The sequence below is a fragment of the Flavobacterium tistrianum genome (assembly GCF_003254545.1).
GTDB classification, from domain to species: domain Bacteria; phylum Bacteroidota; class Bacteroidia; order Flavobacteriales; family Flavobacteriaceae; genus Flavobacterium; species Flavobacterium tistrianum.
Genome location: NZ_QJRH01000071.1, coordinates 115,343 through 230,685, shown reverse-complemented (window position 1 = coordinate 230,685; position 115,343 = coordinate 115,343). Strand labels below are relative to the sequence as shown.

93 protein-coding genes and 1 tRNA gene (2 of these 94 running past the window's edge) are annotated in these 115,343 nt (G+C 33.5%); 53 read left to right on the top strand and 41 right to left on the bottom strand.

The annotated features are described in order from the left end of the window. The 3 genes from DMB71_RS16045 to DMB71_RS16040 all read right to left on the bottom strand — a co-directional run. Positions 1-79, bottom strand: the start of a protein-coding gene (locus DMB71_RS16045) for an O-acetylhomoserine aminocarboxypropyltransferase/cysteine synthase family protein (protein ID WP_111367786.1). Its footprint begins 1,226 nt before the window's first position; only the first 79 of its 1,305 coding nucleotides appear in the window; the start codon lies at positions 77-79; its stop codon lies beyond the left edge, outside the window. A gap of 66 nt (positions 80-145) precedes the next feature. Continuing rightward, the gene (locus tag DMB71_RS21995; RefSeq protein ID WP_162614837.1) at positions 146-322 is read right to left on the bottom strand and encodes a hypothetical protein; all 177 of its coding nucleotides are present in this window, start codon (positions 320-322) and stop codon (positions 146-148) included. A 333-nt stretch (positions 323-655) separates the two neighbouring features. Next, positions 656-3,502, bottom strand: coding sequence for a TonB-dependent receptor plug domain-containing protein (locus DMB71_RS16040; protein ID WP_111367784.1), 2,847 nt, complete (start codon positions 3,500-3,502; stop codon positions 656-658). Between the two features lie 549 nt (positions 3,503-4,051). Here DMB71_RS16040 and metK point away from each other — a divergent pair. Beyond that, positions 4,052-5,302 carry a methionine adenosyltransferase gene (gene metK / locus DMB71_RS16035; protein ID WP_111367782.1) on the top strand — a complete coding sequence of 417 codons (1,251 nt, stop codon included), beginning with the start codon at positions 4,052-4,054 and terminating at the stop codon, positions 5,300-5,302. Between the two features lie 110 nt (positions 5,303-5,412). Here metK and DMB71_RS16030 read toward each other — a convergent pair whose 3' ends face one another. The 3 genes from DMB71_RS16030 to DMB71_RS16020 all read right to left on the bottom strand — a co-directional run bounded on the left by DMB71_RS16030 (position 5,413) and on the right by DMB71_RS16020 (position 11,403). Continuing rightward, on the bottom strand, positions 5,413-7,677 hold the full coding sequence (locus DMB71_RS16030) for a hypothetical protein (RefSeq protein ID WP_111367780.1): 2,265 nt from the start codon (positions 7,675-7,677) through the stop codon (positions 5,413-5,415). A 91-nt stretch (positions 7,678-7,768) separates the two neighbouring features. Continuing rightward, on the bottom strand, positions 7,769-10,456 hold the full coding sequence (locus DMB71_RS16025) for a carboxypeptidase-like regulatory domain-containing protein (RefSeq protein WP_111367778.1): 2,688 nt from the start codon (positions 10,454-10,456) through the stop codon (positions 7,769-7,771). Between the two features lie 56 nt (positions 10,457-10,512). Further along, positions 10,513-11,403: a GLPGLI family protein gene (locus tag DMB71_RS16020; RefSeq protein WP_111367776.1), complete on the bottom strand. Its 891-nt coding sequence runs from the start codon at positions 11,401-11,403 to the stop codon at positions 10,513-10,515. Between the two features lie 212 nt (positions 11,404-11,615). Here DMB71_RS16020 and DMB71_RS16015 point away from each other — a divergent pair, with 212 nt between their 5' ends. Together DMB71_RS16015 and DMB71_RS16010 are read left to right on the top strand one after the other, a co-directional pair. Next, positions 11,616-12,431, top strand: a complete 816-nt coding sequence (locus tag DMB71_RS16015; protein WP_111367774.1) for a hypothetical protein — start codon at positions 11,616-11,618, stop codon at positions 12,429-12,431. Beyond that, positions 12,431-13,045, top strand: coding sequence for a deoxynucleoside kinase (locus DMB71_RS16010; protein ID WP_111367772.1), 615 nt, complete (start codon positions 12,431-12,433; stop codon positions 13,043-13,045). The genes DMB71_RS16015 and DMB71_RS16010 overlap by 1 nt, the downstream gene beginning before the upstream one ends. A gap of 111 nt (positions 13,046-13,156) precedes the next feature. Here DMB71_RS16010 and DMB71_RS16005 read toward each other — a convergent pair whose 3' ends face one another. The 5 genes from DMB71_RS16005 to DMB71_RS15985 all read right to left on the bottom strand — a co-directional run bounded on the left by DMB71_RS16005 (position 13,157) and on the right by DMB71_RS15985 (position 20,793). Further along, on the bottom strand, positions 13,157-15,676 hold the full coding sequence (locus DMB71_RS16005; protein ID WP_111367770.1) for a sodium-translocating pyrophosphatase: 2,520 nt from the start codon (positions 15,674-15,676) through the stop codon (positions 13,157-13,159). Positions 15,677-15,788: 112 nt separating this feature from the next. Further along, positions 15,789-16,319 (bottom strand): inorganic diphosphatase, encoded by a 531-nt coding sequence (locus DMB71_RS16000; protein WP_111288276.1) that lies wholly within the window; start codon positions 16,317-16,319, stop codon positions 15,789-15,791. Positions 16,320-16,430: 111 nt separating this feature from the next. Continuing rightward, the gene (locus tag DMB71_RS15995) at positions 16,431-17,030 is read right to left on the bottom strand and encodes a DNA-3-methyladenine glycosylase family protein (protein ID WP_111367768.1); all 600 of its coding nucleotides are present in this window, start codon (positions 17,028-17,030) and stop codon (positions 16,431-16,433) included. Positions 17,031-17,244: 214 nt separating this feature from the next. Next, a complete protein-coding gene (locus tag DMB71_RS15990; RefSeq protein ID WP_111367766.1) occupies positions 17,245-19,746 on the bottom strand; it encodes a DUF5686 and carboxypeptidase-like regulatory domain-containing protein in 2,502 nt (833 codons plus the stop codon). Positions 19,747-19,815: 69 nt separating this feature from the next. Next, positions 19,816-20,793 carry a pyruvate dehydrogenase complex E1 component subunit beta gene (locus DMB71_RS15985; protein ID WP_008466560.1) on the bottom strand — a complete coding sequence of 326 codons (978 nt, stop codon included), beginning with the start codon at positions 20,791-20,793 and terminating at the stop codon, positions 19,816-19,818. Between the two features lie 501 nt (positions 20,794-21,294). Between DMB71_RS15985 and DMB71_RS15980 the strand changes: the two genes are divergently transcribed. The 4 genes from DMB71_RS15980 (at position 21,295) to DMB71_RS15965 (ending at position 24,827) form a co-directional block, all read left to right on the top strand. Further along, positions 21,295-22,041: an electron transfer flavoprotein subunit beta/FixA family protein gene (locus DMB71_RS15980; protein WP_111367764.1), complete on the top strand. Its 747-nt coding sequence runs from the start codon at positions 21,295-21,297 to the stop codon at positions 22,039-22,041. Between the two features lie 86 nt (positions 22,042-22,127). Then, positions 22,128-23,096: an electron transfer flavoprotein subunit alpha/FixB family protein gene (locus DMB71_RS15975; protein WP_008466557.1), complete on the top strand. Its 969-nt coding sequence runs from the start codon at positions 22,128-22,130 to the stop codon at positions 23,094-23,096. 165 nt (positions 23,097-23,261) lie between these two features. Further along, positions 23,262-23,885, top strand: coding sequence for a bifunctional nuclease family protein (locus DMB71_RS15970; protein ID WP_008466556.1), 624 nt, complete (start codon positions 23,262-23,264; stop codon positions 23,883-23,885). 90 nt (positions 23,886-23,975) lie between these two features. Further along, positions 23,976-24,827 (top strand): thymidylate synthase, encoded by an 852-nt coding sequence (locus tag DMB71_RS15965; protein WP_111367762.1) that lies wholly within the window; start codon positions 23,976-23,978, stop codon positions 24,825-24,827. Positions 24,828-24,861: 34 nt separating this feature from the next. Here DMB71_RS15965 and DMB71_RS15960 read toward each other — a convergent pair whose 3' ends face one another. Then, complete coding sequence (locus DMB71_RS15960) at positions 24,862-25,158, bottom strand: isoamylase early set domain-containing protein (RefSeq protein WP_111368060.1); 297 nt, start codon at positions 25,156-25,158, stop codon at positions 24,862-24,864. 239 nt (positions 25,159-25,397) lie between these two features. Between DMB71_RS15960 and DMB71_RS15955 the strand changes: the two genes are divergently transcribed. The 4 genes from DMB71_RS15955 to porT all read left to right on the top strand — a co-directional run bounded on the left by DMB71_RS15955 (position 25,398) and on the right by porT (position 28,270). Continuing rightward, complete coding sequence (locus DMB71_RS15955) at positions 25,398-25,742, top strand: 2TM domain-containing protein (RefSeq protein WP_111367760.1); 345 nt, start codon at positions 25,398-25,400, stop codon at positions 25,740-25,742. Positions 25,743-25,753: 11 nt separating this feature from the next. Next, the gene (locus tag DMB71_RS15950; RefSeq protein ID WP_111367758.1) at positions 25,754-26,236 is read left to right on the top strand and encodes a dihydrofolate reductase; all 483 of its coding nucleotides are present in this window, start codon (positions 25,754-25,756) and stop codon (positions 26,234-26,236) included. Between the two features lie 578 nt (positions 26,237-26,814). Next, complete coding sequence (gene ubiE, locus DMB71_RS15945; RefSeq protein WP_111367756.1) at positions 26,815-27,546, top strand: bifunctional demethylmenaquinone methyltransferase/2-methoxy-6-polyprenyl-1,4-benzoquinol methylase UbiE; 732 nt, start codon at positions 26,815-26,817, stop codon at positions 27,544-27,546. A 1-nt stretch (position 27,547) separates the two neighbouring features. Further along, positions 27,548-28,270 carry a type IX secretion/gliding motility protein PorT/SprT gene (gene porT / locus DMB71_RS15940; protein WP_111367754.1) on the top strand — a complete coding sequence of 241 codons (723 nt, stop codon included), beginning with the start codon at positions 27,548-27,550 and terminating at the stop codon, positions 28,268-28,270. A 9-nt stretch (positions 28,271-28,279) separates the two neighbouring features. Here porT and DMB71_RS15935 read toward each other — a convergent pair whose 3' ends face one another. Continuing rightward, on the bottom strand, positions 28,280-29,008 hold the full coding sequence (locus tag DMB71_RS15935) for an RNA methyltransferase (RefSeq protein ID WP_111367752.1): 729 nt from the start codon (positions 29,006-29,008) through the stop codon (positions 28,280-28,282). Between the two features lie 37 nt (positions 29,009-29,045). Between DMB71_RS15935 and tamL the strand changes: the two genes are divergently transcribed. The 3 genes from tamL to accD all read left to right on the top strand — a co-directional run bounded on the left by tamL (position 29,046) and on the right by accD (position 33,686). Continuing rightward, positions 29,046-31,619: a translocation and assembly module lipoprotein TamL gene (gene tamL / locus DMB71_RS15930; protein ID WP_111367750.1), complete on the top strand. Its 2,574-nt coding sequence runs from the start codon at positions 29,046-29,048 to the stop codon at positions 31,617-31,619. A 61-nt stretch (positions 31,620-31,680) separates the two neighbouring features. After that, a complete protein-coding gene (fbaA, locus tag DMB71_RS15925; protein ID WP_008466540.1) occupies positions 31,681-32,748 on the top strand; it encodes a class II fructose-bisphosphate aldolase in 1,068 nt (355 codons plus the stop codon). Between the two features lie 83 nt (positions 32,749-32,831). Then, a complete protein-coding gene (gene accD, locus DMB71_RS15920; RefSeq protein ID WP_111367748.1) occupies positions 32,832-33,686 on the top strand; it encodes an acetyl-CoA carboxylase, carboxyltransferase subunit beta in 855 nt (284 codons plus the stop codon). A 204-nt stretch (positions 33,687-33,890) separates the two neighbouring features. On the opposite strand, the gene DMB71_RS15915 is transcribed toward accD, so the two are convergent. Next, positions 33,891-34,778 (bottom strand): cupin-like domain-containing protein, encoded by an 888-nt coding sequence (locus tag DMB71_RS15915; RefSeq protein ID WP_111367746.1) that lies wholly within the window; start codon positions 34,776-34,778, stop codon positions 33,891-33,893. An 89-nt stretch (positions 34,779-34,867) separates the two neighbouring features. Next, on the bottom strand, positions 34,868-36,115 hold the full coding sequence (locus DMB71_RS15910) for an ABC transporter permease (protein ID WP_111367744.1): 1,248 nt from the start codon (positions 36,113-36,115) through the stop codon (positions 34,868-34,870). Positions 36,116-36,280: 165 nt separating this feature from the next. On the opposite strand from DMB71_RS15910, the gene purH reads away from it, so the two are divergent. From purH to rodA, 6 genes are all read left to right on the top strand, one after another. Next, positions 36,281-37,807, top strand: a complete 1,527-nt coding sequence (gene purH, locus DMB71_RS15905; RefSeq protein WP_111367742.1) for a bifunctional phosphoribosylaminoimidazolecarboxamide formyltransferase/IMP cyclohydrolase — start codon at positions 36,281-36,283, stop codon at positions 37,805-37,807. 56 nt (positions 37,808-37,863) lie between these two features. Continuing rightward, positions 37,864-38,892, top strand: coding sequence for a rod shape-determining protein (locus tag DMB71_RS15900; RefSeq protein WP_008466528.1), 1,029 nt, complete (start codon positions 37,864-37,866; stop codon positions 38,890-38,892). Between the two features lie 111 nt (positions 38,893-39,003). Continuing rightward, positions 39,004-39,828 carry a rod shape-determining protein MreC gene (gene mreC, locus DMB71_RS15895; RefSeq protein ID WP_111367740.1) on the top strand — a complete coding sequence of 275 codons (825 nt, stop codon included), beginning with the start codon at positions 39,004-39,006 and terminating at the stop codon, positions 39,826-39,828. Next, positions 39,821-40,327, top strand: a complete 507-nt coding sequence (locus DMB71_RS15890) for a hypothetical protein (protein ID WP_008466524.1) — start codon at positions 39,821-39,823, stop codon at positions 40,325-40,327. The genes mreC and DMB71_RS15890 overlap by 8 nt, the downstream gene beginning before the upstream one ends. Beyond that, a complete protein-coding gene (gene mrdA, locus DMB71_RS15885; protein ID WP_111367738.1) occupies positions 40,324-42,297 on the top strand; it encodes a penicillin-binding protein 2 in 1,974 nt (657 codons plus the stop codon). The genes DMB71_RS15890 and mrdA overlap by 4 nt, the downstream gene beginning before the upstream one ends. A gap of 15 nt (positions 42,298-42,312) precedes the next feature. Further along, the gene (rodA, locus tag DMB71_RS15880) at positions 42,313-43,548 is read left to right on the top strand and encodes a rod shape-determining protein RodA (RefSeq protein WP_111367736.1); all 1,236 of its coding nucleotides are present in this window, start codon (positions 42,313-42,315) and stop codon (positions 43,546-43,548) included. A 243-nt stretch (positions 43,549-43,791) separates the two neighbouring features. On the opposite strand, the gene DMB71_RS15875 is transcribed toward rodA, so the two are convergent. The 6 genes from DMB71_RS15875 to xrtF form a co-directional block, all read right to left on the bottom strand. Beyond that, positions 43,792-44,472, bottom strand: coding sequence for a DedA family protein (locus tag DMB71_RS15875; RefSeq protein ID WP_111367734.1), 681 nt, complete (start codon positions 44,470-44,472; stop codon positions 43,792-43,794). A 133-nt stretch (positions 44,473-44,605) separates the two neighbouring features. Beyond that, entirely contained in the window at positions 44,606-44,947 is a 342-nt protein-coding gene (locus DMB71_RS15870) for a heavy-metal-associated domain-containing protein (RefSeq protein WP_111368058.1), read from the bottom strand. A 28-nt stretch (positions 44,948-44,975) separates the two neighbouring features. Further along, a complete protein-coding gene (locus DMB71_RS15865) occupies positions 44,976-46,982 on the bottom strand; it encodes a TonB-dependent receptor plug domain-containing protein (RefSeq protein ID WP_111367732.1) in 2,007 nt (668 codons plus the stop codon). A gap of 118 nt (positions 46,983-47,100) precedes the next feature. Further along, a complete protein-coding gene (locus tag DMB71_RS15860; RefSeq protein ID WP_111367730.1) occupies positions 47,101-47,499 on the bottom strand; it encodes an HYC_CC_PP family protein in 399 nt (132 codons plus the stop codon). Between the two features lie 46 nt (positions 47,500-47,545). Then, positions 47,546-47,992: an exosortase F system-associated membrane protein gene (locus tag DMB71_RS15855; protein WP_111368056.1), complete on the bottom strand. Its 447-nt coding sequence runs from the start codon at positions 47,990-47,992 to the stop codon at positions 47,546-47,548. Beyond that, a complete protein-coding gene (xrtF, locus tag DMB71_RS15850; protein WP_111367728.1) occupies positions 47,982-48,518 on the bottom strand; it encodes an exosortase family protein XrtF in 537 nt (178 codons plus the stop codon). The genes DMB71_RS15855 and xrtF overlap by 11 nt, the downstream gene beginning before the upstream one ends. Positions 48,519-48,588: 70 nt before the next feature. Here xrtF and DMB71_RS15845 point away from each other — a divergent pair, with 70 nt between their 5' ends. The 10 genes from DMB71_RS15845 to rpe all read left to right on the top strand — a co-directional run bounded on the left by DMB71_RS15845 (position 48,589) and on the right by rpe (position 61,530). After that, the gene (locus tag DMB71_RS15845; protein WP_111367726.1) at positions 48,589-49,044 is read left to right on the top strand and encodes a GAF domain-containing protein; all 456 of its coding nucleotides are present in this window, start codon (positions 48,589-48,591) and stop codon (positions 49,042-49,044) included. Positions 49,045-49,077: 33 nt separating this feature from the next. Then, positions 49,078-49,773, top strand: a complete 696-nt coding sequence (locus tag DMB71_RS15840) for a toxin-antitoxin system YwqK family antitoxin (protein WP_111367724.1) — start codon at positions 49,078-49,080, stop codon at positions 49,771-49,773. A 176-nt stretch (positions 49,774-49,949) separates the two neighbouring features. Further along, the gene (rpsO, locus tag DMB71_RS15835; protein WP_008466503.1) at positions 49,950-50,216 is read left to right on the top strand and encodes a 30S ribosomal protein S15; all 267 of its coding nucleotides are present in this window, start codon (positions 49,950-49,952) and stop codon (positions 50,214-50,216) included. Between the two features lie 178 nt (positions 50,217-50,394). Further along, complete coding sequence (locus DMB71_RS15830) at positions 50,395-52,539, top strand: polyribonucleotide nucleotidyltransferase (RefSeq protein WP_111367722.1); 2,145 nt, start codon at positions 50,395-50,397, stop codon at positions 52,537-52,539. Positions 52,540-52,830: 291 nt separating this feature from the next. Then, a complete protein-coding gene (locus DMB71_RS15825; RefSeq protein ID WP_111367720.1) occupies positions 52,831-53,574 on the top strand; it encodes a hypothetical protein in 744 nt (247 codons plus the stop codon). Further along, positions 53,575-56,361, top strand: coding sequence for a TonB-dependent receptor (locus tag DMB71_RS15820; RefSeq protein WP_111367718.1), 2,787 nt, complete (start codon positions 53,575-53,577; stop codon positions 56,359-56,361). It abuts the gene before it with no gap. A 4-nt stretch (positions 56,362-56,365) separates the two neighbouring features. Further along, positions 56,366-57,595, top strand: a complete 1,230-nt coding sequence (locus DMB71_RS15815) for a DUF4249 domain-containing protein (protein WP_111367716.1) — start codon at positions 56,366-56,368, stop codon at positions 57,593-57,595. A gap of 17 nt (positions 57,596-57,612) precedes the next feature. Further along, positions 57,613-59,400, top strand: a complete 1,788-nt coding sequence (locus tag DMB71_RS15810; protein ID WP_162614836.1) for a hypothetical protein — start codon at positions 57,613-57,615, stop codon at positions 59,398-59,400. Positions 59,401-59,571: 171 nt separating this feature from the next. After that, entirely contained in the window at positions 59,572-60,435 is an 864-nt protein-coding gene (locus DMB71_RS15805; protein WP_007804760.1) for a sigma-70 family RNA polymerase sigma factor, read from the top strand. Positions 60,436-60,867: 432 nt separating this feature from the next. Beyond that, a complete protein-coding gene (gene rpe, locus DMB71_RS15800) occupies positions 60,868-61,530 on the top strand; it encodes a ribulose-phosphate 3-epimerase (RefSeq protein ID WP_111367712.1) in 663 nt (220 codons plus the stop codon). Between the two features lie 53 nt (positions 61,531-61,583). On the opposite strand, the gene glsA is transcribed toward rpe, so the two are convergent. The 3 genes from glsA to DMB71_RS15785 form a co-directional block, all read right to left on the bottom strand. Further along, complete coding sequence (gene glsA / locus DMB71_RS15795) at positions 61,584-62,597, bottom strand: glutaminase A (RefSeq protein WP_111368055.1); 1,014 nt, start codon at positions 62,595-62,597, stop codon at positions 61,584-61,586. A gap of 59 nt (positions 62,598-62,656) precedes the next feature. Further along, positions 62,657-63,442: a DNA/RNA non-specific endonuclease gene (locus DMB71_RS15790; protein ID WP_111367710.1), complete on the bottom strand. Its 786-nt coding sequence runs from the start codon at positions 63,440-63,442 to the stop codon at positions 62,657-62,659. A gap of 93 nt (positions 63,443-63,535) precedes the next feature. Next, complete coding sequence (locus DMB71_RS15785; protein ID WP_111367708.1) at positions 63,536-65,719, bottom strand: carboxy terminal-processing peptidase; 2,184 nt, start codon at positions 65,717-65,719, stop codon at positions 63,536-63,538. Between the two features lie 212 nt (positions 65,720-65,931). Here DMB71_RS15785 and surE point away from each other — a divergent pair, with 212 nt between their 5' ends. From surE to DMB71_RS15760, 5 genes are all read left to right on the top strand, one after another. Then, complete coding sequence (gene surE, locus DMB71_RS15780) at positions 65,932-66,711, top strand: 5'/3'-nucleotidase SurE (protein ID WP_111367706.1); 780 nt, start codon at positions 65,932-65,934, stop codon at positions 66,709-66,711. Then, positions 66,704-66,973, top strand: a complete 270-nt coding sequence (locus DMB71_RS15775; protein ID WP_111367704.1) for a hypothetical protein — start codon at positions 66,704-66,706, stop codon at positions 66,971-66,973. The genes surE and DMB71_RS15775 overlap by 8 nt, the downstream gene beginning before the upstream one ends. A gap of 64 nt (positions 66,974-67,037) precedes the next feature. Beyond that, complete coding sequence (gene lpxB / locus DMB71_RS15770; RefSeq protein ID WP_111367702.1) at positions 67,038-68,159, top strand: lipid-A-disaccharide synthase; 1,122 nt, start codon at positions 67,038-67,040, stop codon at positions 68,157-68,159. A gap of 6 nt (positions 68,160-68,165) precedes the next feature. Next, positions 68,166-68,651, top strand: a complete 486-nt coding sequence (locus DMB71_RS15765; RefSeq protein ID WP_111367700.1) for a C40 family peptidase — start codon at positions 68,166-68,168, stop codon at positions 68,649-68,651. 49 nt (positions 68,652-68,700) lie between these two features. Next, positions 68,701-70,731 (top strand): ComEC/Rec2 family competence protein, encoded by a 2,031-nt coding sequence (locus DMB71_RS15760; protein ID WP_111367698.1) that lies wholly within the window; start codon positions 68,701-68,703, stop codon positions 70,729-70,731. 3 nt (positions 70,732-70,734) lie between these two features. Here DMB71_RS15760 and DMB71_RS15755 read toward each other — a convergent pair whose 3' ends face one another. The 6 genes from DMB71_RS15755 to DMB71_RS15730 form a co-directional block, all read right to left on the bottom strand. Then, the gene (locus tag DMB71_RS15755; RefSeq protein ID WP_204251797.1) at positions 70,735-71,184 is read right to left on the bottom strand and encodes a thioredoxin domain-containing protein; all 450 of its coding nucleotides are present in this window, start codon (positions 71,182-71,184) and stop codon (positions 70,735-70,737) included. Positions 71,185-71,447: 263 nt separating this feature from the next. After that, on the bottom strand, positions 71,448-71,900 hold the full coding sequence (locus DMB71_RS15750) for a thioredoxin domain-containing protein (protein ID WP_111367694.1): 453 nt from the start codon (positions 71,898-71,900) through the stop codon (positions 71,448-71,450). 215 nt (positions 71,901-72,115) lie between these two features. Further along, on the bottom strand, positions 72,116-72,583 hold the full coding sequence (locus DMB71_RS15745) for a thioredoxin family protein (protein WP_111367692.1): 468 nt from the start codon (positions 72,581-72,583) through the stop codon (positions 72,116-72,118). Positions 72,584-72,629: 46 nt separating this feature from the next. After that, positions 72,630-74,114: a peptide MFS transporter gene (locus DMB71_RS15740; RefSeq protein ID WP_111367690.1), complete on the bottom strand. Its 1,485-nt coding sequence runs from the start codon at positions 74,112-74,114 to the stop codon at positions 72,630-72,632. Positions 74,115-74,119: 5 nt separating this feature from the next. Then, positions 74,120-75,796, bottom strand: coding sequence for a peptide MFS transporter (locus tag DMB71_RS15735; protein WP_111367688.1), 1,677 nt, complete (start codon positions 75,794-75,796; stop codon positions 74,120-74,122). 39 nt (positions 75,797-75,835) lie between these two features. Then, positions 75,836-78,007, bottom strand: coding sequence for a S9 family peptidase (locus tag DMB71_RS15730; protein WP_111367686.1), 2,172 nt, complete (start codon positions 78,005-78,007; stop codon positions 75,836-75,838). Between the two features lie 180 nt (positions 78,008-78,187). Here DMB71_RS15730 and DMB71_RS15725 point away from each other — a divergent pair, with 180 nt between their 5' ends. Continuing rightward, the gene (locus DMB71_RS15725; protein WP_111367684.1) at positions 78,188-79,510 is read left to right on the top strand and encodes a hydroxymethylglutaryl-CoA reductase, degradative; all 1,323 of its coding nucleotides are present in this window, start codon (positions 78,188-78,190) and stop codon (positions 79,508-79,510) included. Positions 79,511-79,616: 106 nt separating this feature from the next. Then, complete coding sequence (locus DMB71_RS15720; protein WP_111367682.1) at positions 79,617-80,525, top strand: GYDIA family GHMP kinase; 909 nt, start codon at positions 79,617-79,619, stop codon at positions 80,523-80,525. Positions 80,526-80,545: 20 nt separating this feature from the next. Here DMB71_RS15720 and DMB71_RS15715 read toward each other — a convergent pair whose 3' ends face one another. The 7 genes from DMB71_RS15715 to DMB71_RS15685 form a co-directional block, all read right to left on the bottom strand. Further along, the gene (locus tag DMB71_RS15715) at positions 80,546-80,986 is read right to left on the bottom strand and encodes a hypothetical protein (protein ID WP_111367678.1); all 441 of its coding nucleotides are present in this window, start codon (positions 80,984-80,986) and stop codon (positions 80,546-80,548) included. A gap of 281 nt (positions 80,987-81,267) precedes the next feature. Beyond that, positions 81,268-83,367 (bottom strand): peptidylprolyl isomerase, encoded by a 2,100-nt coding sequence (locus DMB71_RS15710; protein ID WP_111367676.1) that lies wholly within the window; start codon positions 83,365-83,367, stop codon positions 81,268-81,270. Positions 83,368-83,474: 107 nt separating this feature from the next. Further along, the gene (locus DMB71_RS15705; RefSeq protein WP_111367674.1) at positions 83,475-84,731 is read right to left on the bottom strand and encodes a hemolysin family protein; all 1,257 of its coding nucleotides are present in this window, start codon (positions 84,729-84,731) and stop codon (positions 83,475-83,477) included. A 2-nt stretch (positions 84,732-84,733) separates the two neighbouring features. Then, positions 84,734-84,928: a hypothetical protein gene (locus DMB71_RS15700; protein ID WP_111368053.1), complete on the bottom strand. Its 195-nt coding sequence runs from the start codon at positions 84,926-84,928 to the stop codon at positions 84,734-84,736. Positions 84,929-84,932: 4 nt separating this feature from the next. Then, the gene (gene lptC / locus DMB71_RS15695; RefSeq protein ID WP_111367672.1) at positions 84,933-85,490 is read right to left on the bottom strand and encodes an LPS export ABC transporter periplasmic protein LptC; all 558 of its coding nucleotides are present in this window, start codon (positions 85,488-85,490) and stop codon (positions 84,933-84,935) included. A 51-nt stretch (positions 85,491-85,541) separates the two neighbouring features. Further along, positions 85,542-86,771 carry a hypothetical protein gene (locus DMB71_RS15690; RefSeq protein WP_111367670.1) on the bottom strand — a complete coding sequence of 410 codons (1,230 nt, stop codon included), beginning with the start codon at positions 86,769-86,771 and terminating at the stop codon, positions 85,542-85,544. Next, a complete protein-coding gene (locus DMB71_RS15685) occupies positions 86,764-87,498 on the bottom strand; it encodes a type III pantothenate kinase (protein WP_111368052.1) in 735 nt (244 codons plus the stop codon). Before DMB71_RS15685 ends, DMB71_RS15690 begins: the two co-directional genes overlap by 8 nt. A gap of 99 nt (positions 87,499-87,597) precedes the next feature. On the opposite strand from DMB71_RS15685, the gene DMB71_RS15680 reads away from it, so the two are divergent. From DMB71_RS15680 to DMB71_RS15670, 3 genes are all read left to right on the top strand, one after another. After that, positions 87,598-87,670 (top strand) — tRNA-Phe (locus DMB71_RS15680). Positions 87,671-87,947: 277 nt separating this feature from the next. Further along, positions 87,948-89,441 (top strand): MFS transporter, encoded by a 1,494-nt coding sequence (locus tag DMB71_RS15675; RefSeq protein ID WP_111367668.1) that lies wholly within the window; start codon positions 87,948-87,950, stop codon positions 89,439-89,441. Between the two features lie 13 nt (positions 89,442-89,454). After that, entirely contained in the window at positions 89,455-89,706 is a 252-nt protein-coding gene (locus DMB71_RS15670) for a DUF6814 family protein (RefSeq protein WP_111368050.1), read from the top strand. 123 nt (positions 89,707-89,829) lie between these two features. On the opposite strand, the gene DMB71_RS15665 is transcribed toward DMB71_RS15670, so the two are convergent. From DMB71_RS15665 to DMB71_RS15650, 4 genes are all read right to left on the bottom strand, one after another. Further along, complete coding sequence (locus DMB71_RS15665; RefSeq protein WP_111367666.1) at positions 89,830-92,706, bottom strand: alpha-amylase family glycosyl hydrolase; 2,877 nt, start codon at positions 92,704-92,706, stop codon at positions 89,830-89,832. An 84-nt stretch (positions 92,707-92,790) separates the two neighbouring features. Further along, positions 92,791-93,888 (bottom strand): SusE domain-containing protein, encoded by a 1,098-nt coding sequence (locus tag DMB71_RS15660; RefSeq protein ID WP_111367664.1) that lies wholly within the window; start codon positions 93,886-93,888, stop codon positions 92,791-92,793. 19 nt (positions 93,889-93,907) lie between these two features. Beyond that, complete coding sequence (locus DMB71_RS15655) at positions 93,908-95,749, bottom strand: RagB/SusD family nutrient uptake outer membrane protein (protein ID WP_111367662.1); 1,842 nt, start codon at positions 95,747-95,749, stop codon at positions 93,908-93,910. Between the two features lie 36 nt (positions 95,750-95,785). Further along, on the bottom strand, positions 95,786-98,767 hold the full coding sequence (locus DMB71_RS15650; protein WP_111367660.1) for a SusC/RagA family TonB-linked outer membrane protein: 2,982 nt from the start codon (positions 98,765-98,767) through the stop codon (positions 95,786-95,788). A 236-nt stretch (positions 98,768-99,003) separates the two neighbouring features. On the opposite strand from DMB71_RS15650, the gene DMB71_RS15645 reads away from it, so the two are divergent. The 13 genes from DMB71_RS15645 to DMB71_RS15585 all read left to right on the top strand — a co-directional run. Further along, positions 99,004-100,035: a LacI family DNA-binding transcriptional regulator gene (locus tag DMB71_RS15645; RefSeq protein WP_111367658.1), complete on the top strand. Its 1,032-nt coding sequence runs from the start codon at positions 99,004-99,006 to the stop codon at positions 100,033-100,035. A gap of 173 nt (positions 100,036-100,208) precedes the next feature. Further along, complete coding sequence (locus tag DMB71_RS15640) at positions 100,209-101,564, top strand: MFS transporter (protein ID WP_111367656.1); 1,356 nt, start codon at positions 100,209-100,211, stop codon at positions 101,562-101,564. Positions 101,565-101,582: 18 nt separating this feature from the next. Continuing rightward, positions 101,583-102,236 carry a beta-phosphoglucomutase gene (gene pgmB / locus DMB71_RS15635; protein WP_111367654.1) on the top strand — a complete coding sequence of 218 codons (654 nt, stop codon included), beginning with the start codon at positions 101,583-101,585 and terminating at the stop codon, positions 102,234-102,236. Positions 102,237-102,374: 138 nt separating this feature from the next. Beyond that, positions 102,375-104,678, top strand: a complete 2,304-nt coding sequence (locus DMB71_RS15630; RefSeq protein ID WP_111367652.1) for a glycoside hydrolase family 65 protein — start codon at positions 102,375-102,377, stop codon at positions 104,676-104,678. 30 nt (positions 104,679-104,708) lie between these two features. Beyond that, on the top strand, positions 104,709-106,823 hold the full coding sequence (locus DMB71_RS15625; protein ID WP_111367650.1) for a glycoside hydrolase family 97 protein: 2,115 nt from the start codon (positions 104,709-104,711) through the stop codon (positions 106,821-106,823). 221 nt (positions 106,824-107,044) lie between these two features. Beyond that, a complete protein-coding gene (locus DMB71_RS15620; RefSeq protein WP_111367648.1) occupies positions 107,045-108,898 on the top strand; it encodes a glycoside hydrolase family 13 protein in 1,854 nt (617 codons plus the stop codon). 191 nt (positions 108,899-109,089) lie between these two features. Beyond that, positions 109,090-110,751: an alpha-amylase family glycosyl hydrolase gene (locus tag DMB71_RS15615; RefSeq protein WP_111367646.1), complete on the top strand. Its 1,662-nt coding sequence runs from the start codon at positions 109,090-109,092 to the stop codon at positions 110,749-110,751. A 157-nt stretch (positions 110,752-110,908) separates the two neighbouring features. Next, entirely contained in the window at positions 110,909-111,586 is a 678-nt protein-coding gene (locus DMB71_RS15610; RefSeq protein WP_111367644.1) for a glycerophosphodiester phosphodiesterase, read from the top strand. Positions 111,587-111,670: 84 nt separating this feature from the next. Further along, complete coding sequence (locus DMB71_RS15605; RefSeq protein ID WP_111367642.1) at positions 111,671-112,879, top strand: BaiN/RdsA family NAD(P)/FAD-dependent oxidoreductase; 1,209 nt, start codon at positions 111,671-111,673, stop codon at positions 112,877-112,879. 6 nt (positions 112,880-112,885) lie between these two features. After that, entirely contained in the window at positions 112,886-113,533 is a 648-nt protein-coding gene (locus DMB71_RS15600) for an HAD family hydrolase (protein ID WP_111367640.1), read from the top strand. Then, positions 113,534-114,106: a Crp/Fnr family transcriptional regulator gene (locus DMB71_RS15595; protein WP_111367638.1), complete on the top strand. Its 573-nt coding sequence runs from the start codon at positions 113,534-113,536 to the stop codon at positions 114,104-114,106. A 61-nt stretch (positions 114,107-114,167) separates the two neighbouring features. Then, on the top strand, positions 114,168-114,845 hold the full coding sequence (locus tag DMB71_RS15590; protein ID WP_111367636.1) for an MBL fold metallo-hydrolase: 678 nt from the start codon (positions 114,168-114,170) through the stop codon (positions 114,843-114,845). A 73-nt stretch (positions 114,846-114,918) separates the two neighbouring features. Further along, on the top strand, positions 114,919-115,343 hold the 5' portion of the coding sequence (locus tag DMB71_RS15585; protein ID WP_111367634.1) for a hypothetical protein. 292 nt of this gene lie beyond the right edge of the window; 425 of the gene's 717 nt are visible here — the first part of the coding sequence; the start codon lies at positions 114,919-114,921; the stop codon falls past the right edge of the window.

Sequence of the window (115,343 nt, the reverse complement as noted above, 5' to 3'; positions counted from 1 at the left end):
GCACGGCTCTAGTTCCTGCGTTTTTAGTTACGTCGTGTCCTGCGTGTAATGCGTTTGTTGCAAATTTTTGTGTACTCATGATTTCTTAGTTTTTTAAATATTGTTAATACTATATATAAAAGTGGTATTTGACTTTGAAATTGATTTAAGCTAAAAGATCTTCGGCTTCTTCTTCAAGATCATATAGATGAAACAGTAATGATTTCTCTGTTTTTCTCTGCTGTGCAGGATCATATTTTGGAGTTTCAGTCGATAATTCTTCTGAATTGTTATTTCTTAATAGGTATTGAAATGCGATTGTATTTATATCTAATGTATTCATGATTTAAAATTTAAAATGTTGGAAATAAAAAAGCCCTTTCGGATGGCGACCAAAAGGGCTATAGTTTAACTATAACAAAGATTCTACTCTTTCACTTTTGGCAACAGCAATGTGGGATGCACATTTGCATCATCTTACAACACATCATATTTCTTCTTGCTATTGCTTTCATTTTTATATTAATTAATCTTATTTTTTAAATTCGACTATTTCTATAGAGTAAAAGTAGTAAATATTTTTAAACCACCAAATTAAAATTAAATTTTTGTGTTTTCTTTTTTTTGAAATCTCTTTCAAGCCTCTATTTAAAAGGCTTGAAAGAAACTATTTGAATTAAAATTTAAAGCTTAAACGGGCAAAACCAAATCTTCCGTTTAATCCGAATTGAGAAACTGCTCTTGAATACGCAAACTGATTCGCATTTGTCAAATCTGTACTTGGCGCTGGCGACAAAGTTGGAGTTGTATTTGTAAAAGCTGGAGTTGCAGGATTATTTCTGTCTGGATAAACATCTCCTATATTATTAACTCCAATTGTTGCTCTCAAATGTTCGTTGATCTGATATCCTAAAGATAAATCAGTAACCAATTTTGCGCTGTATTCTGGATGTTCGTACACAGAAGAAAATCCGTCTAGGTTAACATCTGTTGCTCCTGGATCTGTAACTTTTCCGAAATAGCTGTTTCTTAAATAAATATCTAGTTTTTTAATATTGAAAGTAGTCATCAAATTGGCTTTCAATTTCGGAATCGCTTCTTCTAAATATACTCGGCTTGATTCTGGAAAGAAAGAATAGATATAAGGTTCTCCTCCAGCATTAACGATAGATTGTGGAATATGCAAATCTCCTACTCTTTTGGTTTCGTTGAAACTAAATGCAAAATCATTTCTAATTGTGAAATCTTGAATTACATCGTATTTCTGAGAAATTACCAAATCAATTCCTTTTGTTTCAGAGTCGATTCCGTTTGTCCAGAACGAAGCTCTTTCTACTCCTTTCAAGTCAAATGCTTGTTGAAACAACGTCAATGCCTCAGCCTGTTCTGGTGAAGTTGCTGCTGCGATCTGCGCATCTGTTGGTCTTGAATATTGTCCAGACAGTACAATTCTGTCGTTGATTCTCGTAAAATAAGCATCAGTTGCAATGGTTATGTTAGCTTCAGGAATTTTGAATGTAAATCCTGTACTGATGCTTTTTGATTTTTCTGGCTTTAAACTTTCAATCCCAATGCTTTTTGCCGCTTGCGAATCGTTTGTAAAATATCCAACTTGATATGGTGCACCGTTTATAAACTGAGTAGAACTTGACTCAAAATATCTTTGCTGTAAAGAAGGCGCTCTAAAACCAGTTTGTCCAGAAATTCTCCAATTGATATTATCATTCAATTTTAAAAGAGAAGCCAGTTTAAATGTAACCGTGTTTCCAAAGTCTGAATAGTTTTCATAACGTGCCGCTCCATTTATAAGCCATTTTTCAGTGGCATTCAATTCTAAATCAACATAAGCCGCTCCACTCTGTCTGTCTTTTTCTTTAGCATCTGAAGGCTGGAATCCTGAAAATCCTTGTGCTCCTGCTCCACGTTTGTTTCCAAAAAAGTCAGTTACAATTAATGGCGAATTGCTTGGTAAAATTCCTGAAACTAAATTTCCGTTTACATCATATAATCCGTAAGAAGCTTCTTCTCCTGCTTTAATCTGGTAATTTTCATATCTGAATTCACCTCCAAAAGCAACGTTCAATCCTGCAAGAACATCATATTTTCTGCTAAAATCTAAATTTGTTGTGCTTTGTAAAAATGAAACTTTTCCGGCATCAAAACTAAAAGGAGAATTTGTGCCTAAAGTTGCATTGATGGTATTATTTACATCATAATTAAAAGAATTTGTACCTAAGTTGGTGCTTAAATCAGTATCAAATCCGAATAATTGTGTGTTTATTCCAACTGCTCCAGAAGCATCTAAAATTTTTGATTCAATTTCTGGCAAGAATCCGTTTTGATACACTTGCGTGAAAGTTCCAGAACCGTTTGGCAATCTGTTAAAGGCATACGATTTACCGCCTCGATAAGAAACGCCTCCAAAAGAATACAAAGAAGTGGTTTCGCTCAAAGGATACTTAGCATTAAAATACAATTGTCCTGCAGCCAACTCAGACTGTCCAACACTCATATTATAATCACTTCTCTGCTGATTTCTGTATGCTAGCTCATTATTAGTAACATCAAAATTTAAAGCCGTCTGCATCTGCGCAATTGTCGATGCCGATGCAATAGCGTTTTGCTGAGCTGGTGTAAAATAGCTTACTTGCGGTGCATATTGCTTTAATGATGATAAAATCTGAGCTGAATTTGCAGTCGTATTAATGTTGCTAAACAAAGAGTTGATTTCTACACCATCTTGTGCCGCTCTATTTTCAACAGCATTATAAGCATTAAAAATAGCATTGCTTCTAATTCCTGCTCTGCTTGTTGCTTGTCTAGTTACGGCAGTTCCTGTAATATTTAAGAAACTTCCCGGTTTGCCTAATGAAGTTCCGTAGTTTAAATCGATTTGAGCTGTTTGTCCGTCTGCTCCTCCTTCAAAATTATTTGATCCTGAAGATAGATTTGCTCCGTATTGAATCCCTCCTGTCAAATAATTAGCGTTTTTCTTTAAAACAATATTGATAACTCCTGCAATCGCATCAGAACCATATTGCGCAGCAGCTCCATCCCTTAAAACTTCTATTCTTTCTATAGCAAAAGACGGAATTGCATTTAAGTCTGTCCCGACAGATCCTCTACCTGGCGATCCGTTTATGTTTACCAAAGCACTGGTATGTCTTCTTTTTCCGTTTACTAAAATTAAAACTTGATCTGGTCCTAATCCTCTTAATTGTGCAGGATCTACGTGGTCTGTTGCATCTGCTGTAGATGTTGGGTTACTCGTAAATGACGGAGCAACATAATTTAAAATTTGAGTTACGCTAGTTTGCGGTGCTCCTTTTGTTATTTCTGATACGTTAAAAACATCTACCGGAACTGGCACGTCTGTTTTAACTCTGTTTTTACTTCTTGATCCAATAATAGTAACTTCAGACAGTTCGTTGTTTTTTAAACTATCTTGCTCTTTTTTATTGTCTTGAGCATAAAGTCCTGAAAATGTCACAAGACCTAAAACGATTAGTACATTTTTCTTCATTTCTTTTTTTACTGAATTAATTATTGTTTTTGGCTTAAAAAAAATCTTACAGGTTTCATTTTGACATAAAAAAAACCTCTGCGGTTCGGCAGAGGTTCTATTTATATTTTTATTGAAAAATAATTACAATAGCGTCTCTGCGGAGAACTCCGGCATCTTACAAGACATCATATTGCAAACTGTAAATTTCATTTGTTTCTTTTGTTTTAACGGGGCAAAGTTGCGAACTATTTTTTAATCGACCAAACAAAAAACAAAATATTTTCTATTACCCTATCAAAATAGTATGCTACTGTTAAATTTCTGCTATAAAAAATAAAAAAAGTTGAACTTTAATTTGCAAATCAAAATGGTTTCATACCTTTGCACCCGAAATAGAGGAAAAATTTGAACTGATTGCAACCTCTTCATAATGAAATGGTTTCGTTATGAATGCTGAAAGATTCATTTCAGCAGTAAAAAATGCTAAAGCAGGAACCCTCCTTTAGCCCTTTTTAGCAATTATTTCCTCGCTTAAATTTAAAATTAATACATTTTTATTACATTATTATGGCTTATTTATTTACGTCAGAATCTGTTAGTGAAGGGCATCCAGACAAAGTTGCAGATCAAATTTCGGACGCTTTAATTGACAACTTTTTGGCATTTGATGCTGACTCAAAAGTTGCTTGTGAAACATTAGTTACAACTGGTCAGGTTATTTTGGCAGGTGAAGTAAAATCGAATACTTATCTAGATGTACAGCAAATTGCACGTGAGGTAATCCGTAAAATTGGATATACTAAAAGTGAATATATGTTTGAAGCGAATTCTTGTGGAATTCTTTCGGCTATTCACGAGCAATCTGCAGATATTAACCAAGGTGTTGACAGAGCTAAGCCAGAAGAGCAAGGTGCTGGTGACCAAGGAATGATGTTTGGTTATGCTACAAACGAAACTGAAAACTACATGCCTTTGGCATTAGATTTATCTCATAAATTATTACAAGAATTAGCAATTTTAAGACGTGAAAACAAAGAAATCACGTATTTACGTCCAGATGCTAAATCTCAAGTAACTTTAGAATATAGCGACGATAACAAACCAACTCGTATTGATGCAATTGTTATCTCAACTCAGCACGATGATTTTGATGAAGAGGCTGCAATGTTGGCTAAAATCAAAAAAGATATCATCGAAATCTTGATTCCTAGAATTATCGCTAAAAACCCAGAGCACGCTCACTTATTTAACGATAAAATCAACTACCATATTAATCCAACAGGAAAATTCGTTATTGGAGGACCTCACGGAGACACTGGTTTAACAGGAAGAAAAATCATTGTTGATACTTACGGTGGAAAAGGTGCTCACGGTGGTGGTGCATTCTCTGGAAAAGATCCAAGTAAAGTGGACAGAAGTGCTGCTTATGCAACTCGTCATATCGCTAAAAACTTAGTTGCTGCTGGTGTTGCTGACGAAATCTTAGTTCAGGTTTCTTACGCAATCGGAGTTGCTGAGCCAATGGGTATTTTCATTGAAACTTACGGAACTTCTAAAGTAAACTTAACTAACGGTGAAATCGCTAAAAAAGTAGAAGCTATCTTTGATATGCGTCCTTACTTTATCGAGCAACGTTTAAAATTAAGAAACCCAATCTACAGCGAAACTGCTGCTTACGGACACATGGGACGTAAACCAGAAACGGTTACTAAAACTTTCTCTGCTCCAGGCGGAAATGAAAAAACAGTTACTGTTGAATTGTTTACATGGGAAAAACTTGATTTTGTTGACCAAGTAAAAGCTGCATTTGGATTGTAATTCAGACTTATAGACTAACTTAGATTATTAGACATCTTAGATTAGCTAAACAGAAAAAGCCGATTTCTAATTCTAGAAATCGGCTTTTATTTTATACTGATAATTCTTTATTAATATGTTCCGTTACTCATTTTAGTTAAAACTTCTTTCATTTGATTTGCAGTTTCTTCATCAACATCACTAGTAATATATTTTACTGCTAAAACCTGTGTTTCAATAGCTTTTTGTGTCTGTCCATCTTTATAATACAATTGCGCTAAAGTGTCTAAATAGTACGGATTGTTTTTAGATATTACCAAGCTATATTCAGACCATTTAATTGCTTCTTTAATAAAGTTTGAATTCTGTGGTTTTAATACCACTGTCCATGCTGCATTGTTGCAAATATCCGAATGGTAAAGCTTAAACGAACTCCATCCATCATAAGAATAACTTGAGCTAGAATCTAAACCTCCAAAAATAGCGTCTAATTTTTCAATCGGACTTGGTCCTGCTAATGTATTATCAAAATACATATTAAACTCTCTTAAATAAGTTATGTTAGAACCATCTTTTTCTTCAATCTGGCTTAAATAGTAGAAGTAATTTCTATAAACATCAAAATTCCCTTTTCCAGAAGCAATGATTTTCTTATAAATTGAATTGATTTTTTCTTTATTCATTTCTCCAGAAACTCCATCTTGAGAAAGATACAGATTTTGCTGCAATGCATCTGAAATTTCAGAAACCATATTTCCAACGGTATGAAGTTCTCCTTGTTTACTATTAAAATCAGCACGATTATTTTCAATATCTTCTGAGTGATTTAGCAAATAATCGATAGCTAAGAAATCTGTATCATTTAGAATTCTGTCTGTACTGAAAAGCTGTTTTGTAAATCCTTGATTTTTGATTTCTTTTATAATAGTCTCAGCCAAATACATGTTTACGGCTTTATCTTTTTGATGTGCCTCAATCAATTTTTTCCATGTTTGAGCTACTTCTTTTTGGTTTAAAGCCGTTTTTGTAATTACAAAATCAGTAGAATTAGGATCGCTTACTGAATAATCTGAATCATAATCATAAGATGTTTCTAATAAAGCGGCTTTATTAAAAGCATTAATTGAGTCTGCATCTGAAGCTTTTTTGTTCTTTAAAACTTTATCTATAGAAAGAAACGCATTTGCTTTTTGAAGCCTCTTATAAAAATCACCATAGTAGCTAAACTGATATTGCTGTGTTGTTAAATCTGATTTTGCAACAGCAAGTACATCACCGTTTTCGTTTAAAACCAATACGCTCGGATCATTGGTTATTTTATTGTTTTTTAGCCATTTTTTATCATCGGCTCCAGCCAAATAATAATTGTAAGTATCATACAGTGCATTATACGAATCATACATATTATATCCAGTCTGTGTTTCCTGTTCTTTTACAAAAGCATCAAAACCTTCTTTTGCTTTTTTGTTTTTGCTGTCAACCACAACAACCAAAAATTTATTGCTGGCTGTTTTTGTAGATTCTATTGCCTTTTTTAAATTGTCCTCAATTTTTAACTTAAAATCATATTTGGTATAAGAAGCAGTAGCATCAACAGGATATGCCGATCCTGCTACTGCTGCAGTGTCTATTAAATTATTTCCAACACTATCTACAGCAAAGCCTCCATAAGAATCAGAATCTTTCCCTGGATAAGTCCAATTTGTAACAGATTGAGTTTCTATCGGAACTACTATTGGAGTTTTAGCTGGCTTCTCATCTTTTTCGTTCACAAATACTAAAGGATCTTTTCCTGCTTGATCAGAAATTCTCAATTCTTTTGTTTTCTTATCAAAAGATCCTGCAAGATTTAAATCGTTCAGAATTGCAAGATCATAGCTAATCGTCACTTCTGAAACATCTTTTGGCAATGCAAATTTATTAACATCGCTTTTTCCATTATAGTCTTCGTAAACCAAATAAAGAAAATCAGTCTTATCTATTTCGAACTCTAAATCATCTTTAGTCCATTCAGGATCTTCTTTCGTTTTAATATCAGAAACTCTCTGGTATTGTACTGCTTCTGTCCCTTTTTGAGTTCCTATGTAAAACGAATAGTATGATGGATTCAAAAACTTAATCTTAACTTTTTTAGCATTTTTATCTTTAACAAAAGAAAGATCAAATCTATTATTTACGGTATTTTTGCTTTTTAAGAAAACTAGCGAATCTCCTTTAATCTCATATCCTCCTGAATAAAAAACCAATTCATACTTATTATCATCCAATAAATTCAATTTGATTTTTCCTCCTTTATTTGTAGATAAATAAGTTCCCTTTTCTATTCCATTTGTTTGGGCGAAAGAGATAGAAATTCCAGCAAACAGGAGTGATATACTCCAAATAAAATTGCGCATAACTACATTTTTGTTGTTAATAATATAGCGCAAAGATATTTGATTCTTCTTTAAACAAATCACAAAAGATGATAATCTTGCAATTAAAATACTACAAATTATATTTCATTGAAAATATGATATAACGTGGCTGTACAGTATATTGAGAAACCCTTGTAGAGAACTGTGAGAAGCTGTCGTCGTTAAGATATTTTGTGTTCAACAGATTGGTTGCCGAGATTTTATACTCCCATTTACTATTCTTTTTCTGGTAAATTAAACTAGCGCTTAAAAAATCATATTCGTTATCAACCGTTTTATCTCCATTATAATAATGATAGAATTCGTATTCTGAAACAAAAGAAAAACTATCCAAGAAATAATAATCTAACCTTGCAAATGGTTTATCAGTATAAAAAGTTGAACCGCTGTATTTATTGACCAAAAGATTATACCCAAATTCTATATTTGGAAGGTTTTTATAATTTGTTGAAGCTCGTAAAGTATAACTCTGACTGAAACTCTCTGTTGTTGACAATTGATTGTTCTGAATATTATTGAATTTTGACCAATTAAAAGTTGCATTTGCAGAGGCTTTATAATTCTTTAAAAACGAACGCCCATAATTTCCCATTCCTATAAAAGTCTCATCAGCTAAATTGGAATTGTACGGAACAGAAGACTGATTAATTCCGTCAAAATTGGCTTTTGTTTTAATAGCATCTACTTTTCTTGTATAAGTTGCATTGGCAAAAATGTTCTCGAAATTGAACATATTATACTTAAAATAACGAAGCGAATGCACTTGAGAAGTCGCATTTTCTAAGAAACGGTTTCCGCGAAATAAACTGCTATAATTAGACAAAACATAACCCGAAGCCAACTGATTGATATCTGTAAAATCATTTGTTAGCGAAAAATTATACGTCAATGTTTCTGATTTCTTGATTTGATACAAAGCAAAGAAATCTGGAAGCACTTTCGTGAAATTCTGAGAATAATCGGTTCCTAATTGTCCGTTTGTCATTTGATAAGTATGAAGACTTACACCAGGTGTCAGAGTAAATTTTCCTGTGAGGATTTTATAATGAAAACCTAAAAAAGCATCATTAAAACGATAATCTACATCATTATTATTTTCAACGTCATTCAAATCATTTCTTGTTCCATTATCCAACATTTGGAAAATGTGAGAATTAAAGTTCTGATATGAATACGTATTTCCTAAAGTAATATTGAAATTACTTTTTGGCGTAACCATATAATAATAATCTAGTTTTGCATCCAATTTATTGGTTTTTACAAATCGGTCTTGATTATAATCATTTCTGTTTTGTCCCGACATATATCCTGATAAATCAAAAGGAAGTGTTTGCAGATTAGCATTATAAAAAGGATTTTCGTCCTGATATAAATGCTGCATTTCAAAAGCAAAGATATTTTTAGTGCTTTGCGTGTAATACAAACTCAAATTCTGATTAATCGAAGTAGGATCTTGTTTTTTTGTTGTAAAAATATCTTCTGAAGTCGCAACGTTTTGAACAATCTGTTCTCTAAACAAATCTGAGTATTCTTCTTGTTTGGTAAGTTTTGTCAAAATATCATAATCAAACTGAAATTTGTCACTTGGCTTATAGGTTGAACTTAATTTAAAAAGTCCCAAATTATTTTTTTGGCTGGTATTTTCGTTACTTTTCTGCTGATCTCCAGAATCTAAAATGGTTGTTTGAGACTTGGTTTCTAAATCGGTTTTTGAAGTTGAAAGAATTCCAAAACCGCTAATATTCCAAGCTTTATTTACAGAATAAGCAAAGTTTGTTGCGCCAAATTTGGTTTCAATTTCTTTTGCTCGATTATTTCTGAGCAGTGAAATTCCTAAATCATTTGAAGAGACATTAAAACTGCTCCCTCCTTTTTTCATCACGTTTTTAAATCCTCCTGTGAACTTAAAATAATCCTGAGCGGTAAGAGGCAATTCGCCAATATTATTAAAATTGGTAATTAAATTAATACTGTATTTCGGGCTGTAGTAGAACAGTTTCGGATTAATGATATATCGGCTGTCCAATTCTGCAACTCCAATTCCTGCAGTAACGTCTCCAAACCAAAAGTTCTTTTTTCCTTCTTTCAGTTTAATGTTCATCGCCACATTTTCCTGATCGTTTTCTAAACCTTTTAACTGACTTATTTCATTATAATTTCTTAAAACCTGAACTTTATCAATAGCATCGGCAGGAATATTTTTAACGCCTAATTTGGTATCTCCGTCAAAAAAATCTTTTCCCTCAACCATCAATTTACTGACTTTTTTCCCTTCCACTTCAATTTCTCCGTCAGCATTTACCTCAACTCCCGGAAGTTTCTTCAAGACATCTTCAAGCTTTTTTTCGGTTCCCGATTTAAAAGAATCAGCATTATAAACAATTGTGTCACCTTTTATAGAAACAGGCATTTCGCGTACAATTTCAACACCTTCCAATTCGATTCCTGCACCATCCAAAACAATATTCTGAGTCATGTTTTCGGACTTAGTCGATACTACCATTTCTTTAGATTTCATTCCCAAATAACTTATTTTAATGGTATAAGCTGTATTGGGTTTTAAAGTCAGCTGAAACTTTCCTTTATCATTGGTAATCCCATAAGAATCCATTGCTTTTGTGCCGTTATTAATTGCCATAATATTGGCCATTTCTAACGGATTTTTCTGTTCGTCCTGAATCAAACCATCAAAACGGACACTTTGAGAAAAGGAAATAGAAGTAAAAAGTATGGCAAATAAAAAAAGTATCTTATTCATGATAAGAATATTGAAAGTTTGGATTTTGGATTTTGAAAATTGGAATTTTAAAGATATTATCTTCCCATTGGAGGTGGTGGCCCGCCTGCACGGCCACGATTCATCTCTCTAAATTCTTCCATCTTTTTAATTACCGTTTCGTCATATTCTTTCTGAGAAATTACTTTTCCTTTTTTAGAAGGTTTTATTTCTACTTTATCTTTTGCATTTAAGACAATTTTTGAACACAAGATCGTAGTTGTTCCATCATTGATTTCCAAGATTAAACCTGGAAGTCCCCAATAATTTTCTGGTCCTTGATTGATCGGGATTTCTGGTGTATACCAAGCTGTTACGACAATTTCTTTTGGTATTTCAAAATTGTCTGCAAAATTGGTCTTTGTCTCACCCGAAGTCTTTTTTACTTCATCCTTTTTATCGTCATTGTTTTTAGGTCTAAAGTTTCTGAAATCGGTTTTACTTGCCTGTTTTACGGCTGTCGCTTTGAAGCAATTGTAACCACCAATTTGTTTGGTTTCCTGTTCTAGTTTCCAGTTTAATTTTGGAAGAGAATCTACAACAAGAAATTCCTTGCCCATAAACTCTTTATCGACCGTATAGGTTTTTGTTTTTACATCTTTATAAAAAGTACCACCGCCTCCAGTAAGTGAACCAAACATCATGCGAAAACCTCCTTGCTGTTGGCCAGGCGTTTCTAGTTTTTCTTCTTCTTTATAAATTGATGCTGCTTTATCGAAATTTAAAATGAATGTTTTTTCGAGCATTTTTTTCATACGCTCTTCCATATTTTTCTGCATTTCTGGCGTAATATCCCTATTCCCACGCATGCCTTCAAATTTTGGCGCTTGTGTTTTTGACTCGTAAACAGCCATTCCTTGAAAATCTTTTTGCGCTTGAATTTGCATAGAAACAAGCAGTAAAGTCATATAAAAAAATATCTTTTTCATTTCATTTTCTTTAAGTGAGTAAATCCGACAAAACTTACATTCAAATGTATTATTTATTTTAAAATTCAAAAAACTAAATATATAAACTGCGCTAAGGTATAGATAGAACCGCTTATTTTTTAGACTATTAGAATTAAAAAAGGTTTAAGACTCAAAATTGAAATTTTAAGAAGAGTTTTTTGTAATTTGGTACTCTTATAAAATAATTTCTAATGCGTAAAATGGTGCAAAAAATTGTATTTTCTTTATTTCTTTTCTGCACTTTTCATGCGCTTTCAGCTCAAGATTTGAACATAAGTCCAAGTTTAATTTCACAATATAAAAACACTTCTGATACTTTTTTAGGATATGATGCGTTTGGATATTCGTATCAGATAATGAATAATGTTTTTAGTAAGATTAAAGGAAAAGAAATCTTTGAATACAAAAATGTTTCTTTAGGAAAAATCACGAAAGTTGATCTTCAGAATCCGTTAAAGATTGTATTGTTTTATGAAGATTTCAATAGTGTCGTTTTATTAGACAATCAATTAAATAAAATGACTGAAATTAATTTTTCGCAGAATGCAACTCCAATTGTAGTAAGTGCGATCGGAATGTCTACTCAAAATCAGTTGTGGATTTACAATACTTTAAATCAGCAGATTGGTCTTTTTGATTATTTAAAAAATGAATACAAAACGGTTTCAATTCCGTTGACAGAATCCATCCAATATTATCAAACTGATTTTAATACTTTCTATTGGATTGACAAGAAAAATAATTGGTACTCTTGCGACATTTTTGGAAAGATAACTTCATTAGGAAAAATTGCTGATTTTGATAGAATTTCTATCGTTAACTCTTCTCAATATCTTTTCGCTAAGGATAATTTATTGTATTTTAAAGGGTTTAATAAATCAAATTCTGAGGTAATTTCTGAAATTAAAGTTTTAGAAAAAACCTTTGACAATTTTTATTACAAAGACCAAATTTTATCTATTTTTACAGCTACAGATATATCAAATTATAAAATCGTAACACCGTAATGCACATAGCAATAGCAGGAAACATAGGCGCAGGAAAAACAACTTTGACCAAATTATTGGCGAAACATTTCAAATGGGAACCTCATTATGAAGATGTAGTTGATAATCCGTACTTGGATGATTTCTACCATCAGATGGAACGCTGGTCATTTAATCTTCAGATTTATTTCCTAAACAGCCGTTTTCGTCAAGTGCAGCAAATTCGCGAAAGTGGAAAAAAAATCATTCAGGACAGAACGATTTATGAAGATGCACATATTTTCGCTCCCAATTTATATGCAATGGGATTAATGACAAGCCGTGATTTTGAAAATTACACGTCTCTGTTCGAATTGATGGAATCATTGGTTAAAGCTCCAGATTTATTGATTTATTTAAGAAGTTCAATTCCGAATCTAGTTGGCCAGATTCACAAACGCGGACGCGAATACGAAAACTCTATTTCTATTGATTATCTAAGCCGTTTGAACGAAAGATACGAAGCTTGGATTCAGACTTATAGTAAAGGAAAATTACTAATCATTGACGTTGACAACATTAATTTTGTTGACAATCCTGAGGACTTAGGAGATATTATTAATAAAATTGATGCTGAACTGAACGGATTGTTTTAAAACAAAGATTACACGAATTTACACGAAATAAAAAAAGCCTCTAAAATAATTTTAGAGGCTTTTCTGTTTGAAGAAACTTTGTCAAAGTTTTAAACTTTGACAAAGCTATAATTATTTCGCAGCTTCAACTTTTGCTAAAACTTCTTCTTCAGTTCCTTCAAAAACTTCAGTTGTTGTTTTTCCATCTACTGTTTTAGTAACAGTTCCTGTAGTTTTTCCGTTAATATTTTTAACCTCAACACGAACTGATTGACTTTCTGTATGAGAGTATTTTCCGTTTGTATCAAAATGAGCCAGACATTTGGCAGTTTCTTCTTCAGAACAGCCTTTTTCTTTGCACATTTTAATGCATTCTTCTTTTGTCATTCCAGACATATCGCCGCATTTCGACATTCCTGCATGCATTTCTGTTTTAGCACAGCAAGAAGCTTTTCCAGCAATATCTGACGGAGCGTGACCTTCTCCCAAAATCGGAGCAATTACCAATCCGATTAAGCAAGTCAATTTGATTAAAATATTCATAGATGGCCCAGAAGTATCCTTAAACGGATCTCCAACTGTATCTCCAGTTACCGCCGCTTTGTGCGCATCAGAACCTTTATAAGTCATTTCGCCATTAATCATAACTCCTGCCTCAAAAGATTTTTTAGCATTATCCCAAGCACCTCCTGCATTATTTTGGAAAACGGCCCAAAGTACTCCAGAAACTGTAACTCCAGCCATATATCCACCTAACATTTCAGCAATTAATTGATTGTTATCTGAGTACACTAATTTTCCAATCAAAACAATAGCAATAGGAAAACCAATCGTTAAAACTCCTGGAAGCATCATTTCGCGTAAAGCGGCTTTTGTAGAAATCTCAACACATTTTCCGTATTCTGGTTTTCCTGTTCCTTCCATAATTCCAGCAATTTCTTTGAACTGGCGACGAACTTCATACACCATATCCATTGCCGCTTTTCCAACAGAATTCATTGCCAAAGCAGAGAAAACCACCGGAATCATACCACCAACAAATAACATCGCTAAAACTGGTGCTTTAAAAATATTAATTCCGTCGATTCCTGTAAAAGTTACGTAAGCCGCAAATAAAGCTAATGAAGTTAAAGCCGCAGAAGCAATCGCAAATCCTTTTCCTGTTGCCGCTGTTGTATTTCCTACTGAATCTAAAATATCAGTTCTTGTACGAACCTCTTTAGGCAATTCGCTCATTTCGGCGATTCCACCAGCGTTATCCGAAATTGGCCCGAAAGCATCAATTGCCAATTGCATTGCCGTTGTTGCCATCATAGCTGAAGCCGCTAGCGCCACTCCATAAAATCCTGCCAATACATAAGAAATCCAAATTGCGATGGCAAACAATAATACGGTTGGAAAAGTAGAAATCATTCCCGTTGCCAAACCTGCAATTACGTTTGTTCCCGCTCCTGTAGACGATTTTTGAACGATTGCCAAAACTGGTTTTGTTCCTAATCCTGTATAATATTCTGTCACTGATGAAATAGCTCCACCAACCACTAATCCGACTAAAGTTGCATAGAAAACACGCAATGATGAAATCGCTTTTGAACCTTCACCAAAGAAAGTCATCTGCATGGTTTCTGGAAGCATGTGCTGCACTAAAAAGAAACAAGCTACAGCTGTTAAAACAATAGAAACCCAGTTTCCTATATTTAAAGCTTTCTGCACTTGTGCTTCTTTAGCATTATCATCAGATATTTTTACTAAAGTTGTTCCAATAATGGAGAATAAAATTCCGAAACCGGCAATTGCCATTGGAAGTAAAATTGGTCCAATTCCGCCAAAAGCGTCGTTAATGCTTCCGCCCATATCTTTTATTACATAGTTTCCTAGAACCATTGCCGCAAGAACGGTTGCTACATAAGACCCAAATAAATCGGCTCCCATACCTGCAACGTCTCCAACGTTATCTCCTACGTTATCTGCAATTGTAGCGGGATTACGAGGATCATCTTCAGGAATTCCCGCTTCAACTTTACCTACCAAATCGGCTCCAACGTCGGCAGCTTTTGTATAGATTCCTCCTCCCACTCTGGCAAACAATGCGATAGATTCTGCTCCAAGTGAAAATCCTGCAAGAGTTTCTAAAACAACTGTCATAGTATCAGTATCTTTCCAAACTCCACCAGAAAACAAATGAAAGAAAATGATAAAAAAGGAAGTTAAACCTAAAACTGCTAATCCAGCAACGCCAAGTCCCATTACGGTTCCACCACCAAAAGAAACTTTTAAAGCTTGCGGTAAACTTGAACGAGCTGCTTGAGTGGTTCTAACGTTTGTTTTTGTTGCTATTTTCATTCCCATATTTCCTGCTAAAGCAGAGAAAAATGCACCAAAAATAAATGCAATTACGATTAATAAATGTGTTTTTACTCCTGGAATAAAAGTAATTCCTGCCAAAGCTAAACTGGCAATAATTACAAAGATGGTTAATAGTTTGTATTCGGCTTTTAGAAAGGCTAAGGCTCCTTCGTAGATGTAATCTGAAATCTCTTTCATCTTACCGTCTCCAGCGTCTTGTTTTAAAACCCAAGTCCTTTTTATTCCCATGAAAAGTAATCCTAAAACTGCCATTATAATAGGCAGGTAAATCATAAATGCATTCATAATATTTTATTGGTTTTGGTTAATAGTCAACAATCTAACTGAACGAATTTAAACAAAAAAGCAATACTCCTGACGGCAGTATTGCTTTTTTTATAATAGAATAAGGTTAAAATTATTTAATGCTAAATAATCCAGCCGGTTTATTTTCAATGTCATCAAAACGTTTTGTACACTCAGCGATAATATCGTAAGCTTCTTTTACGTCTCCCCATCCTTCTACGTCTACTTTTTTGTTTTCAAGATCTTTGTAAACTTGGAAAAAGTGCTCGATTTCTTTTACTAAGTGTGGGTTGATATCAGAAAGGTCATTTAATGAATTCCAGATTGGATCTGAAACTGGTACACAAATAATTTTCTCGTCTGGTCCTTTATCATCTGCCATGTGGAAAACACCAATTGGTTTTACTTCCATAACACATCCAGGGAAAGTTGGTTCGTTTACCAAAACTAATACGTCAAGAGGATCACCATCCAAAGCTAAAGTTTCCGGAATAAATCCGTAATCTGCTGGGTACATCATTGAAGAGAATAACATTCTGTCGAAACGCATTCTTTTAATTTCAAAATCGTACTCGTATTTATTTCTGCTTCCTCTTGGTATTTCGATCAATACATCGAAAGTCGTTAATTTGTCTGCGGTCATTTTCGTTTTTTATTGTTTCTATAATTTCGGTTGCAAAAATAACTAAAGAATCTAGTTTTACAATAAAAAACAAGGTTAAATTATGCGCATTAAAGTTTAAAAAACAAGCATTTAATAGGTAATTGTTCTATTTCTTTTTTTCAGGTAATAATGCCACAGCAAATAGGTCGCATAAGATCGATATGGACTCCATTGTTCTGCATGAATTTCCATTTCTTCTTTATCATGGATATTCAATAATTCTTTGATGGTATTAATAACTGCAATATCACCAAGCGGAATCAAATCAGGTTCTTCCAAACAAAACATCAAATAAATATCGATCGTCCAATTTCCAATTCCTTTTAATTTAATAAGTTCTTCGCGAACCTGTTTGGGAGGTTTTGAACCTAAACTTTCAATATCTAGTTCTTTGTTTAAAACCGCTTCTGATAAAATCTTAATATACTTTGTTTTCTGACGGCTTACTCCAAGACTTCTAAATTCTTCATCAGAAAGAATAGCCATGTTTTCAGGATTACAAGTTGTAAAAGCTTTGATTTTTAAGAATATGGCTTTCGCCGAATCTATAGAAACCTGCTGCTCAAGAATTAATAAAACCAAAGTTTCAAATCCAGGCGGGCGCCTCGGAATTGGTGGCAATCCGTATTTTTCAATAATTTCTAAAAATATTGGATTTTTAGAGGAAAGAAAATTTATGGCTTCTTGCATGATTATGGTTTTCGAAAGTAAATCAAATTTAAGAAAAATGAAGTTAGTTCTCGCAAAGTCGCCAAGTCGCGAAGTTTTTTTATCTCTCGCAGATTTTGCAGATTAAGCAGATAAAAATCTGATCTGGAATCTCAATGATTATCAAAAGCTAGAAAAAAAAATCGCAAAGATTTAAAACCTTTGCGACTTTGTAACTTTGAGCCTTTGCACCTTTTTAAAAATAAAATCCGAAAGATCCTTTTACTGCAAATTTATGAGCATCTGGCATATCTAGATAATTTCCTCTCCAAGAAAAATCAATACGGAAGACTTTGAAGATATTTCCAATTCCCGCATGATATTCATAATACACTTTTTCAGGAGCATTGTAAGGTAATCCTGAAGCATTTATAGCGCGGTTGGCATCAGAAATTGTTCCGTGGACAGCTCTAACTCCAATATATTCTCTCCAATTCAGTTTTCTCATAAACGGAACTCGGGCGAACAATCTTCCTCCAAAATCATGATTCCACTGTAATGTTGTATATTGATCAGTAACAAATTCGTAGAAATTTAAGTTACTGAATGTATTCTCGATTGTAAAATAAGTCTGGTTACCTGGTATTACACTCATCAAACCTAACGGAATGGTGCCAAAAGTTTTTCCTGTTTCAACAATAATATTCGATCTCCCTAAAGGCCCTATAATGATAGGCTGTTTGTAGAAAACTTGAATTTTTTCGTACGCAAAATCACTATCAAAAACCCCCTTCAAACCATAGCTGAAATTCACAAAGAAATGGCTAAAAGGACTATCGACTAAATTTCTTTCTACACCATAACCAATAGTTTTTCTGTTTGGCATAAACTCAAACTGAATATTGGCTTCTGATTGTTTTACCGTACTTTCTACAACTCCTGCTGGATTTTCGGGAGTTGGCAAAGTGGTATAGTAATCTAAACTAAATGTTTTTGAGGCCGATTCTAATGTTCGATAAGAAAGACCTGCTTGTACTATAAAGTTCTTTTTAGGCTCCATTTCAACAGAAATATTGCTCAAATTGATATTGGTTAGTTTTCCATTACTTCCTGTTGTAAACAAGGCCGAAGACGCAAAACTTCGTCCTAAAATGTCATTCGTAGTGGTTAAACTCGCTCCAATTTGCTCAATATCACGCCTATTTCCTCCAGAAATTATAACACGGTTTTTCTTGTCAACCATCCATTTTCCAGAAACACCATATTTGAATTTATTATCATCAAATCCATAAGCCGTATAAGCTTGAATACGCCACGGGTCGTTTGGCCCAAAATAGGTTCTTCCTCCTACTCTTAACCTTATACCTTCGACTTCATTATAACCAAAGGTTGAAAATATAGGTCCGTAATCGAAATTTTTAAATTCAATATAACCACTTCCTAAAATCGAGACGAGATTATACAATTGCTTAAAGCGCTTGACGGTTTGGAGCGTGTCAAGCATTTTATAAATTCCTTGTTCGTCTTTATTTAGTTTTTCAAAACGATTTTCTTCCCAGAATTCAGGCGGTCGGTCGTAAACAGCATTGTCTATAAAATTGACTTCTTCTTTATAAAACTTCTCTGGTTTCTGAATATTGAACTTATGATTGCGATATAAAGTTGTTCTTTTACCGTAAACTCCTTTTGATTTTTCCTTTTTATTCAAAGCAAAATCAGACATCATATAATCACGAGTCAAAAGGAAAACAGAATCATTTTCCACTTCAAATTCCTGTTCGATATATATATCTTTTACCCAGTTAATATTGGCACTTTTTGTAACACCCATATTAATTTTCTTGATCGCAAAAGTGGTATCGTTAACCCAAAAATCTCCTTTAAAAGTCAATTCATTTTTACGTCGCGGATAGAAAACAATATTATAACACCATTTTTTATCTACAAATGCACTGTCCTTTAGAACATAATTGTAAACATCGATTCCCGTTCTCGAAAGTGGGCTCGTAAAACTTTTATCAAAAAATTTAAGATGATTGTCGTAAATATTATACTCAGAATAAAGATCTTTTACAAAAGATAAAATCTGTTGATTTCCATTAAAACCAGACATTTTATTTCCTGTTAGGTTTTCTTTTACCTTCTTTAGTTTGTTATCACCATAAACATCATAAACCGATTCGTTTATAAAAATCGGCAAATAGGTTTTTCCTGTAACGTCTGAAGTATCAACGTGGTTAAAAATAAACTCCATTCCTTTAAAAAGCTTATTCTTCATGAATGCACTATCAATAGTGTTCATATCAAATTCCACTTTTTCGTACTTCTGCATCTGATATTGATTGAATTGGTAAAGTCCGTTTTTACGTTTTCTTTCCCATATTTTTCTCAAAATATCTAAAGCTGGATTATTCTTTTTAGAAGTTTTTCCGGTATAAATTACGACTTCGTTAAGCACTTGTTCTTCGAACAAAACAATTTTGAAATTATAATTAACAGCTTTGTCTAAAGGAACCTCCTTGTCTGAAAATCCTGCCGAAGTAACCAAAAGTGCAGTATAAGTATTTGGCGATTCTAAATAGAAACGTCCGTCTTCATTAGAAACGATTCCAATATTAGAACCTTTAAAAACCACATTTGCAAAAGGTATCGGTTGATTGCTTTTGTCCAAAACAACTCCACTCACCTTAGTTTGTGCAGTAGCGACATTCGCAAAAGCAAATAAAAAATATAAGAGAAGTAGAGTTAATTTGTTCATTATAAAGTAAAAAAAAACTTCACCAATCCATTCTGTCTGATGAAGTTTTATGAGTATTTTATTTTTGTATTATTTGTATAATACTTTTTTAACTGCTTTTACTACATCACCTGCATTTGGCAACCAGTCTTTTAGCAGTACTGGAGAATAAGGTGCAGGAGTATCTGCAGTTGTAATACGTTGAATTGGCGCATCAAGGAAGTCAAAAGCTTGCTCTTGAACGATATAAGAAATCTCAGAAGAAAGGCTGGCAACTGGCCAAGCTTCTTCAAGAATTACTAAACGATTTGTTTTTTTAACCGATTTTAAGATAGCGTCTTTATCCATTGGACGAACTGTTCTTAAATCGATAATCTCACAAGAAATTCCTTCTTTAGCTAATTCATCAGCAGCGATAAAAGCTTCTTTGATGATTTTTCCGAATGAAACGATAGTTACATCAGTTCCTTCACGTTTAACATCAGCAACACCTAGAGGAATTGTGTATTCTCCGTCTGGCACTTCGCCTTTGTCACCGTACATCTGCTCAGATTCCATGAAAATAACTGGATCGTTATCACGAATAGCAGATTTTAAAAGTCCTTTTGCATCATATGGAGTTGAAGGAACAACAACTTTAAGACCTGGAGTATTAGCAAACCAGTTTTCTAAAGCTTGTGAGTGAGTAGCTCCTAATTGACCAGCAGAAGCTGTTGGTCCGCGGAAAACGATAGGCACATTAAATTGTCCTCCTGTCATTTGACGCATTTTAGCAGCATTATTAATAATTTGATCAATACCAACTAAACAGAAGTTGAATGTCATATATTCTACAATAGGACGGTTTCCATTCATTGCAGAACCTACTGCAATTCCTGAAAATCCAAGCTCAGCAATTGGAGTATCAATTACTCTTTTTTCACCAAACTCAGCAAGCATTCCTTTTGAAGCTTTGTAAGCTCCATTGTATTCTGCAACCTCTTCTCCCATTAAATATATGGATTCATCGCGACGCATTTCTTCGCTCATCGCTTCACAAATGGCCTCTCTAAATTGTATTGTTCTCATATTTTATATTGTATGTTGAATTTTCTGAAGAGCAAAAATAAATATTTTAAATAACTTAAATGCAAAAATTGAATTTAAAATCGCATGAACTTCTATCTGTTCTCAGGTTTTAACTTTTTAAACTTTATTGTGACATTTACGAAATCGATATAATAACGTATAATTCACACTTAAACTTACTTAAAACATTTTTCAGACAAACTTCTATCGATTTGTTTAATTCTTGTTTCCCGAAAATTCATTCATCTAAACGTAAAAAACAAAAAATTAGTATCTCTCAGACAAAATTAATTTGCTTTCCAATTATCGGTTATTGCAAAATTCCTAACAATCAGACAAAATCAATGTTTTTTATTTTTTAGATTCCGATGAAATCCATTCAAAAGTACAGAATCAGCGAAATCGTAATAGTTTTAAAAAATATTATGCATGCATAGTATAATTATTCCAAATTAAATTCTAAATTTGTAAAAGCATATTATAAATTCAAAATATATACTTATGAAAATACTAGTTTGCATCAGCCATGTGCCTGATACTACTTCAAAAATTAACTTTACCAACGGTGATTCAGAATTTGACACTAATGGTGTACAATATGTAATTAACCCTAACGACGAATTCGGACTTACACGTGCTATCTGGTTTCAAGAACAACAAGGAGCAAATGTAACAGTTGTAAACGTCGGAGGTCCTGATACTGAACCAACTTTACGTAAAGCTTTGGCAATTGGAGCAAACGAAGCTATTCGTGTTAACGCAAATCCTACAGATGGTTTCTTCGTAGCAAAACAATTGGCAGAAGTAATTAAAAATGGAAGTTACGATTTAGTAATTGCTGGTAAAGAATCTTTAGATTATAATGGAGGAATGGTTCCTGGAATGATCGCTGGAATTTTAGGATACAACTTCCTAAACTCTTGTACAGCTTTAACTGTTGACGGAAACAATGTAAAAGCAGTTCGCGAAATTGATGGTGGTAAAGAAACTGTAAGCACTACTCTTCCATTAATTATTGGAGGTCAAAAAGGTCTTGTTGAAGAAAAAGATTTACGTATCCCGAACATGAGAGGAATTATGACTGCTAGAACAAAAGCGCTTACTATTCTTGAGCCAGTTGATGCAGCTGTAAATACAAAAGCGGTGAAATTTGAAAAACCAGCTCCAAAATCAGCAGTAAAATTAGTTTCTGCAGATAATTTAGATGAGTTAATCAATTTATTACACAACGAAGCGAAAGTAATCTAGTAATCAGTTTTCAGTCGCAGTTTTCAGTTTTCAGAAATAACCTGAAACTTGAAACCTGAAACTTGAAACTTCAAAACAAAAATATCATGTCAATATTAATATATGCAGAATCTGCAGAAGGAAAATTTAAAAAAGTAGCTTTCGAATTAGCTTCTTATGCTAAGAAAGTAGCTGAATCATTAGGAACAACTGTTACTGCTTTAACAGTAAACATCAGCGATGTAAGCGAGTTAGGCAAATACGGAGTTGATAAAGTTTTAAAAGTAAGCAATGATAAATTAGCTGGTTTTAACGCAAAAGCTTATGCTGATGTTATCAAACAAGCTGCTGAAAAAGAAGGAACAAAAGTAGTTTTGCTTTCTTCTACAACAGACAGCATTTATCTTTCACCGCTAGTTGCTGTGGCTTTAAATGCTGGTTTTGCTTCAAATGTAGTTGGATTGCCAGTTAGCACTTCTCCATTTCAAGTAAAAAGAAACGCTTTTTCAAACAAAGCTTTCAACATTACACAAATCGATACAGATGTAAAAGTTCTTGGTTTAGCTAAAAACTCTTACGGACTTTTTGAAAGCGCAGGAGCTGCTGCCGCAGAAGATTTCAATCCAACTGTTGGAGACAATGACTTTGGAGTAAAAGTAGAATCTGTAGAGAAAGTTTCTGGAAAAGTTTCTATTGCTGATGCAGATATCGTAGTTTCTGGCGGACGTGGATTAAAAGGTCCAGAAAACTGGGGATTAGTAGAAGATCTTGCTGCTGTTCTAGGCGCTGCAACTGCTTGTTCTAAACCAGTTTCAGATTTAGGATGGAGACCTCACAGCGAACACGTTGGGCAAACAGGAAAACCAGTTGCAACTAACTTATACATTGCTATTGGTATTTCTGGAGCGATTCAGCACATTGCTGGTATCAACTCTTCTAAAGTAAAAGTAGTAATCAATAACGATCCAGAAGCTCCTTTCTTCAAAGTTGCTGATTACGGTGTAGTTGGAGATGCTTTTGAAATTGTACCACAATTAACAGAGAAATTAAAAGCTTTTAAAGCTCAGCATTCTTAATACAAAGAATTCTCTTTAAAAATATTGCTGCCTAAAAACAAGATGTTGTATCTTTGTTTATAGGCAGCTTTTTTGTTCCAGATTTTTTGATTAAAATTGCAGCTTTATTTTCCAAACCAAAATAGTATTAAAATAAGGCGCTAAGTGCCTTTTTTACAAACATATATGAGTCTAGTAAAATTATCCATAAAAGGAATTTCATACAGTCAAACTCAAAATGGCGCTTATGCCTTAATTTTGAATGAAGTCGACGGCGAGAGAAAATTACCTATTGTTATTGGCGCTTTTGAAGCCCAGTCGATCGCTATTGCTTTAGAGAAAGAAATAAAACCGCCACGCCCGTTAACACATGATTTATTCAAGAATTTTGCTGAAAGATTTGATATCGTAGTAAAACAAGTTATCATTCACAAATTGGTTGATGGTGTTTTTTATTCAAGTTTAATCTGCGAAAGAGATAAAATCGAAGAAATTATTGATGCCAGAACTTCTGACGCTATTGCGTTAGCACTACGTTTCAACGCTCCTATTTTTACTTATAAAAACATTTTAGACAAAGCAGGAATTTATCTAAAATCAAATACTGCCGAAACAGATTCTGGCGCGCAAGAAATAGATGATGTTCTTTCAAACCCTGAAACTTTTGGACATGAGGAAGAAAGCAACCAGTCTGGAGACGTTTACGCAAAACATTCTTTACAAGAATTAAACGAGCTTTTAGATCAAGCCGTTTCTCAGGAAGATTACGAAAAAGCAGCAAAAATTAGAGACGAAATCTCTAGAAGATAAATACATGTTTAATCGTTAAACCGTTTATTCGTTAAATCGATTAAACAAGTTTACAATTAAACAGATCCACGATTAAACGATTAAACAAAGATGAAGCAATACTTAGATTTAGTAAAACACGTTTTAGAAAACGGCAATCAAAAAGGAGACCGAACTGGAACTGGAACAAAAAGCGTTTTTGGCTACCAAATGCGTTTTGATTTAAGTGAAGGTTTCCCAATGGTCACGACCAAAAAATTACACTTAAAATCCATCATTTACGAATTGCTTTGGTTTTTAAAAGGCGATACAAACATCAAATATCTTCAGGAAAACGGAGTAAAAATCTGGGATGAATGGGCAAATTCTAATGGCGATTTAGGACCTATTTACGGACATCAATGGCGCAATTGGAATAGCGAAGAAATTGATCAGATTTCTGAATTAATTACAGAATTAAAAACAAATCCGAACAGCCGAAGAATGCTGGTTTCTGCATGGAACCCTTCGGTTCTACCAGACACTAAAAAATCTTTTGAGGAAAATGTAGCCAATAACAAAGCGGCTTTACCTCCTTGCCATGCGTTTTTTCAGTTTTACGTCGCAAGTCCAGACCCTGAAAAAGGCGAAACAAAAGGAAAACTTTCTTGCCAATTGTATCAGCGAAGTGCCGATATCTTTTTAGGAGTTCCTTTTAACATTGCTTCTTATGCATTACTGACTATGATGATTGCACAAGTATGCGACTTAGAACCAGGCGAATTTATCCACACGTTTGGTGACGCACATATTTACAACAATCATTTTGAGCAATTGGAACTGCAATTAACCCGTGAGCCAAAACCATTACCAAAAATGATTTTAAATCCAGAGATTAAAAACATTTTTGATTTTGATTTTAATGATTTTACACTTGTAGATTATGATCCGCATCCTGCCATAAAAGGTAGTGTCGCTGTATAGAAATAAAAAAATCCGCTTTTATAAGCGGATTTTTTTATACAATTAAAACACTGTTTTCACTGCCAGCGTAATCATTCCATTTATAAGAATCAGCTTCTGGATCATTTACATAATTCCCGTCAATCAGATACTTAAATTCGTAAATCGCATCTTTCACCAAATCGTAAGTTGCTTTAAACGTTCCGTTTTTTAACTTGCTTAAAGTTCCTTCTGAGGCATTCCAGTTATTAAAATCTCCAACCACCGCTGCCGAATCAGCATCTTTGGCATCTATTGAAAATGTAACTTTAACAACCGGCTTCGTTTTGATAAATTGTTTTTTCAAAGACATAACTATTTCGTTTTTAGATTTATACATCTAAAATTAACTAAATTCAACGAAACACTAACTACCACCAGAACCGATTTATGATAATGCCAAAAACAATATATTTTTTTCGCTTTATTGGTAATTTAAAGTGGTTAAAATTTTGTTATTCAAATTATTGGATCATTAAAAAGCAAATAATGTACACCCAAAATATTGTCTTTCGAAAATAAATTTTAACTTTATGATCTCATTTTTATCTTATGGAAAAAGAAGTGCACGAACAATACGAATACGCTAGACGCCGATTAAGACAAAAAAAGGTCTTATATTTTCATTTTGTACTTTTCCTGCTTGGAAGTTTATTTTTATTTATCGCCAATAGATTTTTTGGTTTCGGACAAGGCACAAGTCAAAACTGGTGCATTTGGGGAATTACGATCTGGCTTTTCCTTTTTATTCTTCATTTTATAAAAGTGTATATAACCGACCGTTTTATGAATAAAAAGTGGGAAAGAGAACAAATTGACCGATTAGTTGCTTTACAGCAAAAAAGAATCAGCCAGCTTGAATCTTCTATTAATGAAGAGAATGAAAATAAAATTTAGTTAAGCATACCATGATTATAATGATAGCGGCTGCGGCCGAAAATAATGCGCTTGGAAAAAACAACGAATTAGTATGGCATTTGCCTAATGATTTTAAAAGATTTAAATCGCTTACTACTGGTCATCATATTATTATGGGAAGAAAAACTTTTGAAAGTTTTCCGAAACCGTTACCAGACCGCGTTCATATTGTAATTTCTCGTCAAGAAAATTATAAGCCAGAAGGGTGCATTGTAGTAGATAGTATCGAAAAAGCAATTGCCATTTGCCCTGAAAACGATGATAGTTATGTTATAGGCGGTGGCGAAATTTACAATCTCGCTCTTCCATTTACAGACATCATTGAGCTAACCAAAGTTCACCATTCTTTTGAAGCAGATGCTTTTTTTCCTAAAATCAATAAAAGCGAATGGACTTTAGTAGAATCTGAAGAAAATTATAAAGACGAAAAACACCTTTATGATTATACGTATGAAACTTACATTAGAAAATAAATAAAAAACATCCTCTTTTTAGGGAGGATGTTTTTAAATAATTGACTTTTGAAGCTTAACTTGCTCAAGAAGAATTTTGTTTAAAAAAATCACAAATGTCGAGAAACATTTGCAAAACTGAATAACATTTAATGTTATTTGAGACCTAAGTCTCAAACGCCTTTAATAACAAATACCACTAAGATATTAAAGGCAGAAAATTAAAATTTCCAAAAACAAATTTAATCCTAAGAACGTACTTTGCGCTTAATATTAGTATTTCCCCCCAAGAACAATACTTTGCAAAACTCTTTCATGAACAAATGAACTACTAGCACAAAAAAAGTAATCATCTGTTTAAGTCATAGCGACATTATCAATCATTAAAACTTTAATCATTTTTACTTTGACAAAGTTGCTCATAATAGCGCTATCTGACAATACCAAGATTTAGGGATTTTGGCAAAATACCTAGATTTAGGGATAGCAAAACATCTGCCCAATCCGTTTTACACAAATACTCCAAAACATTTATTTTACAAATTAAAAAACTCAATTACAGTTAAACTAGATTGTTTATATTTGCCTAAATAAAAAAAATGTCTGAAAAAGTAACTCCGTATAAAGACTCTTCTTTAGGTAAAAAAGAGCAAGTAACCCAAATGTTCGATACCATTTCTGGGAATTACGATAATTTGAATCGTGTAATTTCTTTTGGCATCGATGTTAAATGGCGTAAAAAAGTATTAAAAATAGTATCAGACAGAAAACCAAAAGTTATTCTTGATATTGCAACTGGAACCGGCGACTTGGCCATTTTGCTTGCACAAACTAATGCTGAAAAAATTATTGGTCTAGATATTTCTGCAGGAATGCTAGAAGTAGGAAAAAAGAAAGTTGAAGAAAAAAAACTTTCAAATGTAATTGAATTAGTTTTAGGCGATTCTGAAAACATGCCGTTTGAAGACAATTATTTTGATGCAATCACAGTTGGTTTTGGCGTAAGAAATTTTGAAAACCTAGAAAAAGGTTTTGCAGAGATTTTAAGAGTCTTAAAACCAAATGGCATTTTTGTTATATTAGAGACTTCTGTTCCGGATAAATTTCCTTATAAACAAGGCTACAATTTCTACAGCAAAAATATACTTCCATTAATTGGAAAATTATTTTCTAAAGATAATGATGCTTATGGTTATTTATCTGAATCGGCTGCTACTTTTCCTTATGGAGAAGCCTTAAACAATATTTTAAGAAAAACTGGGTTTATAGATGTTGTGGCAATGCCTCAAACTTTTGGTGTCGCAACAATTTATTCTGCATCTAAAAAATAGTATGAAAAAAGTTGTAATCTTATTTTTATTGGTCTTAACGACAAAAGGACATTCGCAATTTGCTAAAAACATGTTTAGCAAAGATCCTATTATTAATCTTGAAAACTGGCAAAAGCAACGTATTTACTTTGGCTATTATTTAGGTTTTAATAGTTTTGACTTTAAGTTTGATTACAAAACTCCTGTAAAGGAAGATATTCAAGTTAAAAAAACAACTGGTTTTAATGTGGGTGTTGTGGCCGATTTAAGACTTCAGGAATATATCAATCTGCGTTTTGAACCAGGTTTGTATTACACTAAGCGTGATCTTTATTTCCCAGGCATAAGCAACAAAGAAAGTGATTATTTAAGAGAAGTAAACAGTACTTATATTCACTTTCCTTTGTTACTGAAATTTTCTGCCAAGCGTACAGGAAACATACGCCCATACTTGGTTGGCGGTATGTCTACAACTTTAAATTTATCTAGTAACGCCAAATCTAAAGACGATAACTGGCAGCAAAAGTTCAGAGTAAAACAATGGACCGCTGCTTACGAATTAGGTTTAGGAATTGATATCTTTACCGAATATTTTATCTTTTCTCCTTCTGTTAGAGGTATGTTTGGTATTACAGATGAATTAATTCGTGATAACGTAACGCCAGAGCATCCTGTTAGCCCTTATACCGACAACATCGATTCAATGAAATCGAGAGCGATTTTAATAAATTTCACTTTCCATTAAAACAAAGTATCAACTATTTCGTTTAAATTCACTAAGAATAATTGCTGTTGCGGTAGCTACATTTAAACTTTCGGTTTTTTGAAGCTCTCCAAATCTAGGAATTGTGAGACGGCTGGTTACGATTTTTTCAATCTCTTCTGAAATTCCGTTGGCTTCATTACCCATAATAATGATTCCATCCTGAGGCAGTTTTGATTGGTAAATATTTTCGCCGTCCATAAAGGTTCCAAAAACTGGCAGTTTAGTTTGAGCAAGAAAAAGTTTTAAATCAACATAACTTACATTTACTCTGGCAATAGACCCCATTGTAGCTTGTACCACTTTCGGATTATAAATATCCACTGTTTCTTTAGAACAGACAATCTGCTTAATACCAAACCAATCGCATAGACGCAAAATAGTGCCTAGATTTCCTGGGTCTCTAATATCGTCTAAGGCTAAAATCAAGCCCGAATTGATTATTTCTTTTTCGGCTGGAATTTTAAAAACTGCCAAACAAGAATTTGGAGTCGACAAAGCACTTATTTTTTTCAGTTCTTGTTCATTAATAAGAGTGCGTTTTGACGTATGAACTGTTTGAAAATCATTCAATGTAGTGTATAAATGTTCTAATTCAAAATTGGATTGCAGCAATTCTTGAATTACTTTTACTCCCTCAGCAAAAAATAATTGATTAGCAAAACGCTGCTTTTTTTGATGCAAGCCTGATATTAGTTTTATTTGGTTTTTACTAACCATAAAATAATGTACTTTTGAATTAAATATTAAATAACACTTGAAAAATAATTCCACAAAAATAATAGCATTTCTTCTAATTGCAATATTAATTTGCGCTTGTAATGCCGTAAAAAGAGTTCCCGATGGAAAAAATCTTCTCGTGAAAAATAATATTCTTGTTAACGGAAAATCTACAAATGACGAAACTGCTTCTAACCAAATGTACCAAAAACCTAATGGTAATTTATTAGGTTATAAGCTTCGATTAAATTTATACAATTTAGCCAATTTAAATCCCGATTCTACTTATCAGGCAAAATTTAAAAACAATCCTGGAAAGTATGAGCGTATGTCTAAAATATTCTCTGCAAAACAAGTAGACCGTCTTGGCCAGTCTTTTTACTATAAAGGAATTCATGAATTTCTAAAAAACACAGGTGAACCACCAGTAATAATAGACACTTCAAAAACTAGAAAAACCTTATTACGTTTAAAATACTATTATTTCAACAGTGGTTATTTTAATGTACAAACCGATTATACAATTGATACCGTCGGAAAAAAGAGAGCTGCAATTAATTATAATATCACTACTGGACCAGCTTACAAGTTAGATACAATAAAAACAAAAATAATGACTCCTGCACTGGACTCATTATACAGAACTAATAATGAACCTTCTTTATTAAAATCTGGAAATCAATACAAAACCACAGATTTTGAAGAAGAAAAAAATCGTATCACAACCTATTTTAGAAATCATGGCGCTTATTACTTTCAGCCAACTTATGTAACTTTTGACATTGATACCATTGGCAAAAAAGCAAAAGCCGATGTAACTTTGATAATAAACAACAATACGATTCAAGAAAAAGATTCTAGCCGTACAGAGCCTTTTAAATTGTATAAAATTAGCGATGTAAATATTTACACAGATTATTCTGCTGCCAATGCCAAGAAAAAACCAACAGACAGTGTAACATATAACAACTTTAATCTATACAGCTATAAAACATTAAAGTACAGGCCACGCGCGATCACCGATGCTATTTTCATTACAAAAGGAAGCACTTTTGCCGATTTCAGAACGACTCTTTCGTCTCGATATTTAAATAATTTAAGGATTTTCAACTATCCTTCAATCCAATATGAGGTAGACAAAAGAGATTCTACAGCGCAATCTCTTATTGCCAATGTTTATTTAACTCCTAGAAAGAAATACAGTTTTGGAGCAACGCTTGACTTAACGCATTCCAACATTCAGGATTTTGGAATTGGAGCCAGTGTTTCTGAAACTATTCGTAATGTATTTAACCGTGCAGAGACTCTTGAAATTTCTGCTCGTTTAAACATAGGATCTTCTAGAGATATGGCCAACCCAAACAATAATTTCTTCAATGTTTCTGAATATGGTTTGGATATGAAACTGAACTTTCCGAGAATTCTACTCCCGTTTGGAACTGAAAAAATTATCCCAAAAAGTATGATTCCCTACACCTCTATTACTTCTGGTTTTTCAAAACAGCGAAATATTGGTTTGGACAAAGAAAACTTTACAGGAGGTATCTCATACAACTGGACACCAAAACGTCATAACACAGCTAAGTTCGAATTGTTAAACGCACAGTTTGTCCGCAATTTAAATCCTGACAATTATTTTAATGTATATACTTCATCTTATGATGATTTGAATTTTATTGGAAAAGATTACAATGTTGACCCTCTCAACTGGGGAACCACAACAGAGGAACAAGCGAGAAAAGATCTTACTATACCAAAAGGAACAACTGGATTTACAAATGACGTATTAAATGGAAAAACAGCCTTAACTCCAGGAAGTTCGCAATATCAAGAAGTTGAAAGCATTGAGGAAAGAAGAGTTCGTTTGACCGAAAATGATTTTATCCTTGCGACAAGTTTTTCTTTCACTAAAACAACCAAAAAAGATCTGGCAGATAACAATTTCTATCAATTCAGAACCAAAATTGAGTCTGCTGGAACATTATTATCATTAATTTCTGAAGTTGGAAATCTTCAAAAAAATGCAAAAGGCAATTACGAGATTTTCAATCTGGAATATTCCGAATATATAAAAACCGAATTTGATTATATCAAACACTGGGATTTTGGAAAAGAGAAAGTTCTGGCAGTGAGAAGCTTCTTTGGAATTGCTATTCCGTTTGGAAATTCAAATTACATTCCGTTTTCGCGAAGTTATTATGGCGGAGGTTCCAATGATAACCGTGCTTGGCAGCCTTACGCTTTAGGACCTGGAAGCACCAACGCTGTAAACGACTTTAATGAGGCGAATATGAAAATTGCAGCAAGTGCCGAATTTCGTTTCAAAGTTTTTGGAGATGTGAAAGGAGCATTCTTTGCAGACGCAGGAAATATCTGGAATGTACTCGATAATGTGATAGATCCGAAAGCAAGATTCGACAACTTAAACGATTTAGCTGAAATTGCTTTAGGTACAGGATTCGGTTTAAGATACGATTTAAGCTTTTTTGTGATTCGTTTAGATTTAGGCTTTAAGACTTATAATCCAGCACATGAGAAGGGAGACAGATGGTTTAAAGAATACAATTTTGGACACTCGGTTTTAAATTTTGGTATAAATTATCCATTCTAATGCTAATTAATTCTTATTTTTGCAACCTAAAAACTAAAAACAACTATAAAAAAAAATTAAAATGGCACACAACATTAAACCAGGAGTAGCTACAGGAGATCAAGTACAAGAGATCTTTAATTATGCGAAAGAGAAGGGTTTTGCTCTTCCAGCAGTAAACGTTACTGGATCTAGCACAATTAATGGAGTTCTTGAAACTGCAGCAAAACTAAACGCGCCAGTTATCATTCAATTTTCTAACGGTGGAGCTCAATTCAACGCTGGAAAAGGATTATCAAATGCAGGTGAAAAAGCAGCAATCGCAGGAGGAATCGCAGGAGCAAAACATATTCATACTTTGGCAGAAGCTTACGGTGCAACTGTAATCTTACACACTGACCACTGTGCAAAAAAACTTTTACCTTGGATCGATGGTTTATTAGATGCTTCTGAAAAACATTTCGCAGAAACAGGAAAACCATTATTCAGTTCTCACATGATCGATTTGTCTGAGGAGCCAATCGAAGAGAACATCGAAATCTGCAAAGAATACTTAGCTAGAATGAGCAAAATGGGAATGACATTAGAAATCGAACTTGGTATTACAGGTGGTGAAGAAGATGGCGTTGACAACTCAGATGTAGATAGCTCAAAATTATATACTCAACCAGAAGAAGTAGCTTACGCTTACGAAGAATTATCTAAAGTGAGCCCTAAATTTACAATTGCTGCTGCTTTTGGAAACGTTCACGGTGTTTACAAACCAGGAAACGTAAAATTAACTCCAAAAATCTTAAAAAATTCTCAAGATTTCGTACAAAGCAAATTCAACACAGGACACAATCCAGTTGATTTCGTTTTCCACGGAGGTTCAGGTTCTACACTTGAAGAAATTAGAGAAGCTATTGGTTACGGAGTTATCAAAATGAACATTGATACAGATTTACAATTTGCATACACTGAAGGAATCCGTGATTATATGGTAAACAACATTGAGTACTTAAAAACTCAAATTGGTAACCCAGAAGGTCCAGATGCTCCAAACAAGAAATACTACGATCCAAGAAAATGGGTTCGTGAAAGCGAAGTGACATTCAACGCGAGACTTGAACAAGCTTTTGCTGATTTAAATAACGTGAATACATTATAATAAAAAAGTTTCAAGTTTAACGTTTCAAGTTTCAGGTTCCAGCAACTTGAAACTTGAAACCTAAAACAAATAAAACATTCAATATGGCTTGGTTTAAAAGACAAGAAAAAGGGATTACGACCGCTACTGAAGATAAGATGGACGTTCCGAAAGGATTGTGGTACAAATCTCCTACTGGAAAAATTATTGATGCTGACGAATTGGCGAGAAATTTGTTCGTTAGCCCTGAAGATGATTTTCACGTTCGAATTGGAAGCGCAACCTATTTTGAAATTTTATTCGACAACAATGAATTTGTTGAGTTAGATAAAAACATGACTTCTAAAGATCCTCTGCATTTTGTAGATACAAAAAAATATGCAGACCGATTGAAAGATGTAATGGAAAAAACTCATCTTAAAGACGCTGTACGTACGGGAGTTGGAAAATCTAAAGGAAGAGAACTTGTAATTTGCTGTATGGATTTTGCGTTCATTGGTGGATCTATGGGAGCTGTTGTAGGTGAAAAAATCGCGAGAGGTATTGATCATGCTATTAAAAACAAACTTCCTTTTGTAATGATTTCTAAATCTGGTGGAGCTCGTATGATGGAAGCTGCTTATTCTTTAATGCAATTAGCAAAAACTTCTGTAAAACTAGCTCAATTAGCTGAAGCTAAACTACCTTACATCTCTCTTTGTACAGATCCAACAACTGGAGGAACAACTGCATCTTACGCAATGTTAGGAGACATCAATATTTCTGAACCAGGCGCTTTGATTGGTTTTGCTGGTCCACGTGTGGTTCGCGATACTACAGGAAAAGATTTACCAGAAGGTTTCCAAACTGCTGAGTTCTTGTTAGAGCACGGTTTCTTAGACTTTATCACGCCAAGAAAAGAATTGAAAGATAAGATTAACTTATATATCGATTTGATTCAAAATAATGATATTAGATAGTTTTAAAACTACTAAAAGAGAAATCCCAAGAAAATTGCTTCTTGGGATTTTTTTGCTTTAAACCATGTAAGTACAGCTGAGCTTACTGCAAGGTTTTTAAAACCTTGTAGGTATATTATACTTTGCGTTTTTTCGAATTAAAATCTTAAGCTAAACCTACAAGGTTTTAAAAACCTTGCAGGAAGACATGTGAAAATTCCATTCTTAACTCGCCTTTCTCAAATCCTTTTTTAATTCTTTTTCAGCAATTACAAAAGCTCGTTTTTCGCGCCAAACAGCATAACGCTCCCTAAAAATCACTTTTATACCGCTGTCAACTGCACCGTGCATAAATAAGCTCCAAACGCTAGCTATTTTACGAGAAACAGATTGATCCCATGCGCGAAGTGTAAGCGAAAAAGAACCATCTATATAACGCATCCAATGCCACATTCCTGTTGGCATGAATAATGTATCGCCATGTTCCAAGAAAACTTCATAACCTTCTACTCCTTTTAAAGCAGGGAATTTTTCAAAATCGGGATTAGCGACATCGTAATCTTCTAAGGCGTAAGTGGTATTTGGAAGACAATACAATCTTTTTTTCCATTTGTTATCAAATAATATGATATGTTTTCTTCCTCCAAAATGAGTATGGAAAAGATGCGGTAAATCGATATCATAATGCAAAAAAGTAATCGCTTTTGAACCACCAAAAAACATGGCAGGCATACTTTCTATAAAACCTCCCATTAATTCTTTGGGAACCTTTACATCATCAATTAATTCGGGTCTGTGTTTAAAAAGATTAAAGAAAAAAATACGCAATTGTGTTGGCTCGCGTTTTATCAAATCCAGATATTCTCCAAATTTCATACTTGCTATAGAAGCGTTAATCACTTTTGCTGGATCTGCTTTTGAGTTATCTACAAGTTTAACCTCTATATCTCCAGCAATCTGCTTGAAATACTCCGTTGACCACTTTTCTCTTGCTGGCCAATCCTTAGTAAGTCCTTTTATAATTAAAGGTTTTCTTTTGTCTAAATAATTCTTTTTGAAATCTTCTCTAGAAATAGACTCAACAGTATCGACAGATCTAAGGTTAAAGCTCATATATTTAGCAATTTATGTTCTTGGTCTATCAAAAATATCTAATTATTTCGAGCCATCAAAATTTACAGTAAAATAACACAAAAACAATATTACATTCCTGTTCGAATAGCCTCAACGGGATCTAAATTTGCTGCCGAAACTGCTGGCAGGATACCAGAAATTAACCCAATAAAAGCCGCCAGACTTGTTCCTAAAATTATATTTCCAAGACTTAAAACAAATTCAAAATCTAGCAATTTTGTTAGAGCCAAAGCAATTCCCCAAACCATTAGTAAGCCAATGATTCCACCAATAACCGACAAAATAATAGCTTCGAACAAAAATTGGAATAAGATAAATTTATTCTTAGCTCCCAATGATTTTTGAATCCCGATAAGATTTGTTCTTTCTTTTACCGAAACAAACATAATATTCGCGATTCCGAAACCTCCAACCAAAAGAGAAAAACCGCTAATGATCCAGCCCACAAAATTCATCTGGCCTAAAATTCCATCAATAAAATCAGTAAATCCAGAAAGGACATTAATAAAGAAATTATCCATTTCCCCCGCTTTCATTCCGCGGATTGCTCGCAGTTTTTGTGCGATTTCTGCTTTATAGGCATCCATATCGACACCTTTCACTGGCTTTAATACAATAACTGGAGTCATAGAATCGCTATCTCCGTACATTCTTCTTAAAAAATTTGCTGGAAGATAAACAGAAGTATCATTGCTGTCTCCAAAAAATCCTGCTCCTTGTTTTGCAATTACGCCAATTACGGTAAAACGCTGTCCGTATAAACGAATACTTTTTCCAATTGGATCGCTTGAACCGAAAAGTCCATCTGCGATATCATATCCTAGAACAATAACAGCAGTTCCAGAGTTAGATTCAGATTCGTTATAAAATCTTCCTTTATCAAAACTCAGTCCGTCGATATCAACCATTTCGCTTGATGCTGGAATAATATTTACATCGCTGACAGTTTTAGAATCGTATTTTAAACTTTCTCTGTTTACAAAAAGCTGGTACGCGACTTGATCGGTATTATTCATCGAGTTTTTCAGGCCAACGTACTCGTCATATTTTACATTTGGAAACTGCTCTCTCTTCCATTGTGGAATTTCAGACGGCCCAAAGCAATATTTCATTAAATAAATTGTATTTTTATCTAAGCTACTCAAATCTTTAGAGATTTTTTTATCTAAGGAGTCAACAGCGGCCAAAACAGCGATAATTGAAAAAATACCAATCGTAACACCTAAGAGCGACAATAAAGTACGTAATTTATTATTTCGCAAAGCATTGATGGCAAAACTCAAACTTTCTTTTAATAATCTTAGATAAACGATCATATTTTTGTATTTTTCAATAAAGTAAAATTCAATAATTTAAATTCAAAAACCTAATAAAAGTTAACTTACTCATCAGTAGAATTTTTTAGCATTTTGTTACACTAATTTTTTTTAATATAATATATAAAAAAACTACTTTTGCAGTCTCAAAATCATAACTACACAATGAGCACAACTAAAAAAATACAATCGGCATTAATTTCTGTTTTTTCTAAAGATGGATTAGAACCAATTGTTAGGAAATTACACGAACAAAATGTAACGCTTTATTCAACTGGAGGAACTGAAGATTTTATCAAAAACCTTGGCATTCCAGTAGTTCCTGTTGAAGATATTACTTCTTTCCCTGAAATTCTTGGCGGAAGAGTTAAAACTTTACACCCAAAAATCTTCGGAGGAATTTTGAATCGTCAAGACAATGAAAGCGATGTTCAGCAAATGAAGGAATTTGACATTCCTCAGATTGATTTGGTAATTGTTGATTTATATCCTTTTGAAAAAACAGTTGCTTCTGGAGCAAGCGAACAAGATATTATTGAAAAAATTGATATCGGTGGTATTTCATTAATTCGTGCTGGTGCAAAAAATTTCAAAGACACTGTAATTGTAGCTTCTGTTAACGAGTACAGCTTACTTTTGGACTTGATTACGGAGCAAGACGGAGCAACAACTCTTGAAAACAGAAGATTGTTTGCTACTAAAGCATTCCACGTTTCATCTCACTACGATGGAGCTATTTTTAATTATTTCAACACAGATGAGACCATTTACAAAGAAAGCATTGCAAACGGTCAAATTTTAAGATATGGTGAAAACCCTCACCAAAAAGGATTTTTCTTTGGAGATTTTGACGCAATGTTCAAAAAACTTCACGGAAAAGAATTGTCATACAACAACTTGCTAGATGTTGATGCTGCAGTAAATTTAATTGCTGAGTTTAAAACTGACGGACCAACATTCGCGATTTTAAAACACAACAATGCTTGCGGATTGGCTTCAAGAAAAACAATCAGTGAAGCTTATTTAGCAGCTTTAGCTTGTGATCCAACTTCAGCTTTTGGAGGAGTGTTAATTTCTAACACTAAAATTGATTTAGAAACTGCACAGGAAATCAACAAATTATTCTGCGAAGTTGTAATCGCTCCAGCTTATGATGATGAGGCTGTCACAGTTTTACAAGAGAAGAAAAACAGAATCATATTAGTACAAAACGACGTTGAATTACCAGCTCGTCAAGTAAGAACTTGTCTTAACGGATTGTTAATTCAGGACAGAAATAATATTACGGATAATAAAGAGCATTTAAAAACCGTTACCATTACAGAACCTACTGCTCAAGAGATCGAAGATTTGATCTTTGCTTCTAAAATTTGCAAGAATACAAAATCAAACACTATTGTATTTGCTAAAAACGGAACATTGATTTCATCAGGGACAGGTCAGACTTCAAGAGTCGACGCTTTAATTCAAGCAGTTGACAAAGCAAAAGCTTTTGGATTTGATTTAAATGGAGCTTCGATGGCAAGTGATGCATTTTTTCCATTTCCGGATTGTGTAGAATTAGCCAAAAAAGCAGGAATAACTGCTGTAATTCAGCCAGGAGGTTCGATAAAAGACGAATTAAGTATAAATTATTGCAATGAAAATAATCTTGCAATGGTATTTACAGGAACTCGTCATTTTAAACATTAATTTGTTTAACTTTGTTCGATAAATAATTTATAACATTTTAAACCCCTAAAAAACTTATGGGATTTTTTGATTTCATGACCGAGGATATTGCGATAGACCTTGGAACCGCAAACACTTTAATCATTCATAATGATAAAGTTGTCATTGATAGTCCATCTATCGTTGCACGTGATAGAGTATCAGGCAAAATCATTGCTGTTGGTAAGGAAGCCAATATGATGCAAGGTAAAACACATGAAAACATCAAAACTATAAGGCCTTTGAAAGATGGTGTAATCGCTGATTTTGATGCTTCGGAAAAAATGATCAATATGTTCATTAAAAGTATTCCTGCATTGAAAAAAAGAATGTTTACTCCAGCTTTACGTATGGTTGTATGTATTCCTTCTGGTATTACTGAAGTGGAGATGAGAGCGGTGAAGGAATCTTGTGAGAGAGTAAACGGAAAAGAAGTTTACTTGATTCATGAACCAATGGCGGCGGCAATTGGTATTGGTATTGATATTATGCAACCAAAAGGAAACATGATTGTCGATATCGGAGGTGGTACAACAGAAATTGCTGTTATCGCTTTGGGCGGAATTGTTTGCGACAAATCTGTTAAAATTGCAGGTGACGTTTTCACAAACGATATCGTGTATTACATGCGTACACAACATAACCTTTTTGTTGGAGAAAGTACTGCTGAAAAAATTAAAATTCAAATTGGAGCGGCGATCGAAGATTTAGACGGTCCGCCAGAAGATATGTCAGTTCAAGGTAGAGATTTGCTTACTGGTAAACCAAAACAAGTAGATGTTTCTTACCGTGAAATTGCAAAAGCATTAGACAAATCTATTCAGCGTATTGAAGATGCGGTAATGGAAACATTATCTCAGACTCCACCTGAGTTAGCAGCAGACATCTACAACACTGGTATCTATTTAGCTGGTGGAGGATCTATGTTAAGAGGTCTTGACAAACGTATCTCTCAAAAAACAGATTTACCAGTTTATATTGCTGAAGATCCTTTGAGAGCTGTTGTTCGCGGTACAGGAATGGCTCTTAAAAACATTGCAAAATTCAAAAGTATCTTAATCAAATAAGATTCAAAATAATAATCAATTTACTTTTATAAGGGTCAAATTTATATTGTTTGACCCTTGTAAAAACTGAAACCTTTAAGCATATCCTGAAACAAAATAACCAGACAAGAAATGCAGCAAATATTTAATTTCCTTATAAGAAACAGTAATCGATTGCTGTTTTTGCTGCTTTTAGGTATTTCGTTAGGACTCACGATTCAATCTCATTCTTACCACAGAAGCAAAATAATCAGTTCTGCCAATTTCTTAAGCGGAGGTGTTTATGAAAAAATCAATCGTGTTAATGAATACATGAATTTAAGAGCTGAAAACGACGAACTTGTACTTGAGAACGCAAGATTAAAAAGTCTTTTATTCAACAAAGAAGACACATCAAAATTACCTTTACCTGATACCATTAAAGGGGTAAAACCTGCTGATATCATTGTATCAAAAGTAATTCATAATACATACAGCACACACGAAAACTTTCTTACTTTAAATTCCGGGTCAAATGATGGCGTAAAACCAGATATGGGAGTAATAAACAGTTTAGGAATTGTTGGTATTATAGACGATACATCACCACGATATTCTACCGTAGTGAGCATTTTGAATATGAAATCTCAAATTAATGCCAAGTTAAAAAAATCAAATCATTTTGGTTCTTTGACATGGGATGGAAAAAGCACTGGATTTGTACAGTTAAGAGATGTTCCGAGGTTAGCTTCAGTTAAAAAAGGAGATACAATTGTAACAGGAGGACAATCTGTTATTTTTCCTGAAGGAATCAACATTGGAACTGTTGAAACAATTTACAAAGAGACCCAAACAAGTTTTTATGTCATAAAAGTTAAACTATTTAATGACATGACGAACTTAGGGCACGTTTATATTATCAAGAGCAAAGACAGAGAGGAACTTATTAATTTAGAAAACAAAGAAAAAAATGAATAGCGCTCTGTTAGTCAATATTTTTCGATTTATTATGTTGCTGGCAATTCAGATTGTTATTTTCAACAATATGAATTTCTTAGGATATATAAGTCCGTTTCCGTATATCTTGTATATCATTCTTTACCCAGTAAACAGCAATAAAGCTGGATTAATCATCTCAAGCTTTTTCTTAGGACTAATCATGGATATGTTCTGTAATTCTGGCGGGATACATGCTACTGCGTGTGTTATTTTAGCCTATTACAGGCCTTATATTTTTAAATTTTCATTTGGCTTAAGTTATGAGTATCAAACCATTAAACTGAATGAATCTTTAACACCAGAGCGATTTTCATTTATATTGGTTTCGGTTTTAATGCATCATATTGTATTATTTGTTTTAGAAGCATTTCAATTCAAATTTATCTGGGACATTTTGCTTCGAACCTTATTTAGTTCTATCTTTACTATAATCACCTCAATAATAATAATTTATCTTATTAAGCCCAATAAACGATGAGAAAAGTCTTGCTGCCCACTATAATTATTATAGCAGCGTCTTTGCTAGTGATTAGGATTTTTTACCTGCAGATTATTGATGATTCCTTTAAACTGAAATCGGAAAATAATGCGATAAAAAAAGTATATGACTACCCAGAAAGAGGTTATATTTATGATCGTAACGGAAAACTTCTCGTTGCGAATCAGGCTTCTTATGATATCATGGTTATTCCAAGAGACATAAAAAAAGACTTAAATATTGCCGAATTTTGTGCTCTTCTGAATATTACCCAAGAGGAATACCAAAAGCGTATTGAAAAAGCAAAAGTATATAGCCCAAGGCTTCCGTCTGTATTTTTATCTCAGCTGAATAAAAACGAATTTGCTGCTTTTCAGGAGAAAATCAGAAAATATGAAGGTTTCTATTTCCAAAAACGTTCTCTTCGTGATTATGAAGTTGATTACGGCGCCAACATATTTGGTTTTATTACTCAGGTAAACGAAAAACAAATTGCCAAAAATCCCTACTATAACAGCGGAGATTTAATTGGAAAACAAGGTGTAGAAGAAAGCTATGAAGAGATTTTACGCGGTATAAAAGGTGTAAAATACATTCAAAAAGACAAATACAATCGAGAAATTGGCCCTTATAAAGAAGGAAAATATGATACTATTGCTGTAGCTGGAGAAGATATCAACTTAACAATTGATTCTGAACTTCAGAAATATGGTGAAGAATTGATGATTAATAAGCGAGGAGGAATTGTTGCTATTGAACCAAAATCTGGAGAAATTCTAGCATTGGTCACAGCTCCTTCTTATGATCCAGGTATTTTAGTAGGACGTCAGAGATCTAAAAATTATACTCTTTTATATCACGATTCTATTGCAAAACCTTTATATGACAGAGGACTTTTAGCAGAGTATCCTCCAGGTTCTCCATTCAAAATCCTGACTGGTTTAGTGGCGCTTCAAGAAGGTGTTATAAATGAACAAACTACTTTCATGTGTCATCACGGATTTAGTTATGGCGGAGGCCGTTTTATGAAGTGCCACGGTTTTGGTCCGCATCAATTACATAACGGAATTTACAATTCTTGTAACACCTATTTTGGACAAGCTTATATGCTTACCATCAACAAGTATAAAGATCCAGGCCATGCTGTTGATGTTTGGAGCAGTCACATAAAAAGTTTTGGTTTAGGTCAGTTTATGGGATATGATTTGCCTACTGGAAAAAGAGGAAATATTCCGACTTCTAAAACGTACAAAAGAATCTATCCTAATGGCGGATGGAGAAGCTCAACGATTGTCTCTAATGCAATTGGTCAGGGAGAGGTTTTGATGACTCCAATCCAATTGGCAAACATGATGGCGACTGTCGCAAATCAAGGATATTATTATACTCCTCATATCATTAAAAAAATTGAGGGAGAAAAAATCGATGAAAAGTTCACTACAAAACACGTAACTACGATTGATCAAAAATATTTCCCACCAGTTATCAGCGGATTATTTGATGTGTATAACAAAGGTACTGCTTATGCACTTAGAGTGGAAGGAATTGACATTTGTGGAAAAACAGGTACTGCAGAGAACTTTGCCAAAATAAACGGTAAGAGAACACAGCTTAAAGACCACTCTATATTTGTTGCTTTTGCCCCAAAAGACAATCCAAAAATTGCTATTGCGGTTATGATTGAAAACGGAGGTTTTGGAGCAACAGTTGCAGGTCCGATTGCGAGTTTAATGATTGAGAAATATCTAAGAAAAAAAATTACGAGAACCGACCTAGAAGTAAGAGTATTAAACAAAAGCTTACTTTCAGAATATGCTAAAGTAGGTGGAATAAGTGATGCCCTTAAAATAGAATCTGTACCAAAAGATTCTATTTTACAAGCAAAAATTATAAAGCCAAAAGCACCATCCGCAACGGCACCAAAAACTGAAGTTAAAAAAACAGCAGTAGACACTACTAAAGAAAACTAAGAAAGATTATTTCAAATGAAAAATCAAAGTGTAAAAAATAATATTGATTGGATAAGTGTCTTTATCTACATTGCGCTGGTAACTTTAGGTTGGCTTAATATCTATTCGTCTTCTTTATTATCTACCGATGGAACATACCAAAAACAGCTGATTTTTATCTGCTGTACTATTCCATTGATATTTGTTGTGCTTTTTGTTGACGGAAAATTTTACGAAAAATACGCGAGTATCATCTTCGGAGTTTCCTTACTGTCCCTTGCAGGATTATTCCTTTTCGGGAAAACCATAGCAGGACAGCGATGCTGGTACGCCATAGGGAGTTTTACTTTACAGCCTTCTGAGTTTGCGAAAGCAGCAACCTCTCTCGCATTAGCCAAATATTTGAGTGATACGCAAATCAACTTAAAAGAAACCAATAGACAAATTCAAGCTTTAGCTATTATGCTATTGCCTGTAATATTAATTTTACCACAACCAGACCCTGGGAGTGCTTTAATTTATAGTGCATTTATTCTTGTTTTATATAGAGAAGGCTTGCCTTCTTGGTATGTATGGACAGCATTTATTACCATTGTTCTTTTCGTTCTTACTTTAGTTTTAGAGCCGTACGCTGTTATTGGAATGGCTTTTATCGTGTTAGCAATTATACACTTTAAAGGTAGAGTAGTTGACAGAAACATCATCTTAAGCGGAATTTTACTCGTCTTAATTTCTGGATTCGTTTTCTCTGTTGATTATGTATTTGATAACGTTTTTAAACAACACCACAGAGACCGTTTTAATATTTTACTAGGTAAAACTGTAGATATGAAAGGTATTGGATACAATACCAACCAATCTGAGATTGCTATTGGTTCTGGAGGATGGCTAGGAAAAGGTTTTCTTGAAGGAACACAAACCAAAGGAGGATTTGTACCTGAACAGCACACCGATTATATCTTTACCACTGTTGGAGAAGAATGGGGATTTGCAGGTTCATTAGTAGTGATTTTACTTTTTACAGGTCTACTTCTTAGAGTTATTTATTTAGCAGAAAGACAGAAAACTAAATTCAGTAGGGTTTACGGCTATTGTGTCGCCGCAATTCTCTTTATCCATTTCTTTGTAAACATTGCGATGGTAATTGGAATTTTCCCAACAATTGGGGTTCCTCTGCCCTTCTTTTCATATGGAGGTTCTGGACTCTGGGGATTCACTATTTTACTATTTATTTTCCTTAAAATGGATGCTAACAAAGTGAATGAATGGTAATGAATTAAAACCTTCAATTTTTAAGTCCCAAGTTCCAATTTAGAATATCTATATATTAAACTATAAATAATTTCACCTAAAGCTGTAATTACGTTTTAAAAACTAATTACAGCTTTTTTATTCTATTATAGATTATCACTAAGAAAAACAATCCCATAATAGAAACGTCGATAATAAGTTTTAATAACAAGCATAAAAAATCCGAAGTTTTAGCTTCGGATTTTTTTATTATTCTTTATTTGATTATATCTCTTCGTGTGGTCTCTTTTTCAAAAGTTTCACTAGAACTGGGAATGTTGAAATAATGATGATTATTATAATGATATATTCAATGTGTTTTTTTAAATCTATTCCTTGTTTTAAGAAAACGCCGTATAAATAATGCCCTGCAAAAATTAATATAAATGACCAAAGGAAAGAACTCAAAACGTTATAAAACATAAATTTCTTTCTGTCCATCGAAACGATTCCAGCAACAATTGGAGCAAACGTTCTGAAAATTGGCAAGAAGCGCGCATAAATAATTGCTTTTCCTCCATATTTTTCAAAAAAGTCTTTTGATTGAAGCAAGTACTTTTTCTTAAACCAGAATGTATCTTCTTTTTTAAATAAATAATAACCGCTTTTTGCACCAAACCAATAACCAGTCATATTACCTAAAACTCCCATTATAGCAACTGCTGTAGCAAGCAGAAACACATTTACAAAATCATTTGGAATATAGGCAACATTTTCAATTAAATCACGACTATAAATACCTGCTAAAAAAAGCAAACTATCTCCAGGCAGAAAAAAGCCTGCAAAAAGTCCTGTCTCAGCAAAAACTATAAACAGAACAATAAACAACCCAATTTGAAAACCTCCGACGCTTAAAGTAATATAAAATTCAGGGTTTAGTAACTGGGTCCATTCAAAATTATTCATAAATGCGATTGGTTATTTTTTATAGTTCGTGAAAGTAACAATAATTTACCTTAACCACAATAAAATACGGTATTTTAAACATAAATTAACTATTAAAAAAAGCCCAAACTAGTTGTTTGGGCCTCTTTAATTATTATTCTCTTACATACTTGCAACAGCTGTGAAGGTTGTCATAATCTTCAGTTGTTGCTTTAACTTCCTTAGTATCATGACCTGCCTTTGCGATTGCTTTATTTAAATCTGCAGGAGAACATTTCTCTTCGTTTAGAATTACTGAAAGCTGATGAGAACTAACATCCCAGCTTGCTGTTTTTACACCTGGAACACCGTAAGCTGCTTTTTCAATTCGCTTCTTGCATTGTTCACAGTTACCGTTTACTTCTGTTGTGTATTTTAAATTTTTATTCTTCTTAGTTTGAGCCTGAGCCGAAAATCCTAGAAAAATCATCATTGCGATTAAAACTATTTTATTCATTGTCTTTAATTTATTGTTATTGAAATTGTTATTTAATTTTAAATCTAAGTCCTGCATAATACATCTGTCCAAAAATTGGTGCGTATGCAATTGATGCATCAAAATTAGGTCCAAAAGGATCGTTGGCTCCTAAAATTGCTTTTTCTTGCCTATAATTTCCAATATTTTCTCCTCCGACATACACTTCAAAAACTGGAGAAAAAACTCGGGTTACTTGCGCATTCATTACAGCATAAGCAGGTGAAAAATCTGGAAACTGATCTGCTACAGGATTTGATGCCGTATAAGGCAATTGCTGTCTTCCTGACCAATTATAGGTAAAGTCAAATCTCCATTGCTTGTCGTTATTCATTGTTGTTTCATATTCTAAATTTCCTAAGAAACGATGTTTCGCCTGAAGCGGACGCTGGAATGTTCCTCTCAAATAATCAGTTTGAATGTCATAATATTTGTAAGCTGTTCTTAAATTCAAATTGTGAATCAATTCGTAATTGAACTCAACCTGAAGACTATTTGCAAAAGAACTTCCTTTCAAATCATAAAACAATACTTGCTGTGGACTTTGCATCACATCTACAACTGCCTGATTTTGGAAATCGGTTCTGTAAAGATCAAAACCTGCATCGGCATTTCTGTTGAAAATACGGAATTTCTGAGAAAAACTAACTCCGTAATTCCATGCAATTTCTGGGTTTAATCCATACACCTTTCCGTTTGAATCTAAAATTGAAAAAGTTCTTGAGCTGGCAAAAAGCTGTTGATTCTCCGCAAAGATATTAGCCGAACGCTTTCCTCTTCCTGCAGAAAAACGAACGACTCCATTTTTCCAAGGATTATATCTCATGTGCAACCTTGGCGTAACAAAAACTCCTAATCGATTATGATTGTCTACCCTTCCACCTAAAATCAAACTGAAATTATCTGTATTATCGTAAGTATATTCAAAGAAAGCACCAACTGAGTTATCAATTCTGCTTACGTCTGTCAGGTTTACAAATTCCTGATATTGATCGTAAGTAAAATTCAGACCTGTTGAAAATTTATGCATCGTATTATTGATGATCGAATTGAAAATCAAGTTAGAATAAAAGCTATTCTGTTTGATGTCGTATTGATTTAAACCATAATAAGAATCCTGCTTATGGCTGTTAAAGGCATTTTGAAAACCAATGCTTTGGTATGGCATGTCTTTAAATACATATCCGATTTTTGTAGAAACATCAAAACGTTCAGTATTAATTTCTGATCCCCAATAATTGGTTGTGCCACGATCACGATCTTTATCAAAATCAACTTCTCCAGTTTGTTTTTTATCATTCATATATCTGAAATTGATAAAACTCACCAAACCACTTTCTGGATTGTAATATTGATAACGATTTAAAACATTAATCTGTTTTCCTAACGGATTATCAAGAAAGCCATCTTTATTCATATCGTTTTTTGCTACACGTGCATTTCCGTGAACAAATAAGCTGGTTGCCCATTTATCTGAAAGTTTTTTATTGAAATGAGTGTTTAATTCAAAACGAGAATCTGTCGAACCATAAGCATTCAGAAAGAAAGGAATATCATTTAACGGCTTTAAAAGTTCTGTATTAATCTGGCCAGAAATACTTTCGTAACCATTTATAACACTCCCCGCTCCTTTTGTAATTTGAACACTTTCAATCCAAGTCCCAGGTGTAAAGGATAAGCCATACGCTTGAGACGCTCCTCGTACAGAAGGAATATTTTCTTCTGTAATCATTAAATACGGGCTAGTTAACCCAAGCATTTTGATCTGCTTGGTTCCCGTTAAAGCATCAGAAAAATTAACATCGATTGATGGATTGGTCTCAAAACTTTCAGCCAAATTACAACAGGCCGCTTTAAGCAGTTCTTTACTGGTAATTACAGATGTATTGGCTGTTACTGTGAAGGATTTTTTAATCCCTTTTTGCTTTTTAGTGATTTTTACTTCTTGCAGATCTTCTTGCGAAAAGGCAGAAAAAGAAAGCAAAATCATTGCAAAAAGCATTATATTTTTTTGCATAAAAAATGATTTTAATGTTTAAATAGAATTACATTTTTGATGTTTTTCAAAAACAAAAACTATCAAAATGTAAATACAAAGTCTTGATTAAGACTTGCAGTGCATCTTAACATTAAAATCAGGAATAGAAAATATACTGATGGTATAATTTAAATAAGGGGGGCGCATTCGCGTCAGCGTAATACGAAAGAACTTCTTTCTTTTTAAAACTTGGAATTTCTAAAAAGACAAGAGGCTTGTAATCTTGTACAACAGCTGGGAAAGCAAATTGAAAAAAGAAAAATTTGATAGTTGCGTTGTCTGATTTCTTTTCGAAGTGAACAACCTTATCTTTACAGCAAGAGTTCTCTTTTTCTTTAGAACCGCAACATTTCTTTTCAATAACAGGCTCTGCTGTAGTTTTTAAAGAAACCGAAGCAATTTCTCCGCCACAATAATGTACGTCAAAAGCAAACCCAATATTGGAAACCAATAAAAGGAACGCTAAAAATAGACCTGTACACTTTTTCAAATTCATACTGCAAAGCTATTTAAAAACTGTCGATAAAAAACTAAAACAAATGTTATTTTTTGGATTTTTGAAGCTGATAGTAAAATCCAGGAATGAATAATAGCACTAAAATGGGCTGAATCAAAAATCGACGCACATAAAAAAGAAGCCAGCTGCCGTCTGGAAAATATTCGAGAATGATATAAAATGCTATCAAAAACAAGACTAAAAATAAGCCGTATACAAATAGACTGAATTTTAAAATGTCACGATCCTGAAACAAAACAAAAATCAGCCAAAGTGATAAAGCTGAATTTAGAAAATAACGAAAAAAAAGCCCTGCAAAAAGCTTAAAGGTTTCAACTTGAGGATACGGTATTGAATGGAAATCGGCATTAAAATATACCAGAAAAGGATCATAAAACAATTTACTTTCAAACGTTCTAATCAATGCAAAACCTATGACAACAACAATTGCAACAAAGATTTTTAATTTATTCTCTTTTAATTTATTTAGCATACTTTGAAAATCTATTAATCCAGAAAATCCATAAAACAAAAACATATCCGTAAATCATCAGAGGAAAAAAAGTTCCATGCAGAAAATGGGTATATTGCGGAAAGTGATATACAAGCACAATTAGAAGCGAAATCCTAATAACATTTAGAATATAGATGGATATAAGTCCAAAAATTATAAATAATAACGTCTTTTTTAAATTTCCAGAAAAAGCCGCTACAAACGATACAAATAGTATCATTACACTTACTGCATTACAGCCTTCGGTTATGTGTGCTATAAATCTGCCATTTAAAATGATGTCCTGCCACGGATTTTGTGAATTTTTCTGAATTATTACATCGTAATTAAAAAGCTTCAGCAATTGTTCTGAATTTCTTCCAGAAATCATGGTTATAGCATCAAGATCTTCTGCCTGATAACTGTTTAAATAAAATTTATAAAGCAGTGTAAAGACAATATATGTCAGAAAAAAAATGCTTATAAAAATCAGGAATGGCTTAAACTGGACTAAATATTTTTTCAAGAGATTTTTTTTTCAAATTTATATATTTTTTGAGTTTAGCTTTAAATACTTTTGTATAAAATTTAATATCATGACATTTCAAGAATTACAACCACAGATAATCAGTATTGTTGCTGACAATCAAAAAAATAGAGACGAAAAATTATTAGCAGTCTGCAAGCTTTTAAACGAAAACGTAGAATATTACAACTGGGTTGGCTTTTATTTTGCAAATCACGACGCTAAAACTTTACACTTAGGACCTTACGTTGGTGCAGAAACAGACCATACCGTTATTCCGTTTGGAAAAGGAATCTGCGGTCAGGTTGCCGAAAGCAATGCCAATTTTGTCGTACCAGACGTTAAAGCGCAAGACAATTATATTGCCTGCAGTTTGACTGTTAAATCAGAAATTGTAGTACCTCTTTTTGTTAATGGAGTAAATATTGGCCAAATTGATATTGACAGCCATGTTATTGATCCGTTTACAGAAGCTGACGAAAGATTTTTAGAATTTGTAAATCAAGAAGTTGCTAAATTATTCTAGAAGAACTATTTTTAAGATAAAAAATAGAACTGAATGAAAAGAAACATCTTCATCTTATTGCTTCTGATAATTTCAGTTAATCTGTCTGCGCAAATTAGCATGATGTCTAAAAAAATCTTTTTAGACTCGTTAAATCGGGAATGCACACCCGAAAACCATGCTTACACAAGAGTAATTACCAATTATTCTCAAAAAAGCATCCGTTATGTCGTGACTGATTTCTACAAAAATGGAAGAAAGAAAATGACAGGATCAACTTTGGATCGAGATGTTTTAAAAAAAGATGGAGAATTTATTTGCTATTATAAAAATGGCGCAAAAGAATCTGTTATAAATTATTCTGAAGATCATAAAACAGGCAAAGAGATTAGCTGGTATGAAAATCAGGGTAAAAAATGTGAAAAACAGAACAATTGGAATCCAAAAACAAAAAAACTCCAGACATTGATTCTTAATTGCTGGGATGAAAATAAAAATCAAACCGTAACAGACGGGAATGGAGATTATGAAGAAAGAGATCAATTTGTTACACAAAAAGGAACAATTAAAGACGGATTGAAACAAGGCTACTGGGAAGGGACTGACATTTTACGAAAGATTACGTTTGTTGACAATTACAATCGAGGCGTTTTAATTTCGGGAGTAAGCACAGATGCTGACAATGTCAAATTTTCTTATTCTTCTCTAAGCGAAAAGCAATCTGGTAAAAAAGTTGAGAAGTCAAAATAGGAATGAGCATAAATTAAGGAGAAAAAAACGACTGTAAATATTTAAAAACAAAATTCTTATGCTTAATTTTAAGATTCTTTTATTTTTGTTTGATTCTTTTGTTTTTTTAATCTAATTTTGCACCCGTCTTACAAAAGTTGTATGACATACATAAAAATCATTAAAACAATATTGGAATGTATTTAACTAAAGAAAAGAAAGAAGAAATCTTCGCTCAACACGGTGGTGCAACAAACACTGGAAGCGCAGAAGGTCAAATCGCATTGTTCACTTACAGAATTTCTCACTTAACTGAACACTTGAAAAAAAATCGTCACGATTACAACACTGAGCGTTCTCTTGTACTATTAGTAGGTAAAAGAAGAGCTTTGTTGGACTACTTGAAAAAGAAAGATATCAACAGATATCGTGAGATTATCAAAGTATTGAATATCAGAAAATAATCAATATAGAAAAGAGGTGCGAGAGTGCCTCTTTTTGTTTTTACATTACAGCTGTTTATAATAAGCATATTACAAGAAAAAAAGTTTGGTTTTTCATTGGGTTTTAGATAACAACAACTACACACAACAACAACTACAACACAACTAAAACCCATTGTATAATCAAAAAGGAAAATTTATGATTCCACAAGTTTCACAAGAAATTATCGATTTAGGAGATGGAAGAAGCATCTCAATCGAAACTGGTAAATTAGCAAAACAAGCCGATGGTTCAGTTGTTGTACGTTTAGGAAACTGTATGCTTTTAGCAACTGCAGTTTCTGCAAGAACATCTAACCCAGGTGTTGACTTTTTGCCATTAACGGTAGATTACCGTGAAAAATTTGCTGCTGCAGGACGTTTCCCAGGAGGATTTTTCAAAAGAGAAGCAAGACCAAGCGACAGTGAGGTATTAACAATGAGATTAGTTGACCGTGTTTTACGTCCTCTTTTCCCAGACGATTACCATGCTGAAACTCAGGTTATGATTCAATTAATGTCTCACGATGACAATGTTATGCCAGATGCATTAGCTGGTTTAGCAGCATCTGCAGCATTAGCTGTTTCTGACATTCCGTTTTACAACTTAATTTCTGAAGTACGTGTTGCTCGTATCGACGGAAAATTAGTAATCAACCCAAGCAGAGAAGAATTAGAAAAATCTGATATCGATATGATGATTGGAGCTTCTATGGATTCTGTTGCTATGGTTGAAGGTGAGATGAAAGAAATCTCAGAAGCTGAAATGGTTGAGGCAATTAAATTTGCACACGAAGCAATTAAAGTTCAAATTGTTGCTCAACAAAAATTAAGAGCAAAATTAAGCTCTCAAGAATACAGAACTTACGAAGGTGAAGTTGAAGACGAAGCTGTTTACGCTAAAGTAAAAGCTGCTGCTTATGATAAATGCTATGCAATTGCGCAAGAAGCTTCAGGAAAAGCTGAAAGAGGTGAAAAATTCGCAGCTGTTAAAGAAGAGGCTAAAGCTTTATTCACTGAAGAAGAATATGCTGAAAACGCAGATCTTGCAGGTTTAGTTGGAAAATACTTCTACAAAACAAACAAAGAAGCTGTTCGTAACGTAATTCTTGAAAAAGGAATTCGTTTAGACGGTAGAAAAACTACAGAGATCAGACCAATCTGGTGTGAAACTGATTATTTGCCATCTGTACACGGATCTTCTTTATTTACACGTGGAGAAACTCAAGCTTTGGCTACTGTAACTTTAGGAACTTCTAAAGAAGCTAACCAAATCGATTCTCCATCTGAGCAAGGTGAAGAGAAATTCTACTTACACTATAACTTCCCTCCTTTCTCTACTGGTGAAGCAAAACCATTAAGAGGAACTTCAAGAAGAGAGGTTGGTCACGGTAACTTAGCTCAAAGAGCTCTTAAAAATATGATTCCCGCAGATTGTCCTTATACAATCCGTGTGGTTTCTGAAGTATTAGAATCTAACGGTTCTTCTTCTATGGCAACAGTTTGTGCTGGAACAATGGCTCTTATGGATGCTGGAGTTCAAATGACAAAACCAGTTTCTGGTATTGCTATGGGATTAATCACTGACGGTGAGAAATTTGCTGTATTGTCTGATATCTTAGGAGACGAAGATCACTTAGGAGATATGGACTTTAAGGTAACTGGAACTGCTGATGGTATTACTGCTTGCCAAATGGATATCAAAATCGAAGGATTGCGTTATGATATCATGGAACAAGCTTTAGCACAAGCTCGTGACGGACGTTTACATATTTTAGGAAAATTAACTGAAACTATTGCAGCGCCAAGAGCAGAAGTTAAAGCTCATGCACCAAAAATCATCACGAGAACTATTCCTGGAAACTTTATTGGAGCATTAATCGGACCTGGAGGAAAAGTAATTCAAGAATTACAAAAAGCTACAGGAACTACTATTGTAATCAACGAAGTAGATGAGCAAGGTGTAGTTGAAATCTTAGGGACTGATCCTGCTGGTATTAAAGCTGTATTGGCTAAAATTGATGCTTTAACTTTCAAACCACAAGTTGGAGAAGCTTACGAAGTAAAAGTAATTAAAATGCTTGATTTTGGAGCTGTAGTAGAATACACTGCTGCACCTGGAAACGAAGTATTGCTTCACGTATCTGAGCTAGCTTGGGAACGTACTGAAAACGTTGCTGACGTAGTTAAAATGGGAGATGTTTTCCAAGTGAAATACTTAGGAGTTGACCCTAAAACTAAAAAAGAAAAAGTGTCTAAAAAAGCACTTGTTCCAAGACCTCCACGTGAGGAGAAAAAAGAGTAATCAGATCTTAGTTTACTAAAGGTTTATTTATAGAAAACCCCAATTCTTTACCGAATTGGGGTTTTTCAGTTTAAAGAAACATTATTTTTTTTAGATTTAATGATTAAAAATAAAAAACAACTACAAGTGATATCTAAGCCTAGTTTTAGCTAAAAAAATATACTCTGAATATAATTAAAACCAAATTCCATAGAATTTTTATTACATTTTAACAATATTGCGTGATTTTTATAACATTTTTTTAATACTTTTGGAGCCAATCAATCCAAAAACAAAAAAATCACATTTCCTTTGAAAAATTACAAAAAAAAAGCGATTTATCTATCGTTATTTGCAAGCCTGTTAAACATATCGTATGCACACTCACAATCTGCTGAAAAATCCTCACTATACGATTACTTCGACCAAACCGTCGGAAAAGACAATTTAAATATTAACAACGGAATCGTTCATAGCGAACCTTTTCGACCAATAGCTGGAAAAAATAGATATTATACTGAAGAGTTTAATATTGGTGACATCAGTTTTGAGGGACAGATTTATTCTAGCGTCAATCTTAAATATGACATTCTTCTTGATCAAGTCATTTACAAACAGAATGGCTCTTCAGAAAATTTACCTATAAACCTAATTACCGAAAAAGTTGATTATTTCTTTATCAAAAACAAAAAGTTTGTCAACCTTAAAGAAGAATCAGTAAAATTTCCTTCTATCATAAAAGGATTCTATGAAGAAACATACATTGGAGACAATGTTTCTCTTTACACCAAACATACTAAAGAAAAAGTAAAATCTCTTCAAGCAGATCTAATCTACTATAATTTCATTTATAAAGTAGGTTACGTTTTAAAATACAACAACTACTTCTATAAGGTTGAAACAGTAAAGGATTTTAAACAAATTTTCCCAAATTATAAAAAGGAAATAAACAATATCTACAAAACCGACAAAAAATTAGAACGTTCCAATAAAGCTCAATTCATGGAAAATCTAACGAAACAAATCAATGGTCTTTTAAAAAAAAGTTCTAATTAAATGAAAAAAATTACTCTTATTCTATTTTTATTCTCCTTTCAACAAATTATATATTCCCAAGTAATTAGCGACAAAATAACGGTTGAATTTAAAAATGCAAACATAAAAACTGCTATTCAAGATATTGAAAAAGTATCTTACTACAAATTCTATTTTGATGAAAAATGGTTTGAAAACGACAGTGTTTCTATAACCAAACAATATAAAGAAGTTAAAATTGGTGAAGTTCTTGAAGACGTTTTTCAGAACACGAGCTTTAACTTTTATATTTCTGAAAACAAAGTTATAGTAACCAATAACAGTATTATTTATAGTCAGTTACCTGATGATTATTTTGGAATTCCTCTCGAAAGAGACGAAAACGGACAAATAACGACTCCTATATTCTATCAGCAATATGATTCGATAAAAAAGACAAACTCAAGAAATCCAAACAAAAATATTCGGGATCTTGTCCTTATTGGTAAAGAAGTTAAAAATCAAAAAAAGAAATCTACTTATACATTATCAGGTTTTATACGAGGCGGAAAAAACAATTCAGCACTTGCAAATGTTGTGGTAAAAATACCAAATTCTGAATTTTCTGCTGTAACAGATAAAAAAGGATTTTACAGTCTGCAAGTTCCAGGAGGATTAAATGTTGTGGAAACCGAAAGTTTTTCTTACAACAAAGTCACCAAAAATATAATGGTTTATAATGATGGCGCATTAAATCTTTCTTTAACAGACAATATAAACCAACTGGACGAAGTACTTATTAAAACCAATAAAAGCAAGAGTGCAAAATCTGCCATTACTGGAGTAACAACAATTGATTCTGAAGGAATTAAAAACGTTCCTTTGGTTCTGGGCGAGCGAGATATTCTTAAAGTTGCTTTAACCATGCCTGGAATAAAAACAGCCGGAGAAGGTTCTGCTGGATTTAATGTTAGAGGAGGTAAAGAGGATCAAAATTTATTCTTATTAGATCACGCTACATTATACAATCCATCACATTTCTTTGGATTTTTTACTGCTCTAAATCCTTATACAACCAAAAAAGTAGACATCTACAAAGGAAGTATTCCTGCTGAATTTGGAGGCAGGTTGTCATCTGTTTTTGATATTTCATCAAAAAGTGGGAATGTAAACGAATTTCAAGGTGAAGGAGGTATTGGTCCTGTAACCAGTAACTTAATGGTATCAACTCCAATTGTAAAAGGAAAATCAAGTTTAGTTGCAGGAGGAAGAGCCACTTATTCAGATTATATTTTAAAAAGCCTAGACGATGAAAATTTAAAAAATAGCCAAGCTTCATTTTATGATTTAATTTTAAAATACAATCATAAAATAAATACTAATAATGATATTGAATCTACCTTATACTACAGCCACGATAAATTTAGTGTCTCTTCAGATTCTTTATACAAGTACAGCAACAGATTGGCAACTTTAAAATGGAATCATACTTTTAATGAAAAAAATAAAGGTTCATTAATTGTGACTAATAGCGAATACAAATTCAATATTGATTATCAATCTGAAGGAGTAAACAATTTTGATTTTGGCTATAAAATTAACGAAACTCAGGCAATGCTGAAAATGAATTACTTGTATAGCAATAAACACAAATTCAGTTATGGTCTTTCTACTAAATTATATGCTGTTGATCCCGGATATTTAAGCCCTAAAAACCCTCAGTCTACCTTAATTCCAGTAGATGTAGAAACGGAAAAAGGTTTAGAATCTGCAGCGTACATCGGTGATAATTTCAAAATAAGCGATAAATTCCTTCTTGATTTCGGCTTACGTTATTCGACTTTTGCCGCTTTAGGAAAATCTACTCAGCGAATTTACGAAGAGAATCAGCCTATAAGTGATGCTACAGTAACTGAGACAAAAACATATGGCAATAATGAAGTAATTAAGAGATATGGCGGACTTGAGCCGAGGCTTGCCGCAAGGTATTTCCTTACAGACGATTTTTCTGTTCGTGCAAGTTATGACAAAACATATCAATACATTCATTTATTATCAAACAACACGACGCAATCTCCTACCGACATTTGGAAACTTTCAGATTTGAACGTAAAACCAGAAAGCGCACAGCAAGTTTCTTTAGGTTTCTACAAAAACTTAAAAGGTGGTGATGTCGAGCTTAGTTTAGAAGGTTATTATAAAAGATCTAAAAATATTCTAGATTATAAAGTTGGTGCAGAATTATTGCTTAATGAAAATATTGAAACCGAACTTTTACAAGGCGAAGGAAAAGCATATGGTGTTGAAGTTTTACTAAAGAAACAAGTAGGTAAATTAAACGGTTGGCTTGGCTACACGTATTCAAGATCATTGATAAAACTTGATAGTCAATTTCAGCAGGAAAAAGTAAATGACGGAAAATATTTTGCTTCCAATTTTGACAAGCCGCATGACTTTAGTGCAGTTCTAAATTACAGAATTACTAAACGTTATAGTTTTTCAAGTAATTTTGCATATCAAACCGGAAGACCAATCACATATCCGATTGGAAGATATGATTACGGCAACGAGCAATATACTGTATATAGTGATCGTAACAAATTTAGAATTCCAGATTATTTTAGACTTGATATTGGTTTGAACATTGAAGGAAATCATAAAATCAAAAAATTAGCACATAGTTTTTGGAATATTTCGGTTTATAATGTTTTAGGAAGAAACAATCCTTATTCTGTGTTTTTTGTTACAGACAAAGGACAGATTAAAGCGTACAAAACATCTATTTTCTCTATTCCAATTCCAAGTATTACCTATAATTTCAAGTTTTAAAATCATGAAAAAATATCTATATAAAATATCACTATTATTACTTCTAACAGTTACTATTAGCAGCTGTACAGAGCAATATGTTTTTCAAAATACAGATTTTGAAAGCGCCCTTGTTGTTGAGGGAACTATAACAAACGAACTTAAAAATCAAACTATCAGACTTTCTCAAGTTTATCAGCTTGAAGAAAGCGGTCCAAGACTTGAGAAAGGAGCAAATGTTTTTATTACTGACGATAAAGGCAACGAATATCAATTTGAAGAAAAAGACACAATTTATTCTTCTATAACTCCTTTTAAAGCAGAACCAGGAAGAAAATATCAGTTAAAAATCAGAACAAGTGCTGGCAAAAATTACACTTCTGACGAACAGATTCTAACTACCGAAACTAAAATTGACAATATTACCGCAACTGCAGAAAATGTAAATGGAGAAAGAGGCGTGCAGATTAATGTAAATAGTTTTGAGCCAACTAATACTTCAAAATATTATCGTTACGAATACACTGAAACTTACAAAATTGTTGCGCCGGTATGGAGCAGTCAGGAAACCGTGATCGTTAGTTTTCCTGCTATTCCAGCAGATCCAGACCAAGATTTTCCGGGTTCACCAGCAGGTGAAGATATTTTGGTAAGACTTAGAAACCGAGAAACTAGAACCTGTTTTTCTACCAAAAAATCTAATGATATTATTTTATATAACACTAACAGCCTTAGCGAAGATCGCGTGCATTTCCCTGTACGTTTTATTAGCAACCAAAACTATATAATTTCTCATCGTTATTCCATCTTCGTAAAGCAGTATGTTCAAAATCTAGCCGCATATACCTATTACAAAACTTTAAAAGATTTATCATCTTCAGGAGGTGTCCTTTCTCCAAAACAGCCTGGTTTCTTTTATGGAAACATAAAATCTGTAGAAAATCCATCTGAAAAGGTTATTGGTTTTTTTGAAGTTTCTTCTGTTTCTTCAGAAAGAATTTTCTTCAATTATGCAGATTTATTTCCAAAAGAGCCATTACCTCCATATTATGAAAGTGACTGCGTCGTAAAAGATTTTGCAGATTGTGAAGGCCTTCCTCCTTGCGCCAGAAATCAATTACGTGGAGCAATCAAATCGAAAGAACTAGTATTTGTATCAACTGATTATAATGGCAATTACGGAATGGTGAAACCAGCTTGCGGTGATTGCACTACATTTTCATCTAATATAGTTCCACCTTTTTGGATAGATTAATCTTTTTAAAAAAATTCATGAAACAACTTTCTATATATAATCAGAATAATATTTCAATTAGAATCAAACAATTGCTGTTTTTGATGCTTTTGTTTATTCAAATAGATTTTGCTTGCGCTCAGAGTTTACAAAACAAGAATTCAATTCCTGACACTGCTGCTCAAGAAACCATTTTTATTCATTCAAATACAACAACTTTTTTAACTGGTGAGACATTATACTTCAAATTATATTGTCTTAATCCATTAAACAACAAAATTAGCGCAATTAGCAAAATTGCTTACGTTGAATTGATTGACAGTGAAAAAAAATCGCTTCAAAAAAACAAAATATATCTTGATAAGGGAATTGGAACTGGAGACTATTTTATACCTACAACCTTAAAAACAGGAAATTACAAAGTTGTAGCTTATACAAAATGGATGCTTAATAATGTTCATTCTCAAAAGTATGAAATTGATATTTTCATCATTAATCCATTTCAGACTCAAGAACCAAATGACAATATCACTTTCGACATTACCAATCCAGCAAAATCGAATGCAATTCAACCGACAAATTCTAACATTGCAAATGATAAAAGAATAGATTTTGCATTTGATAAAGAAAGCTATTATACCAGAGAAAAAGTTAGCTTAAAACTAAAGCATTTGACTGAAACTGTTGAAAAAGGAAACTATTCTGTTTCTATACGAAAAACAGATCAAATTCCAACATTACAACAATTAACATCATCAGAGTTTGCAAAAAAAACTACTGAGAACTACGTTAATACACCAAACAGTTTAAATTATATTCCAGAAATTAGATCCGAATTAATCACGGGAAACCTAACTTCAAAAAACAACCGAGATATTGCCAACAAATCAATTGCATTATCTCTGCCAGGAAAAGAATATGTTTTGAAAATTGTTAAAACAAATGCTCAGGGAAAATTTGCATTTTTGCTTGATCAGTTTCCAAATTTTTCAAATGCTATTTTGCAGGTAATTGATGAAAACCGAAATGATTACATGGTCAATCTTGATCCGTTTCCAAAATTTGATGCTTCTTCATTACAATTCACTTCAAAACTGAATTTGTCGCCAGAATTAAAAAAAGATATTGAAGAAAGATCTACAGCAAGCCAAATTCAAAATGCCTACTATCAAATTAAAAAAGACAGTTTGGTTACAGAGGCCGTTATGAATCCATTTTTTACTACGGTTGAAAAATCATATGTTTTAGATGATTATACTCGATTTCCAACTTTAAAGGAAAATATAGTCGAAGTAATTGTAGAACTTTATTATAGAAGAAACAACGGCAAATACCAACTTCATATAAGAAATAATCAAAAAGATTTAGAAATGTATGGACCGCCATTGGTACTTGTTGATGGACTTTTAATTCAAGATCCGAGCGATCTTTTTGACTACAATATGGCAAATGTAAATAGGGTTAGTTTAATAACAGAGCCTTATGTATATGGCCCAAATTTGTATGGAGGATTGATTAGTTTTGAAACAAAAAACAATGAATTTTCAGAAAATTATGTAAAGAAGTATCTGAAAACAACTGAAATCCAGCGTCCTAATCCTGAAAAAGTATATAACAATCCCGATTATTCGCCTGGAAATAAATTACAAAGAGTTCCCGATTACAGATACCAATTGTTATGGAAACCAGATCTTAAATTAGATACAAAAGAAGAAGATTTATCTTTTTACACTTCTGATATTAAAGGAAATTTTGAAGTTATTCTAGAAGGATTTACTGAAAATGGAAACCCAGTTTACGTTTCAAAAAATATTACTGTAAAATAATTACAGAAAAAAACAGAAAAAAAGGCTTTGATTACATTGTAAATCAAGGACTTTGCAATTTAACACAATTAAAATGTTCAATTTATAAAAATAAAATAGTCTTTTTTGTAACTTTTTCGACACTCTATACGTATAACCATTTGTACACTTTAAAAATAGGGAGACAACAACATGAGACAACTTAAAATCACCAAGCAGGTAACTAATCGTGAAACTGCATCGTTAGATAAATATCTACAAGAAATTGGAAAAGTTGACCTAATTACCGCTGATGAAGAGGTAGAATTAGCACAAAGAATAAAGGCTGGTGATCAAAGAGCTTTAGAAAAACTAACAAAAGCCAACCTACGTTTCGTAGTATCTGTGGCTAAACAATATCAAAATCAAGGATTAACTCTTCCTGACTTAATTAATGAAGGAAACTTAGGTTTAATTAAAGCGGCTCAACGTTTTGATGAAACTCGTGGTTTTAAATTCATTTCTTACGCTGTATGGTGGATTCGTCAATCGATTCTTCAAGCTTTAGCTGAACAATCTCGTATTGTACGTTTACCATTAAATAAAATCGGTTCTATCAATAAAATCAACAAAATGTATGCTTTACTAGAGCAATCTAACGAGCGTCCGCCTTCTGCTGAGGAAATTGCAAAAGAACTTGATATGACTGTAAACGACGTAAAAGAGTCTATGAAAAACTCTGGACGTCACCTATCAATGGATGCACCTCTTGTTGAAGGTGAAGATTCTAACCTTTATGACGTATTGCGTTCTGGCGAATCTCCAAATCCAGATAGAGAATTAATTCACGAATCTCTTCGCACTGAAATTGAACGTTCTTTAGAAACATTAACTCCAAGAGAAGCTGATGTTGTTCGTTTATATTTTGGTCTTGGCGATCAGCACCCAATGACTCTTGAGGAAATTGGAGAAACTTTCGACCTTACTCGTGAGCGTGTTCGTCAAATTAAAGAAAAAGCAATCCGTAGATTGAAACACACTTCTAGAAGTAAAATCCTTAAAACTTATTTAGGATAAACAATATTAAATTTCAATATTTTTAAATTCCAAATTACAATTGGCTTGGAATTTGGTCCCGATAGCTATCGGGATTGGAATTTTACCGCAAACAACAGTTTGATTGACTGTTCGTTTTTTGATTGATGATTGAAACTCCGGCTGATTACCGGAGTTTTTTATTTTTAACTGAAAAGTTTTTTAACGCAAAGAGCGCAAAGGACAACGCAAAGTTCACAAAGTTTTTATTTTAAAAGAATACAAAGAACACAAAGCTTTGCTAACTTCCTATCCTTAAATAATCTTAGATAAAAACTTTGCGAAAAATCTTAGCGCTCTTTGCGTTTAAATAACTAAGTGCAGTAAAAAAACCTCGCGAACTTTGCGTAAATCTTAGCGTACTTTACGGTTAAACTTTATCTTTGTAATAAAAACAACACACAAACAAATACAATGAAAAATACACTTATTGCTCCTTCAGTTCTTGCAGCCGATTTTGGCAATCTACAGCGTGATTCAGAAATGCTTAACAACAGTCAGGCAGATTGGTTTCATATCGATATTATGGATGGAGTTTTTGTTCCAAATATCTCTTTTGGAATGCCTGTTTTAGAAGCCATTTCCAAACATGCCAAAAAATATATCGATGTACATTTAATGATTATCGATCCAGACCGCTACATTAAAACTTTTGCCGATTTAGGTGCAAATGGATTAACAGTACATTACGAAGCCTGCACACACTTACACAGAACTCTACAAGCAATAAAAGCTGAAGGGATGAAAGCAGGTGTAGCCATGAATCCGCATACGAATGTTGATTTATTAGAAGATATCATTAATGATATTGACGTAGTTTGCATTATGAGTGTAAATCCAGGATTTGGAGGACAATCGTTCATCGAAAACACTTATGATAAAGTAAAGAAACTAAAAGCGCTTATTACTCGTAAAAACGCTTCGACATTAATCGAAATTGATGGTGGCGTAACCAGCAAAAATGCAAAACAATTAGCAGAAGCTGGAGCAGATGTTTTAGTTGCCGGAAGCTTTGTTTTTAAAGCTGAAAATCCGACAGAAACCATAGCTGATTTAAAAAGTCTTACTGCTTTCTAAATTTTTAAATACAAAGTCCAAAAATAATTTTGGACTTTTTTTATTCCCTAAATCTACTTAGGTTCAATCCAATAAGGATTTGCTTTAAGTTTTTCTACAACATATTGGATAACTTTCTGAGCTTTCAAACTATTTCCCGTTTCATCTAATGGTGGTGAAATAACAGCAATTCCAAATTTACCAGGACACACAGCCAATATTCCTCCTCCAACACCGCTCTTTGCTGGAAGTCCCGAATTAAAAAGCCAAATTCCAGAATTATCATAAAGACCTGCAGTTGCCATTACAGGCAAAGTATACATTACAGTGGTCTGACTTACAACCTTTTTCTTTGTAACGGGGTTAACACCTCCGTTTGCTAATGTGGCCGCCATTGTAGCAAGATCCTCTACATTTACATTCAATGCACATTGTTTCGTATAAAGATCTGTTGCCTGTACTGGATCAAAATATATTCTGTTATAAGCCAATAGCAAATGTGCAATAGCTTGATTTCGCAAATTATCACTAGCCTCACTTATATAAACAGGACGATTCATAGAAAGCTGCCTTCCTGCAAAGTCACTCTGAATTTTCTGAATCTCTTTCCATTTTGCCACAGAATCATTCCCTCGAATAAGGCTCGTCGCTGCAATAGCTCCAGGGTTTACAAGCGGATTGATATTATCACCTTTATGCATTTCTACTGCAACAATAGAGTTAAATGGCAATCCAGTCGCATTTACTCCTATTTTGTCTTGTAAAACTTGTGGTCCTTCTTGCTCAATTACTTTTGCCATAGTAAACACTTTCGATATACTTTGAATGGAAACCATTGACGTTATATCCCCTTTTGTGTATACAGCCCCCTCTGCAGTAACAAGTGCAATACCAAAAATATTAGGATCAACATTGGCTAGTTCTTTAATATAGTCAGCATTTTTTCCTTCCTTTAAATCTTTAAATTTATTAAAGGCGTCGTTAAGCGTATTTTCTATATTTTGCTTATTCAGTGTTGTTTGGCTATAGCCGTGGTTTATGACAAAAGAAATTATCAAACCAACAAACATCATTTTTTGCTTGTTCATTTTAAAAAAAGGCATTCTTATTTGTATTCTAAATTAATTTATGGGCAAACAGTATTTAATTAAAAATCCTTACTGCTTTTTAAGTTCTTAAGATTTGGAAAGAAGTCAATTCCAGTCATTTTTTCTAAAGTTTCGATTGGAACAACAAAATCATAAATAGATTTGTCGCTTTTTTCATTTGGCACTAAAAAAGCAATTGCCTTATGCTCTTTGCCAGTTTTAGCCAAAACAATTTTATAAAAATATTTAGGTACAGCAACTTTCTCTGTTCCTATTTTTTTATCCGAATCTTTCGCAATTCCGCCAGTTACGACATAAATATCATTGTATTTTCCTGCCCAATAACGAGTCTTCTGCTCTATTCTATTCCAAATTCCAGCGTTAAATTCTTTTTTCTGAGGAGAAATATTAGACGTATAAAAAGTGTCATTGTATGCATCTTTATTAAACTCCATATCTCCAGCAGGGCAAAGATGACCTTTATCATAACCTGATTTTTTATAATTTCTCCAATCGGCAGAACCTGTAGTTACTTTTGGATCTTCTATAAAGTAAGGTCTTTTGTAATCATTATTTTTTAAATACTCTTTCTTCAATTCATAAGCTACCCATTCTGCTTGTTCAAATTTCTCATTATAAGAAAGCGTATAATATTGGTGCTTTACAATCTGTTTGGTTGTCGAAGTCGGGAGATAAGCAATAGTATATAAAGAATCTTTGTGAGTAAGATTCTCTTTAAAAGTAACCACTTCATTACTATTTCCCCCTTCATTAATTTTTGCATTCTCTTTTTTACAGGACAGCAATGCAAAACTCAGCAAAATCAAACCTAAACAACCTTTCATATTTCTATTTTTAAAAGCGAACTTACAAAAAAACGCTCCATAAATTCAAAAATTTATAGAGCGTTTTTTAAACAAATTAAATTCATCTCGAACTTAAGACTTCACTAGTTTATCCTTTTTCATTTTAGGATTAACTGTATTTTTTACCAAACTTTTTGTCTGTAAATCATCCAATACATTCAAAGCCTCTTCTACATAAACATCTTTAGATAATGCTTGGTGCCAAGCATCTCTTTTCTCTTTTAAAGAAGCATCTGCTTTCATTTCTTCTTCTTCATACGGAAGAGATTTAAAAATCAGATCGTTTTTGTAATCAGAAATTGGCTTATATTTTTTTCCTTCATTTTCAACTTGTTCCTGAGTTTCTTTAAAACTCTTTATATTCAAGCTATAAACGTTTTCTTTGTTTTTAACATCGATCCATTTTGCATTATCATCAATTAATTTGAATTGAGGATTTTGTGCAATTCTATTTCTACTGTTATTGATAGCTTTAGTAAAGTTTTCGTTAGAAGTCCATGTACTATAATCAGCCGGATCAATTTTATCCCAAGGCATAGCATTATCAATATCTCTCTCGCCCATTTTTAGGTAAGCATAACGATCTGGCATTACTACATCACTATGAACACCTTCAAGCTGTGTAGAACCTCCGTTAATTCTATAAAATTTCTGTCCTGTAATTTTCAATGCACCAAGATCTCCATAATTTGCATTACGAACAAACTGATTCAAATCTAGTACATTTTGTACAGTTCCTTTTCCGTAAGTTTGTTTACTTCCGATAATTACACCACGTTTGTAATCCTGAATTGCAGCTGCTAAGATCTCAGATGCCGAAGCAGAAAAACTGTTTACCATGATAACCAATGGACCATCCCATTCGATTTTTTTATCTTTATCATATAAAACTTCTTTCTTTTTACCAGCAGATTTCACCTGAACAATTGGTCCTTCTTCGATAAATAAACCAGCAATATCAACAACTGTAGAAAGAGATCCTCCACCGTCATCACGAACGTCTAGAACAATACCGTTAACGTTTTCTTGTTTCAATCTTTCTACCTCACGCGCAATATCTTTTCCAGCATCACGTCCGTCTTTATTTTCAAAATCGATATAGAATTTAGGAAGATAAATCACTCCATATTTCAAACCATTTTTCTCAACAACACTAGATTTAGCATAGGTTTCTTCAATTTCAACAACATCACGAATGATAGAAATTACTTTGATAGAACCATCTACTTTTTTAACTGTCAGTTTTACTTCAGTTCCTTTGTGACCTTTAATTTTCTTCACAACATCATCCAAACGCATACCCACAACATCTACCGGCTCTTCATTTCCTTGAGCCACTTTTAAGATCAAATCTCCAGCCTCAAGCTGTTTTCCTTTCCAAGCTGGACCTCCAGAAATTAATTCATCAATTTGAGTGAAGTCATTTTTCTTAGTCAAACGAGCTCCAATACCTTCTAGTTTTCCGCTGATATTTACATCAAAACGATCTTTTTCTTCTGGCGCAAAATAGCTTGTATGAGGATCAAAACGAGTCATGATAGAATTCAAATACACAGAAAACCAGTATTCTCTATTTAAATCTTTAATTACGCTAAAATTATCATCTAGAGATTTTAAAGAGCTTTCTCGAGTTTCTTTTTCTAAAGTTTCAAAAGATTTCTCTTTGTAAGCTGGATCTTTTTTCTTCTTTTCTTCCTCAATTTTTTGTTTTGTAACTAAAGAAGAAAGAGTTGACAATTTGATTTGTTTTCTCCATCTTTCATTAATCTCAGTTAAGTTTTTTGCATACGGCATTTTCTCATAATCCGCATCAAAATTCTCATCTACATTGTAGTTAAATGGCTGAGCCAAAATTGTTTTGTAACGTTTTTTACTTTCCTCCATACGTTTCATCAGCCTTGTGTAAGTAAGGTTGAAGAAAGTAATATCTTTATTCAAAAATTGATCATCAAGCATTAATTCATACTGTTTGAATTCGTCAATATCTGATTGGAGGAAAAATCTTTTTGATGGGTCTAAAGCATCGATATAATCCTTGAAAATACCTTTTGAGAACTCATCATTTATTTCTGCTGGACTATAATGTCCTTTTTCAATAACAAATGCTAGTAATTCTAAAAGTGTCTTGTCTCTATTCGGATCTGGGTCGATTGTCCTATCGGCATTCATCTTAAATGCAAATAATGTAAGCGATAAGCACAATACGGCTATGAGTATCTTATAATTTCTTTTCATAAACTTTATAATAGCATTCATCAATTTTTTTATCTAAGTTACGTTAAAAACTATGCCACGAGAGCTAACGCTTCGATAATTTTTTGTTAAAGATATAAAAATGTTTAATTCGTAAAAAAGTTCTTTACCTTAGATGACAAATTTTGCATTATTTGTGACTTCTCGCAAATAATTGTGATTAATTTTGTTCTTAAAATCTTACAATTGTTAAAACTACACATAATTTTTATTAAATGAAAGCTGAAAAACCACTTATATTAGTTACCAACGATGATGGTATTTTGGCTCCCGGAATTAGAGCCCTTATTAGCGTTATGGAAACAATAGGCGATGTTATTGTTGTTGCGCCAGACAAACCACAAAGTGCAATGGGACACGCCATAACAGTCAACAATACTTTATTTATAGATAAAATCTCCAAAGATGATGACACAATTGCAGAATACAGCTGTTCTGGAACTCCTGTAGATTGCGTAAAACTGGCAGTAAACGAAATCTTGAAACGCAAACCCGATTTATGCGTTTCGGGAATCAATCACGGATCAAATTCTTCTATTAATGTTATTTATTCTGGAACCATGAGTGCTGCTGTTGAAGCCGGTATAGAAGGCATTCAGGCAATCGGATTTTCTCTTTTGGATTTTGATTGGAACGCCGATTTTGAACCGATTAAGTCTTTCGTAAAAAAAATTGCTTTAGAAACTCTAGCCAATAAACTTCCTCCAGGCGTGGTTTTAAACGTCAACTTTCCGAAATTAAAAGAATCTGAAATTAAAGGGATTAAAGTTTGCCGTCAAGCGAAAGCCTACTACTCGCAAAAATTCGATAAAAGACAAACTCCTTTTGGAAAAGATTATTACTGGCTTGCTGGCAAATTTGTAAACGAAGATAAAGGAGAAGATACCGACGAATGGGCTTTGGCTAACGGATACATCTCGGTCGTTCCTGTACAATTTGATTTGACTGCCCACCACTCTATTCAGCAACTTAACACTTGGAAATTAAATGACTAAAGAAATAGTAATCGGTTTTTTAATCGGAATTTTTACGGCTCTTTTAGGAAGTTATCTGTTCATCTCTTTTTTTACCACATTTGACATTTCACAAGGATTTCAAATGATTCGAGAATACGGATATCTTGGAAAAATAATTACCATAGGAACACTTTTAGATCTTGGCGTATTTGCGATTCTTCTTAAAAGAAATAAAGAATATATGGCCCGAGGCGTTATTTTAGCCGTGATTGTATTGGCAATTTCTACATTAGTTATTTAAATCTTATCTTTGCTAAGTTCCCTTAAATGGTTACAACTTTAGCACATTTACAAAAAAGACCAACATGAAATATTACATAATTGCAGGAGAAGCCTCTGGAGATTTACATGGTTCAAACTTAATGAAGGCATTATATGTTGAAGATCCAGAAGCAGAAATTAGATTTTGGGGCGGAGACCTAATGCAGAAAGCAGGCGGAACTTTGGTAAAACATTATCGCGATCTAGCTTTTATGGGGTTTATTGAAGTGGTTTTCAATTTAAAAACCATTTTAAACAATATTAAAATCTGCAAAAAAGACATCACGGAGTTCAAACCAGATGTGATTATTTTTATTGATTATCCTGGTTTTAATATGCGTATTGCTAAATGGGCAAAGGAACTAGGCTATAAAACGCATTATTATATTTCTCCGCAAATTTGGGCTTGGAAAGAAAACCGAATTAAAGCAATCAAACAAGACGTCGATAAGATGTATGTGATTTTGCCTTTTGAGAAAAGTTTCTACGAAGACAAACACCATTTTCCTGTAGATTTTGTTGGGCATCCGCTTATTGATGCGATTCAGAATCAGCCTGCTTTTGATGAGGCTTTGTTTAGAAAAGAAAATAATCTAGGCGAAAAACCAATTATTGCTGTTCTGCCAGGAAGCCGTAAACAAGAAATTACAAAAATGTTGAGCGTGATGCTAAGTGTTGTAGATGATTTTCAGGATTACGAATTTGTTATTGCTGGCGCTCCAAGTCAGGAATACGAATTTTATCAGCAATTCTTAAAAAATAAAAATATCGCGTTTGTTTCTAATAAAACTTATGATTTACTTCGTTCTTCGACAGCTGCGTTAGTAACTTCTGGAACTGCCACTCTTGAAACCGCACTTTTTAAAGTACCCGAAGTGGTTTGCTATAAAGGAAGTGAAGTTTCGTATCAGATTGCAAAACGCATTATCACTTTAAAATACATTTCTCTTGTAAATTTAATTATGGATCAAGAGGTTGTAACCGAGTTGATTCAAGGAGATTGCAACAAAAAACGAATAAAAGAAGAGCTTCAAAAACTATTAGAGCCTAGCCATCGCAATAAAGTGCTACAAAATTACGATATATTAGAACAAAAACTTGGCGGAGTTGGTGCGAGTAAAAACACAGCAAAACTCATTGTTGCCGATTTAAAACAAACTAATTAATCCATTTTGAAAAGAATACTCCTTTTTCTGCTTTTAGCGATCGCTTTTACTTCTTGTAAATCGACTTCTTCTGCTGTAAACAAAAACGAATCTAAAAAAGAAAACAGAGCTTTGGTTAATAATTTAATTGAAAAAGCGACCGATAACATTGGCGTTCGTTATAAAGCCGGTGGAACTACAAGAAGCGGATTTGATTGTTCTGGATTAGTTTACACTACTTTTGAAAGTGAAAACATCCAACTTCCAAGAAGTTCTTACGATCAAGCAAAAATTGGAAAAGTAATTCCGTTAAACGATGCCAGAAAAGGCGATTTAATTTTCTTTAAAACCAATAAAAGCAGACAAATTAATCACGTTGGATTGATTACAGAAGTCAATTCTGATGAAGTAAAATTTGTTCATTCTTCTACTTCAAAAGGTGTAATTATTTCTTCTACAAAAGAACCTTATTATAAAAACTCCTTTGAACAAGTAAACAGAGTTCTTCCTTAAAAGAATTATTTTTATTATTTTTCTTACAAATATTTAATACTTTTACACCATGAAAGTATTAGATTTTCCGTTAGTAAAAATTACAATTGCCTTTATACTTGGCATAATTGCTTCTTATTACCTGCATTTTTCAATTTCTCTGATCTCTTTATCTGTTTCAATTAGTTTTATAGGATTTTGCGGAGCTTTCTTTTGGAGTTTAAGACATAATAAGAAATCTATCTTATTTGGAAATCTGAGCTATATTTTATCTTTCTGCATTGGAGCATTAACGCTTTTATGCCACACTCAAAACCTTCAAAAAAGCAATTACACACATTGCCAGACAGCCTTTAAAAAACCACAATTTGTCACATTAATTTTAAGGGAAAAATTAAAAAGCAACGATTATAGTGATCGTTACATTGGTCTTGTAAAAACAATATCGGGAAAGGCTTATTCGGGAAAAATAATTGTAAACATTCAGAAAGACAGCGCCAAAAACCCTTTAATTGTAGGGAATAACATTAACGTTCAAACGATTTTACAGCAAAATAAGCCCAGCAAAAATCCAAATCAATTTGATTACAGCAAATATTTGGCAGACAAACAAATCTATGCGCAGATTTATTGTCAGAAGAAAGAAGTTTTGGTCAGCAAAACGATTCAAAAAGACATCTGGTATTATTGTGCCAAATTGCATTCGAGAATAATTTCAAATCTTGAAAAATCTAAATTTAATAACGCTGAAATGAATGTTGCCTTGGCTTTAATTTTAGGCCAGCAGCAAGAGATTTCGCAAGATATTATCCAAGATTACCAATATTCTGGAGCTACTCATATTTTATCTGTTTCGGGACTTCATGTGGGCTTTATAATGCTTTTCATCACTTTCATTCTTAAACCGATTCCAAACACAAGGAAAGGTTCTTTTTTAAAACTGACTTCGATTCTAATTTCTTTGGCTGGTTTTGCAATAATTTCTGGCTTATCTCCCTCAGTTTTAAGGTCGGTAGTTATGTTTTCATTTGTTGCGATTGGAAGTCATTTACGTCGAAACGGAAATATCTACCATACTTTACTAGTTTCTATTTTATTGATATTGCTTTTTGAACCCTATTTTTTATTTGATGTTGGTTTCCAATTAAGCTATATCGCACTATTTTTTATTCTTTGGCTACATCCTATTTTAAAAGACATTTATAAACCAAAGAACAAGTTGGCAGCTTATATCTGGGAAGCTTTGACCGTTTCTCTTGCGGCACAAATTGGTACTCTACCATTGTGTCTTTACTATTTCCACCAATTTCCAGGTTTATTTTTTGTCACAAATATTATCATACTTCCAGTTTTATCATTTATTATGATTGCTGGAATTGTAGTAATGATTATCGCCATTTTTACCAGTCCGCCGTTATTTGTTACAATGATTTTTGAAAAAAGCATTTATTTGCTAAATCTTATGATTCATGCTGTGGCTTCCGTTGACTCATTTGTCATTAGAGATATCAGTTTCAATTTTTATCATTTATGGGCGTTCTCACTCTTTATAATTGGCAGTATAATCTGGATTAAAAAACCCAGCTTTAATAAATTGATTCTAGTGCTTGCCTCAATTATTTTGATCCAAATTTCTTTTATTTTAACTAAAGTTGAAACCGAAAACAAAGAAGAATTGATTGTTTACAATGAAAAAAACAATACCCTGATTTCTGAACGTTCAGGAAAAAACATTACACTTTATACTCGAGATACCATTCAAAAGAGCGTCAATAAAAGAAATATAAATTCTTATCTCGTTGGAAATTCAATTGCTTTGTCTAAAATCAAAGAGATTAAAAACGTGCTTTACTTTAAAAACAACAAAATTCTGATAATTGACAGCACAAAAGTTTTTTCCGAAAAAATTCAGCCAGATATTTTAATACTTACTCAAACTTCAAAAATAAATCTAGATCGAGTGCTGGAAAATATTCGTCCAAAAGTTGTTATTGCAGATGGTTCTAATTCCAATTCAATTCAGAAATATTGGAAAAACAGCTGTCATAAAAAAAATATCCCTTTTCATTCAACAAAAGAAAAGGGATATTATCAATTATGATTTTTATTCTGGGTTTAAAATCGAATTAGATTCTGAAATCCAAGTTTTAACGCCAGAACTTGTATAAGCAATAAGCCCTAATTTATTAAAATTTGTTTTTCCCTTTCTGATCGTCACCTCAGAAAAGCATACTTGAGGAATGTCTTCGATACCAAAAGCATTCTTCAACATTAGATTTTGTTCTTTAACAGCATCAGAAGCTGAGGGATCTGAAAGGTCTAGTTTTACCAAGATAACATTTTTGCGCGACCATTCTTCAAAATCTCTCGTAGCAAAAATTTCATTCTGCAGCTGAGGATTTACTCCTTGAGCAGTAAAGAAAATCAATAACGGCTTCCTTTTCTCTGCACTCACAGTTACAGCATCATTGATGTCGGTTTTCCAAATTATATTTTGAGAATTCATACAAAATGGACTTAAAAATAGCAGTAGGATAAGTAGATTTTTTGGCATATAATTTTGGTTTTGGTTATGTTAATAAAACTAAAATTAATACAAAAACAGAATCCAATAAAGATTTTAAGCAATTAAAAATCAACTTATAAGAATTAAAATCAAATTAATAATATATGTGCTATTTTTTAATAAATGTAAAACAAACACCAAGTAAAATAATCAAATTATCGATTACTGAATTTAAGCACAAAAAAAATCCCCTTCTGCAAAACAGAAAGGGACTAAAAAAAATTAAAATAAAAGTCGAATGAAATCGTTTATTATTCTACTGGATGCAAAATTGCATTAGATTCTGCAATCCATGCTTTCGCTCCTCCAGGTTTATAGGCTATTTTTCCTAAAGCGCTAAATGTCGTTTTGTTTTTTCTTACTGATGCCATTGCGAAACATACTTCTGGAAGATCTTCAACTCCAAATGCATTTTTCAATTTTACATTTTGTTCGCGATCGCTATCTGAAGCATTCATATCAGATAAATCTAATTTTACTAAGACCACGTTGTCTCGTGACCAAACAGCAAAATCAGGCGTTTTAAAGATTTCGTTTTGAAGATTTTCTGGTACACCTGAGGCAGTGAATAGAATTAACATTGGTTTTTTCTGGTCATTACTTATAGCAATAGCATCTGTCATGTTTGTTCTCCATGCTAAGTTTTGTGCTTGCATCATAAATGAACCTAAAAAAAACAGTAGGATAAGTAATTTTTTAGTCATATAAATTGGTTTTGGTTAGATTAGCAAGACGAAATTAACATTATATTTTAATTATCCAAATTATATTAATACAAAAAATACATTATGTGTTTTTTTACATATAATAAAATATAAAATACTCAATTTTAAAGTTTTTTTCTAAAGAATTTTTCCTACTAAACAAAAAAGGTCCCCTACAGAGTAGGAGACCTTTCATTATTTTTTAAAATCTAGATTTACATTTTCTTAGGATGCACTATTCCTTCTGCAACCGTTAACCAAGCTGATGGTCCGCCGGCAACATATCCTGTTTTACCAAGACCTTTAAAGTTAACCCTTCCATCTTTTGTCTCTGCACTAGTAAAGAAAACCGTCGGAAAACCTTGAATTCCGAAAGCTTGCTGCAATTCGTTATTCTGACTTTTAAGTTCTGGTGTCTGAGGAACAGATCTTGGATAATCTAACTCAACTAAAACTACATTATCTGTTGCCCATTTTTTAAACTCAGCAGTCTTTAAAACTTCATTTTGCAAACGAATACACCAACCACACCAATCACTGCCTGTAAAAAACATCAGCATAGGCTTCTGTTCTTTGTTACTTACAGTAATTGCTTCTCTAACATCTGTATACCATTTTAATTCTTGCGCCTGTAAATTCACGGCACCAATTAAAAACAAAGCAATAAGTACTATTTTTTTCATAATGGAAATTTTATACAAATTTATGCAAAAACTAATTACGATATAATTATTTAACTTCTTGCATTAATCTTCTGATTAGCGGAGTTAGAACAATAAATGCAATACCTGCAACAAGAGCATATACAGCTAATTGATAATATCCATCTGTATAAGCAATAAGTTTAGACATTAATGTAGTTCCGGTATTGGCATCAGACATTTCAGCCCCTAATTTTCCTGCAGCAAACTGACCAAATGCACTTGACAAAAACCATAATCCCATAATCATTCCGAACAATCTTTTAGGCGATAACTTTGTTATCACAGACATTCCGATTGGACCAATACATAACTCCCCCAGTGTATACAAAAGATATCCTAAAGCAAATACATCCAACGAACTTAATCCGTCTTGGTTTACAAAATATCTAGCAGCATAAAAGATAAAGAAACCTGCCGCCAATAAAATAAATGACAAACCAAATTTAATAACTGTATTAGGCTCTATTTTTCGTTTAGACATATAGATCCACAAAAAGCCTAATAATGGGCTAAAAATAATAACATAAAGTGAATTTATGCTATTATTCACCACATTTGGATCGATATTAAAAAACAATAATTTATTGGTCAAATTATCTTTCGCAAATAACGACAATGACCCCCCTGACTGTTCAGAAATTGCCATAAACATAAAATATGCAAAAATAAAGATGAAGGCAGCAAAAAATTTAAGTTGTTGCTTTCTCTCTTTTATCATTATCAATTCATATAAAAAATATCCCAATGCCAAAACCCCGATAGTATACATAAAATACTCTGTAAAATCAGAATTGATAACCATTATGTAAACCAATGGAATTACAGCAAAAGAACCTAAATAAACTGCTGTTTCGTATAGATTACGTTTTTTAGGTGCATGATTTTCTAACGGAGAATTTCCAATTGGCGCCAAATGTTTTTTAGTCAAAAGAAAAGTTATAACTCCTATGATCATTACAATTGCAGCAGAAAGAAAACAAAGACTCCATGAATAATTTTTCCCTAAGTAAATTGGTATTGCGCCTCCCAGCATTCCTCCAATATTAATCCCGGCATAGAACAATCCATATCCAGCGTCACGACGTCCATCGCTCTCATGATACAATTCACCTACCATTGAAGAAACGTTTGGTTTAAAAAAACCGGTTCCAATAATAGAAAGTGTTATTCCATAATAAAAGAAATCATGCGGATTTGCTGCAATAAGCAAATTCCCCAAAATCATCACGATTCCTCCAAAAAGAAGTGATTTTTTAAAACCTAAAATTTTGTCAGCAAAAATTCCACCGATAAAAGTAAATGCATATACAAAAGCCTGAATGGCCCCATATTGCAAATTTGCTTTCCCTTCAACCAAACCTAATTGATCTACCATGAAAACTGCCAAAACCCCTCTCATTCCGTAGAAACAGAAACGTTCCCACATTTCAACCAAAAACAAGTACCACAATTGTTTTGGGTACTTGCCCTTAAAATTTTGAATTTCTTCTAAAGTAATATTGTTTTCCATTCTAATTATCTAACACCGTGCATTAATTTTTTCAATAGTGGTGTTAAAGCAAATAATAAAATTGCAGCAATACCTGTCAGTACAACAAATACCATAAAGAATTCATATAAATTATGGATTTCAAACCCAGCAAAAATTGGATTTTGTGCACTAATCTGATGATGATCCAACAAAGCCAATTGGTCTGCTGAAAGCGTTATTTTTTTATCTAAAACTGCCTGAAGATCGATTCCTAATTCTTTTGCTTTTGCAAATTTATCACCAGTTGCTGGCAAGATAGAACCTAAAGTTCCTCCTAAAGCATATCCTGACGCATTTGACAAAAAGAAAACTCCGTATAATAATGATGCAAACCGTTTTGGAGACAATTTACCAACCAATGATAATCCAATTGGAGATAAACATAACTCTGCACAAGTATTTAAGAAATATAATAAAATAAGCCATTTAACCAATAAAAGTCCAGAAGTTCCGATATAAGAAACTTGAGTTGCAATCATAAAGAAACTGATCGAAATAATTACTAATCCCGCAGCTAGTTTTACTGGAGAAATTGGCTCTTTTCCTTTAGCTCTTAAAGTATCCCAAAGAACACTGAAAGGAACTGCTAAAACCACAACGAATAATCCGTTAAAAATCTGAACCATCGACGGTGGCATTGCCCAACCAAAGAAATGTCTGTCTGTTTGGTTATCTGCAATAAAAGTTAAAGAAGAACCTGCTTGCTCAAACGCCGCCCAGAAGAAAATAATAAAGAACGACACGATGTAGATTACATAAATTCTATCTCTTTCAACCTTAGTTAGAGAAGTATCAGAGATAATTAATCCTGCTAATGCCAAACCACTTGAATAAATCAAAGTATAAATCAAGTTCTGACCTACCACATAATGGAAAAAGAATCCTAAAGCAACAAACGCAATTCCTGCACCAATAAGAGCTTTTGTAGAAAAGTTTGCCTGTTGCGCTTCTCCTTCTTCAAAGTCTGAAGCATCATTTTTAGAAGGAAGTCCTCCCAATGGTTTCCCTTCTGGAGAAACAACATATTTGTTTTTTAAGAAGTAGAAAAGAACCGTTCCTAACAACATTGCAGTAGAAGCTGCTAAGAATCCCCATCTGAAAGCGTGGATATCTCTAATTCCGCCTGCATCTTTAACATCTCCTAATAAAGGGCAGATAGACTGACCTAAAAATGCTCCGATGTTAATTCCCATATAGAAAATAGTAAAAGCACTATCTAATTTGGTTTTTTCTTGTTTTGGATACAAACTTCCAACCATACTAGAAATGTTCGGTTTGAAGAATCCGTTACCAAAAACAATTACTCCTAAAGCAGAGTACATGATGATTTTTGCTAAACCTAAGTTAGATCCAAAAACACTTCCGCTAGTAAACAAAAGCAATTGTCCAATTGCCATTAATAACCCTCCTAAAAGAATACAGTTTCTGTTTCCTAAATAACGGTCGGCAACAAAACCACCTAACATTGGTGTTAAATAACAAAGTCCAAGAAAACCTCCATAAATTAATGACGCTTCCTCTTCCTTCATCAATAATGAATTTACAAGAAATAAAGTCAATAAAGCTCGCATTCCATAAAAATTGAACCGCTCCCACATCTCCGTTCCAAATAATACCCAAAGCCCTTTTGGATGCGCTGTTTTTACTTGAGTTTCTCCCATATTATTCGTTTATTTAATTAGGTTTTAATTATTTTTAGATTATAAATTTTCTTTGATAAAGTTTGTCATTTTGGTATAAAGCTGAACTCTCGTTTTTCCGCCATAAATACCATGATCTTTATCTGGGTAAATTTGAGAATCAAATTGTTTATTTGCCTGAATTAAAGCTTCCATCATCTGCATTGTGTTCTGAACATGAACGTTGTCATCTGCAGAACCGTGAATCAATAAGAACTTTCCTTTCAATTTATCAACGTGATTTATAGGAGAGTTTTGGTCGTATCCACTTGCATTCTCTTGCGGAGTCTGCATGTATCTTTCTGTGTAAACACTGTCATAAAATCTCCAGTTTGTAACTGGTGCAACAGCAATTGCCATTTTAAACACATCGTTTCCTTGGAAAATACAGTTAGAAGCCATAAATCCACCGTAGCTCCATCCAAAGATTCCAATTCTTGAAGCATCAACATAAGGATAAGCACCAATTACTTTTGCTGCGTCAATCTGGTCTTCAACTTCGTATTTCCCTAATTCTTTTTGAGTTACTTTTTTAAAATCAGCTCCTTTATAACCTGTTCCTCTTCCGTCAACACAAGCTACGATGTAACCTTGCTGTGTTAATGAAGCGAACCAGTAATCATTAGAATTATTCCACTGATTAGCTACTTGTTGAGAGCCTGGACCAGAGTATTGGAACATGAAAACAGGATATTTTTTTGAAGGATCAAAATCTTTTGGTTTTAAAATCCATGCATTTAATTCGTTTCCTTTTGCTGTTTTTAAAACAAAATATTCTTTTACAGGAAGGTCATACGCTTTCAATTTGTCAGCAAGAGCTTGATTATTTTCGATAACCTGAATTTCTTTTCCTGTTTTAGCCTCATTCAAAGTATAAGTTGTAGGCTGTGTATTGCTCGAGAAAGTTGTAATAAAGTACTGGAAATTTGGACTAAAAGTTGCTGCACTTGTTCCAGTTTTTGAAGACAAACGTACTTTGTTTTTTCCGTCTAAACCAATTCTGTAAAGATCTCTGTTAATAGAACCATTTTCTGTAGACTGGTAGAAAATAGTTTTTGTTTTTTCGTCGAAACCGTAGTATGAAACCACTTCCCAGTTTCCTTTTGTAACTTGATTTTTAAGTTTTCCGTTTTTATCATACACATAGATATGATTAAAACCGTCTTTTTCGCTTGTCCAGATAAAACTGTTGTCTTTCAAGAAAGTCAAATTATCAGTAACATCAACGTAAGCTTTATCTTTTTCATTTAAAACTACTTTTGAACTAGCAGTAGCACCATCAATAAACAGTATATCTAAATTATCTTGATGACGGTTTAAAACCTGTGCAGAAAGCACATTGGCATCATTTGTCCACTGCATTCTCGCAATGTAGAAATCATTATATTTTCCTAAATCTACTTTTTTAGTTGCTCCAGCAGCCACATCATAGATGTGCAACGAAACTTCTGAGTTCTTTTCTCCAGCTTTAGGATATTTAAACGTTTCAATTTTTGGATATAAATCTTTCTGAAAGATTGACATTGAAAACTCAGGAACCTGACTTTCGTCAAAACGAATATAAGCTACTTTTTTACTGTCTTTACTCCAGTCGAAAGCACGAACAAATGCAAATTCTTCCTCATAAACCCAGTCAGTAATACCGTTTATTACCGCATTTTTCTTTCCATCTGTTGTAATAGCCGTAGATTTTTTTGAAGCCACGTCATATACATATAAGTTATTTTCTTTTGCGTAAGCGATTTTTGTTCCGTCAGGTGAAAATGTTGGTTCTTGAATCTGAAAATCAACAAGTTTAATCAGAGATTTTGTTGCGATATCATAAAGGAAATAATCAGCAGTAAATGAGTGACGGAAGATTTTATTAGTATTACAAGCAATTAAAATCTTTTTTTCTGAAGCATCAAAGGTGTAGCTATTAATTCCGCTGGCAAGTTCTTTGTAGTTTTTAGTATCGATAAGATTTGATACTTTTTTAAGCGTCGCAAAATCGTATAAATCAATCTGCATACTTCTGCTCGCCTGGTCAACATTTAAAACAGTATATTGATTTGTATTTTTTAGCGATTGTAGTTCATCCATTCCTTTTGCCCGGAAAGTACCGCTAAAAACATTTTCGACAGTTATCTTCTGCTGTCCAAAAACAACTGCAGTTAAGAATAAAAGTACTGCAGTAAATTTGCTTGTATTCATTAGAATTATTTTAAATATAAAAAGAGCCCAATTTTAGTAAAAAAAATAAACATAATACACATTTTAAGTGTTAAATGTTAAAAAAAATAACGATTGCGTACTTTCATGTCTGAAATAGATTGCAATCAAAACTCTTAAAATAGTATCTTTGCCGCAACATTATTATTTAATATATTGAGAATGAACAACGCTGTTGCCGGATTTTCTAAATTATCCAAAAAAGAAAAAATTGACTGGATTTCAAATGAGTATTTTTCAAATCCTGAAGAGGCACAAAATATTATAAGAAATTACTGGAATTCAGACAAAAAGCTTCAGCAGCTTCATGATGAATTTATAGAAAATACTATTACAAATCTTTACATCCCACTTGGAGTTGCGCCTAATTTTCTGATTAACGGAAAATATAAAACCATTCCGATGGCAATTGAAGAGAGTTCTGTCGTTGCAGCAGCTTCTAAAGCAGCAAAATACTGGTCAACAAGAGGCGGTTTTAAAGCTACAATTATAGATACAGAAAAAATTGGTCAAGTTCATTTCACTTATAGTGGTGATGCTGAAAAATTAAATAACTTCTTTGACCAAATCAAACCAAAATTCTTTTCAGAAACGCAAAGCATTACCAAAAACATGCAGCAGCGTGGTGGAGGTATCCTTGATATTAAACTAAAAGACAAAAGAAGTTTACTAGAAAATTACTATCAGCTTCATGCTACTTTTGAAACCAAAGATAGCATGGGAGCCAATTTCATCAATTCTTGTTTAGAGCAATTTGCTACTACCTTAAAAGAAGAAGCCCAAAATTCTGATTTATGTCAAAATGGTGAAAAGCTAGAAGTTGTAATGAGCATTCTTTCTAACTATGTACCTCATTGCCTTGTTAGAGCCGAAGTTTCTTGCCCTATTGAAGATTTAGCAGAAAAACACATTACCAATCCTCAGGAGTTTGCTGAACGTTTTATTCAGGCAGTTCAAATTGCAGAAATTGAACCTTTTAGAGCAGTTACACATAATAAAGGCATCATGAATGGTGTAGATGCTGTGATTCTGGCAACAGGAAATGATTTTAGAGCTGTAGAAGCTGGCGTACATGCTTATGCTTCCAGAAATGGTCAGTATGCAAGTTTATCTCATGCCAAAATAGAAGACGGAATATTTACCTTCTGGCTTGAAATTCCTCTGGCAGTTGGTACTGTTGGCGGTTTAACTTCTTTGCATCCTTTAGTAAAATTATGCTTAGAAATTTTAGAAAAACCTTCTGCTCCAGAATTAATGGAAATCGTAGCTGTTGCAGGATTGGCACAAAATTTTGCTGCATTACGTTCCTTAACTACAACAGGAATTCAGGAAGGACACATGAAAATGCACCTTAACAACATTATCAATCAATTTGAAGCTACCGATGAAGAACGTCATTTAATCAAATCACACTTCAAAAAAACAGCCGTTTCTCACAGCGCTGTGGTAGAATTTATTGAGAACTTAAGAAAACAAAATAAATAAAATTCCAAAAATTATAGCTTCCAAATAAAATTCCAAATTCCAACGCTAATTGGAATTTGGAATTTATCCCGACCTTTGGGATTGGAATTTATTTTAAAATTGAAGTATGCCAACAACCTTTTATAGCAACGGAAAACTTTTTATAGCTGGTGAATATCTCGTTTTGGATGGAGCAGATGCATTTGCATTACCAACAAAATTTGGTCAGGATTTAGTGATTGAAGACGTAGATAGCAAACAAATTGAATGGAAAAGTTACGATTACGATAAACATTTATGGTTCGAAGAAACTATTTCATTTGACGAAGTTATAAAAGGTTCAGACCCGCAAATTGATACCGTAAAATCTACTTTAGTCAACATTCTACACGAAGCTTATATTTTAAATCCAAAATTTATTGATAATGCTAATGGATATAAAGTAAGCACACATTTGAGTTTTCCAAGAAATTGGGGACTGGGAACCTCTTCGACTCTTATCAATAACATTGCACAATGGACTGAAATTAATGCTTTTACACTGCTAAAAAACAGTTTCGGAGGAAGTGGGTATGATATTGCGTGCGCACAAAACAACACACCTATTTTGTACCGCATAAAAGATAATTTCGTACAGCAAGTTGAATTTAATCCAGATTTTACACAGAATCTTTATTTTGTTTATCTGAATAAAAAACAAAACAGTAAATCAGCAATATACTCGTACAACAACCACAAAGGCAATCATCTGGCGGCTAGTGTTGCAGAAAACAATAAAATCACGAATGAAATTCTTCACGCCAAAACATTAAAAGAATTTGCATCGGCTATTCAGAAACACGAAATTCATCTGAGTAAGGTTTTAGAAATGCAGACTATAAAAGAGGCTGTTTTTCCTGATTTTAATGGCGTTATAAAAAGTTTGGGAGCTTGGGGAGGCGACTTTATCTTGGTAGTTTCTAAAGAAAATCCAAAAGAATATTTCTTTAATAAAGGATATGAAACAATTTTGACTTACGAAGAAATGATCTTATAAATCTTTTCAAAAAAGCTATTTTAGTTTACTTTTTTACTGTTTTTAACCTCTTTTGTCTCTAAACGGCGAACAGATTTGTCTTGTTCATTTGACTCTATAAGTCTATTGTGCAAGCGTTCTGCCATCTTTTCGATGCTATTGGTAATCGAATCGTAAACCACTTCCATTCGACGGTGTTTCTCTTCTTTTACAGCTCTTAAAACATCTTCAACAAAGATTTTATCATATTTTTCAGCAACAGAATCGTGCGTATTGGTTAATCTAATCACGTTGTCATTGCTCAAAATAGTAACTTTAAAATGCTGTTCTTCGTTACTCAAATAATACTTCCCACCCAATTCATCAACATTGATGTCGGTGCTGCCTACTTTTAAAAGCTCGATAATTATACCATAAATATGGCTTTCTATCTTGGTATATACTCTCGGCTTTCTTCTAAAAAATTTAAAAGTAAAAAACATTGAACGATTGGTTATTAAAGCTTTTGTTTTTTGGATATTTATTCTTCTTTATTTTTATTGTGTGGCAAAAGCCAAAAGTATGTTAAAATTAAAAAGCGAGCAAATTAACTGTAATATTTTGAAAATCACAAGTTTTTTAAATTAAATTTCGATAATTCCTATATACTTTTAGAAAATTAACAGTAAAAAATTACAAAACAGAATTACTGTAAATTATAAAAAAGAAAAACCCGAAACACTTGAAGCGTTTCGGGTCTTATATGAGATTAATTACTTTTTAATTAGTAGTTAAATTGTAATCTGTTATCTTCAATTTTAGCATTGTTTTTTAACGCTGGCAATACTCTGCTTGCATCATTAGCGCTTTGAGCTTTTACTTTCTCTACATAAGCAGCGTGATTAGCAATTGCAGGAGCTTTTACAGTTTTGATGTTTTTAACTACATAAACACCTGTATTTCCTTCAATTGGAGCAGAGATTTTATTTGCTGTTAAAGCAAATGCGTTACCTACAACTTTTGGCTCTTGCCCAACTCCACCAGGTAAAACTGGATTATCTAGAGTTACATCAGTAGCTTGCTGAATAGCAACTCCTGCAGCTTTAGCGATAGCTTCAAGACTTGAACCTTGCATTTTAGCTTTCAATAATTCTGCTTTTTTCTTGTTTTTCAAGATTGGTTCTACATAAGGTCTTGCCATATCAACAGAAACTAAACCAGATTTGTTTTCACCTTTATATTGTGCGATAACGTGTCCGATGTTTGCAATTTCAAAACGTTTTACGTCTCCTTTGCTTGTTTCTTTATCAAAAGCCCATCTTACAATGTTACGTTGGTTTCCTAATGGTCCAAACGCTTCATCCATAGCTTTTGCATTAACTGGCTGAGCAACTTTTAAACCTAATTCTTTTGCTGCAGCATTGAAATCTTTATCAGCAGCATCCATTTCAAATTTAGTTGCCAATGTAAATACTTTATCAGAAGTAGCTTCAGAAGGCTCGATTTTTTGAGCAATAGTAGCTAAACGAATTCCGTCTTGTTTGTCTGTAATTTTGATAATGTGAAATCCGAAAGGAGTTTCAACTAAACCAACTTTACCAATTCCGTTGCTGAATACAAAATCATTGAAAGGTTTTACCATTTGGTTTGGCCCAAAATATCCTAAATCACCACCTTGCTGTGCAGATGAATCATCAGAACTTGTAAAAGCCAACATCATAAAACTATCTGGATTAGCTTGAACTTGTGCTAAAATTTCTTCAGCTTTAGCTTTAGCTTCTTCTTTAGTTCTTTTTTCTTTTGGATTTGGAGTTTGAGATCCTTCGTAACCAATTAAGATATGGCTAGCTTTTGCATTAACTCCAGCTTTAAATCCTTGAGATTTAGAAATTGCATAGTATCTTCCATAAACGTATGGTCCGTAGATTGCTCCAGCTGGCAAGCTGAATAATTTGTCAGCATCAACAGCTGGCAATGCATTTTTAGGAACGTAAGTAGAATCGTAAGGAACATCAGAATTTGCGTTTACAAATTCAGCAACGTTTGTAGCGTTTTTGAATCCTGGCAATGTATCGTTTTTACCTGTTTTTGCATTGTAAACAACACTTCCTGATAATAATGCAGTTAATTTAGCTTTAATTTCAGCCTCATCTTCTTTAGATGCTTTATCTTCAACTAATACATACTGAATTTCGCGAGTTGCATCTGCTTTGAATTTTTTCTCATTTTTCTTCATGTAAGCTACGATCTCATCATCAGAGATTTTAACTTCACTATCTTTAATAGAAGAATAAGGAGCAGCTGCAAAAGCAAAACTTACTTTATTAGTTTCCATTTCATACTTTAATTTTCCTTCACTAGCAGTTGTGTAAAGTCCTGATTTAATTAAAGTATTATAGATTTGAAATTTCGCGTTCAATTCAGCATCTTTCTCTTTTTGTGCGATGTATTGTGCTGCTTCTGGATTTGATTTAAAATAATCTTTGAACTTAACAACATCAAACATTCCTGCTGCGTTTAAGAACATTGGGTTTTTACCAATATTTGGATCTGATTTTAAAACCTCTAAAATGTGTTTTTCACCAACTCTCAATCCTAATTTATCAAATTGTGATGACAATAAAGCGATTGAAACTTCTTGATCCCAAACTCTGTTTGCAGCTTCAGTGGAAGTTATCCCTTGCCCACTTTTTTCAACATTACTAACTTTAACTCTAAAGTCTTCAAATGAAATATCTTTTCCATCGATGCTTCCTACATCTTTTGAACTTTGACCGAATGTTCCTCTTGTGAATAGATCTTGTATTATAAATGCAAATAATGCAAGTGCAATAACTCCTATCAATAAAGCGGAACGCTGTCTAATTTTTGCTAAAACTGCCATTTTATTATCGTTAATTTTATATTCAGTTTGCGAAAATACAATTATCTAGTTAATAACAATACAACTAGCGTTTTATTTTCAACATTTTTTTTCATTAATTTAAAAAATCACTCTTTAATTGTCAATTTGACTAGTTCTATTTTCTTATTTGAAGCCTCTTCAATAAAAAAATGAAACTTATCTATTACAATTTTATCGCCCTTTTGTGGGATTTCTTTTGTATGATACACAATAAAACCTCCTAATGTTCCATAAGAATCCTCTTCTGGAATCATCAATTTATAGGTTTCGTTCAAGTACTCAACATCTAATCGGGTTGAAAACAAATATTTGCCTTCTCCTATTTGTTCTTCAATTAATTCTTCGTCTAAATCGTGCTCGTCTTCAATTTCTCCAAAAAGCTCTTCCACAATATCTTCAATCGTAACAATTCCAGAAGTTCCTCCATATTCATCTAAAACAACTGCAACGTTTTTTCGCTTTTTGATTAATAAATTCAGCACATCTTTTATTAAAATAGTTTCTGGAACAAACTCAACTGTCATTAAAACCGATTTTATTGTTGCTGGTTTTTTAAACAAATCAAATGAATGAACATAACCTACAATATCATCTAATGAATTTTGGCTTATAATTATTTTAGAATAACCCGTCTCAATAAACATTGCTTTAAGATCATCTACAGTATCAAACAAATCTACATCTACAATTTCTGTTCGAGGCGTCATAATATCGCGCGCCTTTACATTTGAAAATTCTAAAGCATTTTGAAAAATCTGAATTTCAGAATCTACTTCTTCATCTTCTTCAACTGTACTCATTTGTTCTGTAATATAATTTCCTAGTTCAATTCGGCTAAACAAATGAATTTGACTTCCTTCTGTTTTGAAAAATTTACTCAATACAAAATCTGCTATCCAAATAAAGAAAGTCGAAATGTAATAAAATAATCTGTAGAATAAATAAGCCGGAAGTGCTAGAATTTTAATTAAAGAATTGGCATAAATTTGAAAAAAAACTTTCGGAAAAAATTCTGAAGTCAGCAATACGATGAATGCCGCCAGAAGCGTCTGAATGAGTATATTCCACCAATCAGAAAAGACAAAACCAAAATAAGCTATCCAACCTAAAATTAGATCGCCCATAAAAAAACCGTAAATCACCAATGCTACATTGTTGCCAATAAGCATGGCAGCAATAAATTTGGATGGATTTTCGGTTAGCTTGGTTAAGATTCGAGACAGAAAATCGTCTTGTTTCTTTTCAATCTCGAGATAAATTTTGTTTGCGGATGTAAAAGCGATTTCCATCCCAGAGAAAAAGGCTGCTAGTATTAAACATATTATTATAATACTAATTTCCATTTTTATTGGTTTTTGTTTCGATCGTTATGCCTATTAAGAAATCTTCTCCTAAAGAAAAACATAAAAATAGCCATTCCCGCAATTACAAAATAAAAAGGATAGCTCTCGTCTCCTTCATTTAGTTTTACAATACCATCATAGGTAAAGAAAACTGCAAAAAGGATGTAAACGTATTGTGTATATTTTAAATAACCCATAATATTATAATTCTTTGTCTGATTCAATTTCACCGCTTATTCGCTGCGAATTGATCACTTTAAAATCTTTGCTAAAATCTATTCCCTGACCGTAGGAAACTCCTTTTTTATCAGTCAATTTAAACTTTCTTTCTGTATAAAACCACTCATTTTTTTGGTCAAAATACAATTGTTCCGTTTCTAAAACCTGTCCCGCTTCTGAAGTAATTTTCACTTTTCCTATCAAATCAATGATTCCAGTATTTTTATAAGAAACGGCATAATTACCTTTTATAAAGGTACGCTTTTGCTTTTTATCATATAAAGTAACATCAATTCCTTTCGGAAATTCTGTAAAAGGAAAATCAAGATTTGAATAGTCTAACATTTTCGGACTTATCAAAACACCTGTAATTCGTCCAGAATCTGTATATTTAATATTTACAGTATCGGCATCACTGGCGGGAACAAATTCTGAGAAGTTAATTTTCTGAACTTCTTTAAAATTACTTTCGCATCCAAAAAATAGTGTCACAGCAAAAACTGTGACAGCTATGAGACTATATCTTTTTGGTAAATTCATTTGCCAAATGTAGTAAATTGTAATGAGCTTCTAAAAGATAATATATTTTGATTATTGGTATTTGCTCTTCACGAACCATTTATCGTTGAAAGAGAAACTCACACTGAAATTAACATAGTTTTCTTGTACTAAATCTGCAGCAGTTGTACCACGCTTACCAAATTCGATTCCGAAGTTTACATTTGAGAAAGATCCTGGAATTGGAATTCCTGCTCCTAATGACATTCCGATATCTTTAATTGATTCGTTGTTCACGATTAAACCTATTTTCTCGTATTTCAAACCAGCTCTATACGTAATTCTGCTCATATAGCTAGTAAAAGAATTATAATTTGGAAGATAATAACCTCCAAGAGCATATTTAGAATAGCTCTCGTATCTTACATTATCGGCTGCGTTATAGTAATTTGCTAATTGTCCATCTCCCTGAAAAGTCATATTTGCTCCAACAAGCCATTTTCTAGCTTCACCAATACCTAAACCAATGCTTAGCTTGTTTGGGAGTTTTAATTTTGTTGATTCTGTTGGAACTGCATAAGCTGCTGGATCTCCTTGAACTGAAATAACTCTCGTATTATCTGAGTTCAGATTACTCGCAAAAGAATAACTCAAACTCGAGAATATGCTCGTCTTTTTATAGATCTTTTTCTGGTACATAGTCCCAAAACTGAATCCCATACCTGAAAGTTCAGAAGTATTAACTTCTGCTGTACCGTTTTGAACTCCTGTAATTGCCTCAACACTTGTTGTAGTAATTTTTCCAAAGTTATACTGCGCGTCAACCCCGATATTCCAGTCTTTCATTATTTTGTATGATAAACCAAAATACACTTTATTTACACCACCTTTTCCATCAAGTTGTGAACTTGTTGCACCTTCTGTTGCAGAATTGTCGTTACGAATTTTGTATCCTACTGAAGTTACAGGGATCAAACCAAATGAAGCACCAAATTTCCCCATTGGAATTCCTAATGCTAAATAATCAAAAGTAGAACGCTGTGCTTTTTCTGATGCAGAATCCGTTTTTAAATTTGAAGTCGCAAATGTTCCTCCAACTGTAAAAGTTGTCTGAATTAAGCTGGCATAACTTGCCGGATTTTCTAAATTTAAGTGAATCGTATCTTGTTCTACTGCAACTCCTGCCATAGATCTGTTTTCAAGAGTTCCCTTGAATCTCACATCTCCTATTCCGAAAAAAGAATAAGGTGAAGCAGTACCTTGTTGAGCGAATGAAACGAACGATATAAGCAAACAAGCGCTTAGTATTACTTTTTTAATCATTGTCGATTTTATATTGATATGTTTGGCTCAAACTCTCCAGAAGGAAATTTGAATTGGCAAATATGGTATTTTTTAATCGTTTAGCCAAAAAATCTGCATCGCCTCCCGTTAAAATTATGATAAAATTTGAAAACTGTTTTCGATATTCATCGATAAAACCGTCAATCTCATAGACGAAACCATTGACAACACCAGAATGTATGGCTTGTGCCGTAGAATTTCCCACATAAGAATCGGGTTCTTCTAAGGTTAGTAACGGCAGTCTGGCTGTAAAATTATGCAGTGATTCATATCTCAAACGAAGACCTGGAGAGATAGCTCCTCCTAAATAATTGTCATTTTCGTCGATAAAATCGTAGGTAATGCAAGTTCCAGCATCTATAACCAAACGGTTTTGTTTTGGAAATTGAAGCGTTGCCCCTGCTGCCAAAATCATTCTGTCTATCCCCAAAGTTTTTGGAGTTGCATATTTATTATGAAAAGGAAAAACATCTTCGTGAGTAAAAAAATGAACTTTAAGTCTATTTTCGAAAGTTAAAAAGGATTGTTTTTCGATATTCCCTACCGAAGCAACAACCAAATCGGAGCATTTTGGATATTTTTCTAAAATTTTTTCAATTTTTTTTTCGAGTTCATTTTTTTCAAAAACAAAATTTTCGAGAGCAGTATTACCCTCAAAGACAGATGCTTTAATTCTGGTATTCCCAACATCAACCGTTAAAATCATATTTCCTTTTTTGCTTTTGCGAAGATACGAATAGATTTTTTCTAAAAAATGTTTTGCACAAACCAAAAATGATTATATATTTGCACCCGCAACAAGCACGGTACCTTAGCTCAGATGGTAGAGCAATGGACTGAAAATCCATGTGTCCCTGGTTCGATCCCTGGAGGTACCACGAAACCCACTCAAACGAGTGGGTTTTTTGTTTTCTATACTTTTCTGTTTTTTTTAAACCGCAAAGAACGCTAGGGTTTACGCAAAGGTTCGCAAAGTTTGATTTAAAAACTTTGTGAACCTTTGCGCTTTTTCTTTGCGCCTTTGCGGTAAAACTCAAAAGTCAACAAATTAATAGTTTTTGTTAAAAAAGTATTGACTGAATAAAAAATAATCTTATATATTCGTAAAACTGTATTTTTATATTTCATTCATTAATAAGATCTCAAAGCAGTTTTATGAGCAAAACTTCTACTAAGGGCATTTGGAAAGTAATTTCGGCCTCTTCTATGGGAACCATGATCGAGTGGTACGATTTTTACATCTTTGGCAGTTTGGCTGTCGTCATTTCAACAAAATTTTTTCCTAGTGGCAATCCAACTGCTGCATTTTTATCTACTTTGGCCACATTTGCCGCTGGATTTGTAGTTCGACCATTTGGAGCTTTATTTTTTGGAAGGCTTGGAGATATTATTGGACGTAAATATACTTTTATGGCTACCTTATTATTAATGGGCGGTTCTACTTTTTTAATTGGTTGTATTCCGAGTTATGACACAATTGGTTTTCTCGCTCCTTTATTGGTTTTAATTTTACGCTTGCTTCAAGGTCTTGCTCTTGGAGGAGAATATGGTGGCGCAGCGACATATGTTGCCGAACATGCGCCTGCAGGAGAAAAAGGATATTGGACTTCTTGGATTCAGACTACTGCAACTGTTGGTTTGTTTATTTCACTGATGGTTATTTTGGCAACCAAAAGCGTCCTTTCTCCTGAAGCTTTTGATTTATGGGGATGGCGCGTTCCTTTTTGGGTTTCAATTGCAATGGTTGGAGTCTCCTATTTAATTAGAAAAAACATGGATGAATCTCCTGTTTTCGCCAAAGCTAAAAAAGAAGGAACTACAAGCACTAACCCACTAAAAGAAAGTTTTGGAAACAGATACAATTTAAAATTTGTTCTTCTAGCTTTATTCGGAGCTACGATGGGACAAGGTGTTGTCTGGTATACGGGGCAATTTTATGCTATGAGTTTTATGAAAACGGTTATGAATGTTGATTCTTCGCAAGTTGATCAATTATTAGGAATTGCTCTTTTAATTGGAACTCCATTTTTTATTGTTTTCGGATGGTTGAGCGACAAAATTGGCCGCAAATACATAATGATGTTTGGAATGTTGATTGCCATAGTATCATACAGACCTATTTACAAGATGATGTACGATACAACTGATGTAAGCAAGAAAACAGAAATTCTTGAAACTCCAAGAATCACAACTGAAAACAAGGCTGATGGAAGTTCTATTACAATTACAGAAAAAAAATATACAGACGGAACATCCGTGGAGGAGAAAAAAACGTATTTGGACAAAAAAGATACTCAAACCAGCGTTTCAGTAACAATTAATTCAAGCGATAAATGGACATTAACCTTCTTAGTTTTTATTCAAGTATTATTTGTAACCATGGTTTATGGTCCAATTGCCGCATTTTTAGTCGAAATGTTTCCAACTAAAATCAGATATACTTCTATGTCTCTTCCTTATCACGTAGGAAATGGAATTTTTGGAGGATTGCTTCCTGCCATTTCCACTTATTTTGTATCACACGCCAAAACAGCAGGCAAAGCCGATTTTTATTTGGACGGATTATGGTATCCTATAATTATTGCTGGAATCTGCTTTGTTATTGGAATGATTTATATTGACAACAAAAACAAAATTACTCACCTTTAAAATTTACAAAAAAATGAATGCGATTAAACAAGTTTTAGGGGCGTTATGGATTTCTTTAGCAGCGGCGGCTGCCTATTTTTGCGTGTTTGAATTTGGTTTGCCAAAACTTCTTTCAGACCAACAGGACGATTTAGTATTTGGTGTAATTATTCTATTTATACTAACGCCGCTTATTGTCATGGGCTTGGGAACATTTGGATATTATTCTTTAATTGGAGAATATAATGATCCGAAAAAGAAAAAAGAAAAAAACAATTATCGTTAAACCATAAAACTCCATCGACTTATTTAATCACCTCGAAAAAATACATTTATATTACAAAAAAACTACTTTAAGCAAAAAAAGGCTGTCCATTTCTAGACAGCCCTTTTTCATTACTAACCAAACCTAATTTTTAATAAATTTCACAACGCGAACTTTATTATTCTCGTCAAACGTTTTTACGAGATACAATCCAGAAGTTAAATGACTTACTGAGAATTGATAATCAGCATTTCCGTTTGTATTAAATGTTTTTACTAATTGTCCTGTAATAGAATAGATATCTACTTTTGAAGTTTTAAAACCTAAAGTAAAATAATCGGCAACAGGATTTGGATACAAGCTAACCTGATTTCCTTTTTCAAAATCTTCTATCGCCAGATTTGCTTGTTTATTTCCATAAATTCTATATTCTCCGGGAGCTAGATTTATTGGTGCATTTACATCAGCAACATTCATCGTTGAATTATCCATTAAGTTGTACCATGCACCAGTATATTGAAATCCTGGAATCATATTTTGTGCAGTTGTATCAAAATTAGCCAAAATCACAACGTCTCTCAGCTGAGTTGAATTCAGGCTACTATTGGTAATTTTGATATTTACTGTCAAAGAAGCCACATTGTTCATTGTTGCTGTTCCTAAAAATACTGGTTCCGTTTTTTTAAGCGTAATCATCTTAGCCCAATCATTGTAAATTTTATTGCGATTAGAATTCCCTAACCAATTGTTTACCCACTGAGGCTGTGGTTTAGTGTCTAATTTACAATCACCGCCTACAGCATCAAAATCTGTATTTACGGAATTGTCGTTGCAAGTAAAAATAGAATTCTCCCAACCTAGCTCACCAAAATGCCAAATCATTTTAGGTCCAGGAATTAATAAAGAAACTGCACCAATTGCAGACATTCTAGATAAAGCCGTATTTAATGTTTTCACATTATAACTTCCGTTCGAAGCTCCATGCTGTACATTTTTATACATTAAACGTTCTTCATCATGGCTCTCTGCATAACCCATTAAACGATTGGCAACAAATCCGCGATTTGCGCTATTCATTCTAAAAATATTACTATCTGAAGCATATCCCATCGACAATTGATTGTACTCGTTTGTCATTTTTCCCCACATCATTACACCTTTACTTGGTGTTTCTGTAACTCTATAATTTGCCCACTCTTTTTCTTCTGCATCTGTTCCTAAATGTTCAAAAATAGTATAGTGTGTCGGATCTATTGCCCAAGAAAAATCAGCATATTTTTTTAGAATATCTACACGATCTTGTTGGTACGAATCGGTACAAGCATTATCGCTTGACGTGCATGATTGTGTAAATCCTTTGGTTAAATCCCAACGGAAACCATCAATTTTATATTCTTCAATCCAATGTTTGATAACTCGATTTACATAATATTGTGTTTTTAAAGATTGATGATTAAAGTCTTCCCCTACACTATAACTGTGTTTTGCTACTGTATTGAAATATGGATTTTCCGCAGTTGGCGAACCAAAACCGTCTCCATCAGGATCATTCATCCACATTCTGACCATAGGATTTCTTCCAAAAGCGTGATTTAGTGCTACGTCAAGTATTACAGCAATTCCGTTTTGATGACACAAATCAATAAACTCTTTTAATTTATCTGAAGTTCCGTAAAACTTATCCAGAGCCATATGGAACGAAGTATTATATCCCCAACTTTCATTGCCTTCAAATTCCATTACTGGCATTAACTCGATAGCATTAATTTTTAGATTTTTAAAATAATCTATTCTATCAATCAAACTTTGATAGCTTCTTGAAGCATCAAAATCACGAACTAAAACCTCATAAACTACTAACTTTTCTTTTTCTGGTTTTACAAAATTACTCACCTGCCAATTATACGGAGTCTGTCCTGTTTTTAATACTGTAACCTCAAAATTCTGTCCGGCAGGATAAGCTGGCATATTTGGATATTTAGCAACGGGAATTGAAGGATCATCATAAGGAGATAAAACTAAAGTAGAATAAGGATCTGCAGCTTTTACTAAAGATGGCGAATTTGCCAACGGCGTTGCATCACCAACCCAATACTGATACGTATTGCTTTCACCTGAAACCAATCCAGTTATTTCTAACCAATACTTTCCAGAAGATGGGTCTTTTTTCATGGCATAAGCAGATGTTGGCTGCCAGTTATTGAAACTCCCCGCAACGTAAACAAAGTCTTTTAAAGGCGCATCTAAGACCAAAGTTGCTTTTGTAACGTCTGAAACATTGTAATTAATTCCGTCAACCAAACCTGCGGGCATCGCCTCAGAAACAGTATTTGGATTTACAACTACTGCAAATTTCTTAGAAACTGTAGTCGCTCCTTGAGTTGCAATTAATTCGTAACTCTGATTTCCTGTAATATTGGTATGTGTATAGGAATAACTTGAAGTGCTGGCGTTTGTATTAATCGTTGTTCCGTTAGCTTTTAAAGTATAACTACCTGCTCCGCCTGTGTTTGTTGCGCTAATGGTGAAATTTGAGCCAGAATTAATAATTGTGGTGCTATTTTCGACTGGCGAAGTCAATATTACTTGAAACACACCTACATTAAGAAAAAAATCTGTACAAGAAGGAGCCAGTTTTAAAGTTTGAGAACCACTGGCATTTCTAAATACAATTCCCATTTTAGTCGCCGCAGTTTGCTGGACTGATGTCAATCCGAAATATACACTTGGAGTGATTGTAATACTCCAGGTTCCGTTTGCATTTTTAGTCATTAATCCCACTCCATCATCAGCGCCCCAATTTCCTTTTGTGGTCTGCCATGGACTTGCATCTGTACCTATTCCAGCATGCATATATACTTTTATCGGATTGCTTCCCATTGTATTACAAGTGCTTGATGCAAATGAAGCTGTTATCGTAATTGGCTCATTGACCTGAAATACAGATGGTGATACTGATATTTGTTGAGCATGAATAGCAATCGATAGTAAAAAGAAAATAAAAAGTAATGTTTTTTTCATAATCTCATGGTTTGTTTGGTTAGTTAGTTTGATTAAAAAAGGGCTATCCAGAGATAGCCCTTTTTTAGTTATTAACTGAAGTTTTTATTGATTAGGAATCATTAGATAACTTCCGTCTAAGTCATTGAAATAAATAACATATTTAGATTTTGCAACTGGAATATTATCTCCAGTACCTCCACCTGAAAAGGCAGTGGTTCCTCCCCATGAAACATCCCAAGCATTATTCGCTCTGAATTTCATTCCACCATCATTTAGAGACGTTGCACCTAAAGTCCAAGCGTGTGCATTAAAAGTTGATTGCGCCATCGGTGTTGATGCATCCCATCCTTTCTCAGTTGCATCTCCAATAATACCTACCTTACTGTTATCATAGATTGGCGCTGTAGCTCCTGCCGCATAAGCCTTTAAAGTATATTTTAAAGTAGTAGTGTTGAACTCAAAAGTATAATATCCATCTGCTGGAATTGTAAATTCTCCTGCATTATCTTTAATCTCAATTGAAGTATCACTAGCTTTACCTAATTGAGAAGCCCAGCTTCCTTTTTCAGAAATTAGTTTAAAGTTACCTGCTTTAAAATATCCTACAAACTTATATTTATTAGCTTCTTTACCATCTCTGAACATTGGCTGATGGTTAGTATCAACATTATTATCCCATCCGCCAGCTACAGCCGCACCAATTAAATACCAATCTGTAAAGTCATAAGTAACTCTTCCTAAATATGGAGTAATGCTAATTGTAATTACGTTTTTTCCAACTTGAGAGAAAGAACCTGCCACATTAGCTGTAATTTTTACATCATATAATGCAGCAACTTCTGGTTTTCCTCCAAGATCAATCGCCGCTTGGTTTAAATTCTTACCAAGTATTGAGGCTTCTGTAATACTAGTGGTTGTTGCAAGTGTTTTTGCTGCAGAAAAATCTCCGCCTTTTTTATCTACCAATAAAGTATATTTTACAACTACGTCTTTAGAATAGTCCGCTGCTGACCATGTAAATTTAGCAGCCTCTTCTGATCCTTTATCAACGTCCAAAACAAAAGACTGGCCATTAGATGGAGCAGTAATTTCTGGCGTTGCAACAGCATCTAAAACTGGTCTTTCATCAACAGCATCAGCATTACATGATACTGCTAATACACCAACAAATGCAATTAAAATTTTATATATATTTTTCATTTTACAGTTCTATTAGATATTAGTACCCAGGATTTTGTTTCAGCGTAGGGTTTGCCTGAATTGTTTTAGAAGGAATTGGCATTAAATCTCTGTATGAGTCTGTTGCAATACCGCCCATTGCGCCACCTTTCCATTGCCAAATTTTACTTCCTCCTGTAAATTTCCCAAAACGAATTAAATCTGTTCTTCTGTGACATTCCCAATATAACTCTCTTCCTCTTTCAGCTAGAATGAAATCAAGTGTCAAATCTGCAGCAGTAATAGTTGAAGCATTTGCTCTTGCTCTAATTTGATTTATGTAACCAACAGCTGTTCCTATATTGCCTGTTGAAGCCCCTCTTACAGTCGCTTCTGCATACATTAAATAAGCATCAGAAATTCTAAACACAGGAAAATCTGTATCTGGAATATCGGTTCTTTGAGCTGCCGTTCCATTTGATTTTACATTTGAAAACTTCGTTATTGCGTAACCATCTGTAAAAGTTCCTATATTGGTAATATCCAATGCTTGCCCAGGAGTATAAGCAGATAATCGTTTATCTCCCCAAACCTGTTGTTTTCCTAAAGATACAGGAGCATTAGTAAATGCTGTAGGAGCCGCAACTTCAACACCATTTAATGTAATTTTACCAGTTACAAAATTAAATACGTAAGTATTATTTGCATTGTATCCTGCTTGTGTTTCATTTCGGTCACTTGAATCAAATGCTTGACCATCTTTGTTAACCAAAATTCCAGTGTTATTTGCTAAATTTTTATTCTTTGTTTGATAATACTCAAATGAACTACTTGGATTACCAAAATTATCAACAAATTCTTTACGAGTTCTTGTACCGAACCAACCTCCATCCATTCCTCTAGAAGCCGCATCGATACTTCCTCCAATAGAAGCATGAATAATAAAACTCATTCCTCCACCTGTTGCTCTAATCGCGTTTCCGTCACTTACGATTGGGAAAATAAATTCGCTTTGAGCACCATTTGTATTGTTATCTGCAGAGAACAAATAAGAATAAGGAACATTTGCAAATGTATATCCTGAATTAATGATTTCAGTACACAAAGTTGCTACGTCATTATTTCTTTCAGTTCCTGTGTATACTTTAGAGTTTAAGTAGATTTGAGCTAATAAAAATTTAGCTGCTACTTTATCAACTCTACCATATTCATTTGTTCTAGCATTTACCAAACTGTTATCTAAATCTTTTAATTCAGACTCTACGAAAGCAAAAACTTCTGCTCTTGATTTTTGCACCGGATAAAAGAATCCAACAGGATCTGCCTCCGTAGTAATTGGCACATTACCAAACAAATCCATTAAGTTTACATAAGAATACGCTCTTAAGAAACGAGCCTCTGCTCTAAACGTTGCAATCTCAGCTTTTAAACTAGCATCAACACCTCTTGAGTTTAATTTGTCTTCTGTAGTTTGTCTTAAAAACTCATTTGCTAAACTGATATGGTAAGATGCTCTAGAATAAGTTCCATATAAAAACTCATTTACTGGAGACCATGTTTGTGTGTTTAATGTTGGCAAAGATCCATCAGCCCAAGCAATAACTGCTTCATCTGTAGGTAATTCTTGCGTTACAAAAAGCAAACGCAAGTAACTGCTGAAATCCCCACTAAGACCAGCAATATCAGCTTGTCCGTCACCATCATTTCCTCCTACATAAAGTCCAGCATATAATTTTGCTAAAACTTGCTTGTAAGATGCTGGATCCTCGAAAAAAGTTTCAGATAAAAATTCATCATCATCTTTTGGCGTCACGTTTAAATCGTCAGTACACGAAGTAAGCGTCATACTTATTCCTAATATAAATAGGAAGAAATAAGATATATGTTTAAATGATATTTTCATTTTGTATGTTTTAAATTTTTGTTTTTCAATGTACTATTAGAAACTTGCATTTACCCCAAACAAGAATGTTCTTGCTCTTGGATAAACATTACCATCAATTCCGTTGAATTTCTCCGGATCTAATCCATCATATTTTGTAAGTACAAAAACGTTTTGAACACCTGCAGAGAATCTTAATGAAGCCGCTTTTAATAAAGATTTATCTAAAGTATAGCCAAGAGTTACGTTATCCAATTTGATAAAAGAAGCATCTTTCACATAATAATTAGACAAATAACGTTGAGTTCCATTATCCTCATATTTAAATCCAGTATTTAAATAATCTGAACTTACATTTGATAAGTCTGTTTCTCTTCTTAAAGCAGCATCAGAATACCCCATGTTAGAATTTACGTTATCAAAAATGTAATTTCCTAAGCTCGCTCTCCAGTTCATTGTAAAATCAAACTTCTTGTAATTTAAAGTTGAGAACAATCCAAAAGTATAATCTGCAGTTGGTTTTTTGTATCTGTAACGGTCATTTCCATCGATTTTACCGTCTCCGTTTCTATCTACATAAGCACCAGCGATTGGTTTTTTGTTAGCATCATATAATTGCTCGTAAACAAAGAATGAATTTGGAGCAGATCCAACTGTGTTAATTAAAACTTTGTTTCCATTTCCACCTTTAATATTATCTCCTACTTCATAACCTTGGAAACCTTCAACAGTTTGACCTAAACTTTCAATTTTTTGATCTAAATAAGTAGCATTAACAGCAACATTCCAAGTTAAGTTGTCTTTTTTGATAATATCAGATTGAAGACTGAATTCAACTCCTTTAGTTCTTAAATCTCCAATATTATTAAATCCTTGATTTCTCAAGTTAGCTCCATCTGGAACCAATACATCAGCTAATAAGTCAGATGATTTCTTATCAAAATAGTTAAGAGTACCTGTAATTCTATCATTTAAGAATCCAAAATCAACCCCAATATTCATCTCTGCCAACTCTTCCCATTTGATATTTTGATTATATCCTTCTGGTCTCGCTGTTCTGTAAACAACACCATTAAATACATACTGTGTATTAACAGTACCTAAAGTAACTCTTCTTAAATAATCGTACTGAGCAGAAATATCTTGCTGACCTGTAGTTCCGTAACCAACTCTCAATTTTAAGCTAGAAAGCGTTTCATTATCTTTTAAGAAAGACTCTTCAGCAATATTCCATGCAAAAGCACCTCCCATAAAGTTACCCCATCTGTTTTCTTCAGAAAAACGAGAAGTTCCGTCTCTTCTGTAGTTTAAAGTCAATAAATATTTACTATCCCAACCTAAATTTACACGACCAAAATACGATTGCAAATTAATGTCTGGATCCGTAATAACATCCTCATTTCTTGTAGCTGCAGGCTGTGTAAGTGCTCCTGATTGATATTTTTCTTTTTGGAACAATTGGTAGTTATAACCAGCAGTAGCATCCAATTTAAGTTTTCCTATATTTTTGCTATAAACAAAATAGGTATTTAAATTTTTGTTTTGAAGGTCATCAGTATAAGTATCATAGTTACCTAAATTTACCCAATTTCCAGTACTGAAAGGGTTTGGCTGATATCCTAAAGCACTTTCTGTACTTTGTCTGTTGTATCCGCTACTATCAAATCTGTCAATACCAGCTTCAGCAACAACTCTTAAATCTTCGAAAAAGTGGAATTTATAGTCTACGCTAATGTTACCCCATTTTCTAGTAGATTTAGATCTTTTATCTTCTTGATTAATTCTTGCAACTGGATTTTTAGCAGGCAATAATGCTAAATTTCCGTTTGGCTCCAACCATTCAAAATATCCTCCGTAACGAGAATCTGCTTGGTAAGGAGATTGTGTTGGATCAAAACTGATTGCAGAACCAATAACTGCATCTTCATCTTGAAATTGATTTTTACTGAAAGATAAGTTTCCGCTAATATCAATTTTTAAGTGATTATCAAACAAAACTGGATTTAACGATATCGATGTCGTTGTTCTTTCAAAAGAAGTATTTCTTAAGATTCCTGGATTATCAACATTTCCAACAGATAAACGCACAGGCAATTTATCAAATAAAGCACCGCTTACAGAGATATTATTGTTTGTTGTTAAAGCAGTATGGAAAATTTCATCTTGCCAGTTTGTACTTGCATTACCCATTAATGCTTTTTGAGCATCGCTTCCTTTTTCGTTTACAAAAGAACGGAATTGATCAGCACTTAAAACATCTACTGTATTTGCAACTGTATTAATACCAACTTGAGAACTGAAATTAACTTTTACACCACCTTTAGTTCCTTTTTTAGTTGTAATTACAATTACACCATTTGCTGCACGAGAACCATAAATAGCCGCTGCAGATGCATCTTTAAGAACTGTAAAAGACTCAATATCATTAGGGTCAATAGTAGAAAGAATACTTGTAGCACCACTTGGAACCGCATTACTTAACGGAAGTCCATCTAAAATAATTAATGGATCGTTTGAAGCACTTAATGAAGATCCTCCACGAATTCTAATATCTGCTTTTGCTCCAGGCGCTCCGCCTCCAACAACATTAACACCAGCAATACGCCCACCAATTAAACTTTCTGGCGTTACGTTAATACCTTTGTTAAATTCTTTTGCTGAAATTTGAGAAACAGAACCCGTAGCATCTTTTTTCTTAACAGTTCCATAACCTACTTGTACAACAACTTCTTGTAATTGATTTGTATCTTCGCTTAAAGAAACGGCTAAGTTTTTTTGACCATTAAATACAATAGTCTCTGTTTTGTATCCGATAAATGAAACTAAAATTTTGTCTCCATTTTTCAGATTAGGCAATTGAAATTTACCATCAAAATCAGTAGAGGTACCTCCTGCAGCACCTTGAACATTTACATTTACTCCCGGTATTGGCTGACCTGTGGTATGATCAGTTACTGTTCCATTTAAAGTGTTCTGAGCCAACACTGTAAAAGGCAACAATAGGAATAAAAATAACAACTTTTTGTAAATTGTTTTCATACTTTTTGTTTAAATTAGTTTTGAGTTTTTGAATGTTAGTTAAGTTTTTAATTTTACTTCGAATTTCAAAATTATGAATTTATTAACATGCTCGACAGCAGGCACTTTTTATTACTTTACGAAAACGTGGTAGTGTTGAAAACTTTCTATTTTTTGTAATCTTTCAGTGTTAAAATTGCAAATACCAAAAATATTATACACCTTTATTATTAATTAGATTTTTTTCGATTAACTCCATGAAACGTAAAATAACCCTCAAACAGATTGCAAAAGAGCTCGACGTATCCATTTCAACTGTCTCAAAATCACTCAGAAACAGTCTCGAAATTGGAGAAGAAACACGACTAAAAGTTCAGGCTTTTGCAAAGTTTTACAACTATAAACCAAACAATATTGCCCTTAGTTTAAAAAACCGAAAAACGAAGAGCATCGGCATCATTATTCCCGAAATTGTACACTACTTTTTCTCTACTGTAATCAACGGAATTGAACAGGTTGCGAACGAATATGGCTACAGTGTTGTTATCTGTGTATCTGATGATTCTTTCGATAAAGAAGTTCTAAATATGGAGATGTTAGCCAATGGAAGTATCGACGGTTTTATCATGTCTCTTTCTAAAGAAACCCAATATAAAGGCGACTTTCACCATATTACAGAAGTTATCAATCAAGGAATGCCTGTGGTTATGTTTGACCGCGTTACCAATGATATTTTATGTGATAAAGTTATTATTGATGATAAATCTGCAGCATATGAAGCCGTTCAGAGTTTAATAGACAGCGGACGTAAAAAAATTGCATTAGTGACAACTGTGGATTATGTAAGCGTTGGAAAACTACGAACAGACGGTTACGAAAAAGCTTTGTTAGATAACGGATTACCTTTTAATGAAGATTTAATCATAAAAATTGAAGATGTAGATACTTGCGAAATAACCATTTCTGAGCTTCTGCACGCCAGAGCTTTCGACGCTGTTTTTGCTGTAAACGAACTTTTTGCGGTAACAATTATCAAAACTGCCAATAAAATGGGATTAAAAGTTCCAGAAGATCTAGCAGTAATAGCTTTTACTGACGGAATTATTTCGAAATATTCAACTCCGACTATTACAACCGTTAGCCAGAGCGGTGAAAAAATGGGAAATAAAGCGGCTAAAATGCTTATAGAAAGAATAGAAGCCGAAGAAGATGATGACGAAGAACATAACGAAAATTATATCACAGAAGTGATAGAAACTCATCTTATAAAACGAGAATCTACTGACTAATTTTCTAAAAATCAATACTTTCTAAAGCCATAAAAAATATTTATGGCTTTTTTATTAGCATATATAAAAAAATAATTTATAATTTTACGCCCGTCAAGGCTTTTAGTTTTACTTCGAAAGAAACAAAGTTTTGATAAGCAAAGCGCTTATCGTATAATTTTCAAATTACGATAATGGAAAAGCGTAAATTAAGTTTCTGGGAAATTTGGAACATGAGTTTCGGTTTCTTGGGAATCCAAATGGGGTTTGCACTTCAGAATGCAAATGCCAGCAGAATTCTTCAAATTTTTGGTGCCGACGTACATGAACTTTCGTGGTTCTGGATTATTGCTCCCCTTATGGGATTAATAGTTCAGCCTATCATTGGTCATTATAGCGACAAAACCTGGGGAAGATTCGGCAGACGAAAACCTTTCTTTTTAGTAGGAGCCGTTTTAGCTTCGGTTGGACTAATTCTAATGCCGCAAGCTAATATTTTCATTTCTGTTCTTCCTGCTTTATGGGTTGGAGCTGGAATGTTAATGATTATGGATGCCTCTTTCAACATTGCAATGGAACCTTTCAGAGCACTTGTTGGTGATAATTTAAGAACAGATCAGCGTACTGCAGGATTTAGTATTCAAACTTCTTTAATCGGTTTTGGAGCCGTAATTGGTTCTGCATTGCCATACATCCTAACAAAATATTTTGGTGTTCCAAATAGCACAGTTCCTGGAAGTGTGCCTTTAAACCTAACGTTATCTTTCATTATTGGAGCGGCGGTTTTAATTGGTTCAATCTTAGTAACTTTATTTACAACCAAAGAATATTCACCAGAAGAATTGGCAAAATTTGAAGACCCGCAAAATGATGCGATTTCAGATTCTGAGGAAAAATCAAAAATTACAGACATCTTTACCGATTTTGCAAAAATGCCTGTTACAATGCGTCAGTTAAGCTGGGTGCAGTTTTTCTCTTGGTTTGGATTATTCGGAATGTGGGTTTTTACCACTCCAGCAATTGCGCACCACATTTACGGTTTGCCATTAGAAGACACATCAAGCCAGCAATATCAAGACGCTGGTGACTGGGTCGGAATCCTGTTTGGTGTTTACAACTTAGTTTCTGCCATTGTCGCTTTGTTTTTCTTGCCCTATATCGCTAAAAAAATTGGAAGAAAAGCAACACATTCCCTTTCATTGGTCATTGGAGGAATTGGATTAATCTCCATTTATTTCATGCCAAATGAAGATTGGGTTGTCTTGCCAATGATCTTAATCGGAATTGCTTGGGCGAGTATCCTAGCAATGCCTTACGCTATTCTTGCGGGTTCTATTACACCTAAAAAAATGGGAGTTTATATGGGAATCTTCAACTTCTTTGTTGTTATCCCGCAAATTGTAAACGCTCTAATTGGTGGTCCAATTGTAAAATACCTTTACAACGGAGACGCAATTTATGCCTTAGTTACTAGCGGTGTTAGTTTCTTAATCGCCGCAGCTTTAGTATCTAAAGTAAAAGACGTAGACGACTTTACTCAAAAATCATAATAAAGAATTTTCCACACAATGAGCAAAAAAGCATTCATATTCGATCTTGACGGAGTGATCGTTGATACCGCTAAATACCACTTTTTGGCTTGGCAAAAAATTGCCAAATCGTTAAATATCAATTTTACGCACGAAGACAACGAACTTCTAAAAGGTGTTAGCCGTGTTCGTTCGCTAGACATTATACTTGGGTTAGGAAATGTTCAGGCTACTCAAGAACAAAAAGATCAATGGTTAATTCAAAAAAATGAAGATTACCTATCTTATTTAGTTGACATGGATGAAAGTGAGGTTCTTCCAGGGGTTTTAAAAGTCCTAAAACTATTAAAAGATAAAAATCAAGGAATTGCACTGGGTTCTGCCAGCAAAAATGCAAGACCAATTTTAGAAAAAACAGGCGTTCTGTCTTACTTCGATGTTATTGTTGACGGAAACGATGTCAGCAATGCAAAACCAGATCCTGAAGTATTCTTAAAAGCGGCTCAATTATTAAAGATTGATCCAAAAAATTCAATTGTATTTGAAGATTCTGTTGCCGGAATTCAGGCAGCAAACATAGCAGAAATGGTAAGTGTGGGAATTGGTGAGGAAACAATTTTACATGAAGCTGATCATATTTTTAAAGATTTTACCCAAATCGAAACAAGCTTTATCGAAGAGTTAATTGGATAATTAGAAAATGTGTCAATGAGATAATGTTGCTCATCGACAAATATTCTAATCAACAATTGTTCAAATGAATGTAAAAAGTTAATAAGAAACCAAGGCAATTATCTAATTACCAAATTGCCGAATTATCTAATTTAAAAGATGAACCAAGATTATATAAAACCAGACAATTGGTCTATTATTGAAGAAGGATTTGATGCAGAGAGAGTAAAATCTTCTGAAAGTCTTTTTAGTATCGGAAACGGCGCTATGGGACAGCGTGCGAATTTTGAAGAATCTTACTCCGCAGAAACTTTTCAAGGAAGTTATATTGCCGGAATTTATTATCCAGACAAAACAAAAGTGGGCTGGTGGAAAAACGGTTATCCGAAATATTTTGCCAAAGTACTTAATGCTCCAAACTGGATTGGAATTGATATTGAAATCAACGAAGAAAATCTTGATTTAAATACTTGCGTAGAAGTTAGAAATTTCCGCAGAGAATTGAATATGAAAGAAGGATGGTACAATCGTTCTTTTGAAGCTGTTCTTAAAAACGGAACTGAAATTTCGGTAAACGTTCGTCGTTTTCTGTCATTAGATTTAGACGAAGCTGGAGTTATCAAATACGATATTACACCTTTAAACAAAGATGCAAAAATCGTTTACAAACCATATATCGATGCTGGTGTAACGAATGAAGATGCCAACTGGGAAGAAAAATTCTGGGAACCTCTTGAAATTAAAAAAGGTACAAACGAAGCTTTTGTAACCGCTCAGACTTTCAAAACGCATTTCAAAGTTACGACTTTCATGCACAATACGATTTTGGCAAATGGTGAAGATGCTCATATTTCACCTTCAACAATCGATTCAACAACAGATAAAGTTCAGTATACTTACGGAACTATTATCGCAAAAGGACAAACCTCATCAATTCAAAAAATTGGCGGATATACGGTTTCTCTAAACCACGAAAATACTTTGGCTGGAGCCGAAAAAGTAATCAAATCTGCAGTTGCTTTAGGTTATGAAACCTTGCTTCAAAACCAAATTGAGGCATGGGCAAAAGTTTGGGAAATGTCAGATATTACAATTGAAGGCGATGTAAAAGCACAACAGGGAATTCGTTTCAACATCTTCCAATTGAACCAAACCTATTCAGGAAAAGATTCTCGTTTGAATATTGGTCCAAAAGGTTTCACAGGAGAAAAATACGGCGGATCTACTTATTGGGACACTGAAGCATATTGTATTCCGTTTTACATGGCTACAAAAGATCAGCAAGTTGCAAGAAACTTATTAACGTATCGTTACAATCAATTGGATAAAGCGATTGAAAATGCTAAAGACAATTTAGGTTTCAAAAACGGCGCTGCATTGTATCCGATGGTGACCATGAATGGTGAAGAATGCCACAACGAATGGGAAATCACACACGAAGAAATTCATAGAAACGGAGCGATTGCTTTTGCGATTTACAACTATAACCGTTACACGGGAGATTACTCTTATATTCCAGAAAAAGGTTTGGAAGTTTTAATCGGAATTGCACGTTTTTGGCATCAAAGAGCTTCTTTTTCTAAAGATAAAAATCAATATGTAATTTTAGGAGTTACGGGTCCAAACGAATACGAAAACAACATCAACAATAATTTCTACACCAATTATATTGCAAAATGGTGTATTGATTTTGCTGCTGAACAAATCGAAAAAGTGGCTTCAGAATATCCTGCAGACCACAAAAGAGTGATGGATAAAGTTAGCCTTTCGGCGAATGAAATTCAGGAATGGAAAAAAGTGGCAGACGATATGTACTTCCCTATTTCTGAAGAACTTGGAATCTACTTACAGCAAGACGGTTTCTTAGACAAAGATTTAGTTCCTGTAAAAGATTTAGATAAATCACAACGTCCGATTAACCAAAAATGGTCTTGGGATCGCGTGTTGCGTTCACCATACATCAAACAGGCTGACGTTTTACAAGGTTTCTATTTCTTCGAAGATCATTTTTCGAAAGAAGAATTAAAACGCAATTTTGAATTCTATGAATCATTTACGGTTCATGAAAGTTCGCTTTCGCCTTGCGTACACTCGATTCAGGCAGCAGCTTTAGATAAAATGGACATGGCATATACATTTTATTTAAGAACTTCTCGTTTGGATTTGGACGATTATAATAAAGAAGTGGAAGAAGGTTGTCATATCACGTCAATGGCCGGTACATGGATGAGTATCGTGGAAGGCTTTGGAGGAATGCGTGTTAAAAATGATCAGCTTCATTTTTCTCCAAAAATTCCAAAAGAATGGAAAGGTTATTCGTTTAAAATCAATTTCAGAAACCAAATTCTGAAAGTTACTGTAAATCACGACGAAACCACATTTACTGTAGATGGCGATCAAGATTTAACAATTATCGTTAACGGAAAACCTGTAATTGCAAGTAAATTTGTACAAATAAATTAAATTACAATACACCTAAAAATCTAAAAAAACATGAAAAACTTATTTTTCGCAAGTTTAATCTTGTTTGCTTTTAGCTCTATTGCAGAAGCACAACAATTAAAATCACCCGAAGGAAAGTTCGTAATGGAATTTTCTCTTCAAAACGACGGAACTCCAGTTTACAATTTAAAATACAAAAACAAAGAAGTTATTAAAACCAGTAAACTAGGTCTTGAACTTAAAGATGATAAAAAATCTTTATTGAACGACTTTACAATTGCTGACACGAAAACTTCAACTTTTGACGAAACTTGGAAACCAGTTTGGGGAGAAGTAGATCACATTAGAAATCATTATAATGAATTGGCGGTTACTTTAAACCAAAAAAGTACAGACAGACAAATCGTAATCCGTTTCCGTTTATTCGACGACGGTTTAGGATTCCGTTATGAATTTCCAGCACAAAAGAATCTTACTTATTTTGTAATTAAAGAAGAAAGATCTCAATTTGCTATGACGGGAGATCATACTGCTTTCTGGATTCCAGGAGATTATGACACTCAGGAATACGATTATACAAAATCGAAATTATCAGAAATTAGAGGTTTATCTCAAAAAGCATATACAGCAAACGTTTCTCAAAAATCTTTTTCTCCAACAGGAGTTCAAACTTCTTTGATGTTAAAAACGGCTGACGGAATCTACATCAATTTACACGAAGCGGCTTTGATTGACTATTCTTGTATGCACTTGAATTTAGATGATAAAAACTTAGTTTTCGAATCTTGGTTAACTCCAGATGCAAAAGGAGACAAAGGTCACATGCAAGCACCAAACCACTCTCCTTGGAGAACGATTATCGTAAGCGATGATGCTAGAGAAATCTTAGCTTCAAAAATGACTTACAACTTAAACGATCCATCAAAAATTGAAAATACTTCTTGGATTAAGCCTGTTAAATACGTTGGTGTTTGGTGGGAAATGATTACAGGAAAAAGTTCTTGGTCGTACACAAACGATTATCCAACAGTTCAATTGGGTGTTACTGATTTCGCTAAAGCAAAACCAAACGGAACTCACGGAGCAAATAATGCTAACGTAAAAAAATACATTGATTTTGCTGCCGCAAATGGTTTCGATGCTGTTTTGGTTGAAGGATGGAACGAAGGTTGGGAAGACTGGTTTGGTCACTCAAAAGATTATGTTTTTGATTTCTTGACTCCTTATCCAGATTTTGATGTAAAAGGTTTACACGAATATGCAAAATCTAAAGGTGTAAAAATCATCATGCACCACGAAACTTCAGGATCTGTTCGTAACTACGAACGTCACATGGATGCCGCGTACAAATTCATGAACGATAACGGATATGATGCTGTAAAAAGCGGGTATGTAGGTGATATTTTGCCAAGAGGCGAAAACCATTACAGCCAATGGATTGTAAACCACTATCAATATGCTATCGAAAAAGCGGCTGATTATAAAATTATGGTGAACGCTCACGAAGCAGTTCGCCCAACGGGAATTGCAAGAACGTATCCTAACTTAATTGGAAACGAAGCTGCAAGAGGAACAGAATACCAAGCTTTTGGTGGTTCTAAGCCAAATCACGTTACCGTATTGCCATTTACACGTTTAATTGGTGGTCCAATGGATTACACTCCGGGAATCTTCGAAATGGATATCAGCAAAATGAATCCTGATAACAAATCGCATGTAAATAGCACTATTTGTAACCAATTAGCTTTATACGTTACTATGTACAGTCCGTTACAAATGGCTGCAGATACTCCAGAAAACTATAACCGTTTTCCAGATGCTTTCCAATTTATTAAAGATGTGGCTGTAGATTGGTCAGAAAGTAAATATATTGAAGCTGAGCCTGGAGATTTTATCACAGTTGCACGTAAAGCTAAAGGAACAAATAACTGGTTTGTTGGAAACGTAAACGGAGAAACTCCACGTACCTCAAACATCGATTTCAGTTTTCTTGAAAAAGGTAAAAAATACACCGCAACAATTTATGCTGATGCAAAAGATGCGCATTACAAAACAAATCCGCAAGCTTACACAATCAAGAAAATTGCTGTAACAAATAAATCAAAATTATCTCAGTTTTCAGCTCCAGGAGGAGGATATGCAATAAGCATTATTGAAAACAAATAATTTTTTTCAAAGACAAGTAATTTCCCCCTAGATTACTTGTCTTTTTTTTAAATTGTAAAAAGCTTATCCTGACAGGTTTTAAAATCCTGTTAGGTATTATATCATATCAATCCTGCAAAGTTTCCAAGACCTTGTAAGTTTCCTAAATATTTATATTCAACATACCTACAAGGTTTTAGAAACCTTGCAGGAAATCGAATTAAAATTAAATTCTACTCGCTATGAAAAACCATCATTTCTATAAATTAATTTTACTCGTTCTATTGTTTTCCGCTTCCGCGAAAGCGCAAATCCAAAAAGTAGAACCGCCATTTTGGTATGCCGGAATGAAAAATTCGGAACTACAGATTATGTTCTACGGAAAAAACATTGCACAATACGAAGCTTCAGTTTCTAATAATGTAGTGATTAAAAACGTTGAAAAAACAGAAAATCCAAACTATCTTTTCGTAACCATCGATACAAAAGACGTAAAAGCTTCTGAATTGCTTTTCTCTTTCAAAAACAAAAATAAAGTAGCTTTTACTCAGAAATATGCTCTAAAAGAAAGAAGAGCCAATTCTGCCGACCGAAAAAGTTATGATGCATCGGATTTGATTTATTTAATCATGCCAGATCGTTTTGCTAACGGAAATCCGAAAAACGATAGCGATGCTTCATTAACTGAAAAAGCAAACCGTCAAGATCCAAGCGGACGCCACGGAGGAGATATTGAAGGAATCATCAAAAACTTAGATTATATTTCGTCTCTTGGCGCAACCACAATTTGGAGCACGCCTTTATGCGAAGACAACGACAAACAGCATTCGTATCATACTTACGGACAATCTGATGTTTACAAAATTGATCCGCGTTACGGAACGAATGACGATTACGCTCGTCTTTCTGCAGAGATGCATAAAAAGAACATGAAACTGGTTATGGATTATGTAACGAATCACTGGGGAATTACGCATTGGATGGTGAAAGATCTGCCAACAAAATCATGGCTTAACCAATTTGAAAACTACACACAAACTCACCACAGACGTGAAGTAATTACAGATATTCACGCGTCAAAAATCGATCAGGAAGTTTGTATTGATGGCTGGTTTGTACCTTCAATGCCAGACCTAAATCTTAGAAATCCTTTGGTTGCAAAATACTTAACGCAAAATGCTATTTGGTGGATTGAATTTGCAAATCTTGACGGATTCAGGGTAGATACTTATAACTATTCAGATAAAACGGCAATGGCAAATTGGGCAAAATCTATTACAGATGAATACCCAAACTTTAATATTGTGGGTGAAATCTGGATGCACAATCAAGCGAATTTAGCTTTTTGGCAAAAAGACAGTAAAATTGGAGCAATCGAAAACTACAATTCGAACCTTCCAAGTGTAATGGATTTTACGCTTCAAAGTCAGATTACTTCTGCTTTCAACGAAAATGAGCCAAGCTGGGACAACGGATTGATTAAATTCTACAACAATTTTGCAATGGATTTTCTATATCCAAACACGAATAACATTTTGGTTTTTGCTGAAAATCATGATACAGATCGTATGAATGAAAAGTTCAAATACGATTTACCTAAATATAAATTGGCTATGACTTTATTGGCAACCGTTCGCGGAATTCCACAGATTTACTACGGTTCAGAAATCGGAATGGGTGGCGATAAAGGTAAAGGCGGAGATGCCGATATTCGTCAGGATTTTCCAGGCGGATGGGCTGGCGATAAAAACAATGCTTTTACAAAAGAAGGAAGAACTGCAGAACAAGCTGCTTTCTTTGATTTCTCTTCAAAATTATTCAACTGGAGAAAAACAAACGAAGCAGTTCATTTCGGAAAAATGACACATTATATTCCTGAAAACAATACTTATGTATATTTCAGATATACCGATGCTAAAACGGTAATGGTAGTTTTCAATAACAATGCAAAAGAGCAGGTTATAAAAACAAACCGTTTCAAAGAAAACATCAAAAACTTAAAATCAGGAAAAGATGTTATCACAGGAAAAACATTTGATTTAGCTTCTGAAATTACTTTAGAACCAAAATCGGCTTTGGTTTTAGAACTAGAATAGCAATATTTATTCTCTCGCAGATTTTGCAGATTAAGCAGATAATTAAAAAAGAAAATCTGCAGAATCTGCGAGATCTGCAAGAAACTATTTTTTCCGCCACGAATTCACGAATTTTTATTTTCAAAGATTGTCAAAAAATAATTCGTGAATTCGTGGCTATTTTTTTCAACATGTTTAAAATTTTCTAAATAATGAAAAAATACACTTTCCTTTTTTTATCTTTAGTATTCATAATTACGGGTTGTTCTGGCTCAAAATCAGTTACAATGAATGATACTTCAAAAACACCTTTCGTTTGGGAAGGAGCAAATGTTTATTTTTTACTTACAGATCGTTTTTACAACGGAGATACTTCCAACGACGTCAATTTCAACCGAACCAAAACACCCGGAAAACTCCGCGGATTTGAAGGCGGTGACATCATCGGAATCACTAAAAAAATCGAATCAGGATATTTTGAAAAATTAGGAATCAATGCCATTTGGCTTACGCCGATTGTAGAACAAATCCACGATGGCGTTGACGAAGGAACCGGATTGAGTTATGGTTTTCACGGCTATTGGGCAAAAGATTGGACGGCTTTAGATCCAAATTTCGGAACCAAAGAAGATTTAGCTAATCTGGTAAAAAAGGCACACGAAAAAGGCATCAGAATCATTCTTGACGGAGTTATCAATCATACCGGACCAGTAACTCCAGAAGATCCCGTTTGGCCTTCAGACTGGGTTAGAACTGGTGTTGTGTGCGATTACAAATCGTTTGAAAATACTACCATGTGTACGTTGGTTGATAATCTTCCAGATGTTAGAACTGAAAGTACTCAGGAAGTAGCACTCCCTCCTTTTTTAATAGAAAAATGGAAAAAAGAAGGTCGTTACGAAAAAGAAATTGCTTCATTAGGTGAATTCTTCAAAAGAACAGGATATCTAAGAACACCAAAATATTACATCATAAAATGGCTTACCGATTATATCGTAGAATTCGGAATTGATGGCTACAGAGGAGATACAGTAAAACACACAGATGAAAATGTTTGGGCAGATTTCAAAAAAGAATGTGATTACGCATTTGAAACGTGGAAAAAACATCATCCTTTACAAGTTCTAGATCAGAATCCGTTTTATACCATTGCTGAGGTTTACGGTTACGGAATCAGTGGCGGGCAGGATTACGATTTTGGAGATCGAAAAGTAAATTATTTCAAGAATGGTTTCAACAGCATGATCAATTTTGAATTTAAATGGAATGCTGCTCAAAACGATTATGAAGGTTTGTTTTCGAAATATTCGAATGCTTTGAATAATGATTTAAAAGGATATTCTGTCCTTAATTATATGTCTTCGCATGACGATGGACAGCCTTTTGATGCGAATAGAACCAAAAGCATCGAAACTGCCAATAAACTATTACTTTCTCCAGGAATGTCTCAAGTTTATTACGGAGATGAATCGGCCAGATCTTTGGTTGTTGAAGGCACTCAAGGCGATGCTACCCTACGTTCTAATATGAATTGGAATGACATCCAAAACAATCTTGAAACGCAAAAAACACTTTTGCATTGGCAGAAATTAGGTCAGTTTAGACGAAATCACCCTGCTGTTGGTGCTGGTGTTCACAAATTGATTAATCCGTATCCTTATACTTTTTCCAGAACTTTTACTCAAGGTTCTTTTACCGATAAAGTTGTTATGGGATTAGATTTACCAAAAGGCAAAAAGGAACTTCCTGTGGGTGACGTCTTCCCAAACGGAACAAAACTAAAAGACACTTATTCAAATCAAGAAGTTGAAGTAATTGATGGAAAAGTCATTATCGACAATGATTTTGATATTGTTTTATTGGAGAAGATTTAACCGATAAGAGTGCAAAAAATTTTAGCCACGAATTCACGAATTATTTTTTTACAATCTTTGAGAATAAAAAATTCGTGAATTCGTGGCTATTTAATTTCACAAATTATTTGTGCACCTTGCGTAAACTTTGCGACCTTTGCGGTTAAACTCGCAACAAATGCTAAAAATTGGACATCGTGGCGCCAAAGCCTACGAACCTGAAAATACTTTACAAGCTTTTAAAAAAGCATTAGACTTAAATTCAGACGGAATCGAACTCGATGTTCATTTAAGTTCTGACGGACATTTAATCGTAATTCATGACGAAACAATAGACAGAACAACAAACCGAAAAGGTCGTGTAAATGATTTTACTTCAGCAGAATTAAAATCATTTTTAATTGATGGAAAATACCAAATCCCAACTTTAATCGAAGTTTTTGATTTGGTTGACAAAAAATGCCTAATCAATATCGAATTAAAAGGTTTAGGAACCGCTCCTAAAGTTGTTGCTTTAATTGAGGAATATATTTCAGCAAGAAACTGGAAATACGAAAATTTCATCATTTCAAGTTTCGATTGGAATATGTTAGAAGAAACATCAAAACTAAATTCAAATATTCCGATTGGTGTTTTAACAGAAGAAGATTTAGATAAAGCTTTGGCTTTCGCCGAAAAAATAAAAGCAAAAGCAATTAACCCAGATTTTCAGTTATTGAATGAAGAAAATGTTCAGCAAATTCAGGAAAAAGGTTTCTTAGTTTTACCTTGGACAGTAAACTCAGAAGAAGACATACAAAAAGTAAAAAGTTATCAAGTAAATGGAATTATCTCTGATAATCCAGACAAAATATAAAGTTTAAATAGCCACGAATTCACGATTTTTTTATTCTCAAAGATTGTAAAAAAATAATTCGTGAATTCGTGGCGAACAAATCATATGATAAAAAATTTCGACATAATCATCGTTGGCGGAGGCGCTGCAGGTTTTTTTACCGCAATTAACATTGTAGAGAAAAATCCGAAACTGAAAATCGCCATTTTAGAAAGAGGAAAAGAAGTTCTTTCTAAAGTTCGCGTTTCTGGGGGCGGGCGATGCAACGTTACGCACGCTTGTTTTGAGCCTAACGAATTAGTAAAATTTTATCCTCGTGGAGAAAAAGAACTTCGTGGACCGTTTCATCAGTTTTGTTCTGGAGATACTATCGAATGGTTTGAAAAACACGGCGTAGAACTTAAAATTGAAGAAGATGGCAGAATGTTTCCTGTTTCTAATTCATCGCAAACTATTATTGATTGTTTCTTAAAAGCAACCGAAAAATTAGGTATAAAAGTTTTGACAGGACAAAGTGTTCAGTCGATTTTCAAGAAAGAAAATCATTGGAAAATCGATACACAAACCGATAATTATGCTGCTGAAAAATTAATAATGGCAACGGGAAGCAATCCTAAAATCTGGGAAATGCTTCAGGAACAAGGACACGCTATTGTGAGCCCCGTTCCTTCCCTATTTACTTTCAATATCAAAGATTCTCGAATTAAAGAATTACCAGGAGTTGCTGCACAGGTTACCGTTCATGTAAAAGATACTAAACTAGAATCGACAGGACCTTTATTGATTACGCATTGGGGAATGAGCGGACCAGCCATTTTGAAACTTTCGGCTTGGGGCGCACGCATTTTACACGATAAAAATTATCAATTTACGATTTTCGTCAATTGGTTAAATGATGTAGATTTTAAAAACACCGAAAAAATCCTGAAAAATTTAAAACAAGAACACGCTAAAAAAGCAGTTTCTAAGAAATCTCCTTTTGAATTTCCGAATCGTTTATGGGAAAGTTTGGTTTTGGCTTCGGGAATTGATTCGGAAACGAAGTGGGCGGATTTATCTAAAAATCAATTGCTGAACCTGACTTCACAACTAACCAAAGCCGAATTTAAAGTCAACGGAAAAAGCACTTTTAAAGAAGAATTTGTAACCGCTGGCGGAATCGATTTAAAGGAAATCAACTTTAAAACCATGGAAAGCAAAATTCACCAAAACCTTTATTTTGCTGGGGAAATTGTAAACATCGACGCTATTACAGGCGGATTTAATTTTCAGAATGCTTGGACAAGCGGGTTTATTCTGGCTCAAAATATTTAATAGAAAATGAAATTCAAAGGAATTATTTTTGATTTAGACGGAACTTTAGTTAATTCATTACACGACATTTCAGATGCGATGAATAAAGTGCTTACTGCTCTAAATTATCCTACACATAGTTACGAAACTTATCAGTATTTTATTGGGAGCGGTTTACGAAATCTGGTAAGCAAAGCATTACCAGCTACAAACAATTCTGATGATGAAATCGAAAGTTGTTTTGAATGTATGATTGATGAATATACCAAAATCTGCACGTTGAAAACAAAACCGTATGACGGAATTGTTGAATTGTTAGAAAAACTGACTTCACAAAATATCAAAATGGCTGTTTTCTCTAACAAAGCAAATGAATTAACAAAGAAAATAGCCCATGAATTATTTCCTGAACAATTTGATACAGCAGTCGGTTTAAGTACAGAAGAACTTAAAAAACCAAATCCGTTTGAAGCGATTGAAATAAGCAAAAAATGGAATTTAAAACCAGAAGAAATCCTATTTGTTGGCGATTCTGATATTGATATGAAAACGGCTGTAAATGCTAATATGTTTCCTGTTGGCGTTACATGGGGCTACAGAACAGAAGATGAATTGAAATCTAGTGGAGCAAAAGTGGTGATTAATAATGCTTCGGAATTAATTGGAATTTTATAAATGAATCCTTCTTTAAAAAAACAAATACAATCAATCGCTTCGTTTTCTGAAAATGAAATCGAAAAGATTGTTTCTTGTTTTGAATATGAAAAATTTACGGCTAAAGATTTTCTTTCTTCGATGGGAAGAATCAGCAACAAGATTTTCTTTATTGTTGAAGGTTTAGCACGAGTTTATTATCTAAAAGACGGAAAAGAAATTACCACTTATTTAAGCTGTGACGACGGCTTTATTGCTTCGTATTCTAGTTTTATAAACCAATCAGTTTCTTTTGAAAACATTCAGTGTATTGAAGACTGTGAAGTGCTTTCGATAACTTTCGAAAAAATGCAATTTTTGTACAACGAAATTCCGAATTGGGAACGCGTTGGAAGAATTTTAGCCGAGCAAAATTACCTTTGTATGGCCGACAGAGTTTTAAAACTGCAAATGATTCCAGCAAAAGAAAAATATCAGACTTTTTTAGCATCGGCTCCAGCCAAAATAATTCAGCGAACACCTCTGATTTACATCGCATCCTTTCTTGGAATTACACCAGAATCGTTGAGTAGAATCCGTCAGGACATTTCTTAACATTTATCAAGTGAGTTGAGAAACGGAATTCAAATCTTTGTCGAAATAAAATTTGAAAAAGATGAAGAATATTGCCAAAGACGTTTACCAAATCTCGTTATTTCCAAGAAACGCCATTAATTGTTATTTGATAGAAGATGTTTTAATTGATGCTGGAATTAGAACCTCTGCCATTAAAATATTAAAGTCAATAAAAGACAAATCAGTTACAAAACATGCATTGACACACGCACACGCCGACCATCAAGGAAGCAGTAAAATAATCTGCGAAACCTTAAATATTCCTCTTTTATGCAGTGAACCTGAAAAAGAGTTTGCTGAAAGCGGTAATGTATTTACAGAATACCCAAATCCGAATCATATTTTTTCAAAATTTCAGAAAAATTTCTGGGCAGGAAAAGGAGCTCCTGTTTCTCAAATCTTAAAAGAAGGCGATCAAATTGGCGGATTTATTGTAATTGAAACTCCTGGACATTCAAGCGGCCATTTATCATTTTTCAGAGAGAAAGACGGCATTTTAATTGTTGGCGATGTGATGACCAATATGAATCTTCTAACGACAAAAGTCGGTTTGCATGAACCTCCACATTTATTTACTGCTGATAAAGAAACGAATAGAAAATCAATATTAAAACTTGCATCTTTAAAACCCAAAATATTGTGTTTTGGCCACGGTCCTATTTTGTTTGATAACGGTGAGTTCGAAAAATTTATCAAAAAAAACGACATCGCATATTAACAAGAATTTACAGATTCTGTAAGTTTTCGTTAAGACTATTCTAATAATTTTACTCTCAACTAATTAATCCTATATGAGAGTAAAATTACTTACCACAATTTCTATTTTCACTTATCAGATCAGCGTTTCTCAAACTGAAAAAGCATTAAACGGAAAAGTACTTTCGCAAAATATTCCACTTAATAAGGTGGAAGTAATTAATAAAACTGCAAAAACGAGTACGACGACAAATGAATTAGGTGAATTTTCGATTCTTGTTCGTCCAAAAGATAGTTTGCTTTTTTTCTCTAAAGATTACTTTTTTAAAAGATTAAAAGTTTCCCAAGAAAATATTGATCAAAATAATATTGTGGTCAGTATGATTTTGAAACCTGAAGAATTGGATGAGGTTTTAATAACGAACATTAAGTTTCCCAAAGTTGGACCAGCAGACGAAAATTCGACTATTGTACCAATGGGACCAATGTCTACAGGTGTTTATAACGGAACTATCGCAAA

What these genes read in the sequence shown, in the direction of transcription:
- DMB71_RS15740 (WP_111367690.1), bottom strand. Translation starts at nt 74,114, where the DNA reads ATGGAAAACAATATTACTTTAGAAGAAATTCAAAATTTTAAGGGCAAG.
- accD (WP_111367748.1), top strand. Translation starts at nt 32,832, where the DNA reads ATGGCTTGGTTTAAAAGACAAGAAAAAGGGATTACGACCGCTACTGAA.
- DMB71_RS15730 (WP_111367686.1), bottom strand. Translation starts at nt 78,007, where the DNA reads ATGAATACAAGCAAATTTACTGCAGTACTTTTATTCTTAACTGCAGTT.
- DMB71_RS15755 (WP_204251797.1), bottom strand. Translation starts at nt 71,184, where the DNA reads ATGCCAAAAAATCTACTTATCCTACTGCTATTTTTAAGTCCATTTTGT.
- rodA (WP_111367736.1), top strand. Translation starts at nt 42,313, where the DNA reads ATGAAAAATCAAAGTGTAAAAAATAATATTGATTGGATAAGTGTCTTT.
- DMB71_RS15785 (WP_111367708.1), bottom strand. Translation starts at nt 65,719, where the DNA reads ATGAATGCTATTATAAAGTTTATGAAAAGAAATTATAAGATACTCATA.
- DMB71_RS15935 (WP_111367752.1), bottom strand. Translation starts at nt 29,008, where the DNA reads ATGGTTAGTAAAAACCAAATAAAACTAATATCAGGCTTGCATCAAAAA.
- DMB71_RS16025 (WP_111367778.1), bottom strand. Translation starts at nt 10,456, where the DNA reads ATGAATAAGATACTTTTTTTATTTGCCATACTTTTTACTTCTATTTCC.
- DMB71_RS15760 (WP_111367698.1), top strand. Translation starts at nt 68,701, where the DNA reads ATGAAAGTATTAGATTTTCCGTTAGTAAAAATTACAATTGCCTTTATA.
- rpsO (WP_008466503.1), top strand. Translation starts at nt 49,950, where the DNA reads ATGTATTTAACTAAAGAAAAGAAAGAAGAAATCTTCGCTCAACACGGT.
- DMB71_RS15625 (WP_111367650.1), top strand. Translation starts at nt 104,709, where the DNA reads ATGAAAAACTTATTTTTCGCAAGTTTAATCTTGTTTGCTTTTAGCTCT.
- DMB71_RS15595 (WP_111367638.1), top strand. Translation starts at nt 113,534, where the DNA reads ATGAATCCTTCTTTAAAAAAACAAATACAATCAATCGCTTCGTTTTCT.
- DMB71_RS15995 (WP_111367768.1), bottom strand. Translation starts at nt 17,030, where the DNA reads ATGCAAGAAGCCATAAATTTTCTTTCCTCTAAAAATCCAATATTTTTA.
- DMB71_RS15810 (WP_162614836.1), top strand. Translation starts at nt 57,613, where the DNA reads ATGAAACAACTTTCTATATATAATCAGAATAATATTTCAATTAGAATC.
- DMB71_RS15960 (WP_111368060.1), bottom strand. Translation starts at nt 25,158, where the DNA reads ATGTCTTTGAAAAAACAATTTATCAAAACGAAGCCGGTTGTTAAAGTT.
- DMB71_RS15645 (WP_111367658.1), top strand. Translation starts at nt 99,004, where the DNA reads ATGAAACGTAAAATAACCCTCAAACAGATTGCAAAAGAGCTCGACGTA.
- DMB71_RS16005 (WP_111367770.1), bottom strand. Translation starts at nt 15,676, where the DNA reads ATGAATGCATTTATGATTTACCTGCCTATTATAATGGCAGTTTTAGGA.
- DMB71_RS15955 (WP_111367760.1), top strand. Translation starts at nt 25,398, where the DNA reads ATGGAAAAAGAAGTGCACGAACAATACGAATACGCTAGACGCCGATTA.
- DMB71_RS15650 (WP_111367660.1), bottom strand. Translation starts at nt 98,767, where the DNA reads ATGAAAACAATTTACAAAAAGTTGTTATTTTTATTCCTATTGTTGCCT.
- DMB71_RS15975 (WP_008466557.1), top strand. Translation starts at nt 22,128, where the DNA reads ATGTCAATATTAATATATGCAGAATCTGCAGAAGGAAAATTTAAAAAA.
- DMB71_RS15910 (WP_111367744.1), bottom strand. Translation starts at nt 36,115, where the DNA reads ATGATCGTTTATCTAAGATTATTAAAAGAAAGTTTGAGTTTTGCCATC.
- lpxB (WP_111367702.1), top strand. Translation starts at nt 67,038, where the DNA reads ATGAAATATTACATAATTGCAGGAGAAGCCTCTGGAGATTTACATGGT.
- DMB71_RS15950 (WP_111367758.1), top strand. Translation starts at nt 25,754, where the DNA reads ATGATTATAATGATAGCGGCTGCGGCCGAAAATAATGCGCTTGGAAAA.
- metK (WP_111367782.1), top strand. Translation starts at nt 4,052, where the DNA reads ATGGCTTATTTATTTACGTCAGAATCTGTTAGTGAAGGGCATCCAGAC.
- DMB71_RS16015 (WP_111367774.1), top strand. Translation starts at nt 11,616, where the DNA reads ATGCGTAAAATGGTGCAAAAAATTGTATTTTCTTTATTTCTTTTCTGC.
- DMB71_RS15685 (WP_111368052.1), bottom strand. Translation starts at nt 87,498, where the DNA reads ATGATTTTAACGGTTGATGTTGGGAATACCAGAATTAAAGCATCTGTC.
- DMB71_RS15890 (WP_008466524.1), top strand. Translation starts at nt 39,821, where the DNA reads ATGAATAGCGCTCTGTTAGTCAATATTTTTCGATTTATTATGTTGCTG.
- DMB71_RS15990 (WP_111367766.1), bottom strand. Translation starts at nt 19,746, where the DNA reads ATGAACAAATTAACTCTACTTCTCTTATATTTTTTATTTGCTTTTGCG.
- DMB71_RS15600 (WP_111367640.1), top strand. Translation starts at nt 112,886, where the DNA reads ATGAAATTCAAAGGAATTATTTTTGATTTAGACGGAACTTTAGTTAAT.
- DMB71_RS15980 (WP_111367764.1), top strand. Translation starts at nt 21,295, where the DNA reads ATGAAAATACTAGTTTGCATCAGCCATGTGCCTGATACTACTTCAAAA.
- rpe (WP_111367712.1), top strand. Translation starts at nt 60,868, where the DNA reads ATGAAAAATACACTTATTGCTCCTTCAGTTCTTGCAGCCGATTTTGGC.
- DMB71_RS15700 (WP_111368053.1), bottom strand. Translation starts at nt 84,928, where the DNA reads ATGGGTTATTTAAAATATACACAATACGTTTACATCCTTTTTGCAGTT.
- DMB71_RS15655 (WP_111367662.1), bottom strand. Translation starts at nt 95,749, where the DNA reads ATGAAAATATCATTTAAACATATATCTTATTTCTTCCTATTTATATTA.
- DMB71_RS15820 (WP_111367718.1), top strand. Translation starts at nt 53,575, where the DNA reads ATGAAAAAAATTACTCTTATTCTATTTTTATTCTCCTTTCAACAAATT.
- DMB71_RS15845 (WP_111367726.1), top strand. Translation starts at nt 48,589, where the DNA reads ATGACATTTCAAGAATTACAACCACAGATAATCAGTATTGTTGCTGAC.
- DMB71_RS15705 (WP_111367674.1), bottom strand. Translation starts at nt 84,731, where the DNA reads ATGGAAATTAGTATTATAATAATATGTTTAATACTAGCAGCCTTTTTC.
- DMB71_RS15735 (WP_111367688.1), bottom strand. Translation starts at nt 75,796, where the DNA reads ATGGGAGAAACTCAAGTAAAAACAGCGCATCCAAAAGGGCTTTGGGTA.
- mreC (WP_111367740.1), top strand. Translation starts at nt 39,004, where the DNA reads ATGCAGCAAATATTTAATTTCCTTATAAGAAACAGTAATCGATTGCTG.
- purH (WP_111367742.1), top strand. Translation starts at nt 36,281, where the DNA reads ATGAGCACAACTAAAAAAATACAATCGGCATTAATTTCTGTTTTTTCT.
- DMB71_RS15870 (WP_111368058.1), bottom strand. Translation starts at nt 44,947, where the DNA reads ATGAATAAAATAGTTTTAATCGCAATGATGATTTTTCTAGGATTTTCG.
- DMB71_RS15855 (WP_111368056.1), bottom strand. Translation starts at nt 47,992, where the DNA reads ATGCTAAATAAATTAAAAGAGAATAAATTAAAAATCTTTGTTGCAATT.
- DMB71_RS15615 (WP_111367646.1), top strand. Translation starts at nt 109,090, where the DNA reads ATGAAAAAATACACTTTCCTTTTTTTATCTTTAGTATTCATAATTACG.
- DMB71_RS15900 (WP_008466528.1), top strand. Translation starts at nt 37,864, where the DNA reads ATGGGATTTTTTGATTTCATGACCGAGGATATTGCGATAGACCTTGGA.
- DMB71_RS15815 (WP_111367716.1), top strand. Translation starts at nt 56,366, where the DNA reads ATGAAAAAATATCTATATAAAATATCACTATTATTACTTCTAACAGTT.
- lptC (WP_111367672.1), bottom strand. Translation starts at nt 85,490, where the DNA reads ATGAATTTACCAAAAAGATATAGTCTCATAGCTGTCACAGTTTTTGCT.
- DMB71_RS15805 (WP_007804760.1), top strand. Translation starts at nt 59,572, where the DNA reads ATGAGACAACTTAAAATCACCAAGCAGGTAACTAATCGTGAAACTGCA.
- DMB71_RS15775 (WP_111367704.1), top strand. Translation starts at nt 66,704, where the DNA reads ATGACTAAAGAAATAGTAATCGGTTTTTTAATCGGAATTTTTACGGCT.
- DMB71_RS15970 (WP_008466556.1), top strand. Translation starts at nt 23,262, where the DNA reads ATGAGTCTAGTAAAATTATCCATAAAAGGAATTTCATACAGTCAAACT.
- surE (WP_111367706.1), top strand. Translation starts at nt 65,932, where the DNA reads ATGAAAGCTGAAAAACCACTTATATTAGTTACCAACGATGATGGTATT.
- ubiE (WP_111367756.1), top strand. Translation starts at nt 26,815, where the DNA reads ATGTCTGAAAAAGTAACTCCGTATAAAGACTCTTCTTTAGGTAAAAAA.
- pgmB (WP_111367654.1), top strand. Translation starts at nt 101,583, where the DNA reads ATGAGCAAAAAAGCATTCATATTCGATCTTGACGGAGTGATCGTTGAT.
- DMB71_RS15875 (WP_111367734.1), bottom strand. Translation starts at nt 44,472, where the DNA reads ATGAATAATTTTGAATGGACCCAGTTACTAAACCCTGAATTTTATATT.
- fbaA (WP_008466540.1), top strand. Translation starts at nt 31,681, where the DNA reads ATGGCACACAACATTAAACCAGGAGTAGCTACAGGAGATCAAGTACAA.
- DMB71_RS21995 (WP_162614837.1), bottom strand. Translation starts at nt 322, where the DNA reads ATGAATACATTAGATATAAATACAATCGCATTTCAATACCTATTAAGA.
- DMB71_RS15605 (WP_111367642.1), top strand. Translation starts at nt 111,671, where the DNA reads ATGATAAAAAATTTCGACATAATCATCGTTGGCGGAGGCGCTGCAGGT.
- DMB71_RS15630 (WP_111367652.1), top strand. Translation starts at nt 102,375, where the DNA reads ATGAACCAAGATTATATAAAACCAGACAATTGGTCTATTATTGAAGAA.
- DMB71_RS16040 (WP_111367784.1), bottom strand. Translation starts at nt 3,502, where the DNA reads ATGAAGAAAAATGTACTAATCGTTTTAGGTCTTGTGACATTTTCAGGA.
- DMB71_RS15790 (WP_111367710.1), bottom strand. Translation starts at nt 63,442, where the DNA reads ATGAAAGGTTGTTTAGGTTTGATTTTGCTGAGTTTTGCATTGCTGTCC.
- DMB71_RS15620 (WP_111367648.1), top strand. Translation starts at nt 107,045, where the DNA reads ATGAAAAACCATCATTTCTATAAATTAATTTTACTCGTTCTATTGTTT.
- DMB71_RS16030 (WP_111367780.1), bottom strand. Translation starts at nt 7,677, where the DNA reads ATGCGCAATTTTATTTGGAGTATATCACTCCTGTTTGCTGGAATTTCT.
- mrdA (WP_111367738.1), top strand. Translation starts at nt 40,324, where the DNA reads ATGAGAAAAGTCTTGCTGCCCACTATAATTATTATAGCAGCGTCTTTG.
- DMB71_RS15915 (WP_111367746.1), bottom strand. Translation starts at nt 34,778, where the DNA reads ATGAGCTTTAACCTTAGATCTGTCGATACTGTTGAGTCTATTTCTAGA.
- DMB71_RS15750 (WP_111367694.1), bottom strand. Translation starts at nt 71,900, where the DNA reads ATGACTAAAAAATTACTTATCCTACTGTTTTTTTTAGGTTCATTTATG.
- DMB71_RS15670 (WP_111368050.1), top strand. Translation starts at nt 89,455, where the DNA reads ATGAATGCGATTAAACAAGTTTTAGGGGCGTTATGGATTTCTTTAGCA.
- DMB71_RS15690 (WP_111367670.1), bottom strand. Translation starts at nt 86,771, where the DNA reads ATGATTAAAAAAGTAATACTAAGCGCTTGTTTGCTTATATCGTTCGTT.
- DMB71_RS16020 (WP_111367776.1), bottom strand. Translation starts at nt 11,403, where the DNA reads ATGAAAAAGATATTTTTTTATATGACTTTACTGCTTGTTTCTATGCAA.
- DMB71_RS15840 (WP_111367724.1), top strand. Translation starts at nt 49,078, where the DNA reads ATGAAAAGAAACATCTTCATCTTATTGCTTCTGATAATTTCAGTTAAT.
- DMB71_RS15675 (WP_111367668.1), top strand. Translation starts at nt 87,948, where the DNA reads ATGAGCAAAACTTCTACTAAGGGCATTTGGAAAGTAATTTCGGCCTCT.
- DMB71_RS15725 (WP_111367684.1), top strand. Translation starts at nt 78,188, where the DNA reads ATGAACAACGCTGTTGCCGGATTTTCTAAATTATCCAAAAAAGAAAAA.
- DMB71_RS15745 (WP_111367692.1), bottom strand. Translation starts at nt 72,583, where the DNA reads ATGAAAAAAATAGTACTTATTGCTTTGTTTTTAATTGGTGCCGTGAAT.
- DMB71_RS15660 (WP_111367664.1), bottom strand. Translation starts at nt 93,888, where the DNA reads ATGAAAAATATATATAAAATTTTAATTGCATTTGTTGGTGTATTAGCA.
- glsA (WP_111368055.1), bottom strand. Translation starts at nt 62,597, where the DNA reads ATGAACAAGCAAAAAATGATGTTTGTTGGTTTGATAATTTCTTTTGTC.
- DMB71_RS15710 (WP_111367676.1), bottom strand. Translation starts at nt 83,367, where the DNA reads ATGGCAGTTTTAGCAAAAATTAGACAGCGTTCCGCTTTATTGATAGGA.
- DMB71_RS15640 (WP_111367656.1), top strand. Translation starts at nt 100,209, where the DNA reads ATGGAAAAGCGTAAATTAAGTTTCTGGGAAATTTGGAACATGAGTTTC.
- DMB71_RS15715 (WP_111367678.1), bottom strand. Translation starts at nt 80,986, where the DNA reads ATGTTTTTTACTTTTAAATTTTTTAGAAGAAAGCCGAGAGTATATACC.
- DMB71_RS16000 (WP_111288276.1), bottom strand. Translation starts at nt 16,319, where the DNA reads ATGACCGCAGACAAATTAACGACTTTCGATGTATTGATCGAAATACCA.
- DMB71_RS15610 (WP_111367644.1), top strand. Translation starts at nt 110,909, where the DNA reads ATGCTAAAAATTGGACATCGTGGCGCCAAAGCCTACGAACCTGAAAAT.
- DMB71_RS16010 (WP_111367772.1), top strand. Translation starts at nt 12,431, where the DNA reads ATGCACATAGCAATAGCAGGAAACATAGGCGCAGGAAAAACAACTTTG.
- DMB71_RS15720 (WP_111367682.1), top strand. Translation starts at nt 79,617, where the DNA reads ATGCCAACAACCTTTTATAGCAACGGAAAACTTTTTATAGCTGGTGAA.
- DMB71_RS15665 (WP_111367666.1), bottom strand. Translation starts at nt 92,706, where the DNA reads ATGAAAAAAACATTACTTTTTATTTTCTTTTTACTATCGATTGCTATT.
- DMB71_RS15985 (WP_008466560.1), bottom strand. Translation starts at nt 20,793, where the DNA reads ATGAGAACAATACAATTTAGAGAGGCCATTTGTGAAGCGATGAGCGAA.
- DMB71_RS15830 (WP_111367722.1), top strand. Translation starts at nt 50,395, where the DNA reads ATGATTCCACAAGTTTCACAAGAAATTATCGATTTAGGAGATGGAAGA.
- DMB71_RS15860 (WP_111367730.1), bottom strand. Translation starts at nt 47,499, where the DNA reads ATGAATTTGAAAAAGTGTACAGGTCTATTTTTAGCGTTCCTTTTATTG.
- DMB71_RS15865 (WP_111367732.1), bottom strand. Translation starts at nt 46,982, where the DNA reads ATGCAAAAAAATATAATGCTTTTTGCAATGATTTTGCTTTCTTTTTCT.
- DMB71_RS15590 (WP_111367636.1), top strand. Translation starts at nt 114,168, where the DNA reads ATGAAGAATATTGCCAAAGACGTTTACCAAATCTCGTTATTTCCAAGA.
- DMB71_RS15965 (WP_111367762.1), top strand. Translation starts at nt 23,976, where the DNA reads ATGAAGCAATACTTAGATTTAGTAAAACACGTTTTAGAAAACGGCAAT.
- porT (WP_111367754.1), top strand. Translation starts at nt 27,548, where the DNA reads ATGAAAAAAGTTGTAATCTTATTTTTATTGGTCTTAACGACAAAAGGA.